Source organism: Intestinimonas butyriciproducens (assembly GCF_016901775.1).
GTDB lineage: Bacteria > Bacillota > Clostridia > Oscillospirales > Butyricicoccaceae > Pseudobutyricicoccus.
Genome location: NZ_JACJKW010000013.1, coordinates 1 through 91,953 on the forward strand (window position 1 = coordinate 1; position 91,953 = coordinate 91,953).

General features: G+C 55.3%; 87 protein-coding genes, 3 tRNA genes and 1 other annotated feature. Of the genes, 38 read left to right on the plus strand and 52 right to left on the minus strand.

All coding sequences use genetic code 11. The features are described from left to right. The first annotated feature begins 1,099 nt into the window (after positions 1-1,099). From H6A25_RS07970 to H6A25_RS07995, 6 genes are all read left to right on the plus strand, one after another. The gene (locus tag H6A25_RS07970) at positions 1,100-2,785 is read left to right on the plus strand and encodes a formate--tetrahydrofolate ligase (RefSeq protein WP_204751439.1); all 1,686 of its coding nucleotides are present in this window, start codon (positions 1,100-1,102) and stop codon (positions 2,783-2,785) included. An 85-nt stretch (positions 2,786-2,870) separates the two neighbouring features. Further along, positions 2,871-3,497, plus strand: coding sequence for a cyclodeaminase/cyclohydrolase family protein (locus tag H6A25_RS07975; protein ID WP_204751440.1), 627 nt, complete (start codon positions 2,871-2,873; stop codon positions 3,495-3,497). 15 nt (positions 3,498-3,512) lie between these two features. Continuing rightward, positions 3,513-4,370, plus strand: coding sequence for a bifunctional 5,10-methylenetetrahydrofolate dehydrogenase/5,10-methenyltetrahydrofolate cyclohydrolase (locus H6A25_RS07980; RefSeq protein WP_204751441.1), 858 nt, complete (start codon positions 3,513-3,515; stop codon positions 4,368-4,370). A gap of 66 nt (positions 4,371-4,436) precedes the next feature. Beyond that, positions 4,437-5,210, plus strand: coding sequence for a formate/nitrite transporter family protein (locus H6A25_RS07985; RefSeq protein ID WP_204751442.1), 774 nt, complete (start codon positions 4,437-4,439; stop codon positions 5,208-5,210). Positions 5,211-5,524: 314 nt separating this feature from the next. After that, positions 5,525-5,905 carry a BlaI/MecI/CopY family transcriptional regulator gene (locus H6A25_RS07990; protein WP_204751444.1) on the plus strand — a complete coding sequence of 127 codons (381 nt, stop codon included), beginning with the start codon at positions 5,525-5,527 and terminating at the stop codon, positions 5,903-5,905. Further along, positions 5,905-7,857, plus strand: a complete 1,953-nt coding sequence (locus H6A25_RS07995; protein WP_243423291.1) for a M56 family metallopeptidase — start codon at positions 5,905-5,907, stop codon at positions 7,855-7,857. Before H6A25_RS07990 ends, H6A25_RS07995 begins: the two co-directional genes overlap by 1 nt. Positions 7,858-7,906: 49 nt before the next feature. Here the strand turns inward: H6A25_RS07995 and H6A25_RS08000 are convergent, their stop codons facing one another. Next, the gene (locus tag H6A25_RS08000) at positions 7,907-9,283 is read right to left on the minus strand and encodes an MATE family efflux transporter (protein WP_204751447.1); all 1,377 of its coding nucleotides are present in this window, start codon (positions 9,281-9,283) and stop codon (positions 7,907-7,909) included. 213 nt (positions 9,284-9,496) lie between these two features. On the opposite strand from H6A25_RS08000, the gene H6A25_RS08005 reads away from it, so the two are divergent. Continuing rightward, positions 9,497-10,879 carry an MATE family efflux transporter gene (locus H6A25_RS08005; protein WP_204751449.1) on the plus strand — a complete coding sequence of 461 codons (1,383 nt, stop codon included), beginning with the start codon at positions 9,497-9,499 and terminating at the stop codon, positions 10,877-10,879. Between the two features lie 57 nt (positions 10,880-10,936). On the opposite strand, the gene H6A25_RS08010 is transcribed toward H6A25_RS08005, so the two are convergent. The 5 genes from H6A25_RS08010 to H6A25_RS08030 form a co-directional block, all read right to left on the minus strand. Further along, positions 10,937-11,548, minus strand: coding sequence for a hypothetical protein (locus tag H6A25_RS08010; protein WP_204751451.1), 612 nt, complete (start codon positions 11,546-11,548; stop codon positions 10,937-10,939). A 13-nt stretch (positions 11,549-11,561) separates the two neighbouring features. After that, positions 11,562-12,035: a 2-C-methyl-D-erythritol 2,4-cyclodiphosphate synthase gene (ispF, locus tag H6A25_RS08015; protein WP_204751581.1), complete on the minus strand. Its 474-nt coding sequence runs from the start codon at positions 12,033-12,035 to the stop codon at positions 11,562-11,564. 2 nt (positions 12,036-12,037) lie between these two features. Then, entirely contained in the window at positions 12,038-12,784 is a 747-nt protein-coding gene (ispD, locus tag H6A25_RS08020; protein ID WP_204751453.1) for a 2-C-methyl-D-erythritol 4-phosphate cytidylyltransferase, read from the minus strand. A gap of 50 nt (positions 12,785-12,834) precedes the next feature. Next, positions 12,835-13,311 (minus strand): CarD family transcriptional regulator, encoded by a 477-nt coding sequence (locus H6A25_RS08025; protein ID WP_204751455.1) that lies wholly within the window; start codon positions 13,309-13,311, stop codon positions 12,835-12,837. A 208-nt stretch (positions 13,312-13,519) separates the two neighbouring features. After that, positions 13,520-13,864 carry an SLOG family protein gene (locus H6A25_RS08030; protein WP_204751456.1) on the minus strand — a complete coding sequence of 115 codons (345 nt, stop codon included), beginning with the start codon at positions 13,862-13,864 and terminating at the stop codon, positions 13,520-13,522. A 135-nt stretch (positions 13,865-13,999) separates the two neighbouring features. Between H6A25_RS08030 and spoIVB the strand changes: the two genes are divergently transcribed. From spoIVB to spo0A, 3 genes are all read left to right on the plus strand, one after another. Next, positions 14,000-15,133: a SpoIVB peptidase gene (gene spoIVB / locus H6A25_RS08035; protein ID WP_204751458.1), complete on the plus strand. Its 1,134-nt coding sequence runs from the start codon at positions 14,000-14,002 to the stop codon at positions 15,131-15,133. A gap of 122 nt (positions 15,134-15,255) precedes the next feature. Continuing rightward, positions 15,256-15,498 (plus strand): oxidoreductase membrane subunit, encoded by a 243-nt coding sequence (locus H6A25_RS08040; protein ID WP_204751459.1) that lies wholly within the window; start codon positions 15,256-15,258, stop codon positions 15,496-15,498. A gap of 200 nt (positions 15,499-15,698) precedes the next feature. Then, entirely contained in the window at positions 15,699-16,475 is a 777-nt protein-coding gene (spo0A, locus tag H6A25_RS08045; RefSeq protein ID WP_204751461.1) for a sporulation transcription factor Spo0A, read from the plus strand. 62 nt (positions 16,476-16,537) lie between these two features. Here spo0A and H6A25_RS08050 read toward each other — a convergent pair whose 3' ends face one another. After that, positions 16,538-17,194, minus strand: a complete 657-nt coding sequence (locus H6A25_RS08050; protein ID WP_430651167.1) for an HAD family hydrolase — start codon at positions 17,192-17,194, stop codon at positions 16,538-16,540. Between the two features lie 62 nt (positions 17,195-17,256). Next, a complete protein-coding gene (gene fba / locus H6A25_RS08055; protein WP_204751465.1) occupies positions 17,257-18,192 on the minus strand; it encodes a class II fructose-1,6-bisphosphate aldolase in 936 nt (311 codons plus the stop codon). 188 nt (positions 18,193-18,380) lie between these two features. Between fba and H6A25_RS08060 the strand changes: the two genes are divergently transcribed. Together H6A25_RS08060 and H6A25_RS08065 are read left to right on the plus strand one after the other, a co-directional pair. Beyond that, positions 18,381-20,207, plus strand: a complete 1,827-nt coding sequence (locus tag H6A25_RS08060) for a WG repeat-containing protein (RefSeq protein WP_204751467.1) — start codon at positions 18,381-18,383, stop codon at positions 20,205-20,207. A 366-nt stretch (positions 20,208-20,573) separates the two neighbouring features. After that, the gene (locus tag H6A25_RS08065) at positions 20,574-21,812 is read left to right on the plus strand and encodes a 6-phosphofructokinase (RefSeq protein ID WP_118425765.1); all 1,239 of its coding nucleotides are present in this window, start codon (positions 20,574-20,576) and stop codon (positions 21,810-21,812) included. 50 nt (positions 21,813-21,862) lie between these two features. On the opposite strand, the gene H6A25_RS08070 is transcribed toward H6A25_RS08065, so the two are convergent. The 5 genes from H6A25_RS08070 to dinB all read right to left on the minus strand — a co-directional run bounded on the left by H6A25_RS08070 (position 21,863) and on the right by dinB (position 24,387). Further along, on the minus strand, positions 21,863-22,216 hold the full coding sequence (locus tag H6A25_RS08070) for a hypothetical protein (protein ID WP_204751469.1): 354 nt from the start codon (positions 22,214-22,216) through the stop codon (positions 21,863-21,865). A gap of 21 nt (positions 22,217-22,237) precedes the next feature. Further along, entirely contained in the window at positions 22,238-22,513 is a 276-nt protein-coding gene (locus tag H6A25_RS08075) for a hypothetical protein (protein ID WP_204751471.1), read from the minus strand. A gap of 9 nt (positions 22,514-22,522) precedes the next feature. Further along, positions 22,523-22,711 carry a hypothetical protein gene (locus H6A25_RS08080; protein ID WP_204751472.1) on the minus strand — a complete coding sequence of 63 codons (189 nt, stop codon included), beginning with the start codon at positions 22,709-22,711 and terminating at the stop codon, positions 22,523-22,525. Between the two features lie 111 nt (positions 22,712-22,822). Next, positions 22,823-23,215 (minus strand): DUF3795 domain-containing protein, encoded by a 393-nt coding sequence (locus tag H6A25_RS08085; protein WP_204751474.1) that lies wholly within the window; start codon positions 23,213-23,215, stop codon positions 22,823-22,825. Between the two features lie 2 nt (positions 23,216-23,217). Beyond that, a complete protein-coding gene (dinB, locus tag H6A25_RS08090) occupies positions 23,218-24,387 on the minus strand; it encodes a DNA polymerase IV (protein ID WP_204751476.1) in 1,170 nt (389 codons plus the stop codon). 134 nt (positions 24,388-24,521) lie between these two features. On the opposite strand from dinB, the gene H6A25_RS08095 reads away from it, so the two are divergent. Continuing rightward, on the plus strand, positions 24,522-25,877 hold the full coding sequence (locus H6A25_RS08095) for an amidohydrolase (protein WP_118425755.1): 1,356 nt from the start codon (positions 24,522-24,524) through the stop codon (positions 25,875-25,877). A 54-nt stretch (positions 25,878-25,931) separates the two neighbouring features. Here the strand turns inward: H6A25_RS08095 and H6A25_RS08100 are convergent, their stop codons facing one another. Continuing rightward, complete coding sequence (locus H6A25_RS08100; protein ID WP_204751478.1) at positions 25,932-26,363, minus strand: hypothetical protein; 432 nt, start codon at positions 26,361-26,363, stop codon at positions 25,932-25,934. A 300-nt stretch (positions 26,364-26,663) separates the two neighbouring features. Between H6A25_RS08100 and H6A25_RS08105 the strand changes: the two genes are divergently transcribed. After that, a complete protein-coding gene (locus H6A25_RS08105) occupies positions 26,664-26,900 on the plus strand; it encodes a helix-turn-helix domain-containing protein (RefSeq protein WP_204751479.1) in 237 nt (78 codons plus the stop codon). 182 nt (positions 26,901-27,082) lie between these two features. Here H6A25_RS08105 and H6A25_RS08110 read toward each other — a convergent pair whose 3' ends face one another. Both H6A25_RS08110 and H6A25_RS08115 read right to left on the minus strand, forming a co-directional pair. Beyond that, a complete protein-coding gene (locus H6A25_RS08110) occupies positions 27,083-27,322 on the minus strand; it encodes a DUF3343 domain-containing protein (protein WP_204751481.1) in 240 nt (79 codons plus the stop codon). A gap of 1 nt (position 27,323) precedes the next feature. Further along, positions 27,324-28,598: a double-cubane-cluster-containing anaerobic reductase gene (locus H6A25_RS08115; RefSeq protein ID WP_204751483.1), complete on the minus strand. Its 1,275-nt coding sequence runs from the start codon at positions 28,596-28,598 to the stop codon at positions 27,324-27,326. A gap of 221 nt (positions 28,599-28,819) precedes the next feature. Between H6A25_RS08115 and H6A25_RS08120 the strand changes: the two genes are divergently transcribed. Beyond that, positions 28,820-30,043, plus strand: coding sequence for a hypothetical protein (locus H6A25_RS08120; RefSeq protein WP_204751485.1), 1,224 nt, complete (start codon positions 28,820-28,822; stop codon positions 30,041-30,043). 21 nt (positions 30,044-30,064) lie between these two features. Next, positions 30,065-30,457, plus strand: coding sequence for a hypothetical protein (locus tag H6A25_RS08125; protein ID WP_204751487.1), 393 nt, complete (start codon positions 30,065-30,067; stop codon positions 30,455-30,457). Positions 30,458-30,533: 76 nt separating this feature from the next. Here the strand turns inward: H6A25_RS08125 and H6A25_RS08130 are convergent, their stop codons facing one another. Then, on the minus strand, positions 30,534-31,469 hold the full coding sequence (locus tag H6A25_RS08130; RefSeq protein ID WP_204751489.1) for a 4Fe-4S binding protein: 936 nt from the start codon (positions 31,467-31,469) through the stop codon (positions 30,534-30,536). A 169-nt stretch (positions 31,470-31,638) separates the two neighbouring features. Here H6A25_RS08130 and H6A25_RS08135 point away from each other — a divergent pair, with 169 nt between their 5' ends. Then, entirely contained in the window at positions 31,639-32,529 is an 891-nt protein-coding gene (locus H6A25_RS08135) for a LysR substrate-binding domain-containing protein (RefSeq protein ID WP_204751491.1), read from the plus strand. Between the two features lie 4 nt (positions 32,530-32,533). On the opposite strand, the gene H6A25_RS08140 is transcribed toward H6A25_RS08135, so the two are convergent. After that, entirely contained in the window at positions 32,534-34,216 is a 1,683-nt protein-coding gene (locus tag H6A25_RS08140; RefSeq protein WP_204751493.1) for an FAD-dependent oxidoreductase, read from the minus strand. Between the two features lie 216 nt (positions 34,217-34,432). On the opposite strand from H6A25_RS08140, the gene pcp reads away from it, so the two are divergent. Then, entirely contained in the window at positions 34,433-35,074 is a 642-nt protein-coding gene (pcp, locus tag H6A25_RS08145) for a pyroglutamyl-peptidase I (protein ID WP_204751495.1), read from the plus strand. A 107-nt stretch (positions 35,075-35,181) separates the two neighbouring features. On the opposite strand, the gene H6A25_RS08150 is transcribed toward pcp, so the two are convergent. Continuing rightward, entirely contained in the window at positions 35,182-36,345 is a 1,164-nt protein-coding gene (locus tag H6A25_RS08150) for an aminotransferase class I/II-fold pyridoxal phosphate-dependent enzyme (RefSeq protein ID WP_204751497.1), read from the minus strand. A 139-nt stretch (positions 36,346-36,484) separates the two neighbouring features. On the opposite strand from H6A25_RS08150, the gene H6A25_RS08155 reads away from it, so the two are divergent. Further along, a complete protein-coding gene (locus H6A25_RS08155; protein ID WP_204751499.1) occupies positions 36,485-37,042 on the plus strand; it encodes a flavodoxin family protein in 558 nt (185 codons plus the stop codon). Positions 37,043-37,143: 101 nt separating this feature from the next. Here H6A25_RS08155 and H6A25_RS08160 read toward each other — a convergent pair whose 3' ends face one another. Continuing rightward, positions 37,144-38,979: a M56 family metallopeptidase gene (locus tag H6A25_RS08160; protein ID WP_204751501.1), complete on the minus strand. Its 1,836-nt coding sequence runs from the start codon at positions 38,977-38,979 to the stop codon at positions 37,144-37,146. Next, positions 38,976-39,371, minus strand: coding sequence for a BlaI/MecI/CopY family transcriptional regulator (locus H6A25_RS08165; protein ID WP_204751503.1), 396 nt, complete (start codon positions 39,369-39,371; stop codon positions 38,976-38,978). Before H6A25_RS08165 ends, H6A25_RS08160 begins: the two co-directional genes overlap by 4 nt. Positions 39,372-39,581: 210 nt before the next feature. On the opposite strand from H6A25_RS08165, the gene H6A25_RS08170 reads away from it, so the two are divergent. Then, positions 39,582-40,316, plus strand: coding sequence for an SH3 domain-containing protein (locus tag H6A25_RS08170; RefSeq protein ID WP_204751505.1), 735 nt, complete (start codon positions 39,582-39,584; stop codon positions 40,314-40,316). A 772-nt stretch (positions 40,317-41,088) separates the two neighbouring features. Then, positions 41,089-41,823, plus strand: a complete 735-nt coding sequence (locus H6A25_RS08175; RefSeq protein WP_204751507.1) for a hypothetical protein — start codon at positions 41,089-41,091, stop codon at positions 41,821-41,823. Between the two features lie 251 nt (positions 41,824-42,074). On the opposite strand, the gene H6A25_RS08180 is transcribed toward H6A25_RS08175, so the two are convergent. Then, complete coding sequence (locus tag H6A25_RS08180) at positions 42,075-43,055, minus strand: helix-turn-helix domain-containing protein (protein ID WP_204751509.1); 981 nt, start codon at positions 43,053-43,055, stop codon at positions 42,075-42,077. A 191-nt stretch (positions 43,056-43,246) separates the two neighbouring features. Here H6A25_RS08180 and H6A25_RS08185 point away from each other — a divergent pair, with 191 nt between their 5' ends. Continuing rightward, positions 43,247-44,122: a hypothetical protein gene (locus H6A25_RS08185; protein WP_204751510.1), complete on the plus strand. Its 876-nt coding sequence runs from the start codon at positions 43,247-43,249 to the stop codon at positions 44,120-44,122. Positions 44,123-44,154: 32 nt separating this feature from the next. Here H6A25_RS08185 and H6A25_RS08190 read toward each other — a convergent pair whose 3' ends face one another. The 9 genes from H6A25_RS08190 to H6A25_RS08230 form a co-directional block, all read right to left on the minus strand. Beyond that, positions 44,155-44,406 carry a kinase to dihydroxyacetone kinase gene (locus H6A25_RS08190; protein ID WP_204751512.1) on the minus strand — a complete coding sequence of 84 codons (252 nt, stop codon included), beginning with the start codon at positions 44,404-44,406 and terminating at the stop codon, positions 44,155-44,157. Between the two features lie 10 nt (positions 44,407-44,416). After that, positions 44,417-44,902: a deoxycytidylate deaminase gene (locus H6A25_RS08195; RefSeq protein WP_118425715.1), complete on the minus strand. Its 486-nt coding sequence runs from the start codon at positions 44,900-44,902 to the stop codon at positions 44,417-44,419. Positions 44,903-44,924: 22 nt separating this feature from the next. Beyond that, positions 44,925-45,593: an ABC transporter ATP-binding protein gene (locus tag H6A25_RS08200; protein ID WP_204751514.1), complete on the minus strand. Its 669-nt coding sequence runs from the start codon at positions 45,591-45,593 to the stop codon at positions 44,925-44,927. A 267-nt stretch (positions 45,594-45,860) separates the two neighbouring features. Then, positions 45,861-46,955: a pyridoxal-phosphate dependent enzyme gene (locus tag H6A25_RS08205; RefSeq protein ID WP_204751516.1), complete on the minus strand. Its 1,095-nt coding sequence runs from the start codon at positions 46,953-46,955 to the stop codon at positions 45,861-45,863. A gap of 139 nt (positions 46,956-47,094) precedes the next feature. After that, positions 47,095-48,174 (minus strand): MGDG synthase family glycosyltransferase, encoded by a 1,080-nt coding sequence (locus tag H6A25_RS08210; RefSeq protein WP_204751518.1) that lies wholly within the window; start codon positions 48,172-48,174, stop codon positions 47,095-47,097. Positions 48,175-48,260: 86 nt separating this feature from the next. Beyond that, positions 48,261-50,870 carry an ABC transporter permease gene (locus H6A25_RS08215; RefSeq protein ID WP_204751520.1) on the minus strand — a complete coding sequence of 870 codons (2,610 nt, stop codon included), beginning with the start codon at positions 50,868-50,870 and terminating at the stop codon, positions 48,261-48,263. Then, a complete protein-coding gene (locus H6A25_RS08220; protein WP_204751522.1) occupies positions 50,867-51,550 on the minus strand; it encodes an ABC transporter ATP-binding protein in 684 nt (227 codons plus the stop codon). The genes H6A25_RS08215 and H6A25_RS08220 overlap by 4 nt, the downstream gene beginning before the upstream one ends. Before the next feature lie 126 nt (positions 51,551-51,676). After that, complete coding sequence (locus tag H6A25_RS08225; protein ID WP_204751524.1) at positions 51,677-52,675, minus strand: sensor histidine kinase; 999 nt, start codon at positions 52,673-52,675, stop codon at positions 51,677-51,679. Continuing rightward, the gene (locus H6A25_RS08230; RefSeq protein WP_204751526.1) at positions 52,672-53,364 is read right to left on the minus strand and encodes a response regulator transcription factor; all 693 of its coding nucleotides are present in this window, start codon (positions 53,362-53,364) and stop codon (positions 52,672-52,674) included. The genes H6A25_RS08225 and H6A25_RS08230 overlap by 4 nt, the downstream gene beginning before the upstream one ends. A 182-nt stretch (positions 53,365-53,546) precedes the next feature. Here H6A25_RS08230 and H6A25_RS08235 point away from each other — a divergent pair, with 182 nt between their 5' ends. Further along, entirely contained in the window at positions 53,547-54,389 is an 843-nt protein-coding gene (locus tag H6A25_RS08235) for a YitT family protein (protein WP_204751528.1), read from the plus strand. Between the two features lie 57 nt (positions 54,390-54,446). Here H6A25_RS08235 and H6A25_RS08240 read toward each other — a convergent pair whose 3' ends face one another. Next, positions 54,447-54,998: a hydrolase gene (locus tag H6A25_RS08240; protein WP_204751530.1), complete on the minus strand. Its 552-nt coding sequence runs from the start codon at positions 54,996-54,998 to the stop codon at positions 54,447-54,449. 149 nt (positions 54,999-55,147) lie between these two features. Here H6A25_RS08240 and H6A25_RS08245 point away from each other — a divergent pair, with 149 nt between their 5' ends. After that, positions 55,148-56,479, plus strand: coding sequence for an APC family permease (locus H6A25_RS08245; RefSeq protein WP_204751532.1), 1,332 nt, complete (start codon positions 55,148-55,150; stop codon positions 56,477-56,479). A 42-nt stretch (positions 56,480-56,521) separates the two neighbouring features. Here H6A25_RS08245 and H6A25_RS08250 read toward each other — a convergent pair whose 3' ends face one another. Together H6A25_RS08250 and lgt are read right to left on the minus strand one after the other, a co-directional pair. Beyond that, the gene (locus H6A25_RS08250; protein WP_204751534.1) at positions 56,522-57,460 is read right to left on the minus strand and encodes an AEC family transporter; all 939 of its coding nucleotides are present in this window, start codon (positions 57,458-57,460) and stop codon (positions 56,522-56,524) included. A 51-nt stretch (positions 57,461-57,511) separates the two neighbouring features. Next, positions 57,512-58,486 carry a prolipoprotein diacylglyceryl transferase gene (lgt, locus tag H6A25_RS08255; RefSeq protein ID WP_204751536.1) on the minus strand — a complete coding sequence of 325 codons (975 nt, stop codon included), beginning with the start codon at positions 58,484-58,486 and terminating at the stop codon, positions 57,512-57,514. Positions 58,487-58,685: 199 nt separating this feature from the next. Between lgt and ylxM the strand changes: the two genes are divergently transcribed. The 6 genes from ylxM to trmD all read left to right on the plus strand — a co-directional run bounded on the left by ylxM (position 58,686) and on the right by trmD (position 62,307). Continuing rightward, the gene (gene ylxM, locus H6A25_RS08260; RefSeq protein ID WP_204751538.1) at positions 58,686-59,051 is read left to right on the plus strand and encodes a YlxM family DNA-binding protein; all 366 of its coding nucleotides are present in this window, start codon (positions 58,686-58,688) and stop codon (positions 59,049-59,051) included. 21 nt (positions 59,052-59,072) lie between these two features. After that, complete coding sequence (ffh, locus tag H6A25_RS08265) at positions 59,073-60,413, plus strand: signal recognition particle protein (RefSeq protein ID WP_204751540.1); 1,341 nt, start codon at positions 59,073-59,075, stop codon at positions 60,411-60,413. 81 nt (positions 60,414-60,494) lie between these two features. Beyond that, complete coding sequence (gene rpsP, locus H6A25_RS08270; RefSeq protein ID WP_118425688.1) at positions 60,495-60,737, plus strand: 30S ribosomal protein S16; 243 nt, start codon at positions 60,495-60,497, stop codon at positions 60,735-60,737. A gap of 18 nt (positions 60,738-60,755) precedes the next feature. Then, the gene (locus tag H6A25_RS08275; protein WP_204751542.1) at positions 60,756-60,986 is read left to right on the plus strand and encodes a KH domain-containing protein; all 231 of its coding nucleotides are present in this window, start codon (positions 60,756-60,758) and stop codon (positions 60,984-60,986) included. A gap of 93 nt (positions 60,987-61,079) precedes the next feature. Then, entirely contained in the window at positions 61,080-61,583 is a 504-nt protein-coding gene (rimM, locus tag H6A25_RS08280) for a ribosome maturation factor RimM (RefSeq protein ID WP_204751544.1), read from the plus strand. Continuing rightward, the gene (gene trmD, locus H6A25_RS08285) at positions 61,573-62,307 is read left to right on the plus strand and encodes a tRNA (guanosine(37)-N1)-methyltransferase TrmD (protein ID WP_204751546.1); all 735 of its coding nucleotides are present in this window, start codon (positions 61,573-61,575) and stop codon (positions 62,305-62,307) included. Before rimM ends, trmD begins: the two co-directional genes overlap by 11 nt. A gap of 260 nt (positions 62,308-62,567) precedes the next feature. On the opposite strand, the gene H6A25_RS08290 is transcribed toward trmD, so the two are convergent. The 8 genes from H6A25_RS08290 to H6A25_RS08325 form a co-directional block, all read right to left on the minus strand. Continuing rightward, positions 62,568-63,290 carry a sigma-70 family RNA polymerase sigma factor gene (locus tag H6A25_RS08290; protein ID WP_243423290.1) on the minus strand — a complete coding sequence of 241 codons (723 nt, stop codon included), beginning with the start codon at positions 63,288-63,290 and terminating at the stop codon, positions 62,568-62,570. Next, complete coding sequence (gene spoIIAB, locus H6A25_RS08295; protein ID WP_204751548.1) at positions 63,287-63,739, minus strand: anti-sigma F factor; 453 nt, start codon at positions 63,737-63,739, stop codon at positions 63,287-63,289. Before spoIIAB ends, H6A25_RS08290 begins: the two co-directional genes overlap by 4 nt. Continuing rightward, positions 63,736-64,053 carry an anti-sigma factor antagonist gene (locus H6A25_RS08300; RefSeq protein WP_204751549.1) on the minus strand — a complete coding sequence of 106 codons (318 nt, stop codon included), beginning with the start codon at positions 64,051-64,053 and terminating at the stop codon, positions 63,736-63,738. The genes spoIIAB and H6A25_RS08300 overlap by 4 nt, the downstream gene beginning before the upstream one ends. 5 nt (positions 64,054-64,058) lie before the next feature. Continuing rightward, the gene (locus H6A25_RS08305; protein WP_204751551.1) at positions 64,059-64,418 is read right to left on the minus strand and encodes a hypothetical protein; all 360 of its coding nucleotides are present in this window, start codon (positions 64,416-64,418) and stop codon (positions 64,059-64,061) included. 2 nt (positions 64,419-64,420) lie between these two features. Continuing rightward, a complete protein-coding gene (locus tag H6A25_RS08310) occupies positions 64,421-65,707 on the minus strand; it encodes a bifunctional folylpolyglutamate synthase/dihydrofolate synthase (RefSeq protein ID WP_204751553.1) in 1,287 nt (428 codons plus the stop codon). 17 nt (positions 65,708-65,724) lie between these two features. Then, a complete protein-coding gene (locus tag H6A25_RS08315; RefSeq protein ID WP_204751555.1) occupies positions 65,725-68,352 on the minus strand; it encodes a valine--tRNA ligase in 2,628 nt (875 codons plus the stop codon). Between the two features lie 74 nt (positions 68,353-68,426). After that, positions 68,427-68,673: a binding site (T-box leader), on the minus strand. Between the two features lie 79 nt (positions 68,674-68,752). Continuing rightward, positions 68,753-68,827 (minus strand) — tRNA-Gly (locus H6A25_RS08320). After that, positions 68,828-68,903, minus strand: a tRNA-Thr gene (locus H6A25_RS08325). A 153-nt stretch (positions 68,904-69,056) separates the two neighbouring features. On the opposite strand from H6A25_RS08325, the gene H6A25_RS08330 reads away from it, so the two are divergent. Continuing rightward, positions 69,057-69,132 (plus strand) — tRNA-Pro (locus tag H6A25_RS08330). Positions 69,133-69,173: 41 nt separating this feature from the next. Here the strand turns inward: H6A25_RS08330 and H6A25_RS08335 are convergent. From H6A25_RS08335 to H6A25_RS08345, 3 genes are read right to left on the minus strand one after another with little or no spacing between them, the layout of a single operon-like run. Continuing rightward, positions 69,174-69,659, minus strand: coding sequence for a GNAT family N-acetyltransferase (locus H6A25_RS08335; RefSeq protein ID WP_204751557.1), 486 nt, complete (start codon positions 69,657-69,659; stop codon positions 69,174-69,176). Positions 69,660-69,709: 50 nt separating this feature from the next. Next, positions 69,710-70,216, minus strand: coding sequence for a hypothetical protein (locus H6A25_RS08340; protein ID WP_204751559.1), 507 nt, complete (start codon positions 70,214-70,216; stop codon positions 69,710-69,712). 1 nt (position 70,217) lies between these two features. Next, on the minus strand, positions 70,218-70,985 hold the full coding sequence (locus H6A25_RS08345; RefSeq protein ID WP_204751560.1) for a creatininase family protein: 768 nt from the start codon (positions 70,983-70,985) through the stop codon (positions 70,218-70,220). Positions 70,986-71,186: 201 nt separating this feature from the next. Between H6A25_RS08345 and H6A25_RS08350 the strand changes: the two genes are divergently transcribed. The 6 genes from H6A25_RS08350 to H6A25_RS08375 all read left to right on the plus strand — a co-directional run bounded on the left by H6A25_RS08350 (position 71,187) and on the right by H6A25_RS08375 (position 76,603). Continuing rightward, positions 71,187-72,068: a putative ABC transporter permease gene (locus H6A25_RS08350; RefSeq protein ID WP_204751562.1), complete on the plus strand. Its 882-nt coding sequence runs from the start codon at positions 71,187-71,189 to the stop codon at positions 72,066-72,068. A gap of 70 nt (positions 72,069-72,138) precedes the next feature. Next, positions 72,139-73,272 carry a hypothetical protein gene (locus H6A25_RS08355; protein WP_204751564.1) on the plus strand — a complete coding sequence of 378 codons (1,134 nt, stop codon included), beginning with the start codon at positions 72,139-72,141 and terminating at the stop codon, positions 73,270-73,272. Between the two features lie 109 nt (positions 73,273-73,381). Then, a complete protein-coding gene (locus H6A25_RS08360; RefSeq protein ID WP_118425667.1) occupies positions 73,382-74,320 on the plus strand; it encodes a DUF1177 domain-containing protein in 939 nt (312 codons plus the stop codon). A 2-nt stretch (positions 74,321-74,322) separates the two neighbouring features. Further along, positions 74,323-74,991: an AroM family protein gene (locus H6A25_RS08365; protein ID WP_118425665.1), complete on the plus strand. Its 669-nt coding sequence runs from the start codon at positions 74,323-74,325 to the stop codon at positions 74,989-74,991. Between the two features lie 65 nt (positions 74,992-75,056). Further along, the gene (locus tag H6A25_RS08370; protein ID WP_204751566.1) at positions 75,057-75,995 is read left to right on the plus strand and encodes an aminopeptidase; all 939 of its coding nucleotides are present in this window, start codon (positions 75,057-75,059) and stop codon (positions 75,993-75,995) included. Between the two features lie 86 nt (positions 75,996-76,081). Then, positions 76,082-76,603 (plus strand): cob(I)yrinic acid a,c-diamide adenosyltransferase, encoded by a 522-nt coding sequence (locus H6A25_RS08375; protein WP_204751568.1) that lies wholly within the window; start codon positions 76,082-76,084, stop codon positions 76,601-76,603. A gap of 707 nt (positions 76,604-77,310) precedes the next feature. On the opposite strand, the gene H6A25_RS08385 is transcribed toward H6A25_RS08375, so the two are convergent. From H6A25_RS08385 to H6A25_RS13175, 4 genes are all read right to left on the minus strand, one after another. Further along, complete coding sequence (locus tag H6A25_RS08385; protein ID WP_204751572.1) at positions 77,311-78,996, minus strand: recombinase family protein; 1,686 nt, start codon at positions 78,994-78,996, stop codon at positions 77,311-77,313. A 97-nt stretch (positions 78,997-79,093) separates the two neighbouring features. After that, positions 79,094-79,357, minus strand: a complete 264-nt coding sequence (locus H6A25_RS08390) for a DUF6870 family protein (RefSeq protein ID WP_204751574.1) — start codon at positions 79,355-79,357, stop codon at positions 79,094-79,096. A gap of 121 nt (positions 79,358-79,478) precedes the next feature. Continuing rightward, a complete protein-coding gene (locus H6A25_RS08395) occupies positions 79,479-79,679 on the minus strand; it encodes a hypothetical protein (protein WP_087188735.1) in 201 nt (66 codons plus the stop codon). Between the two features lie 198 nt (positions 79,680-79,877). Then, positions 79,878-80,024: a sigma factor-like helix-turn-helix DNA-binding protein gene (locus H6A25_RS13175; protein WP_430651168.1), complete on the minus strand. Its 147-nt coding sequence runs from the start codon at positions 80,022-80,024 to the stop codon at positions 79,878-79,880. A gap of 4 nt (positions 80,025-80,028) precedes the next feature. Here H6A25_RS13175 and H6A25_RS13180 point away from each other — a divergent pair, with 4 nt between their 5' ends. Next, on the plus strand, positions 80,029-80,322 hold the full coding sequence (locus H6A25_RS13180; RefSeq protein WP_430651169.1) for a hypothetical protein: 294 nt from the start codon (positions 80,029-80,031) through the stop codon (positions 80,320-80,322). Positions 80,323-81,272: 950 nt separating this feature from the next. On the opposite strand, the gene H6A25_RS08405 is transcribed toward H6A25_RS13180, so the two are convergent. From H6A25_RS08405 to H6A25_RS13080, 3 genes are all read right to left on the minus strand, one after another. After that, positions 81,273-89,438, minus strand: coding sequence for an S-layer homology domain-containing protein (locus H6A25_RS08405; protein ID WP_204751576.1), 8,166 nt, complete (start codon positions 89,436-89,438; stop codon positions 81,273-81,275). A gap of 74 nt (positions 89,439-89,512) precedes the next feature. Further along, positions 89,513-90,766: an S-layer homology domain-containing protein gene (locus tag H6A25_RS08410; protein ID WP_204751578.1), complete on the minus strand. Its 1,254-nt coding sequence runs from the start codon at positions 90,764-90,766 to the stop codon at positions 89,513-89,515. Positions 90,767-91,162: 396 nt separating this feature from the next. Next, on the minus strand, positions 91,163-91,953 hold a 791-nt coding region (locus H6A25_RS13080), incomplete at its 5' end, for a DUF4368 domain-containing protein (protein ID WP_204751580.1).

The following is a 91,953-nucleotide window of genomic DNA, read 5'->3' on the forward strand; positions in this document are numbered from 1 at the left end:
CGCCTTTGGCGCACACTGGCCCCTTGAGAGGTGCAAAAAGCCACGCACAGGTCGCAGCTTTTTGCAGATTGATTAAGATTAAAATCAGAAACCCGAAGGCAACAAAAAATCCCGCGCTGACAATCAGCCGGACTGCTTCCTTTTTTGCTCTGTCTCGCTCGCCGGGCTGTTTCACCCTGATTCCTTCCGGCGGAGCCGGAGTACCCAGGCCCGCAGCCCAGCAAGCCAGGGAGAGGATGCCTGCGGCGGCTCGCCGCCCGGCCCGGCATCAAAAAAGCCCGTGCTGTTTGCCAGCCGGACTGCTTCCTTTTTGCTCTGTCTCGCTCGCCGGGCTGTTTCACCCCGGAAAAACTTCCTTTTTCCGGGGACCCCGCAGGATTGATTAGACGGAATACCGGCCCGGCAACAAAAAAGCCCGTGCTGATAGTCAGCCGGACTGCTTCCTTTTTGCTCTGTCTCGCTCGCCGGGCCGGTATTCCGTCCACCCGGCGAACAGACAGTGGTATTTCATTTATATAGCGCAATCAGGCTGCGCTGCCCATGTGTTTTTCATCATGGACGATTTATGTTTGTAAGAGGAATTATCTTTGTGGATGATCTTTGTTTTCTGGCATTTCTTTTTACACCGCCTCGCCTCCTTTCCTTTCCGTACTCTCTATGTAAAAGCCATTGGCTGGCTTTCCTGTCGATGAACTTAGTATACCTGGCATTTGTGTCCAAAGTTTGTACGGCTTTTAAATATTTTCCTTCGGCTTTTCCGTTATTTTTTCGTCAATTTGCCGATTTGCCGAACTTTTTTCGTCGTTTTTGTTTATTTTGCCTTTTGCAGAAAGCAATGGGCTGTTCTTCAGCCAATTCTCTTTTTCCCTTCGTGAAATCACATAATAGTCTGAAGCTTTTTTTATGCAAGTCGCTCAAATTTCACCCTTCCTACCATTCCTCCAAAATAAAAAATTAAATTTGTGAGCGTTTTAACGGAGTTTTTTGTTCCGTCAATTCCCAAAATAGTATATAATACAAAGTGGAAATAGGCAATTTGCACAGGACATCAATCCTGTGCGGCAACTGACACAAATCCGATTTTAAGGAGGAAACTGCAATGGCTTTCAAAAGCGACATCGAAATCGCACAAGCAACCACGATGGCTCCTATCGGGCAGATCGCCGCATCCATCGGCCTGACCGAAGACGAGCTGGAGTACTACGGAAAATACAAAGCGAAGGTGGATTACAACCTTCTGAAAACCAAATATAAAGATACTCCCAATGGCAAGCTGATTTTGGTCACCGCCATCAATCCCACCCCGGCTGGCGAAGGCAAAACCACTACCACGGTTGGTCTGGGTGATGCACTCCATCGCCTGGGCAAAAAGGTGGTCATCGCCCTGCGTGAGCCCTCTTTGGGGCCTGTGTTCGGCGTGAAGGGCGGCGCTGCCGGCGGCGGCTATGCCCAGGTGGTGCCTATGGAGGACATCAACCTCCACTTCACCGGCGACTTCCACGCCATCGGTGCAGCCAACAACCTGCTGGCCGCAATGATCGACAACCACATCTACCAGGGCAATGCCCTGCAGATCGACCCCCGCCGGATCACCTGGCGCCGCTGCGTGGATATGAACGACCGGCAGCTTCGCTTCATCACCGATGGCCTGGGCGGCAAAGCCAACGGCATGCCCCGGGAGGACGGCTACGACATCACCGTGGCCTCGGAAGTGATGGCCGCTCTGTGCCTGTCCTCCGATATTCTGGACCTGAAGTCCCGGCTGGGCCGGATCATCATCGGCTACACCTACTCCGGACAGGCGGTCACCGCCCATGACCTGAAGGCCGAAGGGGCCATGACCGCCCTGCTGAAAGACGCCCTCAAGCCCAACCTGGTGCAGACTCTGGAAAAGACCCCCGCCTTTATCCACGGCGGCCCCTTTGCCAACATCGCTCACGGCTGCAACAGCATCACCGCTACCCGTATGGCTTTGAAACTGGGTGATTATGCCGTCACGGAAGCCGGCTTCGGCGCCGACCTGGGTGCGGAAAAGTTCCTGGACATCAAGTGCCGCATGGCAGGCTTTGTTCCTTCCTGCGTGGTCATCGTGGCCACTGTCCGGGCCCTGAAGAGCCACGGCGGCGTGGACAAGGCCGATCTGAACGAAGAAAATCTGGAAGCTCTGGAAAAGGGTCTGCCCAACCTGCTCAAGCACATCGAAAATGTGACCAAGGTATGGAATCTGCCCGCTGTGGTGGCCATCAACGCCTTCCCCACCGATACCCAGAAAGAGCTGGAACTGGTGGAACAGAAGTGCCGGGAGATGGGCGTCCATGTGGCCCTGTCCCAGGTGTGGGCCAAGGGCGGCGAAGGCGGCGAAGAGCTGGCCCGTGAGGTGCTCAAGCTCATCGACACCGCCGATCTGTCCCACTTCCAGTTCACCTATCCCGATGAAATGGGCATCGCTGAGAAGATCGAGACCATCGCCAAAACCATTTACGGCGCCGACGGTGTGGACATTCTCCCCGCCGCCAAAAAGCAGATCAAACAAATCGAGGAAATGGGATTTGCCCATGTGCCGGTGTGTATGGCCAAAACCCAGTATTCCCTCTCTGACGACCAGAAGAAAAAGGGCCGTCCCCAGGGATTCAAGATCACCGTACGCAATGTGAAGATCTCCGCCGGAGCCGGCTTTGCTGTGGCCCTTACCGGCGATATCATGACTCTGCCCGGCCTGCCCAAGGTCCCGGCTGCCGAACACATCGATGTGGACGAAGCCGGCAAGATCTCCGGCCTGTTCTAATGTTTTTCTGCCGGTCTGCCCGCAGCCATGGCTGCGGGCAGATTTCAGCTTACTTTTATCACAACAAAACAAAGGAGAAAAAACCATGCTTCATCTGACCTGTGAGGAATTTCTCACCCAGCTTTCCACAAAACAGCCAGTGCCTGGCGGCGGCGGCGCTTCCGCCTTGTGCGGTGCTTTGGGCGTGGCCCTGGGCAGCATGGTCTGCAACCTTACCCGGGGTAAAAAGAAATACGCCGCCGTGGAAGAAGACATCCTGCGCATTCTGAAGGAAGGGGAAGAACTGCGTCTCCATCTGCAAAGCCTGGTACAGGCCGATGCCGATGCCTTTGAGCCTCTTTCCCAGGCCTATGGCCTGCCCAAAACCACTCCGGAAGAGGCGGCAAAACGGCAGGAAGTGATGGAAAAATGCCTGAAAGACGCCTGTCAGGTGCCTTTGCACATTATGGAAGCCTGTACCAAGGCCATTGCTCTTCTGGAAGAGCTGGCGGAAAAAGGTTCCCGCATTGCCCTGTCCGATGTGGGCGTGGGGGCCGCCTTCTGCCGGGCCGCTCTGGATGGTGCCAGTCTGAATGTATATATCAATACCAAACTGATGCAGGACCGGGAAACTGCTGCCCAGTGGGAAGAAGCAGCCGACGCCATGCTGAAAGAGTGGCTGCCCCGGGCCGATCAAGTGGTGGAAGCCGTCAAAGGCTCCATCCGCAAATAAGGAGGAGGATGCAACATGGCTGAACTGCTGAAAGGCAAAGAAGTTGTAGCCGCCATGAAAGAGCGGCTGCTCCAGCAGGTAAACAAGCTGGAAGAAGCGGAAGTGCATCCCCAGATGGCCATTGTCCGCTGCGGCGCACGGCCGGATGACCTGTCCTATGAAGCCGGAGCCATCAAGCGCTTTTCCGGTCTGGGCATCGGTCTGCGGGTGGTGGAGCTGCCCCAGGACATCGACCAGCCCTCCTTTATTCAGGAGCTGGAGAAACTCAACAAAGACGACAGCATCCATGGGGTGCTGGTATTCCGTCCCCTGCCTGCCCAGCTGGACGAGGGAGTCATTAAATATGTCCTCTCCCCGGAAAAGGATATGGACGCCATGAACCCGGACAATCTGGCCAAGGTGTTTGCCGCCGATCCCTCCGGGTATCCTCCCTGCACCCCAGAAGCGGTGATGGAGCTTCTCAGCCACTTCGGCGTGGAGCTTTCCGGCAAACGGGTAACCATTGTGGGCCGCAGCATGGTGGTGGGCAAGCCCCTCAGTATGATGATGCTGGCCAAAAACGCCACCGTCACCATCTGCCACACCCGCACCCAGGATCTCCCCGCCCGCACCCGGGAAGCCGATATTCTGGTGGCTTGCGCCGGCAAAGCCAAAATGATCACCCGGGACCATGTTTCCCCCGGTCAGGTGGTCATTGATGTGGGGATCAATGTGGATGAAAAGGGCAAACTGTGCGGCGATGTGGATCAGGCCGCCGTAGAAAATGTGGTAGCCCGCCTCACCCCGGTTCCCGGTGGTGTGGGCACGGTGACCACCAGCTGCCTGGCCCAGCATGTGGTCCGGGCCGCCATGAAACAAGCCGGTTTGAACTGAAAAACCCCAAGGGGCACGCCGGCCAAAGGCGTGCCCCTTTCTTTTTTGAAAAGGAGGATGGACATCATGTATCAGGACGCACTCACGGCAGTGGCCCAGGGGGCGGAGAAAAAAGCCCGTCTTTTCTCCCGCCATCCCTTGGGCGCTCTCGTTTCCACTATGCTGGCCGGAGCCTATATCGGCTTTGGCGTGATTCTGGTCTTTACCGTAGGCGGCACCCTTTCCGCCGCCGGTTCCCCCTATACCAAGCTGATCATGGGACTGCTGTTTGGCGGGGCGCTGAGCTTTGTGCTCATGGCCGGGGCCGATCTGTTCACCGGAAACACCATGACTATGACGGTAGGGGCTCTGGAAAAGAAGGTTTCCTGGAAGCAGTGTGCCTATGTTCTTTTGTTCAGTTACATCGGAAATCTCCTGGGAGCCCTTCTCCTTTCCCTGCTGATGCGCTGGGGCAATCTGTTCGGCAACGACGCCATAGAGTTTATTCTCCAAAGCGCCGAAACCAAAATGAACAGCTCCTTCCCCACCCTTTTCATCGCAGGCATTCTGTGCAACATCCTGGTTTGTCTGCCGGTGTGGTGCTCCTTCAAACTGCAAAGCGAAAGCGCCAAGCTGCTGATGGTCTTTTGGGGCATTGTCATGTTCATCACCCCTGGTTTTGAGCACTGTGTGGCCAACATGACTCTGCTGTCCTCCGCTTTGATGGCCGGTCAGGAGGCCGCCATTTCCCTGAGTGGCTTCTTTTGGAACATCTTGGTCTCCGGCCTGGGCAACCTGGTAGGCGGTGCTTTGGTGGTGGGCGGCGGCTACTATTTGATCTCCCACGGCAAAAAACAATAAGAGCTTTCCCATCCCGGCGGGTTTTCCGCCGGGATTGGTCGCTTCGAAAAAGTGGCAAAAGCCACTTTTTCGAGTTTTTGCAAGGGGCTGCGTGCAGCCGATGGCCCACACTTGCCCCTTGAGAAGTGCAAAAACCGGCGCACAGGTCGCCGTTTTTTGCGGATTGATGAAAGATAGGGCAAACCATTCCCTTCACCATATTGACTTTTCCATCGTCTTCCCCCCGGCAGGAAACCTGCCGGGATTTTTCTTGACAAAATATCTCTACAAATGTAGAATAAAACTATACTACTACATTTGTAGAGGTGAACGCTATGACTGCCATCCGCCGCCTGCCCGATGGGGAGCTGGAAGTGATGCAGGCCCTGTGGGACTGCGCTGTTCCCGCTTCCCGTGGAGAGATCGAAGAGCATTTTCAAAAGCGTTTTCAGCGCCGCCCGGCTATGACCACCCTTTTGACCCATCTCACCCGGCTGGGAGAAAAGGGGTTTGTCCGCATCGAGAAGGAAGGCCGCCAGAACCGCTACACCCCTCTGGTCTCCCGGGAAAGTTACCTGGCCCGCCAGGGCCAGTACTTTGTCCAGGATGTGTGCCAGGGGAACATGGGTATTCTGGCTGCCGCCCTTTCCGCCGGCGGCCTGACCCAAAAGGATCTGATGGAATTGCACCGTCTTTTGGAGGAAGGTGAACTGTGATGACCATGAAGCTGATCCTCAGTCTGATTTTTGCCTTTGCCGCTGCCTGGGGCTTTTCCGCCCGGCAGCAGGAAGAGCGGGATCTGTTCTGGAAACCGCTGAAAAAAGGACGGAAAACCGTACTGCTCTTTCCTTTACTTCTGCCCTGTTTTCTTCTGCTGCTCCTTTGTTTCCAGCTGTTTTTGCCCTCGGCCGATTTTTTATCCCCCATTGCCTTGATCCTTCTGGGGTATCTCAGCTTGTATTTTGCCCTGCTTCTGCTCCTTCTGCCCCTGCTGCGCCGCTTCTTTTCTGCCAAGGCCTGCGCCAGTCTGTGGCTTCTGCCCAACCTGCTCTATCTGCTTTTCAACCTGGACAGAATGTTCACCCCCCGCATCATCCTGCCTCTCCCCTTTGCCTTTCGGCCCTGGATGGTCGTTGTATGGCTGGGCGGCTTTGTACTGATGCTTCTATGGCAAACGGTGACCCACCTGCGCTTTCGCCGCCGGGTGCTGAAAGACGCCACATTGGTGACCGATGAAAAAGGTCTCCGCCTGTGGCAGGAAGCACACGAAAAACCTGCAAACCGCCAGAAAAAGTTTCTCTCCTTTTCCGGCCACCTTCTGCCCCGCAGCACTCCTATGGCAATGGAAGAAGAGACTCTTCGTCTTTGGCGGGAGTGCCAGACCCGCAGCGGCTGCCGCCGGGAGATCCTTCTGCTCCGTTCTCCCGTGCTTGCAACCCCCCTCACTCTGGGGCTGTTTGACCGCACCCTGCGGCTGGTTTTGCCCCAGCGGGAATACACCCCGGAAGAACTGGAGCTGATCTTCTGCCATGAAATAGGCCATATCCGCAATGAGGACATCAAAACCAAGGCCTTCCTGTTCTTCTCCCTGGCCCTGGGTTGGTTCAATCCCCTGATCTGGCTGGCCTGCTACAAAGTGGCCCAGGATCTGGAACTGAGCTGTGACGAAGGGGTGCTGTACCGCCGGGATGACAAAACCCGGCGTAAATACGCTGCTTTGCTGCTGCATACCGCCGGAAGCAGCCTGGGGCTGACCTCCTGCCTCTCCGCCAACGGCCGCACCCTGCGCTACCGGCTGCGCCGGGTGCTCCATCCCGGCAAAAAACTCTCCGGCGCCCTTCTCCTGGGACTGAGCACCTTCTTTCTGATGATGAGCTATGGCTCCATTGCCCTGGCTCAGCCGGCCCGCACCGCCGATGAGCTGATCTTTCAGAACATCCCCTCCGACCATGTGATCCGTGATATTTTCCAGACAAACTACAATTCTCCACAATTCATCTACGCTTGGGAGGAAGAGGGATTGACCGACTATCTCAAAGGGCTGTCTCTTGCCCCTTTGCTCACCACCTCCCTGCCGGAAGAAGATTGGGAAATCACTATTACTTTCTCCAATGACCAAAGCGCCACCCGGCTCACTCTTTCCCAGGATTTTCTCACAGCTTATCTGCCCTATGACAACAAAGGAGCCATCTATTACAAACTCACCGAACCTTTGGACAAAGAGGCCCTTTTTTCCTTCCTGGACCCTTCGGCCCCCGATCCCGACCCCGATCCCACACCTCCCACTCTGGATCTGTTCTTTGACCATCCGGAACTGGGGCAAAATCCCCTTTCCGCATCCCGCACCATTCTCAGTGAAAGCCGGGAGGGCGTTTTGCAGGAAGAACGGCCCTATTGGCAGTGGGAGGGGGACCCCAGCGGCATCGCAGGTTTCCCCGCAAAAGAAGTGGGGCTGGATTTCTCCCTTCCCCTTCTGCCCGGCGGCACCATTCTGGTGAAGGAGCTGGAAGGAGCGCGGACATACTCCCTCCCGCTGGATGGGCTTACGGGGAATACGCTGCCGCTGGCCCCTTACAGCGCCCGCTATACCATCACCGCTTCCTTCTCCCATCCCGTTCAAAACACCGTATACGAGGCGCAGTTCTGCTTTGATGTGCGGCTGCCTTAACGAAAAATCCCCTCTGGCAAAACCAGAGGGGATTTTTTATAATTTTGAATCAATTTTCTTTTTGTGGGTGCTGCTGTTGCAGTTTGCGGAACAGGCGTGAAAGCACCACCACGGCTGCCACGGCCAGAACCACCTCAGCGGTGAGCTGGGCATAGGCCAGGCCATACAGGGGGAACAGCTTGTTCAGAGTATACAGAGCGGGGATCTCCAGCACGATTTTCCGCATGATGGCGAAGAGGAAGGCCCATCCGCCCAAGCCGGTGGCCTGGAAAACGCCCACCGCCAGAAAGTCCACACAAAGGAAAGGCAGACCCAGGCAGAAACCCCGGAGGAAGCGGGTACCATAATCGATAATGGCCTGGTTGTCCATAAACATCTGCACCAGAGGACCGGCCGCCAGGAAATAGATGGCGGACATGGTAAGGATAAAGCTCAGGGACAGTTTGACAGCAAAGAGCAGCGTTCCCTTCATCCGTTTCACATTGCCCGAAGCGTAGTTGTAACTGATCAGGGGCATAATGCCCTGGGACAGACCCATGGAGATGTTCATGGGAACCATGTTGATCTTCTGGGTGATGCCCATGGCCGCCACGGCATTGGCTCCAAAAGCCGAAGTAAAGTTGTTGAGGATGGTCATGCCGGTGACATTGAGCAGGTTCTGGATGGAAGCGGGGATGCCCACAACGCACACGCCCCGGACGATTTGCTTTTCCATGCTGAATTTTTTGGGGGAGACGCACACATAGGTATGCCCTCTTTTTTTATAAAGCAACACAAAGAAATACAGGCAAGCCACACAGTTGGAAATGAAGGTGGCCAGACCGGCGCCCTCGGCTCCCATATCCAGCCCCCAGGGCAGAACAAAAATGGGGTCCAGCAGAATATTGAGCAAACAGCCGCTCATGGTTCCCACACTGGCATGAAGGGCAGAGCCTTCCGACCGCACCAGATAGGCCATCACCACATTCAGAATAGCAGGGGCCGCGCCAAAATTCACCGTCCACAGCAAATAGCCGGAGGTGGCCGCCGCCGTCTCCGTGCTGGCTCCCAGCAAAGTGAGCAGCGGCCCTTTGAACACGGTGCACAAAAGGGAAAAAAACAATCCTGCACCAATGGAGCAATAGAAAGCAAAGGCCGAGCTGCGGTACACCGTCTCATAGTCCTTCCGCCCCAGGGCCCGGCTCATCATGCTGGATCCGCCTACGCCGAAAAGGTTGTTGACGGCATTGAAGGCCAGGAGCACCGGCGCCGCCAGGGTGACGGCGGCATTTTCAATGGGCTCATTAAGCATGCCCACAAAATAAGTATCGGCCAGATTATAAAGCACCATCACCAGCGCACTGAGTATGGTGGGAATGGCCAGCTGAGCCACCGCCCTGGGAATGGGCGTCTGCTCAAACAATCGGGTCTTTTCGCTGTCCTGCATGGGAAAAATCATCCTTCTTTCCGAGGGGATAGGCCGGCCTTGCCGGCAAAAAAGCAAGACGGAATCCATTCCGTCCTTATCTTTTTATTTTGAATGGTTTCGCTCCATCTGTCAAGCCCCTAAATTCCTTTGCATCTGTTTCCTTTCTTTGGTATACTATTGTTAGTTTCCTGACCATGACAGAGAAAAAGACACAAAGAAAGCGGTGGTTTTATGACTCCCTCTCCCTCGGCAGCCGACGCTCAATTCATCCGAATGACCGAAACCCCCATCCCCAGGCTCATCGGCAAGCTGGCCGTGCCCACCATTGTCAGCATGATGATCACTTCCATTTATAATCTGGCGGATACCTTTTTCGTCAGCAAACTGGGCACCAGTGCCACCGGCGCAGTGGGCGTGGTGTTTTCCCTGATGGCCATCATCCAGGCCGTGGGCTTTATGCTGGGCATGGGGTCCGGCGGCTATATCTCCCGGCTTCTGGGCCAAAAGCAAAACGACAAGGCCAATGAAGTGGCCTCTTCCGCCTTCTTTACCGCCGCCATGCTGGGTATCGCCATCACCTTGTTGGGCACCCTTTTTCTGGATACATTGATGCGGGCTTTGGGTGCCACCGAAACCATTTTGCCCTATGCGGAGGAGTATGCCCAGGTGATTTTGCTGGGAGCACCTTTTATGTGCACCTCCTTTGTGATGAACAACGATCTGCGGGCCGAAGGCCAGGCCGTGCTGGCCATGCTGGGCATCGGCTTCGGCGGCCTTCTCAACATGGTGCTGGACCCGGTGTTTATCTTCACCTTTGATATGGGCATCCAGGGCGCCGCCATCGCCACCGTGCTCAGCCAGGTCGTCAGCTTTGCCATTCTGATTTCCCACTATATCCGGGGGCGCAGTGCCGTACGCATCCGGCTCCGGTGGGTATCCCGCCAGAGGGCCGTCTATTGGGAGATTCTGCGCACCGGCGCGCCTTCTTTCTTCCGCCAGGGCCTGGCCAGTGTGGCTTCGGTAATGCTCAACCGGGCCGCCGGACTTTATGGCGACGCAGCCATCGCCGCCATGTCAGTGGTGGGCCGGGTATTCATGTTCATCCTCTCTGCTCTTCTGGGCTTTGGCCAGGGCTTTCAGCCGGTGGCCGGCTACAACTACGGCGCCCGCCGTTATGACCGGCTGCGCCAGGCCTATTTCTTCTGCCTGAAGGTGGGCGTGGTGGGGCTCTTCATCATGGCAGCCATCGGCTTTCTTTTTGCCCCGGATATCATGGCCATTTTCCGTCGGGACGATCCTTTGGTCATCGCCATTGGCTCCCGGGCTTTCCGGCTTCAATGCGCTCTGCTTCCCTTCCAGGCTTTGGTGGTCATCTCCAATATGCTCTTCCAATCCATCGGCCAGGCCAAAGAAGCCACCCTGCTGGCCGTTTCACGACAGGGCCTGTTTTTTCTCCCGTTGATCCTGCTGCTGCCCGCCCTCTTCGACAGCATTCTGGGCGTGCAGCTGGCCCAGCCCATCGCTGACCTGCTCACCGCCCTTCTGACCCTTCCCCTGGTCATCCGCTTCTGGCGAAAGCTCTCTCTTCTCGAGAGCCAGGGAAAAGGCAACTGACTTCTTCATCCAAAAAGGCGTTTGCCGGGGAAACCGGCAAACGCCTTTTCTTCATTCTTACATGCCATAAGGCACTCGGAAAAACCGGGATTTCACCGGCGGAGGGATCCCCTCTTCCAGGCTCACCGGAGCAAAGCCAAACAAAGCGGCCATATCCATCAGCCGTTCTTCTTCCCGGCCTGTCCCCGGCTCACTCCACACCCGATGAAAGGGAAAAATACGGGCCGTAGGCAGCAGACGGGAAACCTCTTGGGGAAAAGCCCCGGCCTGAGACGGAATACCGTACTCTGTGAGGATGCCCTTGCTTCCCCGGGCATACCATCGGGAAAAGCGCCGGTTGGGAAGATAGCAGCCCATGAGCAACAGCTCCCCATCCTCCACCGAAAAGGAAAGAGCAGGTGCATGGAATACCGTGCCATAAATCTGAGCCAGCTCTTCCGCCAAATCAGGGTCAAAGCCCTGGCGGCACACCGGATCCCAGCAAGTGAGCCAGCGGGTATCCGGCGGAAGTGCTGCGGCCACCACATTTTCCTCTTCCCAAAGCTCTTCCTCCGGGCAGACAAAGGTATCGTCCAGCCGCAGCCCCGCCTGATGCAGCAGACGGGGAATCTCATCCAAAGACTGTCTCTCCGGCAATAACACCATTACATTGCCAAAATAAGCGCCCATACCGATCCCCTTCTCACTGGCCCAGAAGCAAGGCCACGGCGTAGGCTTTCATCCCTTCCATCCGGCCGGTAAAGCCCAGGGTTTCTTCGGTTTTCCCTTTGATATTCACCTGCTCCACCCCGATTTCCAGGGCTTGAGCCAGTTTTTCCTTCATGGCCGGGAAATAGGGCAGCAATTTTGGTTTTTGGGCCACGATGATCAGATCCACATTTTCTATGCCGTAGCCCTCTTTTTTCAAAAGAGCCGCCGTGTGTTCCAAAAGCTGAATGCTGTAGATGCCTTTGTAAGCCGGATCGGTATCGGGAAAATGGCTTCCGATATCCCCCAATCCCGCGGCGCCCAGCAAAGCGTCGATGAGGGCATGGGTGGCCACATCGGCATCGCTGTGACCCAAAAGTCCCTTTTCATAGGGCACTTCCACCCCGCACAAAATCAGCTTGCGGCCTTCTTCCAGCCGGTGCACATCATATCCGTTTCCCACTCGCAACTTCAAAGGTCCTTCCCCCCTCGTTCTGTTCCCAGACGCTCCAAAAGAACCTGGGCGATGTCCAGATCTTCCGGCGTGGTGATCTTGATATTGTCATAGGAGCCCATGACAATGGCCGGGCGAATGCCCAGTTTCTCCACGGCGGCGCAGTCGTCGGTCACCTTTTCCCCTTCCTGGGCCGCTTTGCACAACGCCCCTTTCAAAAGATCGATGTCGGTGACCTGGGGTGTCTGCACCGCATACAAAAAAGCCCTGTCCGGCGTTTGCTGCACAAGGCCGTTTTCCACCACTTTGATGGTGTCCTTCACCGGCACGGCCGCTGTGGCGCACCGGGCTTCATAGGCTTTCTGACACACCTTTTCCGCAAGAGACGGCGTGAGCAGCGGCCGCGCCCCATCCTGCACCAATACAAACTCTGTCTGGGGACTGCATTCGCACAGCGCCTTATATACGCTGTCGGCCCGCTCCTGGCCGCCCCGCACCACCTTAAACACCTTGCTGATGCCAAATTCCCGGCAAATCTCCGTGATGGGGAGAAAATTCCCTTCCGACGCCGCCACCACGATTTCATCCACGCAGGAGCTTTTTTCCAAAGCCAGCAAAGTATAGGCGATCACCGGCACGCCATGGATCTCGGCCAAAAGTTTATCCACTCCTTCCATCCGGCGGGCGCTGCCGCCGGCGGCCACCACTGCGGCGGTATAAGGACGCTCTTTCTTTTTAAACAAAGAATGCAGCTGTTTCAGCAAATCCGATCCCCTCCCTCTCAGCCACTCCAGAGGACCGGCTGTCCTTTCTACTATACCAATGTTTTTTCCACGATATGCTCGATCTGCCCATAATCCTGCTCCAACACCAAAGCCAATTCCGAAACCAGGATCTTTTTGGCGCTGGAAAGCATTTTCCGTTCACCGGTGGACAGATTCTTCTGACCATCCCGCCGCCGCAGGCTGCGGATGACCACGGCCACCTGCTCCAGCTCGCCGCTGCGGATGCGCTGCATATTGTCTTTGTAGCGCTGATTCCAATTTCCCTCCTGACACACAGGCACCTCCTCCAGCCGGTCCAGAAGGCTCTGGGCCTCTTCCCGGGAGACGGCAGGACGCACCCCCACGGCCCCGCAGCTGTCACAAGGCAAAAGCAGCGTCATGGAGCCTACACACAGGCGCAAAAGGTAAAAAAGGCGCTCTTTCCCCCCTTCTTCCCGGGGTAGGATCTGCTCGATCACTCCCGCGCCATGCATGGGATGCGCCACCTTTTCGCCCACTGTATACATCACGCCGCCTCCTTCTTTAAGCCGCCATACAGTGTCACCTATGTATCATTTTCTTTTTGTCATCAGTTTCAACAAAAATTCTCAGATTTTTGCTTCCATTTTATTCTATTATACCACATTTTTCTCTTCAAAACAAGTAAAACCCCAGTTTCTCCGGGAGATTTCCCGAAAAATCGGGGAAAAATTTTGATAGAACAAAATTTTATTTTTAAAGTTCCGGCTCCAGCAGCTGGAAGGGCTTGTCCAGTTCCATGCACAGCGAGATCACATTCCGTGTGCCCGGGGATTTGCCATCCCACAAACACAGCACCAGATCGGCTTTCTGCACGATCTCCCGATTGCGGACAATGGGCGCCACTTTTCCAAAAATAGTATAATTGGGCAGAATCTCCTCCAAGGGGATGTCCCGTTCCTGGGCCAGCCGCCTGGCCAGGCTGTCGGCGCCCTGGGCCCCGCCGCTGAGGATGACGGTCACGCCATTGGGAACATTCTTTTTCAGCAGATCATAAAATTCCTCTCCCATGGTCCGGGATCCCACAATGGCCAGTTTCACAGCCTTTCCCCTCTCTTTCTCCAGGAAAACCCTTTTTTCCCTTAGCAGATTATCAACAGAATACCATTATTCTTGCAAAGTATCAACGGCTCCCAAGGGAATAGTAATAGGCGTGGCAGAAAGGAGTGGAATCTCATGGACAAAAATCACAAACACAATCCCATCTGGGGCAAAATCGGCAAAGGCGCCGGGGCGCTGTCCCTGGTTCTTGCTGCCGCTTTGACCCTGTTTCCTTTGGGCGGCGAAGATGCTTTTGCCGCCGTCTCCGCCCAGATCGACAGTATCAATGTATCCAAAACCGACTCCGGCGAGATCGTTCGTCCGGAAAGCACCCGCCTCATTCCCCTTGGCCACACCACCGGCATCAAACTCTTCTCTGAAGGGGCCATGGTGGTGGGCTTTGCCCCGGTAGACGCTTCTTCCCAAAGCTCTCCGGCTGAAAAGGCCGGACTGCGGCTGGGTGACCTGATCATCAAAGTCAATGAAACCCCGGTAGACAGCAATGAATCCATGGCCCAGGCCGTAGAAAACAGCCAGGGAGAGGAACTGACCATCCATTTCAAACGAGGGGAAGAGGAAAAGACCCTTCAGGTGAAACCGGTGAAGGATGAAGCCAGCGGCGCCTATCGCATCGGCGCTTTTGTACGGGACAGCCTGGCCGGCATCGGCACCATCACCTTTGTAGACCCGGAAAACGGCGCTTTCGGCGCTCTGGGCCATGGCGTAGCCGACCAGGACACCGGTGAATTGATGCCCATTGGCGGCGGCAGTCTGATGCCCTCTCAGGTGGCCGGGGTGGAAAAAGGTGAAGTCGGGTCCCCTGGCGAACTGGTGGGCGAATATGATCTGAATCATGACCAGGGTGTCCTTTACCAGAACACCCACAGCGGTATCTACGGAAAAATTACCGATTCCTCCCTTTATGAGGGACGGCAGGCCCTGGAGACCTCTCCCCGTTCCCAGGTCAAGGAAGGAAAAGCTCAGATCATCGCCAATGTAGAGGGAGATCATGTCTCCTATTACGATGTGGAGATCTTGAAGGTATACCCGGACGACGAGGATGAAAGCAACCGGAACATGATGATACAGGTGACAGACAAAGAGCTTCTCCGCAAAACCGGCGGCATCGTCCAGGGCATGAGCGGAAGCCCCATTGTGCAAAACGGCAAGCTGATCGGAGCGGTCACCCATGTGCTGGTGAACGACCCCACCCGGGGCTACGGCATTTTCATTGAAAATATGCTGGATACCGCTTACAGTCTGCAATAACACAGCCACACCCAAAGGGCAGCCATAATGGCTGCCCTTTCCTATTTTTCCCGGAACCTGCTGACAGGCAAAAAGCCATATGGTATAATAAATTCAATCCATATGGCAAAGGGGGATTTCCCATGACCGCATTTAAAAAACAGATCCTGCTTGGTGTCATTCTGGTGATTTTGGCAAACATTCTGGCTTTTGCCTTTCACCGGGGCCTGTTTTCCAACATTGCCTGGATCGTTTACGGCCTGCTGTGGATCGTGCATCCGGTCTGCCCAGGGCAGATGGACGCCAAAAAAGGACGCTTGGCCGTCCGGCTGGCCGGTGCAGTGTGCATCCTCATCGGACTTGTGACCCGCTTTGTCGTTTCATAAAAACCCCAAAGCCGAGAGAATGCTCGAAACCCCACGAAAGTTGTAAAATAGCCGCATTTTGTAAACAAATCAGGGTTTTGTTGTAAAAATAAATTGCAACATTTCCGGTCGTTCCATCTTGAAAGGCCCCATCTGTTGTGGTATTTTATAGTTACAGCGCTGGTAACATACCAATTTGTCAAATAACGGAGTTGTGAGTTATGAATACCAAAATACGCCTATTATTGGCCGATGACAGCGGGGAGTTTCGTGCTCTTTTGCAAAAAAATCTGGAGGAACACCCTGAGATTCAGGTGGTAGGGGCCGCCGGCGATGGAGAAGAACTGGTACAGCTTTCTTCCCAGCTCTCCCCCGATATCATCCTCACCGATACTGTGCTGTCCAAACTGGATGGCCTGGCCGCCATCCGCCGCATCACCAGCGCCTCTTCCGGAAAGAAGCCGGTGTTTTTCGTTCTTTCGTCCTTTTCCAGCAACCAGATGGCCGCCGAAGCCGCAGCCCTGGGCGTCAGCTATTTCATGATGAAGCCCTGCAACATCTCCGCTTTGGCCGAGCGCCTCTGCAGCTATAAAAATCTTCCCGTTCCTATGCAGAATCCCACCGTCCGTGCGTTGGATCCGGCTGTGGATATGGAAATCCGGGTCACCGAAGTGATCCACGATATCGGTGTGCCTGCACATATCAAAGGCTATCAATATCTTCGGGATGCCATTATGATGACCATCGAAAACATCGATGTGGTCAATGCGGTCACCAAGGTGCTTTACCCCTCGGTGGCCAAGAAATACAACACCACCAGCTCCCGGGTGGAACGGGCCATCCGGCATGCCATTGAAGTGGCCTGGGATCGGGGCGATATCGAAGTACTGCAAAGCTATTTTGGCTATACGGTTTCCCAAATCAAAGGTAAGCCCACCAACAGTGAATTTATCTCCATGATCGCCGACAAGCTCCGTTTGCAGCTGAAGTGCGGTTAATGGGCTGATTGTAAAAAAGACCATGCCCTGATGTTTGGCACGGTCTTTCTTTTTTTGTTTTGTTACAGCCGGGCCAGGCCGGAAAGATGGGCGGGCTTTTCTACAATCCACTGGGCCCCGGCCTGCTCCAGTTCTTCCCGGCTTCCATAACCATAGAGCACACCGGCGCAGGGAATGTGATTTTCCAGGGCTCCCTGCACATCGTGCTTCCGATCCCCCACCATCAGGGCCTTTTCCGCCGGCCCTTTCCCGCAGTGATGCAAAGCATGGGCAATGACTTCCCCTTTTTTGCTTCGTGTCCCATCCAGCTGGCTGCCGGAAAGGAAATCAAAATAGCCCATGAGATGAAAATGCTCCAGAATCTCTTTGGCATAAGGCTCCGGCTTGCTGGTGGCCAGCGCCAGGCGGGCTCCGGCTTTTTTCAGTTCCTCCAAAGCCTCCGGTACGCCGGGATAGAGTTCATTTTCAAAAATGCCCTGTCTGCCGAAATATTCCCGGTATTTTTCAATAGCCTGCCGGGCCTTTTCCTGGGAAAAGCCGTAAAACTCCATAAAGGAATCCAGCAGAGGGGGGCCGATGAAGGGATAGAGCACTTTCCGATCAGGCACATGGATGCCGAAGCTCTCCAAAGCATAAGCTACCGAGCGGGTGATCCCCTCCCCCGGATCGGTGAGAGTACCGTCCAGATCGAACAAAATAGTCTGATATTTCATAAGCATAGTTCCTTTTTCCATCTTTTAAAAAATCGGGCGGAAAACCGCCCGATTTTTGTTTGATGTTTTTATGCTTTGCCGGAAGAACCCAGCACATCCCGGATCTTGTGCCGGACCATATCCTGGATGGCCTGACGGCCGTCGGCCAGATACTGCCGGGGGTCAAAGTGATCGGGGTGCTCGCTGAGATGCTTGCGCACCGCCGCCGTCATGCACAGACGGAGGTCGGAGTCGATATTGATCTTGCACACCGCCAGGGATGCGGCCTGACGGAGCATCTCCTCGGGGATGCCGATGGCATCGGGCATGGAGCCGCCATACTGGTTGACCTGGGCCACAAACTCCTGGGGCACCGAGGAAGCGCCGTGAAGCACGATGGGGAAACCGGGCAGACGCTTCTGCACCTCTTCCAGAATGTCAAAGCGGAGACGGGGCTTCTGACCGGGTTTGAACTTATAGGCGCCATGGCTGGTGCCGATGGCAATGGCCAGGGAGTCCACGCCGGTGCGGGTGACGAACTCTTCCACCTCAGCGGGATTGGTGAACTGGGCGTCCTCATCGGACACATTCACATCGTCCTCGATACCGGCCAGCTTACCCAGCTCACCTTCCACAGTGACGCCGTGGGCATGGGCGTATTCCACCACCTGGCGGGTGATGGCGATGTTTTCCTCAAAGCTGTACTTGGAGCCGTCGATCATCACAGAGGAAAAACCGCCGTCCACACAGGCTTTGCAGATGTCGAAGTTTTCGCCGTGATCCAGGTGGAGGGCGATGGGCAGACCGGTCTCCATGATGGCGGCCTCCACCAGCTTGATCAGATAATTATGCTTGGCATATTTCCGGGCACCGGCCGACACCTGGAGAATCACCGGAGAATTTTCCTCCATGGCCGCCTGGGTGATACCCTGGACGATCTCCATGTTGTTCACATTGAAGGCGCCGATGGCATAGCCACCTTTGTAGGCCTTTTCAAACATTTCTTTTGTACTGACTAGCGGCATGATGTTTTCCTCCTGCTCCTATCGTTCCAAAGTAGGTCTTTTTGTTATTGTATCAGAAAAACAGATGCCATGCAAATTTCTTTTCCTGAAAAATTGCGGTATGGTTTTTCCTGTTCTTGTATTTTGATTCTTTTTATTGTAAAATTAAGTCATACCCCGGAAAACCCAAAAAGAGAGGAATGAAATGTATGAAAAAGCACAAACGATCCCGCGCAGCAATTTCCCTGTTCCTGGCAGTTTGTACCCTGTTCTCTCTCATCCTTCCCGTCACAGCCGCCGAAGAGGAAGGCCTTTCCTATGAGGTGATCATCGATCCTCAGTATGAGGATGCAGGCTCCTTCTCCCAGGATCTGGCCGCTGTGAAAAAGAACGGCAAGTGGGGCTACATCGATACAGAGGGCAACACCGTCATCCCCTTCCAGTTCGACTATGCCTTCCCCTTCAGTGAAGGCCTGGCCGTGGTGGGCACTCTGGGCGAGCATCCCACATATGACGGCGCAACGGCCCCGGTGTATTTCTGGTCCATCCTGGACAAACAGGGCAATGTGACTCCCCTGCTCTATAAAGAGGAAGGGGACACCGAATACAAGCAGGCCAAGGAATTTGTGGATTTGCTGGATTCTTCCGCCAAAGTCTATTACCACAACGGCTATGTAGTGCTGGGCAGCATCATGTCGGTGGACAACTATGCCCCCAGTCTGGTGTTTGACCGCACCGGCAAGCAGGTCTACCTGGGGGATTACTGGGTGGGCTACTGTCTGAATGAAGGCGCCTTCGCCGTCACCGAAGCCATGGGCGGCAACGGCCTTTATTTGGACGAAAGCGGCAAGCCCGTCCTGGAATTTTCCGAAGAAGCCTACACCCGCCCCTTCAACCAAGGTCTGTCTCCCCTGGCTAAGTACGATGTGGAGCGGGAGGGCTTTGTTTTTGGCTTCATCGACAAAAACGGTAAAACCGTGATTCCCTTCCAGTATCAGGACTTCTATATCCGGGGGATCTACACCACCTATCAGATCTTCTGCGACGGCATCGCCTCTGTGAAGAATCTGAACGGCAAATGGGGCGGCATTGACAAACAGGGCAAGACCGTCATCCCCTTTGAATACGATGCCCTGGGCACCTTCCTGGAAGGTCTGGCCTTTGCCTGCAAAGACGGCAAATACGGCGTCATCGACACCCAGAACAATGTGGTGGTTCCCTTTGAGTACACCCGGATCACTTCCTATTCGGATGGTCTGGCTGTGGCTGTGAAGGACGGCAGGGCTTTCTGCATCGACCGCTATGGCAAGGAAGTCCCCGGTTCCAACACCATCTCCCAGGAAAGCTACTTCCCCGCCGGGCTGGAATCTTCTCTGACTATGACTCCTGATGAGATCATCACAGTGATCGAAAACGGCAAATATGGCTTTGCCCGCATCGGTTACACCCAGCCTCTGCCCCAGGAAGGCGAAATGTCCGACTGGGCTTATGAAGAAGTAACCCAGGCCATCCAGCATGGCCTTGTACCCGCCGATCTGCAGAATCAGTATTATGCCAACATCACCCGGGGCGACTTTGCCACCATCGTGGTGCAGCTTCTGGAAGTGGTTTCCGGCGACAGCATTGAGGACATCGTTCTGGAAGAGACCGGCAAGACCCTGGAAGAGCTGGCCCTGACCTATCCCTTCTCCGATACCAACAGCTGGGATGTAGTGGCCGCCAATGCGCTGGGCGTCATCAACGGCCGGGGAGGCGGCATCTTTGATCCTTACAGCGCCATCAGCCGCCAGGACGCTGCCGCCCTTCTGATGCGTATTGGCAAATACATGGGCAAAACCGATGTGGATACTTCCGGCGCAGCTTTTGCCGACAATGCTTCGGTGGCTTCTTATGCCCAGGAAGCTGTGGCTTATGTAAAGGCCCTGGGCGTGATGAATGGCACATCGGAAACCACCTTCAGCCCCTTTGACACCTACACCCGCCAGCAGTCCTACATGACCATCTGGCGCCTGTACAATGTGATGGTTACCGAATAATCATTACAATCGTCCTTTTTGGCCCCGGGCACTTGGCCCGGGGCCTAAGTGTATCGAAAAAGTGTCTGAAGCCACTTTTTCGAGCTTTTGCAAGGGCCTGCATGCAGCCGATTGGCCGCTTCTGACGGTCAATCGGCCACACTTGCCCCTTGAGAGGTGCAAAAACCGACGCACAGGTCGCCGGTTTTTGCAAATTGATGAGAGGTAAAGCAAATCCTTCCCTTTGGCCATATCGTTTTTTCGACAGTCTGTGGCCCCGGGCATTTCGCCCGGGGCCTTTCTTTCATTGCCACAGAAGGGATTGTGTGGTAAAATACAGTTACACTTGATTTTTCAAATTTTATCTCTCCACGGAGGTCATGTACCATGAACAAACTGAAAGGCGCCTGCCTTTTCGGCCAATCCGGCGGCCCCACATCGGTGATCAATTCCAGCGCCCTGGGCGTGCTGGAAACTGCGTTGGGTGAAGACTGCATCACCGCCGTCTATGGCTGTGCCCATGGCATCAAAGGCATTTTGAACGACTGTCTCTACGACATTTCCCAGGAGGACAAGAAGGAGCTGTCCCTGCTGCGGTATACCCCCTCTTCCGCCCTGGGTTCCTGCCGCTACAAGCTGAAGGACAGCAGCGTGGACGACACCGACTACAAGCGCATTCTGGAGATCTTCCAGAAATACAACATCCGCTACTTTTTCTACAATGGCGGCAACGACAGCATGGACACCTGCAACAAGGTCTCCAAATATCTGATGAGCCAGGGCTATGAGTGCCGGATCATGGGCGTGCCCAAGACCATCGACAACGATCTGTTCGGCACCGACCACTGCCCCGGTTTCGGTTCGGCGGCCAAATACATCGCCACCTCCTGCATGGAGATCTACCAGGATGCCAATGTATATGACACCGGCACCGTGGTGATCGTGGAGATCATGGGCCGCAATGCCGGCTGGCTCACCGCCGCCAGCGCCCTGGCCTCCCATATGGGCGGCGGGCCCGACCTGATCTATCTGCCCGAGCAGCCCTTTGACCTGGAAGCCGCCATGGCCCAGATCAAGGAAGTCTATGACAAGCGGAACAACTGCCTGGTGGCCCTTTCCGAAGGCATCATGGACAAGAATGGCAAATTCATCGCCGAATACGGCCAGGATGTGGCCACCGACGCCTTTGGTCACAAGCAGATGGGCGGCGCCGGAGCTTTTGTGGCAAACGAAGTGAAGAGCCGCTTCGGCTACAAGGTGCGCAGCATCGAGCTGTCCCTGCTCCAGCGGTGCGCTGCCCACTCCGCTTCCCTCACCGACATCGAAGAAGCCTATCAGGCGGGCAAAACCGCCGTGGAGCTGGCTGTCAGCGGCGTCACCGACAAAATGGTGGCCTTTGAGCGGAAAGAGGGCGCAGAGTACCAGCTGGAAATGAAGCCGGTGCCTCTGGACATCGTGGCCAACACCGAAAAGAAAGTGCCCACCCAGTGGATCAAGCCCGACCACACCGGTCTCACCGATGACTTCATCGCCTATGCCCTGCCCCTGATCCAGGGCGAGACCCAGCTTCCCTACGAAAACGGCCTGCCCCGCTTTGCCCGGCTGAAAAAGGTTCTGGCCAAATAACAATAGAGCAAAACAAAACGCCGCAGAATTCTGCGGCGTTTTGTTTTGCTTCAAAAATTATAATGGGGCGTTCCCTGGTATTCCGGCGGAATATCGTAACCGTAAAAATCCAGCATCTTCACCAGCCTGCAAGGCCTCTCCGGAAAGACCCACCGGTTGAGATAGTCGATGAAATCCGGCGCACCGTATGCGGCCACTTGCTGGCCCGGGCCGATCTCCCGCAGGAATTTCTCCTTTTCCGGTCCATGCCACACCCACTCTGCGCTGAAACTTTCACAATAGCTTTCCAGATCCCGGGCCACCTCCCAGGGCACCCGATACAGCATGGCCTGGCTGTCGTGACTGAGGATGACTTCCTCCATTCCCTGTTGTTCTTCTCCATCATGGAAAACTGCTTTTTTCACCTTTTTTGTCCCCTCCTTCCTCTACCATATCTGCAAAAGCCCGCGGACAATGAGAAAGATCCCGAAAACAGCAATACACAGCGCCCATCCATATTGCTTGGTTTTCACCGACTGACGCAGCTGTCCGATCCAGGCAATGAAAAACAAAGGCAGGCTGAGAAACACGCACCCCATCCCCACCAAAGTGCCGATGGTAAAGAAAGGATGAGGATAGGATACCCCGGCCCCTATCACCGCCAGAAGCAGCAGCAAACCCGCCATCGCCATGACCATGGCTGCCCTGTACAGCCTTTTCATGTGATTCCCTCATTCCTCTCTCCATCTTCCGGTAATTTCTTCATTCACCGGTTCCAATTCCTTTTCCAGCAAGCATTGGAGATCCCAAAGCAGCTGCTCTTCCTCCACTTCCCGCGGGGCCAGCCTGCCTGTTTTCTCCCAGCGCAGCAGCATCCGGTATAAGGTCAGCGCCTCCCGATCTGTCAACCTCAGCTCCATGGGCTCCTCCTTCTGCTTTCCTTTCCGGCGTATTTTGTACAGTATAACAGAAAGAACCCATCCCATACCACTGGATTTTTCCAACGAATTTCTTAACAATTCATGACAGGATCAGGCTTTCTGCGGCTTTTTGTTCCCCTCCAGCAGGGCCCACACATCTTCTTCCTTTTCCATCCCATCGTAATCGCCGGTGAGCAGGCCCGGGTAGTGGTACACGATCCCCTCCTTCTCCCCTGCTTCCAGCTGCGCAAGCATGCGTTCCATACCGAATTTACCGATATACCGAACAAATGCCTGGGTCCGAAGGCTTTGCAGCACCGGGGCCTGGCAGGGAAACTCTGCACATTGCCAGCATCCCTCCAAAGTCCTGCTTTGGGCGCATGCATAGGGGCGGCACTGTTCCTTTTCCGGGCAGGCGCCCTCCCGGCAGCCCAGACACCCTTCCTTTTCCTCACACAGACAACAGGCCAGGCCGCAAAAACCCATTCCCTTTTCCCGTTTCACTTTCAGTCCTCCTTTTTCAGCAAGGCGGCAGGGCGGATGGCTCCCGGGCCGAATTTATCCCATATACCATCGATAGACTGGCTGAGTTTTTCCTTTTTCCCATCGTCAAACAAGCTCATCTGCCCTGCTTCCCGGGTGAGGCGGATGGCGGTGACCCCCAGCATCCGAATGGGCTTATTGCCCTTCCAGGAGCGCTGATAAACCTGCCAGGCCGCTTGAAACAGGGGTGTCATGGCATTTTCCGGCTCATCCAGTTTTCCCTGGCGGTCGATGGTGACAAACTGGGGATCTTTGATGGTCACCTGCACTCCCCAGCAGCGCAGTCCCTGCCGCCGCAGCCGCCAGGCCACATCCTCGCACAAGGCCAGAAGCTGCCGGCGCACCGCCTCATCCCCCACCACATCCTGGCGGAAGGTGCGGTTGCGGCCAATGGATTTGGGGTCCTCTCCCTCGCCCCAGCGGCGCACCGGATCTTTCTCCAGGCCATGCACCGCCAGATACAGACTGGCTCCATGCTTGCCCATCATCTCTTCCAGCGTTTCCCGGCTTTGCCGGTACAGATCGCCGATGGTGCCGATGCCCTTCTGCCGCAGCCGGGCCGCTGTCACCGCCCCCACCGACAGCATCTGTTCAATGGGCAGCGGCCACAGGATCTCCGCCACCTTTTCCCGGGGAATACAGGTAACAGCGTCCGGCTTTTTCAAATCGCTTCCTATTTTGGCAAAGGTCTTGCAAAAAGACACCCCCACCGAAACGGTGAGCTGCAGTTCTTCCTTTACCGCCTGGCGGATGCGGTGAGCAATTTCTTCCCCCGTTCCAAACAAAACCTGGCTCCCCGTCACATCCAGATAACTTTCATCAATGCTGGCCGGTTCCACCTGGTCGGTAAACCGGCGATAAATGGCATTGGCCTTCTCATAATACTGGTGATACAAATCGTGATGGGGCGGCAACAACAGCAGCTCCGGACACTTCTTCCTGGCCTGCCAGATGGTCTCCGCTGTCTTGACACCCCGCTGTTTGGCCAGCTCATTTTTTGCCAGAATCACTCCGTGACGAGCCTGGGCATCTCCCCCCACCGCCATGGGCACATTCCGGGCCTCCGGATGGAAGATCATCTCCACCGAGGCATAAAAGCCGTTCATATCCACATGCAGAATCTGCCGGTCCATGTCTTCCTCCTTTTTGTTCAAACGAATGTTCTGTTTTTATCATATCACATTTCTCTGCCTCTTTACAAGCAGTATGAAAATCCGATATAATGTATATATATCGCCCTTCGGGGCAGGAAAAGGGGAATTGATCAATGGATCGGATCGAAGAAAAAATCTGTCAGATCATCGACAGCAAAAAGGATGAGATCATGGCCTTCGGCCGGGATATCTTCTGCCACGCCGAGCTGGGATACAAGGAACACCGCACCAGCCAGAAGTTTGTGGAGGAGATGGAAAAACTGGGTCTCACCTGTGAGACCGGCCTGGCCATCACCGGCGTGAAAAGCTATCTCAAGCCCAAGGGAAGCCAGGAAGGCCCCACCTTGGCGGTGATCGGTGAGATGGACGCCCTGCCCATTCCCAATCATCCGGACGCCTGGAGCGAAACCGGTGCTTCCCATTGCTGCGGCCACAATGCCCAGCTTACCGGCGTTGTGGGTGCGGCCATGGCCCTCTGTGACCCGGAAGTGGCCCAGGCCATGGGAGGCAATCTGTGCTTCATGGCAGTGCCGGCTGAAGAATTTGTGGACATCGAGTTCAAATCCCAGATGATGAAAGAGGGCAAGCTGGGCTACGGCGGCGGCAAATGCGAGCTGATTCGCCTGGGAGCCTTTGACGACATCCAGATCGCCCTGGGCCACCACACTTTCCCCGGCGCCGATTACGGCATCTACAACAGCAGTAGCAACGGCTTTGTGAACAAGACTGTCACCTTCCAGGGCCGTTCTTCCCATGCTGCCGACGCCCCTCACGAGGGTATTGATGCCCTGAACGCCGCCACCTCGGCCATGGTGAACATCGCTTTGCAGCAGGAGAGCTTCCGGGACGAGGACACCGTGCGTGTCCATGGCTTTATCTCCGGCGGCGGTACTGCCGTCAATGTGATCGCCGATCATGTGACCATGCAGTATTCCGTCCGGGGCAAAACCCCCGAGGCCTATCTGGACGCTGCCAAAAAGGTGGACCGCTCCCTGAAAGCCGCCGCCATGGCCACCGGCTGCGGTGTCACCATCGAAACCATGGCTGGCTATATGTCCGGCGTGGTCAACCCGGATACCCAGGTGCTGGAAAGTGTTCTCCAGGATCTGGACGCCATGGGTCCCTATCACCATCGCCGGGATATGCTGACCCACGCCACCGGCAGTGATGACTTCGGCGATGTGGCAACCCTGATGCCCCTGGTTCATTTCTGCACCGGCGGCTATGTGGGCAATCTCCACAACCCGGATGTGCGGGTGGAAGACGAGTATCTGGCCTATGTGGTCACCGCCAAGATCTTTGCCCTCACCGCCTACCGGCTGATGAAAAATGGGGCGGAAAAGGCAAAGGAAAACATCGAGCACTATAAGGCTCCCATGACCAAAGAAGAATACCTGGCCTTCATGGATGGGATGCAGCGCACTGAGACCATCGACCCCGAACCCCTGCCCATTGTGGGAAAAGAATAAACCCACACCCTCAAAAATCCCCGGCGGAAAAACTTCCGCCGGGGATTTTTTCAGCTATTGTTGCCGCTTTCTCAGCGCCGTGACCAGTGCATACAGCCCCACAGCCGCCGGAGCCAGCAATAAGGTCAGCATCAGACCTTCGCCGCCGCTCCAATTCTCCGCCAAAGGGTCTGCAAGAAGATAGGAAAAAGTTTGGTACAGAGAAATATAGATATTCCTGGCTGAATGAACCGAAATGAGCTGGGTGAGAAAAATCAGGAAAAATCCGGCACTCAAAGTGAAAAACAAATGACAGGCCATGTCCTTCCAGGAATACTTGGCCCAGATCAGGCTGACAATAAGCAAAAGAAGCACAGCAGGCACCACATATCCCAGCGCCACAGCGCTCCAGGCCTGAAGCCGGGCCTCCCAGTCTCCGGGACTGCTTCCCATCCAGGGGATTTTTTCCTGCAAGGTAAAATAATGCCGGATGCTATACTGAAGCATCCATCCGCACCAGGCAGAAAAAGCGAAGACCAAGGCAAATAAAGCAGAAAAGAAAAACGACAAACCCCTGCTGCTTCTTTTCATCAAAAACCCCTCCTTCACTCATTGATGCGCCCAAGGCTGCATCATTGGAACATGGAATCTGGAACGGTTTTTCGGCCCATCCGATAGGGCCATCATGGCCCCTGTCTCCCCCGGAATTTGTTATTGATAGAATAGCACATTTTCTCAATGAGGTCAGCTGACCTTAAACACAAAATATTCCCTTGCTATGATTGAGCCAATGAGGGAGGAATCTTTATGATCAATGCCACCAGCATAGGGAATATTTTACGGGAGCTGCGGGAGAAAAAAGGGCTCACCCAAGAGCAGTTGAGCGGCCTTGCCACTTTGGATCGAACCCATTACAGCAAAATAGAAAGAGGACTGGGCAGCCCCACCATCGATACCATCTTCAAAATTTTTTATGCCCTGGATATGAAACCCCATGAGTTGATCAAGTTCATGGAAGAACGGGTGGATTTTAATTTTAAATAAGTTGTGTTTTTTATAAAAGATTATTTTTTATTATTCGATTATTATAAACCATTGCACTCCTTTCTGTATAGAATCAAACCATCCAAAATAAAAATGTCCGTTTTGTCTATTCTTTCCATGCTGATCTCTTTACACACAGAAAAAGCCTCCGGCGAAAGATTCCGCCGGAGGTTTTTTTATTTTTATCGGGGCAGTTTGGTGATTTCCTCCACCTGCACATTTTCCTCCTGTATCAGCTCCTTGACCCGAGGAATGTCCTCCACCTGGGACAATCGGACGGACACCCCGCAGCAAACGCTGCACTCCCGGGGCGTTGGAGCCAATGTACAGGGGATCTTCTCCCCTTTCAGCCGCTGGTACAATCGCAGGGCATTGGTATGATTGGGGAAAATCACATACCCTACCATCTGGGAAGAATCCATGTTATTCGCCCAGCATCTCCAGGAATGCGCCAATACGGGTGCGCAGCTGAGCCTCGTCCTGATCGGTGTAATCGGTCTCCAGACCCAGCACCGGGATGCCCTTTTCCTTCAGGGCCCGCTCCACATGGTAGCCTTCAGAGTCGTACAGGCTGCAGAACTTCAGGTTCACATCGATGACGCCGTCTACCTGATATTCCTCTGCCAGGCGCAGAATGTCGTCGATCCGGGCGGTGTTGGGGGTGAAGCAGGCGCAGTTGATGTTCATATAACGGCGGGCCAGGGCTTCGATCTGTCCATCCAGAGTGGTCTGGCTCTCATCCACCAGTTTTTCAAAGTACCGGGTGCCGGTGCACATCTCTTCGGCCACCACGGCGCCGCCGCTGGTTTCGATGATGTGGTGCAGCTTCCAGTTGGGCACAGCCAGAGGCGTGCCGGTGAGCAGGATGCGCTTCTGTCCCTGGGGGAATACGCTGACACCGTTTTTGATGCGCTCGTCCAGCTCGTCACACAGCTTGTTGGTCATCTGGGTAAAGCGGGTGGGATCGTCATAGAAAGCGATCTGGGAGATCACCAAAGCGTCCTTGCCGCTGATGGGCAGATTCTTGTTTTTCCGGGTCTCATAGAGACGGGCCAGGGCGCGGCGCTTGTCGTTGATCAGCTTGATGGCAGCGCCCAGTTTTTCCGGGGTCACCTTGTTGCCGGTGACTTCTTCCACTTTTTCCATAAACAAACGGATCTCATAGGCCCAATCCTGGATGTCCTTTTCCCGCTTCATCTGGGGCAGCTGCATCACATAGGTAGGCACATCTTCGCCCAGGATCTCCCAGGCCTTCTTTTTGCCGTCGCAGGTGGTTTCGCCCACATACATATCGGCAATGCGGAAGAAAGGGCAGGTTCTGTCCAGCCGGGCGCCCACCGAAGCCTTGATCAGGGGGCAGGTGTTGGCAGGCAGGACTTTCTCGCCGCCGGGAACCCAGAACTGAGAACCGCCGCACAGGCCAGTGGCAATGGCATCGGCAGCAAAAACGATCTCATCAGGCACATAGACACAGAAGGTGCCAAAAACCTTGCCGCCTTTTTTCTGATGCTCGATCAGCTCGGCGGGGCGCACCCCGTGGATTTCGGCAATGACGAAGTTATAATAATCCATCCCCTCAGGCCGGTTTTCCTGGCTGAGATAAACCTGGCCGAACATGCCGGGCAAAACCTCACAAAGCTGGTCATGGGTCTCCAGATCCATGCCCAGGCTCTTCCACATCTCATGATAATCTGCCATGGGTATTCCCTTCTTTCTGAAAAATTGGTCGAAAACAAGTTTCCCTTGTTTAACAGAGTATCACTTCCCACCCTGCTTTTCCAATCGTTTCTATTTATAAAATACTATGGCATTTATAGATAAAAACAATATCTCTTTTGGGGAGTTTTTGCTTTTTCTTGCCTTTTCCCACACTTTGTCTTACAATGGTGAAAACGGGGGATTTGGAAAGGGATGATGGGATGAAACGGTTGACAGGAGCTTTTTTCTGCCTGCTGGCCGCCTTGTGCCTTTGGCATGGCTTTCAGTTTGCCCGGGAGCAAATCACCGATATCACCGTACTGGATGCCCTTATCACCAAAGTGGAACAGATCCAGATCCCCGGCAGCGAGCCCCAATACTACCCCACCGTGGAGTTTTCCTATGAAGGGCAGCCCCACACCGTCCGGCTGATCCACAATCTGCCGCCCGATGGGATGCTTCCCATCACCCACACCGCCGACGGCAGCCCCTTTGTAGGCAGTGTCAGCATTCTGGCTTCCTGGGAAAGCAGTTCTTTTGGCTACCGCACCCAGATCGTCTACCATGAAAACCCTGACCGCATCTGCTTCTATCGCAATTACGACCTGATCCAGAATGAACAGCTGTTCTACCTGTACTGTGCCGTTATCCCCCTGGGATGTGGGCTTGTGGTTCTTTTTTTCATGTGCCTTCTGGGCCGCCGGGTCCATCTGGAACAGCCTTTTCGTTATTCCCTCCGGGGAAAACCCAAAAAACCCGGGTATACCGCGCCCTTCCTGCTGCTGCTCTTCGGCGCTTCGGCCTTGTGGGGGGCCATTTACTACGGCGCTCCCCTGTTTCATCCTGATTGGGTTCGGGTCAAAGCTCTGCTCAGCGCCACCCACGGCTTACAAGGAGATTTTTACGCCGTCACCTCCCGGGGGCTGGACCGGCTCTCCGGCTGGCTTCTTCCTTCAGAGTGGTCTGTAGGCGATCTGGTGGATGCCTACTACGATGCCCAAAACAATATGATCCATCTGCTGCCTTTGGAATCCCTCAGCGGCCTGCTGGCCCTGATCCTGGGTCTGATGGGGGTATTCTCTCTGTGCATGAGTCTGTATCTCATGGACGAACGCCATTATCTCCGCTGGCGCTTCCGCTTGTTTGAACCGGCTCCCCGGCCCCGGAAAAGAAAAAAGGAACAGCATTCCTCTCACTCCCAACCAGCATCGGAAACAGCCGGCCTTTCTCCTCTTTCCTCGCCCACGGAAGCGGCCCTTCCTTCTTCATCCCATCCGAAGGAGAGCAAGCCCGGCAAAATCCCTTCCCAGAAAAAAGATAAAAAGAAAAACGATCCCAAGGAAAACAAATCGACTCCGCCCAAGCATTCCGGTCCCAAAAAACAATCACCATTGAAAAAGGCCAAGAAAAAACGGATGCAAAACAGGAAACGGAAAAAGGCGTGATGCCAAAAGGAGCTGATGGAAATGAAGTTGTTTTTCCGCAAACACCGGCTAGCGCTTCTGTTCCTCATTCTTTTGCTGCTATTCTTCCTCCTTCTTGTCCCCTGGTATCCCTTGGAGGATTGGGAAGAAATCTCCATCCAGCAGGTGCTCACCTGGTCACAGTCTGCTGCTATAACGGAAGAAATGGATCTCCAGCACATCCCCCTTTATCTGGGAACGCTGCAAATCTGGCCCCTTCCCCTTTCGGCCCCGCCGGAAGAAGGCTTTCTGGTAAAGTTCCTATACGATGAAGAGCCCTGGGAATTGGTGGTGGGTTCCCACAAGGCCATTCTCCGCCGGATGGGCCACACCCGGGGATTTTCCGTGAAAAACCCTTCTGTCTGGTATGGCATTCTGGAACAGGCCAAGCAATAAAAAAACAAGGGGGAAAGCAATGCTTTCCCCCTTGTTTTTTGTTTATGATGACTGAATGACTGAACGACTATTTTGCTTAGCACTTGGCGCCGGCGACGGTTTCGATCTCCAGGATCTCTTCCTTCCGCTTAAGCAGATTGTCGGACACCAGCATCTTTTCCACTTTGTCCACGCCCAGGCGCTCCACAGTGTCGCCGAAACGCTCGCCGGAGATACCCTTCTGCTTGAAGAGCAGGATGGCCTTTTCCACCACCTTGAGCACTTCTTCCCGGGTAAACAGGGTCTGCAGGGGGCTGCCCATGCGCACCCGCTTGCCCCACTTGCCGCCTACATAGACCTTGTACATGGTCTCGCTCTCTTCGGTGGCGCCGAAGCGGCAGGAGCCCGCGCAGCGGCCGCAGTTATTGCACAGGCTGGTATCGATGACCGCCCTGCCGTCCTTCATGGAAATGGCGTTCATGGGGCAGGCATCGATCATGGAGCAGGAGGGGCAGCCTTTGCAGCCTTCGGGGATGATCTTGATGACCTTCTGGCCCACAATGCCCAGATCGTTCAGGTCGGGCTTGACGCAGTTGTTGGGGCAGCCGCCCACAGCGATCTTGAACTTATGGGGCAGGATCACATCGTGATAGCCGGTATAGAACTTGTCATGGATCTCCTTGGCCAGGTCCTGGGTATCATACAGACCAAAGACACAGGTGGTGCCTTTGCAGCTGACCACAGGACGCACCTTGGAGCCGGTGCCGCCGGTGAGCATTCCGCCCTTTGCCACCGCTTCCTGGAAAGCGGGGATGTTGTCATAATGAATGCCCGGGCACTCCACAGTCAGCCGGGAGGTAAACTCGATCTTGCCATTGCCGTACTTGGCAGCGGCTTCGCTGAGCACCTGCATCTGCTGGGCGGTGAGGATGCCGTTTTCGGTGATGATCCGGCCGGAAAATTCCTCGGTGCCCCGGTTGAGCAAAAAGCCCTCTGCTTTGACTCGCTTGATATCGCTCTGTGTAATAGCCATATTGTTATCCTCCATCGTCTTTCCATTCTGTTCAGGCTCTTCCTCACACCGAAAAGCCTTTTCTCATCGTGGTTCTATTATACCCCTTGTCATCCATCAGGTAAAATAGTAATATTGAATCAAAACCATAGGCAAAAACCTATCACATTGCCAAAAGGGAGCGATTTTTGTGACCATCCGTCATCTGCGCATTTTCATCGCCGTGGCCGAGACCGGCAAAATGGGCCTGGCCGCCAAACAACTATATATTGCCCAGCCCACTGTCAGCCAGGTCATCGCCGATATGGAAAAAAGCTACGGCGTCAAACTCTTTGAGCGGCTGTCCAAAAAACTCTACATCACACCCCAGGGAGAGCGTCTTTTGTCCTATGCCCGGCATATCGTCAGCCTTTTTGACGAAATGGAGCGCAGCATGCGCAATTCTTCGGCCCAGGTGCTTCTGCGGGTGGGAGCCACCATCACGGTGGGCGCCTGCGTCCTCTCCCCTATCATCCGCCGGTACGAAGAGCTGTTCCCCCTATCCCAGGTGCAGGTCTTTGTGGACAACACCCGGCTCATTGAAGAAATGCTGCTGGAAAGTCAGCTGGATGTGGCTCTGGTGGAAGGATCGGTGGAAAGCCCCGATCTGTGCACCCTGCCGGTGATCGAGGACGAGCTGGTGCTGGCCTGCGCCCCCGACCATCCCTTTGCCTTCCGGGAAACCCTCCATCCGGAGGAACTGGAAGGCCAGAACTTTGTCCTGCGGGAAAAAGGTTCGGGGACACGGGCCTTGTTTGAAGATTATCTTCACGCCAGACAAATTGAAGTCTGCCCCAAATGGGTATGCCACAGCGCCGACTCCATCCTCAGCGCCGTGGAAGCAGGCCAGGGACTGACGGTGATCTCCCGTCTGCTGGCCCAGCCTCGGGCGGCTGAGGGCCGCCTTCGGCTGCTGCGCCTGGCCGACGCCCGGCTGACCCGCTCCTTCCGGCTGGTGTACCACAAAAACAAATATCTGTCAGAGCCTTTGCGTCACCTGATGGACTGCATGCGTCAGTGTGCCATGACGCCGGAAGATTAGAAGATTATTTGGGATCGTAGCAGCCGTGGTCGGGAGTCAGCTTATCGTTGACAGCGATCTCATAGAACCGCCAGCCGCCGGACAAATTGTAGCAATCATAACCAAGGCCGGTGAGCATCCGGCAGGCCAGATAGCTGCGCAGGCCGGAATGGCAATGGATATAGACCGGCTTGTCCTGGGGCAGTTCCCCTGCTCTCTGACGCAGCTCATCCAAAGGGATATGGATAAAGCCGGGGATATGGCCCGCTTCCCGCTCAGAGGGAGTGCGTACATCCAGCAATGTGACCGAGCCGTCCCGAGGCAGCTTCTCCACATCGTTCCAGAAGAAGTTCTTCACCTTGCCGGTGAGGGTGTTTTCGATCACATAGCCCACAAAGTTCACCGGGTCTTTGGCCGAACCGAAGGGAGGCGCATAGCACAGCTCCAGCTCGGTGAGGTCATAGGCGGTCATGCCGGCCCGGATGGCAGTGGCGATCACATCGCAGCGCTTGTCCACGCCGTCATAGCCCACCAGCTGCGCACCCAGAATCTTGCCGGTGCCCTTTTCATAAAGGGTTTTGATGGAGATGCCATGCCCGCCGGGATAATAGCTGGCATGGGACTGGGAATAGGTATAGACCTTGTCATAATCCAGCCCGGCGGCCTGGGCAGCACGCTCATTGACGCCGGTCATGGCCACAGTCATGTCAAAGATCTTCAGCACCGAAGAACCCAGGGTATTTTTATAGCTGCTCTTGATGCCGCAGATGTTGTCGGCGGCAATGCGGCCCTGCTTGTTGGCCGGGCCTGCCAGGGGCACATAGCTCTTCTGGCCGGTGACAAAGTCCACCACTTCCACAGCGTCGCCCACGGCGTAGATGTGCTCTTTGGAGGTCTGCATATACTCATTGACCACAATGGCTCCCTTGGCATTCAGCTCCAGTCCGGCAGACTGGGCCAGAGCGGTGTCGGGGCGCACGCCCACCGACAGAATCACCATATCGGTCTCGATCTCTCCTTCAGACAGATGGAGAGTCAGCTTGCCGCCCTTGTCCTCCATGCTCTGAACAGCCTTGCCCAGCATCAGTTCCACGCCCTGATCCCGGAGATAGCGATGGACTTCGGCGGCCATATCCCCATCCAGAGGGGCGATCACATGGTCGGCCAGCTCCACAATGGTCACATTCAGCCCGGCCTTTTTCAGGTTTTCCGCCATCTCCACACCGATATAGCCGCCGCCTACCACAACAGCGCTTTCGGGGAACTCTTCATCCACATAGTCCCGGATCTTCACGGTGTCGGGAATGTTCCGCAGAGTGAATACCCGCGGATCGTCCACCCCATCCATCTTGGGCACCAGGGGCGCGGCGCCGGGGGACAGAATCAGCTCATCATAGCTTTCGGTATAGTCCTCACCGGTCTGGACATTGTGCACGGTGACCTGCTTTTTCTCCGGATCGATGGCGGTGACTTCATTCCATACCCGCACATCCACATTGAACCGGCTGTTGAAGCTCTGGGGTGTCTGAAGGGTCAGGGCAGACTTCTTGGTGATCTCACCGCCGATGTAATAGGGCAGGCCGCAGTTGGCAAAGGAGATGTATTCTCCCCGCTCGAACATGATGATCTCTGCCTTTTCATCCAAACGACGCAGACGGGCCGCTGCGGAAGCGCCGCCGGCCACGCCGCCTACAATCAAAACTTTCACAAAAAAGACCTCCTTTTTGTTCTGTTGTTTTGCTCAACTGTTGTTTTTATCATAACACATCGGAGAAGCAAAGTAAAATAGCATCTTTTCATCTTTTTGATAGCCTTTTACCTATGAATCCCCGTTTTTTTCTCTCTCCCCGATCCGGCCTGCTTGTGACAAATGCAGAAAGGTGCTATACTGACCAAAAGAACAAGCGGAGGAGGAAAGGGTCCCATGAAAATTTTAGTGACGGGCTTCGAGCCCTTTGGCGGAGAGGCCATCAATCCGGCTCAGCAGATCGTGGAAAGTCTGCCGGAAACCATTTCCGGCGCTCAGGTGGTGAAAAAAATCGTCCCCTGTGTGTTTGGCGAGGCCATTAAACAGGTGCGTCAGGCCATGGAGCAGGAGCGGCCCGATATCGTTGTGTGCATCGGCCAGTCGGGCGGACGGCAGGCCATCTGCCCCGAACGGGTGGCCATCAACCTGCGGGACGCCCGCATCCCCGACAACAGGGGCAATCAGCCGGTGGATGAACCGGTGTTCGCCCAGGGAGAAAATGCCTACTTCTCCACTCTGCCCATCAAGGCTATGGTACAGGCCATCCGGCAGGAAGGCATTCCCGCCCAGGTGTCCAACACCGCAGGCACCTATGTATGCAACGACCTGATGTACGGTCTTTTGTACCACATCCACCACAGCTTCCCCACTATCCGGGGCGGTTTCGTCCATGTGCCCTATGCCACCTGCCAGGTGGTGGACAAGCCGGGAACCCCGTCCCTTTCGGTGCCGGAGATGATAAAAGGCATCACGGCCGCTTTGGGGGCCTGCATGGAAAACGCCCAGGATGTGCACACCGCCGAAGGCGCAGAACACTGAGCGTGTCACGGAAAGGACAAACGGTCTCTTTTCCCATGTTGTTTTCTGACAATGTAAAACCGGGTGACGGAATGGGTTCCGTCACCCGGTTTTTCTTTTCTCTTTTATCAATGTCCCATCAAGGCCTGGGTCTCTTCGATCCGGTCAAAAGCCTCTTTCAACCGGGGGATGCCCTGGGTACAGGCAATGCGTATAAATCCTTCCCCGGCTTTTCCGTACATCTCCCCTGGCATGGTGAGCACATGGGCCTTCTCCAACAAAGCCCGCACCGCCTGGAAGCTGGTCAGCCCGCTTTCTTTTATCGAAGGAAACAGATAAATGCTCCCCTGGGGTCTATGCACGCTCATCCCCGGAATTTTATCAATGCGTCCGGCGGCATATTCCAAACGGCGTTCAAACTCCGCAGCCACCTGAGGGGTGATCTCCTCCGCCTGGCGCAGCGCGTAGATCGCGGCGCGCTGGGAAATGCTGGGGGCTGTATACATCATAAACTCGTTGAGGTACTCTACCGCCTGAATGATCTCCGGCGGCGCCACCAGATTGCCCACCCGCATACCGGTCATGACAAAATTTTTGGAAAAGGAATTGACACACACCGTCCGGTGGCGCATACCCTGGACGGTGATCATGGGGACGAACTGAGCCCCGCCAAAAACAAAACCGGTATAGATATCGTCACAAATGGCCAGCAAATTGTGACGGATGCAGATTTCCGCCACCTGCTGGAGGTTCTCTTTGGAATAGACGGCGCCGGTGGGGTTATTGGGGGTATTGATCAGAATCGCCCGGGTCCTGGGGGTGATCAGGCTTTCAAGCCGCTGGGGATGGAGGGCAAACTGCTCTTCTCCCCGGGTCTCCAGGAATACCGGCACACCACCGGCCAGACGCACCTGGTCGGGATAGACTGTGAAATAAGGATCCGGGATGATGACCTCATCGCCGGGATTGATGGTGGCCAGAAGAGCTTCTGTCATGCCGATGCATCCGGCAGTGGTGACAAACACTTCCTCCATATCAATGGAAAGGCCATAGGCCCTTTGATAATACCGGCAGATCTCCCGGCGCAGTTCCCGATCCCCCATGGGGTGCGTGTATTTGGTATGTCCCCGGCGTGCATCTTCAAAAGCCGGTTCCAGAATTTTTTCCGATGTGGGCAGATCCGGATCTCCGATGGTCAGATCGATCAGATCGGAATACTGCTCTGCCCCCTGGGCGAAATTGCTCCCTGCGGCCGATTGCAGACACCGGCGGGAAACCCATGTATGCTGCATATGCTTACCCCTTTCTTTCTTTTTTCTTTTATCCTACCACATCCCGCGTCTATGAAAAAGAGCGTTTTTCTCTTCCGTCAAAAAAGGCTTGCGCCTTTCTTTTTGTTCCTTCATAATAACACCAAAGGAGGAATGCGCAATGTCTCTGCTGGTCATCTGGTGCAGCCCCAACCAAGAAGGGCTCACCGCAAAATGCAAATCCGCCCTGGTGAGCGGCATCCTGGAGTACGGTATGGAATGCAGTGAAGTGCATCTCAACCGGTTGAATATCGGCCGCTGCCAGGTGTGCTCCACAGGCTTCGGCCAGTGTGCCCAAAAAGGCACCTGTGTGCTGGAGGACGATTTCAACCGGCTCTATGCCCTGATGCAGCAATGCGATGCTCTGGCCCTGGTGACGCCGGTCTATTGGCATGATATGGCCGAACCCTTGAAAGCGCTGCTGGATCGGGTGCGCCGGTGCGACTGCAAGGTAAACCATGCCTTAAGCGGAAAAAAGGCCATGATCGTGGCCTGTGCCGGAGGTTCCGGCAACGGTGCTGTCCGCTGCCTGGGTCTGATGGAGGATACTCTGAAGCACATGGGAATGGATGTGCGGGAACGGATTCCCGTCACCCGTTTTTCTTCCAGCTATATGCCCAAGGCCATCCAAAGTGCTGCCTGGCATCTGTGCTATGAACTGAATGAAAAACCCCAATAGCCCTTTTCCATAAAACCAGTGGATTTACCTGTAAATCTGCACACCTTGTCAAACACTCAAAACAAAGGCTCTTCCGGTTGTCCGGCAGAGCCTTTGTTTTTTCACTGTGAAATATATAAGATATCCAGAAAACTTCTCCCGCCGGGTGTTGCGTCCAGCATGCAAAGCGTGCCGTCTTCCATCGCGGTCAGCCGTTTCACCTCAGATCCGTCCACCTGTTTGGATAAAGTCAGCATCTTTTCCATAGGTTTTCCCTCTGCGGAGGAAAAAGCCTGAATGCTCTGTTGATCCTGGAGATAGAGAACCCCATCTCCCGCAGCCAGGCAGAAAAATTTGCCATCCTGCACTCTGGACCACTCCTCCCGGCCCGTCTGGCAATCCAGCCGATGGAGAACGGTTTCGCCGTCTTTTTCTGTAAAGAAAAAAAGGTTCCCCTGGGCATCCACATCAAAATCCACTGCATCCGGATGGGTTTCCAGCAATCGTCCGCCGCTGTCAAAAATCTGGAGCGTATTCCGGGCTGTGTGCACGATAATCCGCTCTCCCCAAATCTGCATTTTGTCCACCGGCAGCAAAACGCTCTCCAGTTCTTCCTCCCCTTCTTTCGGGGAACATGGATCCAAGCCATCCAAAGTCACCGGCTCCCCTTGTGGAGTTCCATCGGGAGCAAAACGCTGCACCCACGCAGGGTCATCTGTTTTCTGAACAAAAAGCACAGCCAGGTTTCCCTGCCCGTCCAGGCAAATGGCGGAATACCGTTTTTCTTCTTCCCCCTGAGGTTTGCTGGCCGAAATGGTTTCTGGCAAAGTAAACATCACCTGGCGGGTGGACCAGTTTGTCACCTGATCCTCCGCAACCACCATGACCCCATCTTCAAAGGGCACAAACAGGCGCTCCAGCCAATAGCCGGTGCCCAACTTCATAGCGGGCTGTTCATACCCCAGCGGCGAGACCTTGGCTCCCGCTATATAGGAGATCCCCTCCTGAAGGATCACTGGCTGCACTACCACCCCGTAGGAACAAAGAAACACAAAAAAGGCTGCCAAAGTGAGTGCCCTCCCGGCTTTTCTTCCTTTGACTCCCACCAAAGCGAAATTCAGACCCAATCGAAAACGCTGTATCACCCTATGACGGTAAAACCTGGGGCGATGGAAATTTCTCCATCCTCCTTCTGCCTTTTCCGGCTGAGCTGTCCGGATTGCCCGGTAGGTGCGCAGCAGCATTTCATAATAACTGTCCCGCTCCTCTTCCGGCAGTCCGGCCAGCACCTTGAAGTCGCACCGCAGTTCCAACAGCTGATCCAGCTGCCGCTTCAGCAGCCACATCACCGGATTCCACCAAAACACGCAGCAAAATCCGTAAAACATCAGCTTGATCCATTGATCCCTGTTGCAAAAATGCTGCCACTCATGAAGGAAAATGAGACGCAGATCCTCTTTCCTCCAATGGACCGGCGGCAGGCCGATGGTGGGTGTGAAAAATCCACTGACATATGGCGCCTTGATGTCTTCGGCTACACGGATGTCGCCTTTCCCCTGGGGAATGCAGCGGCGAAACAGCTGCATCACCTCTTCCGGCGCTTTCTCCCATGTCTCCATCTGTTTTTGATGCCGTCTAAATCCTGCAAACAAGCGGCCCAACAAAAAAAGAGCGCCCAGCAGCCATAAAAGAGCCAATCCCTCCCCCAAGGAAAGTTCCCCCCACAGCGTCCGGCCCAACCAGGCTCCGCTTTTTTCCAGCTCCACCTCCACCTGCTTTGCAAAGGGCAATTCCACAGGCAGCCACATCCGAAGCCCGGCCAAAAGCAGCAGAAAGCACAGCGGCCACAGCCCCAGCTTCATAACCCATGTGGTTTGAAAGGACAGCAGGATCAGCAGCAGGGACAGCACCCCGGAAACAACCAGGGCCGTCAAAAGAGAATAGAGCGTCACATTCATTTTCCCTGTCCTCTTTTTTCTTTCAGCATCTGCTCCAGTTCTTCCAGGGTATCCTCATCCAGAGAGAGCCCATCCAGCAAATCGCTGAAGAAATTTTTCACCACTTGTTTTTTTCCCTTCCCTCCGATCCCCATGGAACGAAGCTGGGACACAGCGTATTGGGACTGGGTAAAGGTGGGAGCAAAGGTACGCCCGTAATGGCTCCCTGTTTTCTGGTATCCCGCCACCTGAATGGCCCCCTTCTCCAGCATGCTGTTGATCAGGATGTGCAAAGAACTGTCTTTCCACCCTCTCTCACCGGGATGCTCCAGAATCTCGCTCCGGGACAAAGGACGATCCGCACTCCACAGAATGTCCATGATCTCCCATTCACTCCGGGTCAGTTTCTTCATAGGATCTCCTCCTTTTCCCCTGTGTTGTCTTTACCTTATCACCGATCCCAGGGTATGTCAATATATTTTGTATTACTAATCTTTAATATCACTAATCCTCTTTACTTTTTCCGATACGCATGAAGTCCCAGGGACCGCCGGCTGCCTTTGGCACCCTTCTGTGCCCTTTTTCATATCCTGCTAAGGAAAACATCTGACAGGAGGACAGCTATGCCCTGCATTTACTTAAGCCCCTCCACCCAGGAGGGAAACCGCTATGTCACTGGCGGGACGGAAGAATACTACATGAACCTTCTGGCCGACGAACTGGTGCCTTATCTGCGCCCCAATACCATCTGCTACACCCGGAATACCCCCGAAATGACGGCAGTATCTTCGGTGCGCCAGGCCAATCAAGGGAATTACGATTTTTATCTGGCTCTTCATTCCAATGCGGCCGGCCCATCCAATGCCGGTAAAGTACGCGGTTCACTGGTTTTTTATTACCCCACCAGCCAAAAGGGACGGCGTGCCGCAGAAATTTTCGCCGGCAATCTGCGGCTGATCTATCCTCAGCCTTCCCTGGTCCGCACCGTCTCCACCGCCACTTTATATGAAGTGGCCCGCTCCAAAGCTCCCGCCAACCTGGTGGAGATCGCCTATCACGACAACCTGGAAGATGCCCAGTGGATCACCGAAAACCTGCCGGCTATCGCCTCCAATCTGGCCGTCTCCCTCACCCAGTATTTCAATCTTCCCTTTATTGTCCCCGGCCCGGAATGGTGGGGAACGGTAGCCATTTCCAGCGGCGCTCTCAACATCCGCTCCCGTCCGGATCTCACTTCTTCGGTGATCACCCGGGCCTACAAGGGCGACCGGATCAAAGTGCTGGGCCATTGGAACGGCTGGTACAGTGTGGATTACAATGGCACGCTGGGCTATGCCAGTGCCCGTTACATCCGTTAAGTTCTTTTGCAAAAGCCGGCTGCTTGCTTCAGCCGGCTTTTGTGCATTTTAACCATACACACTGTGCAAATCTCCAAAAGTGTATTTTTATCGCTTTACCCTATTGACTTTCTAGCAAACTGCCGTATAATAGAGACAAGAAGAACGAAAGAGCAAAAGAAAAAAGCAGAAAGGAATGAGACCAATGGTTGAACAACAGAATCAGCGACCGGCTCTCAGTTTCCGTGAAAAGTCTTCGAAACTTGAAACGCTTCGAATTCCCTTTTAACATTCTATTTTTCACACACCTGTCGCCCGGTTAGGGCAGAAAGAATTTCTCCAGAAGTGTCTTAGTGATGCTGGAAAAGGATCAGACCATTTCCAAAAGACAGAGCTTTGATTGCGGCAGAGGAAAATAATACAGAATCGTGAAGAATGTTTGATAGCGGAACTGAGCGACCCGGAGCAAAAAGCAATGGATTATCCCCCGATCCATTCCCTAAAAGCAAATAAATGCTTTCTCCTGTACCTTGACAATGAAAATCCTTCCTTTTATATAAGTGGCAAAAGCCGCTGACAAGAAAAAAAGAAGATGTCCATTGAAAAGGTTTTATCACCGTTCTTCTTTTTACATAGAGAAAATCAGAAAGGACTGGAAAAAAGTGATTTACAATTCCTGAGACCGCTTGTTTGGTAAAACGAACAAGCGGTCTTTTTTGCTGTCTTCTGTTTTTTGCTGGACATTTCCCCTCCCCCGGGATACAATATCCCTATATCACTCAGGAGGACTCCTATGAACCAAGCTGATTTTGATGATTTTTTTGCTATCCTCAAGCCGGTGGTGGATCAGGGCCGCAGCGAGGACTTTTTCCGCCGCCATCCCCTGGAGCAGCTGAATCTGACCCAGCAGCAGGCGGTTCGCCTTCTCAAATATCTGGACGCAGGGAAATTTGCCTCTCTTTGCAAACGCTGCTTTGGCTTTGAGATGGACTATACCCCGGAAAACCTGTTGTATCTGGACATTGTTGTCACCAGCCTGTGTGCTCTGGATCTGGATGAAACCAAACTCACCCGCCTGCTCTACCGGGATGCCAATATGCCCCATGACTGGGACGATTCCGCCATGCAGCTTCTGCTCACCTACACCATCAAGGTGCATCACGAGGAACTGAAGGACCTTCTGAAAAGCGAAGCCTTCGGCCCCCGCCAGCTGATGGCTTATGTGGATGACAAGGTGATCGCCGATTTGATGGAAGGGATCAATGCCTATCTGTGCGAGACCTACCTGAACGGTTTTTCCGGTCACTGGCGCTGCGATGCCCTGCGGGACGGTCACGCCGATGCCTTAGGGCTGGACACATTGGACCATGGCTATGTGTCCTTCCTGGATGCTGTCTATCGCCGGTTCTATGAAGAAGACCTGCCCCTGTGCTATGTGTTCTGCGCCCTTTGCGGACTGGATTACAGCGAAATGCCCCAGATCCTGGGTGCAAAATACCAGGCGGCCCCAGAAGAAACAAAGAAATAAAAAGGACCCAGGTTTCAAAAAACCGAAACCTGGGAGAGCGTGTCGAAAAAGTGGCTTAGGCCACTTTAGGGGGTTTTGCAAGGGGCTGCATGCACGCCTTTGGCGTACACTGGCCCCTTGAGAAGTGCAAAAAGCCACGCACAGGTCGCGGCTTTTTGCGGATTGATAGGGGTAGGGCGGACGACCCTTTTCATTATATAGGTTTTTCGACAGTCTGACCCAGGTTTCGAAAAACCGAAACCTGGGATTTTTTATTTTGCATTTTTGGAAGGAAGCAGATCCAGCAGCATACGCAAGCCGGCAAACAACACTCCGGCCACCGGCCAGATGATCCAGGTGCTGCCCCATCGGCCGGTAACAAAGCTCCAGGCCAGATAGACAACCGTGACAATGGTCCAATAAAAACCCGAGATACTTTCCATTGTCCGGTTCTTTTCCTTTTCCCCCGGCTGAAAATCCCCTTGCTGAAGAAGTTTTTCCATGCTGGCCCAGCGAACACCGGGTATAATAAAAAACATTACCCCAACATCCACTAAAAACAATGTGATCACAAGCAAAATCACCATATAGAATTGATCTTTCAACAGCGCCCCCAGAAATAATGGAATGGGCGAAAGGATGCAGATGCAGGCGCCGATCACATTGCACCGTGCATAGGTGGTCTTATATTCCTTCTGGCGCTGCTGCACCATGCCCCGCACGCCGTACTCTGTCTCGAAAAATTCCGTATCCAAAAATTCATAGGATCTGTTTTCAAAGCCACAAAAGATAAATACCGCCACCGCAGCCGCTACCATCATCAAGAGGATCATCAATCCTCCCACCCCGGCCAGCTCTTCGGAAATACCTCCCGGGCTGTATTCTGCCCAGGCCGCCAACAGCAGCAGAGGTGCCACCGCCAGAATGCAAAGAAACACACCCACTGCAATGCGAATGGAAGCCCGCTCCCGCCAGGCCAGAAATTCATTGGCTTCTGTCAGTGTGACCCGCCGCACCGAAGTCTCCACTGCCACACCGGTATTTTCTTCGGTCTCCCGTTCGTCTTTCAGCAGATAATCCAGTGTCACCCCAAACAGCTCCCCCAGCTGCAAAATCTTTTCCATACTGGGAATGGTCTGTGCTCCCTCCCATTTGGCCACGGCCTGCCGGGATACATTCATCTTTTCCGCCAGCTCTTCCTGGGACCAGCCGTTCTTTTTCCGCAATCGGATGATCTTATCCGCCAATATCATCTCTTTCCCTCCCTCGTTGGATTCTGCCCCCATTATACTGTGAAATCCTGTTTTCCGCCAGCAAAAAGAGGGTGGAAATCTGTCAACCATCGGTTGCATCCGGTATTTTTTCTTTCTCTTTACTTTAGTGTAAAACTATGATAAAATCTTTTTAACAAAAACCCGCCTTCGGATTCCAAGGAGGTATGGCTATGAAACGGCTCCCTTTGCTTCTGATCTGGATTTTCCTCATGCCCTTCCTGCTCTTTCCTGCCCAGGCCAACATGGCGGCTCCACAGAAAGAGGATGTGGGGTCTTCCATCACCTTTGAAAAGAATCAACAGCTGGCGGTTTTATCCCAAGTGCTGGACATTCAGGTGCAAGGTTCCCAGGCCGCCATCACCGCCTGCTACACCATGAAAAATACCACTCAGGAAGAGGTAACCACAGAAACCATGTTTCTCTCCCCTAATGTGGAAGAAAGCGGCACCCAGGTCACGGTGGGCGGCCAGGAGGTTCCCTTCTCTGTGGAGCATTATGGGATCAGCTATGATACCCGCATCGCCACCCAGGACTGGCGCTATGCCGTCCTTTCTCCCGGCGATGGGGAAAATACTGCCCCGGGGGAGCAGGTGGACAGCATCACTTTTGAAATGACCTTCCAGCCGGAAGAACAGCTGGATGTGATCGTTTCCTATCGGTATCGCCTGGGCGGCTATCCTGACCTGGATTTCAACGCCAAATACGGCCGCATCCGCTACTACCTGGCCCCGGCCGCCATGTGGAAGGATTTCGGGAATCTTACCATTCATTTACAGCTGGATAATGCCATGCCGGTGCTGAAGGAAAGCAATCTGGATTTTGAAAAGGTGGGAAAGGGGGAGTATCAATATTCTTCCCCCACCCTTCCGGAAGGAAATCTGGAAATCACCATCGACGAAAACTGGTTCCAGACTATTTTCAGCACCTTGCGCAATCCTTATCTGCCCATGATGCTGCTGATGTTCTCTCCCCTTCTTTTGATTCTGCTGCTGGCTGTCCTGTTTTTCCTCTGGCGCCGGCGGAAAAAGAAAAATAAGCAGGCATAAAAACAGCCTGACCCAATGGGTCAGGCTGTTTTTTAACCTTTCAGGCCCCGCTCCTGCCGGTCCATATCTTCCACCACGATATCAAAGATCTCTCCCAGCCCGGCACAGTACTCCAATACCTTCCAAGGGATATTGGTGTGAAAATGAATCTTGATCAGGTTTTCATCTCCCACAGCCAGCAAGCAGTCTCCGGGAATGTGATCTGTGATGTACTGGTGAATGGCATCCTCCGAAAGGTTTTCCCCTTCGATGAGCAGCTGCGTATCGTAACGATATTCCAGCATATGTTTCCTCCTAATCTTCCAGCTTATAGATGCTGTCGTCGTTTTCCACCCATTCCCACACCGGCACGGCCCGGATGTGTTTTTCCTTGTCCCGTGTGACCACCATTTCGATCCCCGCATTGATGATCAGCCGGCGGCACATGGCGCAGGACTCGGGATAATCGATCATCTCTCCTGTTTTCATATCCCGGCCGGCCAGATACAATGTGGCGCCGATCATGTCACTGCGCTGGGCAGAAATGATGGCATTGGCCTCGGCATGCACCGACCGGCACAGCTCATACCGCTGTCCTGAGGGAATGTTCAGATGCTCCCGCATGCAAAAATTCATATCGGCGCAGTTTTTCCGTCCCCGGGGTGCACCGGTGTAACCCGTGGCCACAATCTCATCGTTTTTCACGATAATGGCTCCGTAATTCCGCCGCAGACAGGTACCCCGTTCCAGCACGCTTTCGGCAATATCCAAATAATAATTCCGTTTATCGATCCGCTCCATCCCGCAGCCTCTTTTCTTTTTTCTAGTTTTGCTCCTGCAGCTGTCCCTCTTCCATCCGCAGCCGCCGCCCGGCCATGGCCGCTACCCCGGCATCGTGGGTGATGAGGACGATGGTATGCCCATTTTGGTTCATCCGGCGCAAAAGCTCCATCACCTGCCGCCCCGAAGGGGGGTCCAGATTTCCGGTGGGCTCATCTGCCAGAATCAGCGGCGGATGGGCGGCAATGGCCCGGGCAATGGCCACCCGCTGCTGCTGGCCGCCGGAAAGCTCCCAGGGCCTGTGATGAGCCCGGCGGGAAAGCCCCACCTGCTCCAAAGCCAGCCGGGAAAGCTCCCGCCGCTTTTCTCCGTCCATTCCCCGGAACACCAAGGGCAGTTCCACATTTTCCTGGGCGGTGAGGGAGGACACCAGATTGAAACTTTGGAACACAAAGCCGATTTCCCGGTTGCGCAAAACAGCTTTCTCCCTGCCGGACAACCGCCCCACCGGCACGCCGTCCAGCAAATACTCCCCTTGGGTGGGATCGTCCAGACAGCCCAGAATGTTCATCAATGTGGTTTTGCCGCTGCCCGAGGGACCGATGACCGCCACAAATTCTCCCGTGTCCACCTGCAGCTCCACATCCCGCAGCGCGTCTACCCGCAGATGGCCCTTGCCATAGGTCTTGGTCACATGGTGCAGAGTAAGCATTTGCCTTTCCTCCTATTATAAGCGCCCGCCTGTTCAAATTCAATCTTCTCTTTAGCTTTTCCCACCATCTCCCTTTCTATGCTGCAAAAAAGCTCCGGGCGGCGAGCCGCCGCTCCCGTTGCTCTCTTTGTCCTGGGTGGTTGTATACACCCAGGCAAAGAAAGTTTGCCTGCCAGGCACCGGGCCGCCCCTTGCGCCCCCCAAAGTGGCTTTCGCCACTTTGGGGGCACGCTCAAAGCTCCGGGCCATAGACCCGGAGCTTTTCTTTCAATAATCGGATTTCAGCCCGGCCCCGCACATGGTGATCAGGCAATCTTCCATGGCGTTTCCCTGGTCCTGCTGGGCCAGATAGGCGGCATAATTGGCTGCTGTGGTATGTTCGCAATAGATTCCTTTCCGGGCCAGAATTTCTCTTGCTTCCAAAATTCTGTCCTCCGGCGCGTGAATGAACTGTACCGGATATTTTTTGGCATAAGCCAGAATCTCCCGACCCCGCATGGGAACACCGATGGCAATCCCCTCGGCCAGGGTGGGCTGGGGCGTCACCCGGACAGGATCTGTTTCTCCCCTCTCGGCCCCTTGCAGCAGCGGGTCACAATGCTCGCTCTGCACCGCCCAGACCTGGGGCATCCGGGAAATGACCCCGCTTTCCAGCAAATGCTCCAGAGCCAGCATGGCGCCCAGAAACAGGGTGCCATTTCCCACCGGGATCACAAGATTCCGGGGAATGCGGTGAAGCTGTTCCCACACCTCATAAATATAAGTTTTCGTTCCTTCATAGAAAAAGGGGTTATATACATGATTTGCGTAATAGACCCCTTCCCGCTCCACCTTTTCCCGGCAAACCTCAGCGCAATGATCCCGATTGCCCGGCACCACCGTACACTCAGCTCCATGGGCCCGGATCATGGCGATCTTTTTAGGAGAGGTGCCTTCTGGCACGAAGATTTCGCAATCGATTCCAGCCCGGGCCGCATAGGCGGCGACGCTGTTGCCCGCGTTTCCGCTGCTGTCCTGCACCACCCGCTTCACTCCCAGCTCTTTGCAGTGGGCTATGAGCACAGCGGCCCCCCGGTCCTTATAGGACAAAGTGGGCATAAAATAGTCCATCTTCAAAAGCACATTCTGGGTAAGAGGAATCACCGGCGTCATTCCTTCCCCCAGTGAGACTTGTCTCCAGGCCTCCCCGGACAGCGCCATGAACCTGCGATACCGGAAGATGCTCCACTCATCCCTGTCCACATCTTCCGGAGAGAACCGGGGCGGTACAAAATCCAGGTCCCACAAGCCGCCGCATTCGCATTTGGGCTGCATGGTATGAATGCTCACCCTTTTCCCGCATTTGGAACAGACAAAATCCATCGTTCATCCTCCTTTTCGCCAAACCATTCCGGCCTTTCTCCTTTCATAATATAAAACCTGCTCTCTCTTTTCAAGGAAAATCCCTGAATCGAGGAGCAAAGCCAAAATGGGCCCGGGAAACTTCCCGAGCCCACTGTATTTATCCGGCCCTTTGTACCGAAGGAGCCTGCAAAACATCCATCAATTTTCCCAGATCCATTCCCGCCTGCAAACGGGCCATGTTCCGCCCCATTTCCTCCAAGTCGCCCTTTTGACACAGGGCGTCCTCGATCAGCCAGGACATGGCCTTGGGGTTTTCCGGAAGCACCAGGCCGATTTTCTCGTTTTTCAAAAAGGCACCATTTTCCTTTTCCTGCTCCAAGGTGGGATGGAAAGCAAACAAGGGCACTTGGGCGGCCATGGCCTCAAACAAAGTGAGCCCACCGGGCTTTGAAAGCATCAGGCTGGCTCGGCGCAGATACTTGTCCACCTGGTTTGTAAACCCCAGCACCTCCACCTGGGGATGCACCCCCTGAAGCTTTGCATAAAGCTCTTTGTTTTTTCCGGTGATGACGGTAATGTGCACCCCGGGAATCCGGGCCAGATTCCGATAAAATTCCGGATCTTCCGGCATCAGCCCCAGGCCGCCGCCCATCACCAGCACTTCCTTCTCCCTTTTTTCCTCTTTATCAGCCGGATAGAACCCAGGCCGCACCGGAATACCGGTAACCAGTACCTGCTGGGGGTCGATCCCCTTTTTCATCAGTTCCCGGAATGTCTTTTGAGACGGCACACAGTACAGGTCCACATGGGGAGCGATCCATTCGCTGTGACAGCGGATGTCGGTAACGCAGCTGATCAGCTGAAATCCCCCATGTCTTCCTTTGTATTCCGAAGCCAGACGGGTGCAAAGAGGCAGAGTGGAAAGGATCACCTGGGGCGTTGCTTCCTGCATCAGCCGGTGCAGGGTCCTGAGAAATTTGCCCTGGGCTGGAACCGGCATGGCCGGGCCTTCCCGATCCAAAGAGCGGTACAGGCGGTTGAACACCGGCCCGCCGTGACGGGCTACCATGGCAAACATTTTATAGATGCCCCGGCTTTTCCCCGGGAAAGTCTCTTCCACCAGATCGGCCACCCGGACCTGGGCCTGAGGGAACGCCGAACGGATATGCTCTTCCAGGGCCAGAGCAGCACTCTGATGCCCCATACCGAATTTTCCCGTCAAAATCAAAATGTTCATTCTTTGTTCCCTCCTTGTGTTTTTAGTATAACAGCCCCTTCTTACAGCTCTCTTACGGGAATCCTTACAACTTTCTTAAACTCATATCAGATGTTTTCCTGGCGCAAACCATCGATGATGTTCTGTTTTCCCACCTTCCGGCTCCCATAGAGCATGGTGATGCCCACCACCAGATAAACTGCGGCCACCGCAATGACCACGCTTCCCCAAGGGACAAAGAATCCAAAACCAAAGTTCCGGTCTACCGTGCGGTACAGCAGCACCATTACCAAAAAACTGAGGGGCAAACCGTAAAACAGCGCCTTGAGTCCATAGAACAGGGATTCATATTTCATCATCTGGCTGAAGGCCTGGGGCGTCATGCCTACGCTTTTCAACATGGCAAATTCCCGTTTGCGCAAAGCAATGCTGGTGGAAATGGTGTTGAAAATATTGGCCACACTGATCAGGGCCAGCAGCACCACAAATCCATAAGTGAACACCTGGAGAATGATGGTCAGGCTCTCGCCGGCCTGGCGCTGCTCCGCCATGTTGCTGATAAAGATTCCTCTCTGGGTGCTGTCCGCTATCTGCTCTTCCAGGCTTTCGGCCAAAGCATCCGGGTCCTGGCTGGTAAAGAACATCTGCGTTCTGACGCTGTAACCTGGCTCCCCGGCAGGGGAAAGCGCCTGCATCAGGCTTTCCAGGGCATCTTCCTTCATCACCAGCACCATGGCCAGGGGATCTTCCAGATATTCCGGCATCCCCTGGGGCATCACATCGGTGGTGGCTGCAACGGTGATATTCTGAGAGGCCCCCGTTTCCATCCTGCCCTCACTGTCATAACCGGTGATCTGTTCTGCACTTACCTGATCGCCTGCTTCCAGATGAAAAGCCTGGTATTTTTCAAACTGGTAGCCTTTCCGCTGCTGGACGGTATTCACCAGCACGGCCCCCTGCCCCAGGTCCCCCTGAACGCCGGCCTTCTCCAGATAAGCCTCCATGGTTTTGTCGTCCAAAGCCATGAGATACAGCCCGGTCTCAAAACTTGTTTCCTTTTCCATTCCCTCGGGAAGCCGGTTCAGCGTTTCCTCTGTCAGCTGCTCTTTCGTCAAAGCAATGCGGACATTTTCCGCCCTTTGACTCATGGATGCATCATCGGCCAACCCATCCTGGGCCAGCTGCCCGAAAAGCTGCTTTTGGGCCTGGGTCTCTTCCGGCGTATCCCCATAGGCCGAAACATACACATCGTAATTCACCCCGCTGAGGGTCATGGAATAGGCCCTTTGCAGATAGGCGGAAAAGCTGGAAGCGGTGAGAAACAGCACCACACTGATCACCAGAGAAAAGACGGTAGCCCGGTAGCGTCCCCGGTTGCGCTTTAAGTTTTTCAGCCCCAGATCGGCGGGAAAACCGAAAATCCAGCGGGTCAGCGGAGATGTGCGCACCGTCCGCTGGCGCAGTTTGATGTCTCCCGTCTGCCGGATGGCCTCAATGGCCGAAATGCGGGAAGCCTTCCGGGCAGGAATATAAGCGGAAATAAAGATGGTCAAAGCGGAAAGCGCCACGGCCAGCGCCATGGAAGCCCAACGGATGGTCACGCGAAGATCGGCTTCCATCCCGAAGGACTCCCGCATCATAGGACTGATGCAGGAAAAGGTGATGCCGATGCCCAGAATGCCTCCCAACAGTCCCAAAGGAATGGCCACAGCCCCCAGCACCGCTCCTTCGAAAAAGACGCTGGCGCTTTTCTGCTGCCGGGTGGCGCCCACGCTGGAGAGCATCCCCAGATACCGGCTGCGCTCGGAAAGAGAGATGGCAAAGGCATTGTAAATCAAAGACACCGACCCGATCATGATGATGACCACTACAATGGCAATGAGGATATACAAAGTATTCATGGTGGCGCCGTCATTGACCACCCCCATGGTGCGCAGCAAAGCATTGTTGAAGTACACCTGCCCCTGGCCGTCCAGACCCGCTTTCTCACCGGTGTCCTTGGCCTGCTGGAAAATTTCCGCCGTCACCTGTCTGACCTTCATCTGCATGGTCAAAGGCTCCTGCTCCGGCTGCAAAAGGCCATAGATCTCGTAGCCTGCGGCGTTATGGTTCAGTCCCATCTGAGAAAAAGTGCCCACGATGGTAAAAGACAAGGCCTCTCCGCTTTTCTCAAAGACCTCCTCCGGGTTTAACCGGCTCTGATCGGCATATTCCACCGGCATACCGCTTTGAATGCCCCTCCGCATGCCCTGGGGCAAACGGATGGTGTCGCCGATCTTATACTGCTCATTGTCCTGAAGGAAGGAAGAAAGCACAATCACTTCCCCTTCTTTTTCCGGCATACGCCCGTCTTCCAGCTTCATGGGCAAAAGAGAAAAGCCGTTTTCATCGTAATTCTGCCAATAGAGATAGGGTCTGGACTCCCTTCCCGGGTCGGGCAGGGCCAGATAGCCCACATTGTAATGGCACCCCGCCAGAGCATTGTCCGGAGACTTTTCCAGCTGGTCGGCCTGCTCCCGGGTGATGTTCACATATTTCACCTGCCAATCCCCGGTGCGGGCCAGGGTATCCCGGCGGGCCAGATCCATAAAGGAACCGGTGAAGGTGGAAACCGCCGTAAGCATGGCCACCGAAATGACAATGCCCAGCACCGTCACCAGTGTCCGCCGCTTGTTCAGCAGCATATGGCGCAAAGTGAGTTTTTGAATCACATTCATTGCATTTTCACCTCATCCCTGGAGATGCGGCCGTCTTCAATGGAGATGATCCGATCGGCCTGGAGGGCAATGCGCTCATCGTGGGTGATGACGATCAATGTCTGCTGATATTCTTTGTGAAACATTTTTAGAAGCCCGATGATCTCGGCGCTGTTTTTGCTGTCCAGGTTGCCGGTGGGCTCGTCGGCCAGCACAATGGCCGGGTTGTTGATCAGTGCCCGTCCGATGGATACCCGCTGCTGCTGGCCCCCGGACAGCTGATTGGGCAGATGCCGCAGCCGGTTTTGCAGCCCCAGGCTTTGCACCAGCTCCGAAAGGCGCTTTTCATCCACCTTGTGCCCATCCAGAAGCAGGGGCAATGTGAGATTTTCCTCCACATTGAGCACGGGGATCAGGTTGTAAAACTGATAGATCAGCCCGATCTGCCGCCGGCGGAACACCGCCAGTTTGCTTTCGTTCAGCTGGTAAATGTGGGTGTTCTCCACATAAACTTTTCCTCCGGATGGCCGGTCCACTCCTCCTAATATATGAAGCAAGGTGGATTTTCCCGAGCCGGAGGGGCCGATGATGGCCACAAACTCCCCTTTCTTTACCGAAAAACTCACATCGTCCAAGGCCCGCACCCGGGTCTCCCCTTTGCCATATACCTTGGAAAGATGTTCTACGCGCAAAATTTCCATGCCGCGCCCTCCCTATCTGTACTAACATGATGGGTACAGTATACCTGCTGCAAGTGACATTGCCGTGACTTTCTTTGTGACAATTTGGTCACAAAAAAGCCGGGGAACATTCCCCGGCTGAAAGGGTCACACCGCTTCCTGATGGTAAAACCGAATGACAAAATGCCCGCCCGGCCCGGGCAGCGCCGCAATATCTCCATTCTGCCCATTGAGAAAACTGCGGGTCATGGCCAGGCCAATGCCCACGCTGCCAGCGGCGGCATTTTTCCCCCGGTAAAACCGCTGGAACACATAGGGCACTTCTTCCCGGGGAATCCCCTCCCCGGAATCCAGGATCACCAGCTGGGTATACAGGGGATTGTCCTGTACCCGCACCTGGATCAGTCCCCCTTCCGGCGTGTGTTCCATGCAGTTTTTCAGCACATTCAAAAAAGCTTCCACCGTCCACTGTTTGTCGCAGAAAAGGAGTGTGTTTGTGTCTCCTGTGATTTTCACATCGATCCCCTTGATATCCAGGGGGATCTGAATGGGCTCCAGAGCCTTGCGCAGCAGATCGTCCACCGCTTCCGGCTTTCTGGCAAACCGGATGGCCCCGCCGTCCACCTTGGCCAGTTTCAGCAAGGAGGACACCAGCCACTGGATCCTCTGAAGCTGGGAAGCGATGCTGCGGGCAAATTCCTGCCGCTTCTCTTTTTCCAGTTCCTCCTGCCGAAGGAGATCGGTCATCATCAACATGGAGGTAATGGGAGTCTTCAGCTGGTGAGAGATGTTGGAGATGGCATCGGAAAGCGCCTGCCGCTCCCGTTGGATGATGTCCCTCTGTTCCGACAGTCGCAGCACCACTTTATAGATCTCGGTGCGGAGAAGACCCATTTCTCCTTCCTTGTGATCCTGAATGTCCAGGGAGAAATCTCCGGCCGCCACCTGCTGAAGATAGTCGTTCAGCTGTTGGATCTGCCGGTAGCGCAGACGCTGAAAGCCCATGGAAATGGCAATGAGCAGCAAAAAGCCAAACAAGAAGGCAGGCACCGCCTGAGGGGCCCACAAAGAGACCAATCCGGTGACCATCCCCGCCGCCAGGGCCTGAACCAAAAAATAATAAAACAATTCCCGGTTGCGTATCATGCCTTCGCCCCCCGTTCCAGCTTATAGCCCACGCCCCGCACTGTTTTGATGATCCGGGGCGTCTGTGGATTGTCTTCCAGCTTTTCCCGCAGTCTTTTGATGTAGACCGTCAGAGTGTTGTCATTGACAAAATCCCCTGCCACATCCCAGATCCCCTCCAGCAGCTGGCTGCGGGTGAGCACCTGTCCGGGATGATTGAGAAAGGTAAGCAGCAGACGGTATTCCAGCGCCGTGAGAAAAACCTCTTCTCCCTGTCGCCATACCCGGGCCTCCTGGGTATTCACCAGGAGGGAACCAATGGTCAGCTGATGGGAATTTTCCCCGCCCCGCCGGGCGCGCCGCAGTACCGAACGGATCCGGCTGATCAGCTCCCGCACCCGGAAGGGCTTTGTGATGTAATCATCGGCCCCCATATCCAGTCCCATCACCACATTGACCTCATCGTCCATGGCGGTGAGAAAAATCACCGGCGTGTCTCCCAGCTCCTTCACCCGGCGGCACAGATCGTACCCGCTGCCCCCAGGCAGCGTCAGATCCAGCAGACACAGATCGAAGGTTTTTTCCTCCAGAACCTTCAGGGCCGACGGGCAGTCCTCCCTCACCGTCACCTGATACCCTTCCTGTTCCAGAGAATAGGTCAGCCCCATCACAATGGCCTTGTCATCCTCCACCAGCAAAATATGCTCCATACCCCTGTCGGCTCCTCCCGTATTCTTTCCTCCATTATACCTGTTTTTTCTCTCTATGGAGTGACATTTTTGTCAGATTCCCCGGAGAGCAAATGTATACCGGTATTTTTTTGTTTTACCCCTTGCCCAACCGCAATTTTTGCGGTACAATGGCCCAAACTTTCAAAGAAGGTGTTTGCTTTATGGCAAAGAAAAAAAGGACCCTTCCCCCCTTTGCTGCCATGACCATAGGGACGCTTCTGGTGTCTCTGGGCGTCTATTTCTTCAAGTTTCCCAACAACTTTTCCTTTGGCGGCGTCACCGGCCTGGCCGTTGTAGCGGCTCCCTACCTGCCTATCAGCGCCAGTGATTTTACCTTTATCGCCAATATGCTGCTGCTTTTGCTGGGCTTTGTCTTTCTGGGGCGGGGCTTTGGCGTCAAAACCATTTACACCAGTTTGCTCATGAGCGTATCCCTCACCCTGCTGGAGCGGATCTTCCCTCTTTCTGCACCCCTCACCCAGGAACCGTTGCTGGAATTGGGCTTTGCCATTGCCTTACCTGCGGTGGGCGCTGCTTTTTTGTTCTCTGTGGGCGCCTCCGGCGGCGGCACCGATGTAATCGCCATGATCCTGAAAAAATACACCAGCATTGACATCGGCCAGGCCCTGTTTTTCTCCGACCTGCTCTTTGTTTTGATGGGCGGTCTGCTTTTTGGCGTGGAAACCTTCCTCTTCTCCTTTGCCGGCCTTTTGATCAAGTCCCTTCTGATCGACAATGTGATCGCCTCCATGAATCAGGTCAAGTGGCTCCAGGTGATCTGTTCCCACCCGGAAGAGATCTGCCGTTTCATCACAGAGGACCTGAAACGCAGTGCCACCTTATCCTCCGGCACAGGCGCCTTTACCGGCGAAGAGCGCTCCATCCTCTTTACCGCCATGACCCCTCGGGAGGCCCGCCGCCTGCGACAGTTCATTGCCGATGCCGATCCTTCGGCCTTTGTGATGATCTCCACCACCCATGAGATCATGGGCCGGGGATTCTGAGTTTTTCAAAAAAGGCCCTCTGGTTTTTCCAGAGAGCCTTTTTTACCAAATAATTTTTTAGTTTTTCGGATCTTCCCGCATGGCCAGGATGGTTTTTTCGATCAGCTCATCCAAAGTCCAACCCAGACGGTCGGCGCCCTGCTGGATCACTTCCCGTGAACAACCGGCGGCAAACTTTTTGTCCTTGAATTTTTTCTTGGCCGAGGGCAGCTCCAGATCGGAAACGCTTTTAGAGGGGCGCATGCGAGCGGCAGCTCCCAGCAGGCCGGTGAGCTCATCCACGGCAAAAAGCACTTTTTCCATCTCGTGTTCCGGCTCGATCTCACTGCACAGGCCATAGCCATGACTGGCCACGGCGTGGATCATCTTTTCATCCAGCCCAGCTTCCCGCATCAGCTCCCGGCATTTGTGGCAATGTTCTTCCGGCCATTGCTCAAAATCCAGATCGTGGATCAGGCCCACAATGCCCCAAAATTCCTCTTCCTCGCCGTATCCCAACTCCCGGGCAAAATAACGCATACAGCCTTCCACCACTTCTCCATGGCGGAGATGGAAAGGCTCCTGATTGTATTTGCACAGCAGCGCCCAGGCTTCGTCTCTGGTGATCATCCTTTGTCATCCTTTCTTTTTCCGGTCTGTACTTTTAAGGATAGCATAGCCCGCCTTTCTCTGCAACCGTTCCTTTTTTCATTTCCGTTTGACAAAAAGACCTCCGCCCTTCATAATGTACATATTCTGTAAAAACAGGGGGATTGATTATGGAACAAAACAACAAGCGATATGGTCTTTTCACCGCCATCACCATGATCATCGGCATCTGCATCGGTTCGGGTATTTTCTTCAAAAGCGACAATGTGCTGGTGGCCACTGGCGGCAGCGTGGTTCTGGGAGCTTTTGTCTTTGTTCTGGCTGCCATTGCCATTGTTTTCGGCGGCCTGGCCATGGGGCAGCTGGCCTCCCGCACCGACAAGCCCGGTGGAATCTTTACCTATTTTGAACAGTTTGCCGGTCCCCGCTGGGCCTGCGCTTTCGGCTGGTTCCAGGTCTTCATCTACTATCCTACCATCACCATTGTGGTCAGCTGGGTGGTGGGGATCTATGGTTCCATCCTCTTCAACATCCAGGCCAGTCTGGAAGAGCAGATCCTCATTGGCCTTGTATTCTGCGCCCTGTGCTTTCTCTATAATGTGCTGTGGGCCAAACTGGGCGGCTTTTTCCAGAACTTCTCCACCGTTGTCAAACTGATCCCGCTGGCTCTTCTGGGCATTGCCGGAATCCTCTGGGGCGATCCCATCGGCGGATTGCGCAGCCTGTCCTCCTCTTCTCTTTCCGGCATTGGTTGGCTGGCGGCCGTAGGCCCCATCGCCTATTCCTATGACGGCTGGGTGGTGTCCACCTCCATCTCCCATGAGGTGAGAAATGCCCGGCGGAATCTGCCCATTGCGCTGACGGCGGCCCCTCTGATCATTCTGCTCATCTATGTCATCTATTTTGTAGGCATCACCTGCTATGTGGGACCGGAACAAGTGATGGCCCTGGGCGATGCCCATGTGACAGAGGCGGCGGCCAGCCTGTTCGGCAACACCTTTGCCAAAGCCATTACCGTGTTTGTGGTCATCTCGGTGATGGGCACTGTCAACGGTCTGGTGATGGGCTACATCCGTATGCCCTATTCCCTCTCCCTGCGCCAGGGGATGATGCCCTTTTCCTCCACCCTTTCCCGTATCCATCCCAAACTGGGCATCCCGGTGTATTCTGCGGCGTTCTCCTTTGTCATCTGCTGTATCTGGATGGTTCTCCACTATCTGGCCACCCGCTTTAACCTGCTTCCCAACAGCGATGTGTCAGAAATCGCCATCGCCATCAGCTACCTGTTCTATCCGGTGCTCTATTTTGCCATCTACCGCCTTTATAAAAAAGGGCAGATCAAAAGCCGGTGGCAAGGGACAGGGATCCCTGTGCTGGCCTTCTGCGGCTCTTTAATCATTCTATCGGGTGCGGTGCAGAACAAGCTCTTTCCCCTTTATCTGGCCTTGTGCGCTGTGGTGGCTCTTCTGTCTCAGTTTTACTGCCACAAAAAGCTGCCTTAAAAGAAAAAGAAAAAACCGGACGCAATCGCGTCCGGTTTTTTATCAAATCAGCCCCATCTGTTTCAGACCGAAGATGATCAAAAACATGGTAAGCACCGAAAACAGTGTGGTGAAGGCCACTGACTGGCCGGCCAGATCGGCATCGGCCCCCTGCTGCTGAGCCATGATGAAAGAAGAAACGGCAATGGGTGCTCCCATCATGGTGGCCAGAGCCATCAGCTCCACATCCCGGAAGCCCATGGCCACAAAGATGGGCAGGAAAATAGCCGGGCAAATGAGCAGCCGTCCCACTACGATAATGACCAGCTGACGGAGAAAACGCTTGGTGTCCGAGAACTTAAAGAACCCGCCCAGGCTCACCAGACCCAATGGGGTGGCCACTTGTCCCATATCCACGATGGTCTCTTCCACCGCCTGAGGCAGAGGGATCTGAAACACCAGGAACACAATGCCCAGCAAAGAAGCGATGATCAGGGGATTGGTAATGATCCCTTTGAGGATCTTCTTCACATTCATTTTGCCATGGCTGAAGGTCTCCAAAGCAGCCACACTGAGCATATTGTACAGCGGGATGACAAAGGCGCTGATGATGGACACCACGCCCAGGCCCTCCTGACCAAACACACCGGAAACAATGGGCACGCCGAACAAAATATAATTGCTGCGGAAAATGCCCTGAACCATCACGCCCCGCCGGGGACCATCCTTTTCCATCACCGGCACCACCAGACAAAGGATCACGAAGGTGGCGAGCACCGAAATGACGGCAGTAAAGATGGTTTTCAGATCAAACATGGACTCCAGGTCGGACTGGTAGATGTTTGTGAACAGCAAAATGGGCAGAAACACCTTGAACACCAGGGTGTTCAGCTTTTTCAGCAGCGGTTCGTCCACCATATGGATCTGCCGGAGAAAATAGCCGATGGCCATGGTGAAAAACAGCGGCAGTACCACATTGATGGCTAAAATCAGATTTTCCATTTTTGTTCCGGTTTCCCGGTCTCCCTCTTTTCTTCGCCCGCAGGCGTTTTTTTATTCGCCCTTTGAATCCTCGGACTCATCCTGAGACAGCGCTTCTCCCTTTTCTTCCGTCTCCCCTTTTTCCTCCTGGATCGTTTCCTCACGATCTTCTGCCTTTTCCTCCACTCCCTCTTTGGGCACAAGGCCCGGGGCGCTGAGATCAAAGGCCGGGATGCGTTTCCATGCCTTGGTGGAGTACATCCAGATCAGGAAGATGGCGCCGGCAACGCAGCCGGCAAAACCCACCACCTGGGAAATGCGGATGCTGGTCTGGCCGATATACAGGCTGTCGGTGCGCAATCCTTCGATCAGGCCCCGGCCAAAGCCGTACCATACACAGTACCAGGCGAAGATCTCCCCCCGGAATTTCCGGCGACCCGAGTAGAAATGCAGCACTGTGAAGCCCAGCAGGTTCCACAGGGATTCATACAGGAATGTGGGATGCACAGCCGCTCCCCCGCCGGTGGCGGTCTGGGAGATCACCATGCCCCAGGGCAGATTGGTAGCGGTGCCAAAGGCTTCCCCGTTGACAAAATTGCCCCACCGTCCGATGATCTGGCCGATGAGCAGCCCCAAAGCCCCCACATCCAGGAAAGACAGGATGTTGAACCGGTGCCGGTTCTTCCGGCCAAAGAGCAGCACCATAAGAATCCCCACGATGACGCCGCCATAGATGGCAAGGCCCCCGTTCCAGATGGACAGCAGCTCATTCAGGTGATCCTTATAATAGTCCCAGCTGTTGAACACATAATAGGCTCTGGCCCCCAGCACGCCGCAGGGCAGAGCAATGATCAGCAGATCGATAACGGTATCGGGATCAGTTTCAAACTTTGGAGCCCGCTTCATCAGATACAAAGCCCCCAGCAGAAAAGCCATGGCCAGGATGATGCCATACCAGCGGATGGGCCAGCCCCCCACATGAAAAGCTACCTGGTTGAGCTTGAACACCTTATCAAAAAGTCCCGGGAAGGATACATAATGGACCATATTCCGTCCTCCTTGCGTTTTTCCCACAAGCGGCCCTCAGCCACCCGCTTTTTTCAGAATAGCACACCCTCCGCCACAATTCAAGCCACGGCCGCAGGGCGGTCTTTTTTTACTATTCATCTTGACAGAAGCAAAGATCCATGTTAAGATACATACCGTTGTAAAGGCACGACACTTTACATTGTGAGGAGGTCAAAGGATGAAAAGCGATACTTTTCATATGTCCATGCTGTTTGATTTTTATGGCGAACTGCTCACCGACAAACAGCGGGAACTCTTTGACCTTTATTATAATGAGGATATGTCCCTCACCGAGATCTCCGAGATCGCCGGCATCACCCGACAGGGGGTGCGGGACGCCATTGTCCGGGCAGAAAGCATTCTGCGGGACACTGAGGACCGGCTCCAGCTGGTGCGCCGCTATTCCGGCATCCAGACCCAGGTGGACCAGATCGCCCAGGCCGCCCGCCTCATCGTTTCGGCTAATGCGTCGGGCCCCCGCAATTACGAGATCGCAAAGCAGGCCGACCTGATTTTGCAGACGGCCGCCAAACTTTCGGAATAGGGCTCAGCCCGGAGGAATCCCATGGCCTTTGAAAGTCTCAGCGAAAAATTAAACGGCGTATTCCAAAAGCTGCGCAGCCGCGGCCGCCTCACCGAAGCCGATGTGCGGGCCGCCATGCGGGAAATCCGTATGGCCCTGCTGGAAGCCGATGTGAATTTCAAGGTGGTCAAGGACTTTATCGCCCGCGTCACCGAAAAAGCGGTGGGCGTGGAAATTCTGGAAAGCCTGACCCCGGCTCAGCAAGTCATCAAGATCGTCAATGATGAGCTGGCCGCTTTGATGGGCGGCACCCAAAGCCGCATCCACATGGCCAACAATCCCCCCACTGTGGTGATGTTTGTGGGCCTGCAGGGCGCCGGTAAAACCACCAACGCCGCAAAGCTGGCGGGCTATTACAAAAAGCGGGAAAACAAGCGGCCTTTGCTCTGTGCCTGCGATGTGTACCGTCCCGCCGCCATCAATCAGCTGAAAGTGGTAGGCGCTCAGCTGGATATCCCGGTGTTCGAACAGGGCCAGGGAGATCCGGTGGCTATCGCCCAGGCCGCTTATGCCCATGCCAAGCAGCATGGCAACGATCTTCTCATTGTAGATACCGCCGGCCGGCTCCACATCGATGAAGAACTGATGGATGAGCTGAAACGGCTGAAAGAAGCTCTCCACCCCCATGAGATCATGCTGGTGGTGGACGCCATGACCGGCCAGGATGCCGTCAACGCCGCCTCGGCCTTTGACGAAGCGCTGGGCATCGACTCGGTGCTCATTTCCAAGCTGGACGGCGACGCCCGGGGCGGCGCAGCCCTTTCGGTCCGGGCTGTTACCGGCAAACCCATCAAATTCTGCGGCACCGGCGAAAAGCTGGACGCTTTGGAGCCCTTCTACCCTGACCGCATGGCTTCCCGCCTGCTGGGTATGGGTGATGTGATGAGCCTGATCGAAAAGGCCCAGCAGAATTTTGATCAGAAGAAAGCCCAGGAGCTGGAAAAGAAGATGCGGTCCGGGAAACTGACCCTGACGGATTTTTATGACCAGCTGTGCCAGCTGAAGGGTATGGGCAGCATGGCCGACATCGCCGCCATGATCCCCGGCGCCGGAGGCAAAGCCTTGCAGGGTGCTCAGGTGGACGAAAAGCAGCTGGCCCGCACCGAAGCCATCATCCTTTCCATGACCCCTTACGAGCGGGACAATCCGGAAGTGCTGAATTTCTCCCGGAAAAAGCGCATTGCCGCCGGCTGTGGTCTGAAGGTGGAGGATGTGAACCGGCTCCTCAAGCAGTTCAACGCCGCCCAGCAGCTGATGAAGCAGTTTTCCGGCGTGGCCAAGCGAAAGGGCAAGGGCCTGCGTGGCCTGAAGCTGCCCTTCTGATACTGATCCATCATCCCTTCTCCCCTGGAAGGCGATTTTGGCATAGAAAAAGAATATTTTTTGTAAAAACATGGAGGTACAATCATGGTTAAGATCAGACTGAGAAGAATGGGCGCCAAGAAGGCTCCTTTCTACCGCATTGTTGTGGCCGATTCCCGCTATCCCAGCAACGGCCGTTTCATCGAGGAGATCGGCATCTACAATCCCCTGGTGCATCCTGCTGAGATCCGCGTGGATGCTGAGCGTGCCCAGCAGTGGATCAAGAACGGCGCCCAGCCCACCGACACCGTTCGCGCCCTTCTGAAGAAAGCCGGGGCTCTTTAATCAAAGGAGAATGCCGATATGAAAGAGTTGCTTGTCTATATCGTCCAGCATCTGGTGGATAACCCCGACCAGGTTTCTGTGGAGGCGGTGATGAGTGGCGACACCATGAACCTCCAGCTTCGCGTAGCCCAGGAGGACATGGGCAAGGTGATTGGCCGCCAGGGCCGCATCGCCAAAGAGATCCGCACCCTGATCAAGGCCGCTGGCCTGCGGGAGAATCTGCGGACCACAGTGGAGATCCTGGACTGATCATCGGAGGCTGTTTTGGAAAGGCGGAGCCCCGTTTTTCCAAAACGGCCTTTTTCCTTTTTTGATAACCAAAAAGAAATGAGGAGATACTCTATGCCCGAGCTGCTGGAATGCGGACGCATCATCAACACCCACGGCGTGCGGGGAGAGGTGAAAATCGATCCCTGGTGCGATTCGCCGGTGCTTTTTGAACAGCTGTCCTGTCTTTATATCGATGGTACGGCTTACTCCATCTCTCAGAGCCGTCCCCATAAAAGTTTCGTCTTGTGCAAGCTGGAGGGCATCGATTCCCTGGACCAGGCCATGACGCTGAAAAATAAAATAGTCTATCTGGACCGGGATCAGGTAGAACTGGAGGAAGGGGCCTATTTCATTGCCGATATCATCGGCTTTTCGGTTTATGACACCCGTACCCAGCAGATCATCGGCCAGCTGGAAGAAGTACGCCCCTCCCCCGCTTCCGATCTGTACTGCATTGCCACGCCCCGGGGACAGGTGCTCATCCCCGCCGTGCCCGCCTTTGTCAGTCGGGTGGATTTTGAAAACCGCTGTCTGGAACTGAATACCATTCCGGGGATGCTGCCCGATGAAAATTGACATTCTTACTCTGTTTCCAGGCATGATCGAAGGGGTTTTGGGAGAGAGCATCATCGGCCGGGGCCGGGAATTTGGCCTGATCGATATCAAAGCCCACAACATCCGGGATTACACTCTGGACAAGCACCGGCGCACCGATGACTATCCCTATGGCGGCGGCATGGGAATGGTGATGCAGTGCGATCCTCTTTACCGGGCCTGGGAAGAGGTGCGGGAGGGCGAAAAGGTACATACCATCCTGATGTCCCCCCAGGGAGCTCCCTTCTGCCAGGAAAAGGCCAAGGAGCTTTTGGCCCGTGACCGTTTTATTCTGGTTTGCGGCCATTACGAAGGCATCGACCAGCGTTTCATCGACGAATGTGTGGATGAGGAGATCTCCTTGGGGGATTTTGTTCTCACCGGCGGTGAGATTGCCGCCGTGGCCATTGCCGATGCGGTGTGCCGCATGGTGCCTGGCGTGCTGGCCGATGACCAGAGTTTTACCGATGAAAGCCATTTCTCCGGTGTGCTGGAATATCCCCAGTACACCCGGCCGGAAGAATGGCATGGCCGTCGGGTGCCCGATGTGCTCCTTTCCGGCCATCACAAAAACATTGCTCAGTGGCGCAGGCTCCAGTCTCTTCTCCGCACCCGGGAGCGGCGGCCCGACCTCTTCCAGAAGCTTCAACTGACCCGGGAGGACCGGAAGCTGCTGGAACAATGGGAAGAGGAAGAAAATAGCTAAACAAAAAAGCCGGTTTTCACCGGCTTGATCATGTCGAAAAAGTGTCTCAAGCCACTTTTTCGAGTTTTTACAAGGGGCTGCATGCAGCCGATTGGCCGCTTCCAGCGCTCAATCGGCCACACTGGCCCCTTGATAGGTGCAAAAAGCCACGCACAGGTCGCGGCTTTTTGCAGATTGATAAAGGGTAGGAGAAACGGTTCCCCCAGGCAAATAAGTTTCCCTGCAGTCTTAAAAAAGCCGGTTTTCACCGGCTTTTTTGTTTACCCACCATTTTCCAGGATTTTCTTCACCTTTGCAATGGCCTTTTTTTCGATACGGGAAACCTGTACCTGGGACACCCCCAGGATCTGGGCCACCTTCTGCTGGGTCAGATCCCGGAAATACCGCAAAGCAAGCACCGTTTGCTCCCGCTGGGGCAGCAGAGCCATGGCCTCCCGCAGGGCCAGAAGCTCCACCCGGTCCTCTTCCTCATCGGGAGCCGGGCAAACATCCATCAGCCGAAAGCCATCCTCTCCCCATTCCGCATTGAGGGACAGGGCGCTTTGGCAGGCTGTCTCTCCGGCGGCGATCTCCTCCGGCGTCAGCCCGGTTTCCTCTGCGATTTCCGAAAGCCGAGGCTCTCTCCCCAGAACACTTTCCAGCCGGGCCCGGGCCGCCATAACCCGATTCTGGTTCTCCTTCACGCTGCGGCTGACCTTCAAAAGGCCGTCGTCCCGGAGAAACCGACGGATCTCCCCTGCAATTTTGGGCACAGCGTATGTAGAAAACTGCGTTGCAAAGGCCGGATCAAAGCCCTCCACCGCCTTCAGAAGCCCCATACACCCCAGTTGGTACAAATCGTCTTTTTCCACTCCCCGCCCCAGAAACCGGCGGACAATGCTCCACACCAATGGGCTGTTTTGGATCACCAGCTGTTCCATGGCCTCTTTGTCTCCCTGTTGGGCCTTTTGGATCAGCTCACACCGTTCCTCCTGGGCGGTCAAACCTGCCCTCCGGCGCCCAGACGCACCGAAAGCCGTTTTTTCATCCGTACTGCCGTCCCTTTTCCAGGCTGGGAACGGACGGTAACCTGGTCCATGAAGCTCTCCATGATGGTAAAGCCCATGCCGCTGCGCTCCTTACCCCCGGTGGTGTACAGTGGCTGACGGGCCTTTTCGATATCGGAGATCCCCCTCCCTTTATCCCGCACCAGAATCTCCACCAGACTGTTTTCAAAGATCTTTACCGACAGGGTAATCTTTCCCACACAATCGGGATAGCCGTGGACGATGGCGTTGGTCACCGCTTCGCTGACGGCGGTTTTCAAATCGTTCAGCTCGTCCATGGTGGGGTCCAGCTGGGCTACAAAGGAAGCGGCACATACCCGTGCAAAACCTTCGTTCACCGAACGGCTGTCAAATGTTACTGTCATGGAATTGAGGGGTTTTTTCATCTTTTTTCCTCCTTCCCCACAAACCGGACGATCCTGGGGATTCCGGCGGCATCAAAGACCCGCATGGCCTGGCGTGAAACGCCCCGCACGGTCAGACTGCCGCCAATGGCTCCCATCTGCCGGGCCGACTGCACCACCAGGGCGATGCCCGAACTGTCCATAAAACTGACACCGGAAAAATCCAGCTCCAGGCGGGAAGGGCTCTGCTGGCTGATGGTCTCCTCCAGACTGCGCAGGGCGCTGAGGGCTTCGTGATGCCCCAGCTCTCCCTCCAGAAGGACCGACAGCCCTTCTTCTTTTTGCTCTATTACCATACGCTTCATCCTTTTTCTTCGTTTTGGGCTTGTCCCCATTGTAGCAAAAGGACACCGCAGTTTTTAGCGAAAAAGCCGGGGAGAAAACTCTCCCCGGCTTGCGCGTGCCGAAAAAGCGCTTTTGCCGCTTTTTCGTTTTTTTGCAAGGGTCTGGCGGCGAGCCGCCGCTCCCATTTTTTCTTTGCTCCGGTAGGTTGTGTACGCCTAGGCAAAGAATGTTTGCCTGCGGGGTCACCCCGCCCTTGAGAAGTACAAAAACCGACGCACAGGTCGCCGGTTTTTGTAGATCGATTCGCAGTAGGACAACAAAGCTTTTCATTCTGCGTGACTTTCCACAGATCAAAGCAAAACTCTCCCCGGCTCATCTTTATTCTTCCCACAGAAAACCTTGCTTGGCATAGCCGATCATGTACAGGCTTCCGCAGGCGATGACCACATCCTCCGCCCCGGCCTGGCTTTTGGCCAGGAAAGCGGCCTGGGCCGGATCGTCCACCGCTTCCACCTTTTCGCAATACTTCCGGGCAATCTCCGCTGCCTTCTCCGCCGGCAGCGCCCGAGGGGTATCCTGTGGGGTGGCGGCGATAAACCGGCTGGCCCTTTGGGCCAGCTGGGAAAGGCCGTAGACGTAGTCCTTGTCCTCCAGCATCCCCATGACCACAGTTACCTGTTTTCCGGCAAAAAAACGGTCGATGGTGCGGCACAGACTGTCCACCCCGTCCGGGTTGTGGGCGCCGTCCACCAGGCACAACGGCCCATGGCAGATCACTTCCTGCCGGCCGCCGAAGCGTGCTTTTTCAATGCCCTTCTGCACAGTCTCCCAGTCAAAGTCCCAGCCCCCGGCGTTCAGCTCTTCAAAAATGGCGCATACCGTGAGGGCATTGTAAATCTGATGCTCTCCCAGCAAGGGGATGTGCAAATCTTTGCCTTTATAGCGGATGACGCTCCCCTCTCCCCCGCAGGAAAGGATCTCCAGCTGGGACAGATCGGGCACATTGGGACGGATGCTGTGTTGCCGGCAAACCTTGCCGATCACTTCCATGGCTTCTTCCGGCTCTTTGGGGTAAACGGCCACCCGGCTGCCCATCTTGATGATTCCTGCTTTTTCCCCAGCGATCTCCGCCAGGGTATTACCCAGATACTGGGTATGATCAAAGGAAACAGACGCAATGGCGCTCACATCAGGGGCATCGATGCAGTTGGTGGCATCCAGCTTGCCCCCCATGCCCACTTCCAGCACCACCATATCGCATTTCTTTCGGGCAAAATAGTGAAGGGCCATGGCGGTGTCAAACTCAAACTCGGTGACCGCCCTGTTTTCCTGCTGAAGCTGACGGAACAGAGGGGCCAGGATGCTCACCTCTTCCGCCAGATCCTCTTTTGAGATCCACTGTCCATCCAGCTGAACTCGCTCCCGGAAATCCTCCACATAAGGGGAGATAAACATCCCCACCCGCAGACCGGCCTCATGGAGCACCGAGGCCGTCATGGCCACGGTGCTCCCCTTGCCGTTGGTGCCTGCCACATGGACAAACCGAAGATGCTGCTGGGGATTCCCCAGCTTTTCCAGCAGGGGACGCACCCGATTGACTCCATTGCGTTTGCCGATGTGGGGGATGTGATTGATAAAATCCATTGCCTCCTGGTAGGTCATCATGGCCTTTCCTCCCGGCTTTATTTCATATTCGCCAGGTTTTCCTCCAGCTTGGCGATGAGCTGACGGGCTTTTTCGGCCTTCTGCCGCTCGGCTTCCACCACGGCGGCCGGGGCTTTCTGCACAAAACTCTCGTTTTGCAGCTTGCCCAGAATACGCTGCAGGTTCTGCTCTGCCTTTTCCTTTTCGCTTTGCAGACGGGCCTTCTCCTTCTCCATATCCACCAGCTCCCGCATGGGCATATAGCAGGTGGCGCTGTCGGTGACCACCGAAACGGTGCCAGACAGATCGGTATCCGCCTCCACCTGGCTCACCTGAGAGCCGTAGGCCAGCCGCTCCACCAGAGGTGCTGCCGCGGTAAACAGTGCGGCCTTCTCCCCGGAGAACATCAGCTGGGCCTTTTTGGAGGGCGGCACATTCATTTCGCTGCGCCGGTTGCGGATGGCCCGGATCATCTCCATCAGCACTTCCATCTGCTTTTCCTCTTCCTTAAAGGACAGGCTCTGGCTGTATTCCGGCCACTGGCTGCCCATGATGGAAGGACCTTCGTGGGGCAGGGCCTGCCAGATGGTCTCGGTGATGAAGGGCATGAAGGGATGGAGCAGCTGCATGGTGCCCGAGAGCACATAAGCCAGCACCCGCTGGGCGCCCTCGTGGGCCTTTTTCTCCTCTCTGTTCTGGAGACGAGGCTTCGTCAGCTCGATATACCAGTCGCAGTAGGTATCCCAGATGAAGGAATACAGCTTTTCAGCGGCAATGCCCAGCTCGAAGCGGTCCATATTGTCGGTGACTTCCCGCACCAAATCGTTATAGCGGGAGAGGATCCATTTATCCTCCAGAGTCAGCTCTTCCGGCAGACCGGCCTTTTCGATGTTCAGGTTCATCAGCACATACCGGCTGGCGTTCCAAATCTTGTTGCAGAAATTCCGGCTGGCCTCCACCTTTTCCTCGCTGAAGCGGGTGTCATTTCCCGGGCTGTTGCCGGTGCAGATGGTAAAGCGCAGGGCATCGGCGCCATAGTGGTCGATAACTTCCAGGGGATCGATGCCGTTGCCCAGGGATTTGGACATTTTCCGGCCCTGAGCGTCCCGGATCAGGCCATGGATATACACCGTCTTGAAGGGGATTTCGCCCATCTCGGCCATGGCCATGCACACCATACGGGCCACCCAGAAGAAGATGATGTCATAGCCGGTGACCAGCACATCGGTGGGATAGAAATAGGACAGCTCCGGTGTGTTCTCCGGCCAGCCCATGGTGGAGAAAGGCCACAGGCCCGAGCTGAACCAGGTGTCCAGCACATCCTCTTCCTGATGGATATTCTTGCTGCCGCACTTTTCGCACTGGCACACATCCTCTTTGCTCACCGTCACATGGCCGCAGTCGTCGCAGTACCAGGCGGGAATCTGATGGCCCCACCACAGCTGACGGGAGATGCACCAGTCATGCACATTCTCCATCCAGTTCATATAGATCTTGGTGAAGCGCTCGGGAACAAACTTGATCCGGCCCTCTTTCACCACCCGGATGGCCTCTTCGGCCAAAGGCTTCATCTTGACGAACCATTGGGCAGAGGTGAGGGGCTCCACAGTAGTGCCGCAGCGGTAGCAGGTGCCCACATTGTGGCTGTAATCCTCGGTTTTCACCAAAGCGCCGATGGCGTCCAGGTCGGCCAGGATGGCCTTCCGGGCTTCATACCGGTCCATGCCCTGGTATTTGCCGCCGTTCTCGTTGATCTTGGCGTCGTTGTCCAGGATCAGGATCTGTTCCAGGCCGTGACGCTGGCCCATGTCAAAGTCGTTGGGGTCATGGCAGGGGGTGACCTTGACGCAGCCGGTGCCGAAGTCCTTTTCCACATAATCGTCGGGGAAAATAGGCAGCAGACGGCCTACCAGGGGCAGAATGGCGTGCTTGCCATGGAGATGGGTATAGCGCTCATCCTCCGGATTGACGGCAATGCCGGTGTCGCCCAGAATGGTCTCAGGACGGGTGGTGGCAATGATCATGTCCTCCCCGGTCTCCTGAACCTTGTACTTGATGTGCCACAGATGGCCCTGCTGCTCATTGTATTCCACTTCGGTATCGGACAGAGCGGTGGCGCAGTGGGGGCACCAGTTGATGATCCGGCTGCCCCGGTAGATCAGGCCCTTTTTATACAGGTTTTCAAAGGTCTGACGCACCGCTTTGGAGCAGCCTTCGTCCATGGTGAAGCGGCGGCGGCGCCAGTCGGGAGAAGCGCCCAGCTTCTTCTGCTGATCCAGGATCCTTCCGCCGTATTCTTCCTTCCACTGCCAGACCCGGCGGAGAAATTCCTCTCTTCCCAGGTCGTAGCGGGTCTTGTGCTCTTGCTCCCGCAGGTATTCTTCCACCTTGATCTGGGTAGCGATGCCGGCGTGGTCCATGCCGGGCATCCACAGGGCCTCATAGCCCTGCATCCGCTTCTGGCGGATGATGGCGTCCTGAATGGTCACATCAAAGGCATGCCCCATGTGCAGCTGCCCTGTTACATTTGGGGGCGGCATGACGATGCTGTAAGGCTTCTTATTCTTGTCCACTTCGGCTTTGAAGCAGCCGCTTTCCTCCCAAAACCGATAGACGCTGTCTTCGGTCTGTTTGGGATCGTAGACCTTTTCCAGTTCCTTTGCCATATTCGGCTTCACTCCTTCTTTCTTGCAGTATGGCCGAGGGCGGCTGATCAACAAAAAACCTCCGCCCCGTGTTGTTACGGGACGGAGGTAAACATTCACTTCCGCGGTACCACCCATATTTGCGTCAAAAAACGCACACTCCGGCGCCAGACAGCGCCTTTTCCCTTAACGCGGGCCAGACGGCGGGGCCTACTGTGCCCAAAGGGCGGTTCAGCCTGCGGCTCAGGGACCACATTCCCCCGGCGCCTTGGGAGCACTTCCACCAACCGTGCCCTCTCTATGCCGCTTCACCGGGATACTCCTGCCCTTCACAGCCTTTATACAGGGAACATTATACGGCCTTTCCTGCCCTTTTGTCAAGGACAGAAAAAAAGCCGCACACCATAAGGCATACGGCTTTTGGAGCGGGTGAGCGGATTTGCACCACTATCTCTTGCCGGGAAGGCAAGCGGCTTAAAAGTTAGCCCACACCCACTGGGGCTAGAAGTCGGATTCGAACCGACGACCTACGCATTACGAATGCGTTGCTCTACCGACTGAGCTATACTAGCGTTTTGTGCCTATTCATTATACAAAACTTCCCCCCATTTGTCCAGACTTATTTTTGCTTTTTTGAAAATTCTTCCCCGGCCAGCTCTTGACAAAGGGGCTTACAATGCCTATAATAATAAGGCAGTCTGCTCGAGGGAGCAGCTTGCCCTCTTCGGGGTATAGCGCAGCTGGTAGCGCGCTTGGTTCGGGACCAAGAGGCCTCGGGTTCAAGTCCCGATACTCCGACCAAAAAAGACCGCATCTTGTGATGTGGTCTTTTTCTTTTTTCCTTATTCCCCTTGGGCCAATCCGGCCAGAGTACTCCCGGCTATGCGGTATACCGTCCAATCGGACATGGGCTCTGCACCAAGGGAGCGATAAAATTCAATGCTGGGTTTGTTCCAGTCCAGGCACCACCATTCCAAACGGCCGCATTTTCTCTCTACGGCAATGGCGGCCAGTTTTTGCAATATGGCTTTCCCGTACCCTTTCCCCCGATGCTCCGGCTTTACATAAAGATCTTCCAGGTAAAGGCCGGCCCGGCCAAGAAAAGTGGAGAAATTGTGGAAGAACAGAGCAAATCCCACTTCTTCTCCCTCTATCACTGCAAAAATGACCTCGGCCTTTTTCCGCTGAAACAGCCATTCTTCCAGTGTCTTTTCATCGGCCACCACTTCATCCAGCATTTTTTCATAATCGGCAAGTTCTCTGATAAATTGCAAAATTAACGGAATATCTTCCCGCTGGGCATATCGAAAAAGAGGCTCTTTTTTCATCTTATTGCCTTCCTTTTCTTTTGCTCCCATGGTTTTCCCATTTGGCGGCATCATGCATTTTCCCTCAGAAAAGAAAGAAAGACCGGCAAATCAAAAGAACAGACCTTTTCTTCCCCACTCCGCGGACGATCCCCCCAGGCCAGCAGATGGCTGCGGCACAAAAGTCCCCATCCCTCCGGCGTTTCCAGCACATGGGTCACTTCCCGCCAAGGAATCAGCCGCTCCCCTCCCGGCCCGGTGCGTTCCAGGCCAAAATCCCAAAAAGCAAAAAGCACCTTTTTTCCCAGCTGCTTTTTCATCCGGGTCAGGTTCCATAAGGCAGGCAGGTGCCAGCCCCATAGCGCAGCATAAATGGCCAACAGCGCCAAAATGGCATAGACCCAGCCCAGGCTGTCCCCCGATCGGGCGAACAGCCCGGCCACCGCAGCCAACGCCAGGGCCGCGGCCACCCAGGCCCTGCGGTACCCTTGGCGAAACTGACGGAAATAGACTTTTTGCAGGCTCAGATAGAGCTTCCGGTTCAAAACGGCATCCAACTGAAAAAGGGGCTGAGGCATCCTATTTGCGCCCCTCCAGAGGCACTTTGTCAAATTCATTGATGAAGCCGGTGATGAACTCTCCTACTCTTTGGAGCATTTCCCGGCCCCATTCCTCGGTGGCATCCTTGGGATCATCCGGCCCGAACCAGCCGGAGGGGGTCACAGAACCAAAGTGACGCTGCACCGTCACATCAATGCCCTGATACCGCACGGTCTTGACGCCGGAAGTGGGCAGCCCTGCGGAGATATCCTGAGGCTCAAGGGGCATATAATCCTCCATATGTACCAGGCTGGGATCGATGGCCAGGATGGCCGCCGTCTCTTCACCGCCGCCATGACCGCCCTTCCATTTGGGCTCCAGCTCTCCCGCCAGCTGCCACCAGTTGAGCAAAGCGCCCAGAGCGCCTTTGTCCTCCAGCTGCAGGGCAGTGTCCAGAATGGCCTGATCGTTGCCTCCATGGCCATTGAGAAAAACGAAGCGGCGCACGCCATAACGATACAAACAGTCGGTGATCTTTTCCAGCACCAGACGCAGGCCGTCATAGCCCAAAGAAACGGTGCCGGGGAATCCGAAATGATGGTCTGCCACCCCATAAGGAACGGCCGGGACAATGAGCACATCGCACTTTTCCTCAATGGCCCCGGTCAAATGGGAAGGAATGAGAAAATCGGTGCCCAACGCCAGATGTGAACCATGGTTTTCGATGCTCCCGATGGGAATGACCGCCGTATGGTGATCTTTGAAATAGCGTTCCGCCTGTTTCCAGGTAATTCGTTCCAATCGCATGTTCCGCCGCTCCTTTTGTTTGCATATTTGCTTTTATCATACCCCACCCCCCGTCCAAAATCAAGGACTGGGAGTGGGGTTTCTTCTCTGGGAAAATTTTTATGTTCCACCCCTTGACCTGGAAGCCTCCAAGGTGTATGCTGTCTTTCATCTTTTCCATTTTGAAATCCATCAAAATCTCATGCAAAGGAGACAACTTTTGTGAAACTGTTTTATCAGCTCTCTCTGCTTTTTTTCCTCTTTTCCTTTCTGGGCTGGGTGATGGAAGTGGTGCTGGTGTCCATTGAATACCGGCGTCTGGTCAACCGGGGCTTTCTGCTGGGGCCCTGGTGCCCCATCTATGGCTGCGGCGTCACCTTTGTCACCATTGTGGTGGGCGGCCTTCTGGGCTACCGGGGCACCTGGGGCGATGTGTTTCTGGCCGGCTTCTTCCTGTGCGGCGGCCTGGAATACTTCACCAGCTGGTATCTGGAAAAACTCTTTCACGCCCGCTGGTGGGATTATTCCCAAAAACCCATGAACCTTCACGGCCGGGTATGGATGGGAAACCTGATCCTCTTCGGTCTGGCCTCTGCCATTATCGTCCGGGTGGTGGATCCCTTCTTCTTCTCCTGGGTTTCCCGCATCCCCCTCTTTGTGATGGCCATCCTGGTCTGGACCCTGTGGGTGCTGTTTATCGGTGACTGCGGCCTGTCCTTCACCGTGATGAACCTGCTGAAAAAGCACATCGATACCCAAAAGGGCGACAACACCGAAGAAATCGCCCAGGCCGTACGCCAGGTGCTGCGGGACAAACGGCTTCTCCGCCGTCTGCTCCATGCCTACCCCCATTGGCAGGCCCGTCCTCATGCTTTGACCCTTCGGCTGAAAAAAGCCCGGCAGGAATATAAGCGCACCCTCTCCCTTTTGCGGAAGGCCCAGAAGCAGGCCCTTCACGCCACCCGTGAAGAGCTGGAGAAGGCCATGGAGCAAGTCCACAAGGCCCGGGCCGAAAAAAGAGAAGCCCTTCGCCGTCTCCGCCTGGTACAGCGTCTGTTCCTTCGCTGGGACGAGGAAGAGGAGGACGAAACCGGAAACCATTGACATTTCCTCTCTTTTCTCTTATACTGAACTAAAGTATCCCTTTTGTTTTGTATGAGAGGAGGTGCTCCGTGTGAAGATCAAAGGGAAATGGATCTCTCCCATCCTTTTGGGATTTCTGATTGTTTTGGGCGGCGTCCTTTTGTGGCGTTTTTACTTCATGGGCTTTTTCCACCATTCTCCTCTGTCCGGAAGCGGCAATCTGTATCCCCGCTTTTCCTACCAGGATGTCCGCAAACCGGAGGCCCGCACCAACCTTTACACCTTGCAAGAGGGAGAATGGAACAAGGAAGGCAAAGGCATCCCCGCCTATGGAATCTACCAGGGTTTCTGCCCCCAGGAAGAAGGAGAAGCTCTAGAAAAAATGTCCTATTACACCAGCTGCCTGGTATTTGCCCAAACCATCCCTCAAGGCCAGGTCTATGTGTATAATCTGCCGGAGGAAAGCAGTCTTAGCTGGCAGGTGCTGCTGAAACAGGGACAAGATTTTCAGTTTTTCCCCTTGGAAAAAACGAGCCCCTCTGAATCCCTGGCCCATGTGGGAGCCTGGGAAAAGGGGATCTGGCTCTATCGCCTCCCGGAAGAGGACGATCCCTTCCTCACCCTTCTGGATCTGAACACCGGGAAGAGCCAAAATAAGCCCTTCCCCCGCTCCAGTCTGCAAGCAGGTTTCCTGATGGAGGACCGGGTGCTCTATGACGACATCCGGGACCGGCTGCTGTTTTTCTACACCCGGGGCAGCGAAAAACTTTTGGGGCAATACGATTTTGCCACCGGACAGCTGTTTTCCCTGCCGCTGACACAGCCTGTATCCCATTTGCTGATGACGCCGGAGGGCTATTTTCTGGCCAACACCTCTTCCCTCCGCCAGGTGATCCTGTATTCCTATGATTTTGACTGGAAGGAAAAAGACTCCATCACTTATCACCTGGACATTCCTCAGGATGAAATAGAGGTGTGGCAGGGCTGTCCTTTCCTGGTGATGGAGGGCGGCGTGCTCTATGGTTATCTGGAAGGCTCCCGGCAAAGCAAGCTGCCCGGTGATTGGGGAATGCGGGACTGCTTCTATGCTCTGGATACAGGAAGCGGCCAGCTTCTTTCCCTCCATTTTATCCGCCCTGGCTGGGGATTTCTCCTGCAAGGAGTGGAACTTCTGGCAGAGGAGGGAGAGACTCCCGCCTTTTATACTCTGCCTTCCGGCTTTTAAATTGCCCATTTCTGCAAAAAAGCGCCTGGCTCCCTTGCCAGGCGCTTTTTTGTGTGGTAAGATGGGGAGAGAATTGGAGAACTCTCCAAAAAGAAAGGTGGAAAAAAGAATGCTTCTCAAACAACTGACTGAGGTCTATGATATCCTGGACAGCAGCACTGCCAGCGGCCAGAAGGTGGCTGACTATCTGCGCTCCATCAAGGCGGACGCCAATGTGGAAATTCAGGTGCTCTCCGGCGCCAAAGGCTCCACCGATATGGTGAAGGTGCGCATCCCCGGCAAAAACGGCAAGAGCCAGGGCGGCACAGCCCCCACCATCGGCCTGCTGGGCCGTCTGGGCGGCCTGGGCGCCCGTCCGGAAATGACCGGTTTTGTCTCCGATGGCGATGGCGCTCTGGTGGCCCTGACCCTGGCTGCAAAACTGCTGGATATGCAGGTGAAAGGTGACTATCTGGAAGGAGATGTGTTCATTTCCACCCATGTATGCCCCGATGCTCCCACCCAGCCCCATAAGCCGGTACCCTTCATGGGTTCTCCCCTGGACATGGCCCAGGTGAACCAGGCCGAAGTCACCCCCGAGCTGGACGCCATCCTGGTGGTGGACACCACCAAGGGCAACCGGATCATCAACACCCGTGGCTTTGCCATCTCCCCCACCGTCAAGGAAGGCTATATCCTGAAGGTCAGCGATGATCTGCTGGATATCATGCAGACTTCCACCGGCCGCCTGCCCTATGTGTTTGCCCTGTCTCAGCAGGACATCACCCCCTATGGCAACGGCCTGTACCACCTCAACAGCATCCTCCAGCCCGCTACTGCCACCAATGCTCCTGTGGTAGGCGTGGCCATCACCACCGAAACCACTGTGGCCGGCTGCGCCACCGGCGCCACCCACTTCGTGGATTGCGAAGAAGCCGCCCGCTTCATGCTGGAAGTGGCCAAGTACTTTGGCAAGGGTGACTGCAAGTTCTACGATGAGGAAGAATATGCCCTCATCCAGAAGCTGTATGGCCCCATGGGTCATTTCCAGACCAAGGGGAGGAACTAATCATGCCTTCGGTAAAAATCGGAGCAGTCACCGTGGGACAGGCTCCCCGGGTGGATGTAACAGCGGATATCCTGCCCCTGCTCCCCGGTGTGGAGCTTTTGGAAAGGGGCGGCCTGGACGGGCTGACCCGGGAAGACATTGCCGCTTTCCAGCCGGAAGAGGGAGACTATGTGCTGGTTTCCCGCCTCACGGACGGTTCTTCGGTGACTTTTGCCGAAAAATATGTGCTCCCCCGGCTGCAAAATGCCATCACGGAGCTGGAAGATGCAGGATGCCGTCTGATCCTCTTTTTCTGCACCGGGGATTTTCCCGACACCTTCCAAAGCCGGGTACCCCTGCTTTTCCCCGGCCGGGTGCTCAAGGGCATGGCCCCGGCCATTTCCTCCCGAAAAACCGCTATTGTCAATCCCTCACCCCTGCAAAAGGACCAGAGCCTGGAAAAATGGAAACTTTATCTTCAGGAGCCGGTTTCCTTTGCCGTTTCCCCTTATGAAGGGGAAGCAGGTGTGCGTCAGTGCGCCAGACAGGTGGCGGAAACCGATTGCGATATGGTGATTCTGGACTGCATCGGCTATACCCAAAAGATGAAAGAGATCTTTCAGGAAGAAACCGGAAAACGGGTGATTCTGCCCCGCACTCTCCTGGCCCGGGTGGCCATGGAGCTTTTGTAAGAGCCAAAAATATGTTGGGCGGCGCACAGCCTGCGCCGCCCAAATCAATTCAGGAGGAACAATCAATGGATCTTGTGGAAAATGCAAAATCGGTACTGCGCTCCAGCCTGGCTGTGCAGGCAGGCGAGACCGTTCTCATCGTCACCGATGACAGCCGCCCGGAAATCGGCCGGGCCCTGTATGAAGGTGCTCAGGCTCTGGGAGCCGAAGCCATGCTGATGCAAATGGCTCCCCGCTCTGTTTCCGGCGAAGAGCCTCCCGCTCCGGTGGCCGCTGCCATGGCGGTGGCCCAGGTGATCATCTGTCCCACAGACAAATCCCTCACCCACACCAATGCCCGGATCAATGCTGTGAAGAATGGCGCCCGCCTGGCCACCATGCCCGGCATCACCCAGGAGATGTTCCAGGAAGGAGCCATCACTGCCGATTATGACCAGGTGGAAAAACTCACCGGTACTCTGACCGAAATGCTTACAACAGCCAGCACTGCCCGCATCTGCAAAGACGGCCACACTCTCACCCTGGATCTGAGGGGCCGCAAAGGCATCCCCTCCCCCGGCGTCTACCGGGAAAAGGGCCAGAGCGGCAACCTGCCTTCCGGCGAGGCCTATATCGCTCCTATGGAAAATGGAGTCAACGGCAGCATGGTCATTGATGGCAGCATGGTGGGCGTGGGTAAGCTGGAAAAGCCCATCACGGTGCACATCAAAGACGGCGTGCTGCAAAGCGTGGAAGGAGACGACGGCAAACTCTCTATCCTGCTGCAAAAGCCGGAAAACGGCACCGTGGGCGAACTGGGCATCGGCACCAATGAAAAAGCCATCCTGCGTGGCATCATCCTGGAGGACGAGAAGGTGTATGGCACCGTGCACATTGCCTTTGGCACCAATACTTCTTTCGGCGGCGTAAACAAAGCCGATTGCCATATGGACGGCATCATTCTGAAGCCCGACCTGTATCTGGACGATGTACAGGTGATTCGCCAGGGAGAATTTGTCCTTTAAAATCGAAAAGCCTTATTGAAAGGCTCCAGACCGGCCCTTTCTGCGGAAAGGGCCGGTTTCTTCCATTTGAAGAAAAGAGGAAAGATATGAAACAAGGATATTTGCAGATCTATACCGGCAATGGAAAGGGAAAAACCACAGCGGCCATGGGCCTGGCCCTGCGGGCCGCCGGAGCCGGATTACAGGTCTATATCGGCCAATTTGTCAAGGATATGAAATACAGCGAAGTTCGTCTGATGGAACAGGTGCTGCCCCAGATTACCATAGAACTTTTGGGCAAAGGCTGCTTTATCGACCGTCCGCCGGAAGAGGGCGACCGGCAAGCCGCCCAGGAAGGGCTTGATCATGTGGCCCAGTTGATGAAAAGTGGCCAATATGATGTGATGATCCTGGATGAGATCAGCATTGCCATTGTATGCGGATTGATTCCGGAAGAAAATGTACTGGCCTTGATTGAACGGCGTCCTCAAGAAATGGAACTGGTGCTCACAGGACGCTATATGCCCTCCTCTTTGATGGAAAAAGCCGATCTGATCACCGAAATGCAAGAAGTTCGTCACTACTATACAGAGCAAGGCGTTTTGGCCCGGGACGGCATCGAACGATAAAAATACACCCTCCTATCCCTTTTGGCATACAATGCCTTTGGAGGGATGGGAATGAATTGTTACCCCAATGAAAATAAACCCCGCCGCTGCCATTGCATTACTACCTGCTGTTTCCAAGGCCCCACTGGCCCCATGGGTCCCATGGGACCTACCGGAACCACAGGTGCCACCGGCGCTGACGGGGCCACTGGCCCTACGGGGCCTATCGGGCCTACCGGACCCACTGGCCCTATGGGTACTATGGGTCCTGCCGGAGCCACTGGTGCTACTGGGCCTACTGGTGCCACCGGCCCCACTGGCCCCATGGGTCCCATGGGACCTACTGGAACCACAGGTGCCACCGGCGCTGACGGGGCCACTGGCCCTACGGGGCCTATCGGGCCTACTGGACCCACTGGCCCTATGGGTACTATGGGTCCTGCCGGAGCCACTGGTGCTACTGGGCCTACTGGTGCCACCGGCCCCACTGGACCTACCGGACTCACCGGCCCTACTGGACCCACTGGTCCTACCGGAACCACCGGGCCTACTGGACCCACTGGACCCACCGGACCCACCGGCCCCACTGGACCTACCGGTCTCACTGGTCCCACCGGGCCTACTGGACCCACCGGTCTCACTGGTCCCACCGGACCTACCGGGCCCACCGGACCCACCGGAACGGTTTATTTAGGAAAGCAAATAATCTGTAAAAATGCGGTTTCTTGTCAAACCGCCTCATTATGAGTATTGAGTTCGATAAACTCTCTGATCCGGCGCAGCTCATCGGCAAACCGGAATACGATGCTGATACTGCCTCCCTCATAGACCTTGATGTGGTCTACCAGTTCGATCAAAACATCCCGCGTCAGCTTTTCAATGTTCTGATGCTGCTGGAAGGCTGCCAAGAAGGGGTTTTCCATATCAATGCCCTTTTCCAGCTCCCTTTGTTCTTCTCTGAGCCGTTCCAGAACCTGATTCAATGCCTCGGCCTGCTGTTCATATTCCTCTTTCATGTGCCGGTAATCAGAGTGCGTGATCTCGCCATCTTTCCAATCCTGGTAGATGGACTGCTTATACCGGACGATCTTGGCAAGCTCCCGTTCCTTCTGTTCGATGGCATCATGCAGCTTTTTGGACTGGCTCTTAACCAGGGGAGCTTTGCCCAACTGCTCTATGGTCTTGGAGAAGTCTACGGCCAAATAGACCTGCTGCTGGATTGCACAGAGAACGGCGGCTTCCAGCTGGGTATGCTTAATTGTGTGTTTGGTACAAGCGCTCTTGGATTGATCCTTATAAGTACGGCAGTAATAATACACCGCATTGCCCACTTTACTGCGGGTCATTGCTTTTCCGCAATCGGCGCATTTCAGAAAGCCGCTGAACGGGTATAATTTTTTCTGCTGGGGGCCTGTGCGGGTGTCCCGCATGAGGAGCCGCTGCGCCTTGTCAAAGGTTTCCCGGTCAATGATGGCCTCATGGGTATTCTCCACAATGTACCATTCATCCTGGGGAACGATCTCCTGCACATGGACCTTGTAGCTTTTCATGCGGTAGCGGCCTTGTACCATGTCACCGCAGTACATCCGGTTTTTCAGGATGCCGCCCACCGTCACGGCACACCACAATGGGCGCTTACCAGGAGCTAAACTTGGATTCTGATATTTCAGTCCAAGGCGTTCTCGTTTATACGCTGCGGGACAAAGGACGCCGTGATCATTCAGATAGTGGACAATAGCATTTTTGCTCATGCCGTCCAAAAACATCTGGAAGATGTCACGGACAACACCAGCGGCCTCCTCGTCCACCACAAGGGCATTTTTATCATTAGGGTCTTTGAGGTAGCCATAGGCGGCAAAGGAACCGATGTGTTCTCCGTTGCGGCGTTTCATATCAAATACTTCCCGCACCTTGTCGGAGGTTTCCGCACAGTGGTTTTCATTGAGAACGCCCTGGATCGGTACGGCGATACTCCGCATATTTTGGGGCTCTTTGTAGCTGTCCAGCGGTTGATGGAACAGGGAGATAAAGCGGACATTATACCGGGGGAACCAATCATCCAGATAGTAACCCTGATCGCTGTAATTGCGGAAGGAACGGGCCAGGTCTTTCACGATGACGCAGTTGACCCGGCCCCGTTTAATATCCGAGAGCATCCGCTGGAAGTCATCCCGCTCATCATCCGTTGTTCCGGAAATGCCGTCGTCCACATATTCGTCCACAATGATGTACTCGTCGCCATCGTTGAACCCGGCGATATGATCCTCGATGATTGCCCGCTGGTTAGTGACGCTTTCGGACTCGTCCAAGCACCGAGCATCCTCTTTGGAAAGACGGATGTAAATTCCAATTCTCCATACTCTGTGTTTTGCTTTCACAACAGTTTGGGTCATAGCCCGGCTTTTCCGTGCCATATTAGCCTCCTTCCCTATCACATTACACCTATATTATACTGCTTTCCACTGGCATCATCAAAAAATGGGAAAAGCAACTCAAAGGTAAGCGATAGAATCAAAGGCCACTCTTTTTTCTCTGAAGAAAGGAAAAAAGCACATCTTGCAGAGACGGCCCATGTTCTGCAAACTCCAGTTTGACACCGAGCTCGCCCACGCGGAAACAATAGGGATTTCCGATGGCGTTAAGAAGATAGGCCGCCCGCAATTCCTGGGGGACCTGGGGATCAAAACACAAACCGCTGGCATCCACCAGTTCTCCTTTGCTGATCTTTTGAATATTCACACTTGCCAGTTCCGTGAGATCGACCTGTTTTTGCATAGACCATGCGCCTCCTTTCTGCAAGATATATGCGCTGGATAGTTTGTCCTATGCGAGAACGCGCAAGGCCACCACCCCTTTTCGGGTGGCGGCCTTGCGCCTTATCAAAGGACAGAGAAAACTAATACGGACTTTGCTCGTAGTATGCCTGAGCCTCCTGTGGGCTGGTAAAGTCGAGCAGTTCGTGGAGTTCAGACATGACCCGCTGGATTACCGCAGTTTTATATCCACACCGCTCCAAAGCAAGGATCGTGTACCCTCGGCAAACACTCTCATTCCACGGCTCGGAGAGCAGGGCAGCCAGTTCGGTGTCATAGCTCATGGTTGTGCCTCCTTGATTTTTTAGGTTTGGGAGCGCCGTGCGATAGGTTCGGCCTGTCATCAGACAGCAGTTGTCGTCACAGCGCTCCCGCGCATATGGCCTGGTTCCCATCCCAATACCGCACAGAGGGAGAAAAGATTTCCCTCTACTTACCCAGGTCACTTTGAACGCAAATACGAAACAGTCTGCGGATAATTTTTAGAAAAATTTTCGCATCGCACGCAGGCCACGGTTAATGGAGATTTGCACCGCCCGGCAGCTCACATCTTCGGCCAAAGCGATCTCCCGGATCGACCAGCCCAACAGGTAGTGCGCGTCGATCCGCTGCCCCTGAACCGGGGGCAAATGGTTGAGCGCACAGCCGCCGGTACTGCTCCATCAGGTCCAGGGCAACCTCCGGGGAAGGCTGAAACTCACAGGCGGCGTATTCAATGCCATCATCGCCATCATCCGCGTCCAAAGAGTAGTTGGCCTTGTTCCTTTTCATACGCCGGTGGTGGGTGACTTCATACCGCTTGTCAGCTCGCAGTTCCTCGGCCACCTCGTCCGTCACCTCTATGTATTCATCGGTCTTGTACCAATAAAAAACTCTTTCAAGTTGATGGTCGTCATTTGTAATTCCTCCGTTCAGATGGTGGGTTGAAGCAATCTGAACAAAGGAACGGCGGTGATCTGCACCGTGGGAAAATGGGGGCCACTTTGTCCCAAAGTGGCCCAAACCTATTATTACATGGCAAAAAAACACAAAAAACAACAAAGAGAAGTCCCGCAGAGGCCTTAGCCTCTGCGGGACTTCTTTTCAGCGTTATTCGGTTTTCTGCTATCAGGACGCGCTCATATTATGCTCCTTTATTGCCTTGTTGTAGGAAAAGAATATTAGGTTCTTTATAAGATGGTATCCTTGGCGTAGGTGCTCCCCCGCATATGAGGGGGAGCGGCTTGTAGCCTCTGCGCCCTCATGAGGAGAGAAAATCTTCTCTCATATACCGCAAAAAAGCGGGCTAATAGAGCACAGAATCGAAAAATTTTCTTAGGTTCTCCAAGTCGCAGCGAATGGACTCCCAGATGGCTTTCTTATCTATGTATTCTCCCGGGCGATCTGCCAGAAGTCTTAGCTGGGATCAAATCGGCGACCACTCGGCGAATCTGGGCCTCCGGCAGGGAGCTGAGGGCGTCCAGAGCCGCATGAATAGCTCCGCATAATCCCGCAACTCCTGGCCATGGACTCATGGAAGCAGGCCATATATTTGATCCCATCACGCAGTCCATGGGTGAAACGCTTTTTCAGATCGAAGGATATCATTTGTATCACTCCATTCAGATTAAGTCTAAAGATGACATTCTGAACAGAGAACTGGATGGGAGTGACAGCGGGGCGGCTCCCGCCGGACCTTGGGACGCTGTGTCCCAAAGCTGTGGAACTGCGGCAGAATCTACTAATTAAGCGACAAAGGAAAGCCCCGCAGGGGCTGAAAGTCTCTGCGGGGCTCAACTTTGCCAGTATCCAGCTGTTTAGAATCAGGATAAGCTCCTTTATTCGCAGAATCGGAATCCTGGATTAGTTCGGATACCAGGGACGGATTATTCCGAACCCTACTTCACCACATTCTCACAGAACCGCATGAGGATGGTGGCAATCTCGGCGCGGGTAGCCTGGCCCTGGGGGGACAGGGTTGTGTCGCTAGTGCCGGTAATTAGGCCGGTAGCCACGGCCCAGTCCATGGCCTGCTGGGCCCAATCGGAGACCTGGCCGTAGTCAGTGTACTCATGGGCCACCATACTGACTTGGCTCACGCTATAGCCTTTGCACTGGGCGTAACGGTAGAGCATAACGGCCATCTGCTCCCGGGTAATGGTGTTATTGGGAGCAAAGGAGGTGCCGTCTCCCACGCCTTTGACGATACCCTCAGACGCCGCCCAAGTCACCGCGTCGGTATACCAAGTCCCGGCAGGCACATCGGTGAAGCCGGCTGCTCCGGAGACGGTGGGCTCATCCTCCAGCCGGTAGAGCAGGGCGGCCAGCATGGAGCGTGTAGTGGTCATGCTGGGTGCAAAGGTGGTATAGCTGGTGCCCTCCATGAGACCGTTTTCATAGGCATAGGCCACCGCATCATAGTACCAGTCGCTCTCCGACACATCGGTGAACGGCAGCGCCTCCACGGCGCTCTCCTCCCGGAAGACCGCCTGCACGGTGACCGCAGAGGCGGGCATCTCGAAGGTATACTTGCCGTTCTTTTCGGTAAGGGAAATCTTGTCGCCGCTCTTGTCGGTAACGGTCAGGGTATCCAGCACATAGCCCTCATCCGCCGAGATGGTCAGAGTGATGCTGTCGCCCTTGGAAGCTGTGGTCTTGCTGGCGGTGACACTGCCGTTGGCGCTCTTCTGCACCGTGATGGAGTAGGTAGTGACAGAGGACCCGCCGGAACCGCCGGAGGGCGGAGTAGGCGTAGTGTCGGTAATGACCGCTTCCGCCGTCATAGTGCCGCCACTCAGAGCAGTCAGCAGAGCATCGGTCAGCTCGGTGTAGACCTGGTCGCCGATGCGCCAGCCGTCAAAGCGCTGGTTCTCGGACACGGTCACCGTGGGCAGCGCCTTGCCGATATCCTCGGGGGTAAATACTCTCTTCTGTGTTCCCGTCTCACCGAAGTCGAAGGTCACGGAGCCGGTACGGCTGTCGGACACCACCTCGAAGACGGAGAAGCCGGTGGTCTGGAAGGTGACGGTCTGGCCGGTAATGCTGGGCCGGATGTATTCGATCCGCCCGTCGGACCGCTCATGCCGGATATAAGTGGTACCGTCAGTCAGAGCAATTCCAGCGGGCACCTGCAGGGTCACCTGCACCGGCACGGTAAGTTGGTCGTTGGTCAGGGTGCCGGAAGCGATGGGCTCGGCAGAAGGATTAGGCTCCCCGCCTGCCCCTTCCTCGTCCTCCGCGTTGGGGACGATCTGATAGACGGGGGTGATGTCCACCTTGTAGGACTTGCCGGGTTTGTACTCCTTCACTTCCAGTCGCTGGGAGACCTCTATTTTGACACTGGTGATAGTCTCATCTGCCCCCTCCAGAGCATCCTCGACGATTTTCTCCGCGGAGGAGGCGATGGCGGCCAGAATGTTGGTGAACTTGTTTTCCTCGGAGCCGACCGCCGTGTTCATTTGCTCTCTCTGCGTTTCATCCAAACCGGCAGTCACCTCATCGGCGGGTTCTGCTACCTGGGTCTCACCGACTTCCAGAGACACATTCGTGGGCTGGACCGTAAGGCCGCTGGCATCCACACTGTAGCTCACACCACCCAGCTCAACGCTGCTCTCGCCGCCGGCAGATACCTCTGCGGAAGTAGCAGTGGAGCCGCTGGAAAGGGTCGCGGTCACCGTCACGGTAATCTTACTCTCTTTATTGCTCATAAAGCCGCTGAGGCGGATGGTGGTGCCGTCCAGATACCAAATGACCTGCTTAGAATCAGTACCGGACAGGCTGATCTCCGGCATGGAGATGATGAAGGTGCAGGTCTTGTTCTCCGCATTCTCTGCCACCACATAGTTGGGGTTCTTGCTGACTGCGGAGACCACATAGGTCCCGGCCTCCGTGGCGGCGGGCACACTGAACTCCACGCTGTCGCCTTTCACCAGGCCGCCAACAGCCGCAGCCGTCGGCGCCAGAGGCTGGCCGGTGTAGGTCAGTTCCGTGTTGCTCCAGGTCAGGGAAGTGATGGAAGCGGGCAGGATGGTGTAGGAAACCGTGTTGTCCGCCGGTACCGTGTAATTGGGGTTGTCGATCGCAGCAGAAGCCGTGTGGGTCCCAGCATCCTTGGCATCGCCGCCGGTCACGGTCACATTAGCAATGTCACCCCCCAGCAGGCCCTCCGCGGAAGCGGTGACCTGGGAGGCCTGTCCATTATAGGTTCGATCATCAGTACCGGACCAGACCAGAGTGACCTCCTTGGGCTGGACGGTCAGCCGGTACTGGCCGGTGACATCGCCCTTCACTGCCGTGATCACGGTGGAGCCCGCGCCCACGATGGTCACCTCGCCGGTGGCTTCATTCACCGTGGCCACAGTGCTGTCCGCACTGCGGTAGGTGAAGCCCTCCGAGGAATCGCCCAGGCTGGCGGCATTGGTGAACAACTCGTCGCCGTAGGTCTTGGTGACGGTGCCGTTCTCCTGGAAGGAGACGCCGCCGCCCTGGATATCCGCGGTGACCACATCGGAATTCTTGGTGGAATAGTAATCCTTGCCGTCCACCGTGGCGAAGGGACGGATCATGAACTGATAGGAGCCCTGGCTCAGTCCCGTGGCGGTGTACTCCGCCTCATCCACGATCCCCAGGCGGGTCCACGCGCCGTTCACCATCTGATAGACGATGTAGTGGGTAGCGCCCCGGGAGGGCTTCCACTGGAGATGGACGCTGTTGGAGGTGGTGGTGACGGTGAAGTCCTCCGCCGTTACATTGTTGGGCACGATGTCGAAGGTCAGAGTCGCCACGCCGTAGTAGGGGCCGTCGGAGTAGCCCACGATCCGGACGGTAGCGGTACCCACGTCCACATTATTCTCCCAGTAGGGCATGTAGTCGCCGTAGGTGGACTGGCCGAACAGCTCATAGCCGGTCTCAGGGTCGGTGACAGTGACGGCAGGACGCTTGGCCTCGCCGGTGTAGAAGCCGTACAGATAGGCCAGCTCCATGTCCAGAGTGGCGATATCCTTGCCCTGGAGTCCGCAGGTCTCATAGGTGAAGGTATCCATGTTGAATACCTGACGGGTGCAAACATGGTTCTCGTCGTAGAGGTGGCCCTGCCGCCGGGTCCCGGACAGCTGATAGAATTCGTTGCAGTCCTTGCACCAGCAGCCCAGATAGCCGTCCTCCCAGCACTGGGCGGAATTCACGGTCTCGGAGTTGTGCAGCAGACCGTCTTCCCCGGCGTGGTGGACCGTATCCTCACCCACCGCGAACACGCCGGTCATCAGCTTGCCTGCGTTGAGATAGACCGTACCGCTCTTCCCCGCCGGGGTGGTATAGGCCGCATAGCCGGTATAGGCGGCGGAGGAGATACTGTAGCCGCAGGAGCAGGTCAGGCGGGAGCTGCCGTCCCAGGTGTAGCTGTGGGTGTGGGAGCCATCGCCCTTGGTCTTGGTAAAGGTGTCGATCTTCGACACGCCGCTGCTGGTATAATCGTAAGTGTCAATGGTCAGGGTGCTGTCCGTGGTGGACAGGGTGAGATAGATGGCGTTGTAGTCGTTGGTAGCCTTGGCGAAGTGGAAGCCCTCCGTGTCGCTGACGGTGTAGCCCTTGTCACCCAGGCTGCCGCAGATGTAGTAGGTGATGCCCTCGTCGGCGCCCACCACTTCGCCGTCCCTCAGAGGCTCCGTGCGGGCATAGGAGTGGTCATGGCCGGAGAGGACCACATCGATGCCGGCCTGCTGGCAGGCCTCGGTGAGCGCCTTCTGGGTGCTGCTGTCCATACCGGCTATCACATTGGTGTAATACGTCGGCTGGTGGGTCACCAGGATCTTCCAGGTAGCACTGGAGGCGGTGGCGTCTTCCACCAACTGATCCAGGTTCTCCTGAGAGAAGCCGCCGAAAGCAATGGTGGCAATAAATACGTTGCCGGTTTCCATGGTGTAGTAGGTGCTGTCATCCTGGTTGTACATGACCTTGTGGGTATCCACAGAACCGACCTCATGGTTGCCCACGGCAAAGAGCCGGGTCATGTCCAGAGACTCCGTCATGCCAAGGGCGCTGTCCCAGTTCCCGTAGGAGGAACCGTCGTCCACCAGATCGCCGGTCTGGATGGCCAGATCATATTTGCCGAGATCCAGGCTGTTCAGAATACCGGTAATGTTGGTGTTCTCCCGCTCCTGCAGGTCGCCCAGCACCAGGGCGTTGATACCGGTGTTGGCATAGCCGGTGGTAAAGGACTGGGCCTCGGACCAATGGGTCCCGTCGCCCACCTGATAGTAGTAGGTAGTACCGGGGGTAAGACCGGTAACCTCCGCGCCGCAGACATAAGCCGCGCTGCCGTCGGTGAAGGCGACAAGGTCACAGTAGTCGGCATTTTGCGCTTCGGCGCTCTCAAGGCCTGTCTCACTGTCGGCCAGCCGCAGCTTGGCGGTACTCGCCGCATAGAGGGGATTGGCCAGCCAGCTCACGTTCAGACTGTCGGCGGTATCCGCCGCATTGCGCCACACATGAGTAGGCGTGCCGTCGGTATTGCCCTGGGGCGTATAGACCACGGCAATGTAGGGGGCTGAGAGGTTGCCCTCGCTGTCCTTTGCGGTGACCGTAACCGGTCCCTGGCCGGCCTGAGCGGGATAAGCCACCCGGCCGTCCGCATCAGAGGTTCCCAGCAGCATATCGCCCTGGTAGACCCCCACGCCGCTGGCAGGCAGGCCGGTATCCGAGTGGGTGACCAGGAAATAGCAGGTGTCGGTCAGTCCCGCCACCATCTGACCGCTGGTGACCGTATAGGGGGCGGTAACGGACAGAGAGATGGTACTGTTGAAGGTCTCGCTGCCCGCCAGACCGTTCACCCGGCAGGTAAAGCTGCTGCCCGAAGAGGCAGTGCCGGGAATATTCAAGGTCAGCGTAGCCATGGGACCGCTGTTCACCGTACCGCTCACGGCGAAGGAGAGGGTCCCGGAGGCGGCGTTATAAGAGGCCTCCTGCGTGATCTTGCAGCCCTCCGGCACCGTCAGCCGGAAGCCCTGGGCATACGCCGCGTCCAGCGTCAGGTCGGCTTCCAGAGTATCCACGGAGTTGTCCCGGGGGGTGAAGGTCAGGGAGACCGTCTTGCCCAGAACAGCGCTGCCCTCCAGAGCGGCCACTTCCACCGGGGCCTTGCTGCCGTCCGGATCGTTGACGGTGACGGTGAACTCCCGGCTGGTCTCGTTGCCGTAGCCGTCCACCACGGAGATCCGGATGGTATGATTGCCATTGGCCAGATTGATACCGGCCCGCAGGCTCTCGCTGTCGGTGACCACGCCGGTGCCCTCGATCTTCCGCCCGTCAATGTACAGAGAGGCGGAGGACACGCCGGTGTTGTTGCGGTCATCCTGGGTGCTGTCGGAGAACAGCGCCTCGATGTCCAGTGCACCGGAGGTGAGGGTCATACCGGTGGCGAGATCCACCTGCTCCCCGCTGCCCGCCCTGACTTTGACAGAACTGATCTTCGGGGCGGTGGTGTCCTCCGGGGTGCTGCCGTAGACATAGGTCAGGTTGTCGAAGTAAAGCGTTCCTCTGAGGTCGCCCTTGGTCAAATTGTTGCCGTTCTTATCAAAGGTGGCCAGATATTCCGGAATAGGAACCTTGCCGATGGTCACGGTCTCCCCGTTCACCGTAGCGGTTTCGGGAACCACCTCGCCAATGTTCAAGGTTGACCCGTTGGCCTCCAGATAGCCCCCGCCAAAATTGGTCAGGCGCGAATCGGTCCGGTCCACCAGAATGATATTGCCGTTCTCATCGGTCTGGCACTTGACCCAGCCCACAGGAGACGCCCACAGCTTTCCTGCGCCGATGCTCTGCTTGGGGTTGGCCATCATGATACGAATGGACATGTTGGCCGGGATGGTAACCGGTGTTTGCAGCTTGCTGATATCGGCCTCAAAGTAATGCCAGTTATCGTCGGCGTTCCGGGCCACATTGTTGGGCATATAGATGGTGTTATCGGTAAAATCCAAATAGGAGGTGTTGCCGCTGCCGTCGGTGTATTGCAGCCGCAGCCACAGGTTGGGCGTTCCCTTGGGAATATACACCCAAATTCCAATACGGGTGGGATTTCCCATGTTTGCCAGCTTGATTGCCTCTGTTGCGCCAAAGCACACACCGTCCGTGCTTCCGGTGTTAGTGCTGAAATCATAGTCGATCTTCAACGACTGCTCCCCGAATCGAACAGGGTAGTCGTCTGCCTTGGTCACTACCTCAGCTTTCCCAACCTGTCTGCCGTCGGTGGTTCTTCCGGCATAGGAAACACAAGTATAGTCATAGCCCTCTGCGGTGATCTCCGCAGCTGATTTCGGCGTGTCAAAAGTGGTGTATGTCCCATTTTCATCAAATTTGCCGCCGTAGTCAGTAAGGCTTTGGAAGACTTTTGTCCCCTCCCCTTCAAAGTCCATGGCCACCCGGGGATCCTTACAGGCTTCCAGGGTGACGGTACCGGACACGCTGGGATTCGCCTTGCTGGTCACCGTCACTCTGGCGGTGATCGCGGAGGCGGTTTTTTCAATATCAGTCAATTCATAATCGGAAGACACATTGGAATTGGTGTTCTCACCATCGTATACCGGCGCACAGGTCAGTTGGTTGTCCGTGACCGTACCAACGGTAAGCATTTTCATCTGATCGGGACTGCTCTCAGCAGTCTCCACAATGGTCTCATATGTACTGCCGGACCCGGTCCACTGCTTGCGGCTGTACTGCGTCGGCTCGATGGTCCAGTTAAAATCGCCGTCCTTGTAGTGGACTTCCCGCTGCTTGTAGTAGACCCGCAGGCCCAGATCGGAGGTATCGCCTTCGCCCATGCTGGCCGTAGTCTCAGCAAAGGTGATCTGGTCGGGATTGGCGATGGTGATGGTGGTGGTACCCACCACCTGTCCGCCGCTGTTGAGAGAGACGGTGACATCACCGGTCTTGCCTGTGGAGGTGAACAGGCCGGTGCTGCTGTTGATGGTGCCGTAAGCGGCGTCCACTGTCCAGCTCACGTCTTCGGGCAGAGGCGCAGGAGCGCCGGACTTGTCCGCGCCCACGGCGGTGAACTGCACCTGAGAGTTGGGGGTGTACACCTCGTTGGCAGGGCTCAGGGAGGCGTGGTCAAACACGCCGTCCGACTTCACCCGGGAGAGGATAAAGATGGAGGAGCTCACCTGCCGCTCCTGGCCGTCGGAGGGATTGTTGCGGGTGACCACCTGGCTGTCGCCCTCCCGGCGGGAGACGAAGGTGGAGGAACCGCTGCCGTCCAGCAGCAGGGCGGTGACGCAGCCCCGGGCCTTCATCATCTGGGCCACCTCATACTGGGTGTAGCCGCAGGAGACGGGGTAGCGCTGGCCGTAGCACACCATGGAGACCACGGTGCCGTCCGCCTTGATACCGATAGCGGTGTAGGTCACGTTGCGGCCGCCCTGGCCCACGTTGACCTGGCCGTTCTTCACCAGAAGGGTGCCGCCGGCCACCGCGTGCTGCAGATTCGCCAGATCCTCCTCAGCGGTGCTGTTGGAGATCAGCGCCTTGCCATCCTTGTCGATGGCAAAGTAGTAGCTGCTGCTGGGCTTGTTGTAGGTGACGCCGTCGATGATCAGAATGCCGCTGGGCTGGCCGGTGGCCATGTTGTAGTAGTCGGCATTCAGCGCCGCCACGATGGTGGCGTCGGCGTACTCGCTGGAGCGCCGGAAATAGCTCTGGGTGTCCTTCACCTGATCGGACACCGTCTGCATCCGCCAGCTGATGGTGTTGTCCGTGAGGATGGTCTCCATCCCGGCGTATCCGGCCATGATCTCCGCCTGACTCAGATCGATCTCACAGAAGTAGTCCACGTTCTGATTCAGACCGGAGGGCTCGTTGGTGTAGGTCACATACTCCGTGACGCCAGGGGCCAGGGGATAGGCCGTCTCCGACACGAACTGCCGGTCTTCATTGCTCTCACCCTGGAAGAGGGTCTCGCCTGGCGTCTTGTCCGCAAAGGACGACGCTGCGGAAACAGTGATCGCCGGACACAGCTGAAGCACCATGATCAGGGTCAGCAGTACCGAAACGATCCGTTTACGACTGTGCCTCATGGGGGTACCTCCTGAATAAAATCAGGGCGACGGCTTTCGCCGCCGCCCTGTTGGGTGTAATGCTATTTACCTAATTAAAGAGTAGGAGCCATGGTATTGGAACCACCAAGAGCTTCTTCCACATCCTCGGTAGGAACATACTCTTCCTCGTCATCCTCATGGACAAACCATTCACCCAGATCGTGGTCGTAGGAGTACTCCTTACCATCCACGGTGATAGTCATATCTTCGCCAGCTTCTTCAATGGCATCCATGATGTCACCAATGGAGACATACTCTTTCTCTTCACCGTCACCGATGAAATACTCGCCCTCTTCTTCATCCCACTGGTAGTGATTGTCACCAACTACAATATTGGGACGCTCGGTGGAGGGAACATCAGGCTTACCGGGCTCGGTGCCGCCGCCGGTGGAGCCACCGCCGCCGGGCGCGGGCTGCTCCTCAGGAATGACGATCTCTTCGCCGGCCGCGACGGCCTCGCCGTTGACGGTGGTGCCGGCAGCATCATCCGCCACGGTGATCACGGTGCCCGCGGGGGCGTTGGTGATGGCCACATCGTCGGCCACCACGCTCACAGTGGCGTCGCCGGTGTAGCCCTTCATGGACACCTTGGCGCCCTCGGCAGCCACCACCACGGTGGCGTCCGCGTCGCCGGTAATGGTCACATTGTCGGCCAGAACCAGAACAACGCCGCTCTCCTTCAGCTCAACAGTGCCGTCCTCGACCACATAGTAGGCAATGGTCTGGTCCAGCAGCGCCATCACGCTGGCGCGGTTGATGTTCAGCTCGGGGGAGATGACGCCGTCAGCAGTGCCTTTCACATAGCCGTTGTTGATGAGAGCGTACACATAGCCCTTGGCCCAGGAAGAAATCTCAGAGGCGTCGGTGAAGTCGCCCTTCAGGCTGCTCTCCTCCTGAATGCTCAGAGCACGGGCAAACATCACAAAGAACATCTCACGGGTCACAGTGCCGGTGGGATCCATCTGATCGGCTGCAACACCATTCATGATGCCCTGTGCCACACAGGCGGCAAATGCATCGGCATACCAGGCGTCAGCAGCGACATCAGTATAGGCGCTGAGGTCGGCCTTGCCAGTCAGCTTCAACAGATTAGTGAATACCTGGGCAGCCTCCGCCCGGGTCATCATGCCCTCTGGGTTGAACTGGCCGTTGGAGCCCTGAACCACACCCGCATCGCTCCAGCGGGCGATGCTCTCCTCTGCCCAGTGCCCGACGGTATCCGGGTACTCGGCGGCCATCGCCACGGCGGGCAGAAGAGATGTCAGCATGCACAGGCAAGTTGCAATAGCCAATAGTTTCTTCTTCATGTTTTTACTCACTCCTATTATGTTGATTTCTTGTTGCGCTGTTTATCGGTGCACAGTGCGGAGCCGGAGCATTACCCCCCCCTTTTTGTAGACAAAATTGATATTCTGACGCACAGGCCAGTCGATGGAAATAAAGATTTCCATTTCCTGTTCTTCATTTTAGCACACTTCGCTTTAAAAGGCAATTATAATTTTGAAATAACAACTATAATTTCCATACCAGGCATAATAGATTAGCCCGTCAGTGCGAGAGATGTACCGACGGCCACTTTTTTTGCGCACAAAACCACAATTTTGTGGCCCCTCAAGCCGACATGTCGGCCTGAATGCTGGCCCGCAGACAAATTAGAAGTAAGCTGTGGAGCGGATGTGCGTCAGAATATCAATTTTGTCTCCTTATGATATGAGACGCAGTTGCTCCAGCACTTTGGCGTGCTCCGCTCCCGTGGAAAGAAGATAGATGCGAGTGGTCCCGATGGAAGAATGGCCCAGCACATCGGCCAGCTTTACCACATCCCGGCATGCCTGGTAAAACGTCCGGGCGAGCAGATGCCGCAGGTTGTGAGGGAATACCTTGGCAGGTGCCACTCCCGCCCGCTGGCACAGCCCTTTCATCTCTCTCCATATCTGTTTTCCGGAGAGAGATGTCCCGCTTCTGGTGAGAAAGATCTCGCCGGAGGCGATTTTATTTTTTCTGGCATATTTCAGAAGCTTGCGGCAAAGCTTGCCCGGCAAGAGGATGGCGCGGATCTTGCCCCTGAGCGCTACCTCTACCTTCCCGCACCGGGCGGCATCCACGGTGGGGTATCGCACCTCGCTGACCCGGATGCCAGTGCTACAGATGCTCTCCATCAGCTTGCCGTTTGCCTTGCGGCGCAAGTAGTTCTGGTGAAGCCTGTCCTTGCGTTCCTCTTTCTTCCGCAGTTCTTCCTGTTCCTCCGGGGTCAGGGGAACCGGCTGCAAGGCGGGCGGGATATACCGGCCCACAAAATCGAAGTAGATTTCAACCTCCTGCGTGGTGTCCTGGCTGTCTTTGCGGGCGCGTTCATGGACAAGGATTTTCTCTACAAACTCGTTAAGCATGGTGTTTGTCAGCGTGTCGAAGTTCTCGTACTTATCAATCAGGGCAATAAACTTCTCCGCAGATTTCCGGCTCTGCTCATAGCCGGTAACGGCCTTTTCCAGTT

Excerpts from the sequence above, each read along its gene's own strand:
- H6A25_RS07970 (WP_204751439.1), top strand. The coding sequence starts at position 1,100 with ATGGCTTTCAAAAGCGACATCGAAATCGCACAAGCAACCACGATGGCT.
- H6A25_RS07975 (WP_204751440.1), top strand. The coding sequence starts at position 2,871 with ATGCTTCATCTGACCTGTGAGGAATTTCTCACCCAGCTTTCCACAAAA.
- H6A25_RS07980 (WP_204751441.1), top strand. The coding sequence starts at position 3,513 with ATGGCTGAACTGCTGAAAGGCAAAGAAGTTGTAGCCGCCATGAAAGAG.
- H6A25_RS07985 (WP_204751442.1), top strand. The coding sequence starts at position 4,437 with ATGTATCAGGACGCACTCACGGCAGTGGCCCAGGGGGCGGAGAAAAAA.
- H6A25_RS07990 (WP_204751444.1), top strand. The coding sequence starts at position 5,525 with ATGACTGCCATCCGCCGCCTGCCCGATGGGGAGCTGGAAGTGATGCAG.
- H6A25_RS07995 (WP_243423291.1), top strand. The coding sequence starts at position 5,905 with ATGACCATGAAGCTGATCCTCAGTCTGATTTTTGCCTTTGCCGCTGCC.
- H6A25_RS08000 (WP_204751447.1), bottom strand. The coding sequence starts at position 9,283 with ATGCAGGACAGCGAAAAGACCCGATTGTTTGAGCAGACGCCCATTCCC.
- H6A25_RS08005 (WP_204751449.1), top strand. The coding sequence starts at position 9,497 with ATGACTCCCTCTCCCTCGGCAGCCGACGCTCAATTCATCCGAATGACC.
- H6A25_RS08010 (WP_204751451.1), bottom strand. The coding sequence starts at position 11,548 with ATGGGCGCTTATTTTGGCAATGTAATGGTGTTATTGCCGGAGAGACAG.
- H6A25_RS08025 (WP_204751455.1), bottom strand. The coding sequence starts at position 13,311 with ATGTATACAGTGGGCGAAAAGGTGGCGCATCCCATGCATGGCGCGGGA.
- spoIVB (WP_204751458.1), top strand. The coding sequence starts at position 14,000 with ATGGACAAAAATCACAAACACAATCCCATCTGGGGCAAAATCGGCAAA.
- H6A25_RS08040 (WP_204751459.1), top strand. The coding sequence starts at position 15,256 with ATGACCGCATTTAAAAAACAGATCCTGCTTGGTGTCATTCTGGTGATT.
- spo0A (WP_204751461.1), top strand. The coding sequence starts at position 15,699 with ATGAATACCAAAATACGCCTATTATTGGCCGATGACAGCGGGGAGTTT.
- H6A25_RS08050 (WP_430651167.1), bottom strand. The coding sequence starts at position 17,194 with ATGCTTATGAAATATCAGACTATTTTGTTCGATCTGGACGGTACTCTC.
- fba (WP_204751465.1), bottom strand. The coding sequence starts at position 18,192 with ATGCCGCTAGTCAGTACAAAAGAAATGTTTGAAAAGGCCTACAAAGGT.
- H6A25_RS08060 (WP_204751467.1), top strand. The coding sequence starts at position 18,381 with ATGAAAAAGCACAAACGATCCCGCGCAGCAATTTCCCTGTTCCTGGCA.
- H6A25_RS08065 (WP_118425765.1), top strand. The coding sequence starts at position 20,574 with ATGAACAAACTGAAAGGCGCCTGCCTTTTCGGCCAATCCGGCGGCCCC.
- H6A25_RS08075 (WP_204751471.1), bottom strand. The coding sequence starts at position 22,513 with ATGAAAAGGCTGTACAGGGCAGCCATGGTCATGGCGATGGCGGGTTTG.
- H6A25_RS08080 (WP_204751472.1), bottom strand. The coding sequence starts at position 22,711 with ATGGAGCTGAGGTTGACAGATCGGGAGGCGCTGACCTTATACCGGATG.
- dinB (WP_204751476.1), bottom strand. The coding sequence starts at position 24,387 with ATGGACCGGCAGATTCTGCATGTGGATATGAACGGCTTTTATGCCTCG.
- H6A25_RS08095 (WP_118425755.1), top strand. The coding sequence starts at position 24,522 with ATGGATCGGATCGAAGAAAAAATCTGTCAGATCATCGACAGCAAAAAG.
- H6A25_RS08100 (WP_204751478.1), bottom strand. The coding sequence starts at position 26,363 with ATGCTTCAGTATAGCATCCGGCATTATTTTACCTTGCAGGAAAAAATC.
- H6A25_RS08105 (WP_204751479.1), top strand. The coding sequence starts at position 26,664 with ATGATCAATGCCACCAGCATAGGGAATATTTTACGGGAGCTGCGGGAG.
- H6A25_RS08110 (WP_204751481.1), bottom strand. The coding sequence starts at position 27,322 with ATGGATTCTTCCCAGATGGTAGGGTATGTGATTTTCCCCAATCATACC.
- H6A25_RS08115 (WP_204751483.1), bottom strand. The coding sequence starts at position 28,598 with ATGGCAGATTATCATGAGATGTGGAAGAGCCTGGGCATGGATCTGGAG.
- H6A25_RS08120 (WP_204751485.1), top strand. The coding sequence starts at position 28,820 with ATGAAACGGTTGACAGGAGCTTTTTTCTGCCTGCTGGCCGCCTTGTGC.
- H6A25_RS08125 (WP_204751487.1), top strand. The coding sequence starts at position 30,065 with ATGAAGTTGTTTTTCCGCAAACACCGGCTAGCGCTTCTGTTCCTCATT.
- H6A25_RS08130 (WP_204751489.1), bottom strand. The coding sequence starts at position 31,469 with ATGGCTATTACACAGAGCGATATCAAGCGAGTCAAAGCAGAGGGCTTT.
- pcp (WP_204751495.1), top strand. The coding sequence starts at position 34,433 with ATGAAAATTTTAGTGACGGGCTTCGAGCCCTTTGGCGGAGAGGCCATC.
- H6A25_RS08150 (WP_204751497.1), bottom strand. The coding sequence starts at position 36,345 with ATGCAGCATACATGGGTTTCCCGCCGGTGTCTGCAATCGGCCGCAGGG.
- H6A25_RS08155 (WP_204751499.1), top strand. The coding sequence starts at position 36,485 with ATGTCTCTGCTGGTCATCTGGTGCAGCCCCAACCAAGAAGGGCTCACC.
- H6A25_RS08160 (WP_204751501.1), bottom strand. The coding sequence starts at position 38,979 with ATGAATGTGACGCTCTATTCTCTTTTGACGGCCCTGGTTGTTTCCGGG.
- H6A25_RS08165 (WP_204751503.1), bottom strand. The coding sequence starts at position 39,371 with ATGAAGAAACTGACCCGGAGTGAATGGGAGATCATGGACATTCTGTGG.
- H6A25_RS08170 (WP_204751505.1), top strand. The coding sequence starts at position 39,582 with ATGCCCTGCATTTACTTAAGCCCCTCCACCCAGGAGGGAAACCGCTAT.
- H6A25_RS08175 (WP_204751507.1), top strand. The coding sequence starts at position 41,089 with ATGAACCAAGCTGATTTTGATGATTTTTTTGCTATCCTCAAGCCGGTG.
- H6A25_RS08180 (WP_204751509.1), bottom strand. The coding sequence starts at position 43,055 with ATGATATTGGCGGATAAGATCATCCGATTGCGGAAAAAGAACGGCTGG.
- H6A25_RS08185 (WP_204751510.1), top strand. The coding sequence starts at position 43,247 with ATGAAACGGCTCCCTTTGCTTCTGATCTGGATTTTCCTCATGCCCTTC.
- H6A25_RS08190 (WP_204751512.1), bottom strand. The coding sequence starts at position 44,406 with ATGCTGGAATATCGTTACGATACGCAGCTGCTCATCGAAGGGGAAAAC.
- H6A25_RS08195 (WP_118425715.1), bottom strand. The coding sequence starts at position 44,902 with ATGGAGCGGATCGATAAACGGAATTATTATTTGGATATTGCCGAAAGC.
- H6A25_RS08200 (WP_204751514.1), bottom strand. The coding sequence starts at position 45,593 with ATGCTTACTCTGCACCATGTGACCAAGACCTATGGCAAGGGCCATCTG.
- H6A25_RS08205 (WP_204751516.1), bottom strand. The coding sequence starts at position 46,955 with ATGGATTTTGTCTGTTCCAAATGCGGGAAAAGGGTGAGCATTCATACC.
- H6A25_RS08210 (WP_204751518.1), bottom strand. The coding sequence starts at position 48,174 with ATGAACATTTTGATTTTGACGGGAAAATTCGGTATGGGGCATCAGAGT.
- H6A25_RS08215 (WP_204751520.1), bottom strand. The coding sequence starts at position 50,870 with ATGAATGTGATTCAAAAACTCACTTTGCGCCATATGCTGCTGAACAAG.
- H6A25_RS08220 (WP_204751522.1), bottom strand. The coding sequence starts at position 51,550 with ATGGAAATTTTGCGCGTAGAACATCTTTCCAAGGTATATGGCAAAGGG.
- H6A25_RS08225 (WP_204751524.1), bottom strand. The coding sequence starts at position 52,675 with ATGATACGCAACCGGGAATTGTTTTATTATTTTTTGGTTCAGGCCCTG.
- H6A25_RS08230 (WP_204751526.1), bottom strand. The coding sequence starts at position 53,364 with ATGGAGCATATTTTGCTGGTGGAGGATGACAAGGCCATTGTGATGGGG.
- H6A25_RS08235 (WP_204751528.1), top strand. The coding sequence starts at position 53,547 with ATGGCAAAGAAAAAAAGGACCCTTCCCCCCTTTGCTGCCATGACCATA.
- H6A25_RS08240 (WP_204751530.1), bottom strand. The coding sequence starts at position 54,998 with ATGATCACCAGAGACGAAGCCTGGGCGCTGCTGTGCAAATACAATCAG.
- H6A25_RS08245 (WP_204751532.1), top strand. The coding sequence starts at position 55,148 with ATGGAACAAAACAACAAGCGATATGGTCTTTTCACCGCCATCACCATG.
- H6A25_RS08250 (WP_204751534.1), bottom strand. The coding sequence starts at position 57,460 with ATGGAAAATCTGATTTTAGCCATCAATGTGGTACTGCCGCTGTTTTTC.
- lgt (WP_204751536.1), bottom strand. The coding sequence starts at position 58,486 with ATGGTCCATTATGTATCCTTCCCGGGACTTTTTGATAAGGTGTTCAAG.
- ylxM (WP_204751538.1), top strand. The coding sequence starts at position 58,686 with ATGAAAAGCGATACTTTTCATATGTCCATGCTGTTTGATTTTTATGGC.
- ffh (WP_204751540.1), top strand. The coding sequence starts at position 59,073 with ATGGCCTTTGAAAGTCTCAGCGAAAAATTAAACGGCGTATTCCAAAAG.
- H6A25_RS08275 (WP_204751542.1), top strand. The coding sequence starts at position 60,756 with ATGAAAGAGTTGCTTGTCTATATCGTCCAGCATCTGGTGGATAACCCC.
- rimM (WP_204751544.1), top strand. The coding sequence starts at position 61,080 with ATGCCCGAGCTGCTGGAATGCGGACGCATCATCAACACCCACGGCGTG.
- trmD (WP_204751546.1), top strand. The coding sequence starts at position 61,573 with ATGAAAATTGACATTCTTACTCTGTTTCCAGGCATGATCGAAGGGGTT.
- spoIIAB (WP_204751548.1), bottom strand. The coding sequence starts at position 63,739 with ATGAAAAAACCCCTCAATTCCATGACAGTAACATTTGACAGCCGTTCG.
- H6A25_RS08300 (WP_204751549.1), bottom strand. The coding sequence starts at position 64,053 with ATGGTAATAGAGCAAAAAGAAGAAGGGCTGTCGGTCCTTCTGGAGGGA.
- H6A25_RS08305 (WP_204751551.1), bottom strand. The coding sequence starts at position 64,418 with ATGAGCCGGGGAGAGTTTTGCTTTGATCTGTGGAAAGTCACGCAGAAT.
- H6A25_RS08310 (WP_204751553.1), bottom strand. The coding sequence starts at position 65,707 with ATGATGACCTACCAGGAGGCAATGGATTTTATCAATCACATCCCCCAC.
- H6A25_RS08315 (WP_204751555.1), bottom strand. The coding sequence starts at position 68,352 with ATGGCAAAGGAACTGGAAAAGGTCTACGATCCCAAACAGACCGAAGAC.
- H6A25_RS08335 (WP_204751557.1), bottom strand. The coding sequence starts at position 69,659 with ATGAAAAAAGAGCCTCTTTTTCGATATGCCCAGCGGGAAGATATTCCG.
- H6A25_RS08340 (WP_204751559.1), bottom strand. The coding sequence starts at position 70,216 with ATGCCTCAGCCCCTTTTTCAGTTGGATGCCGTTTTGAACCGGAAGCTC.
- H6A25_RS08345 (WP_204751560.1), bottom strand. The coding sequence starts at position 70,985 with ATGCGATTGGAACGAATTACCTGGAAACAGGCGGAACGCTATTTCAAA.
- H6A25_RS08360 (WP_118425667.1), top strand. The coding sequence starts at position 73,382 with ATGCTTCTCAAACAACTGACTGAGGTCTATGATATCCTGGACAGCAGC.
- H6A25_RS08365 (WP_118425665.1), top strand. The coding sequence starts at position 74,323 with ATGCCTTCGGTAAAAATCGGAGCAGTCACCGTGGGACAGGCTCCCCGG.
- H6A25_RS08370 (WP_204751566.1), top strand. The coding sequence starts at position 75,057 with ATGGATCTTGTGGAAAATGCAAAATCGGTACTGCGCTCCAGCCTGGCT.
- H6A25_RS08375 (WP_204751568.1), top strand. The coding sequence starts at position 76,082 with ATGAAACAAGGATATTTGCAGATCTATACCGGCAATGGAAAGGGAAAA.
- H6A25_RS08385 (WP_204751572.1), bottom strand. The coding sequence starts at position 78,996 with ATGGCACGGAAAAGCCGGGCTATGACCCAAACTGTTGTGAAAGCAAAA.
- H6A25_RS08390 (WP_204751574.1), bottom strand. The coding sequence starts at position 79,357 with ATGCAAAAACAGGTCGATCTCACGGAACTGGCAAGTGTGAATATTCAA.
- H6A25_RS08395 (WP_087188735.1), bottom strand. The coding sequence starts at position 79,679 with ATGAGCTATGACACCGAACTGGCTGCCCTGCTCTCCGAGCCGTGGAAT.
- H6A25_RS08405 (WP_204751576.1), bottom strand. The coding sequence starts at position 89,438 with ATGAGGCACAGTCGTAAACGGATCGTTTCGGTACTGCTGACCCTGATC.
- H6A25_RS08410 (WP_204751578.1), bottom strand. The coding sequence starts at position 90,766 with ATGAAGAAGAAACTATTGGCTATTGCAACTTGCCTGTGCATGCTGACA.